94 protein-coding genes and 2 pseudogenes (2 of these 96 cut by a window edge) are annotated in these 114,616 nt (G+C 68.6%); 57 read left to right on the top strand and 39 right to left on the bottom strand.

Annotated elements, in window-relative coordinates; genetic code table 11:
• The 3 genes from E4A48_RS10985 to E4A48_RS10975 form a co-directional block, all read right to left on the bottom strand.
• Positions 1 to 166, bottom strand: the beginning of a protein-coding gene (locus E4A48_RS10985) for an ABC transporter ATP-binding protein (RefSeq protein ID WP_039006952.1). The gene continues 728 nt to the left of window position 1, outside the view; the window shows 166 of its 894 coding nt (coding positions 1-166); the start codon lies at positions 164 to 166; its stop codon lies beyond the left edge, outside the window.
• A 143-nt stretch (positions 167 to 309) separates the two neighbouring features.
• Complete coding sequence (locus E4A48_RS10980; RefSeq protein ID WP_200886363.1) at positions 310 to 699, bottom strand: VOC family protein; 390 nt, start codon at positions 697 to 699, stop codon at positions 310 to 312.
• A gap of 2 nt (positions 700 to 701) precedes the next feature.
• Complete coding sequence (locus E4A48_RS10975; RefSeq protein ID WP_039006951.1) at positions 702 to 1,067, bottom strand: VOC family protein; 366 nt, start codon at positions 1,065 to 1,067, stop codon at positions 702 to 704.
• Positions 1,068 to 1,278: 211 nt separating this feature from the next.
• Between E4A48_RS10975 and mmuM the strand changes: the two genes are divergently transcribed.
• Entirely contained in the window at positions 1,279 to 2,232 is a 954-nt protein-coding gene (mmuM, locus tag E4A48_RS10970; RefSeq protein WP_039009167.1) for a homocysteine S-methyltransferase, read from the top strand.
• Between the two features lie 104 nt (positions 2,233 to 2,336).
• Here mmuM and E4A48_RS10965 read toward each other — a convergent pair whose 3' ends face one another.
• The 5 genes from E4A48_RS10965 to trxA form a co-directional block, all read right to left on the bottom strand.
• Positions 2,337 to 4,214, bottom strand: coding sequence for a DUF885 domain-containing protein (locus tag E4A48_RS10965; RefSeq protein ID WP_142742408.1), 1,878 nt, complete (start codon positions 4,212 to 4,214; stop codon positions 2,337 to 2,339).
• A 291-nt stretch (positions 4,215 to 4,505) separates the two neighbouring features.
• Entirely contained in the window at positions 4,506 to 5,279 is a 774-nt protein-coding gene (locus E4A48_RS10960) for a queuosine precursor transporter (RefSeq protein ID WP_039006949.1), read from the bottom strand.
• 5 nt (positions 5,280 to 5,284) lie between these two features.
• Positions 5,285 to 5,962, bottom strand: a complete 678-nt coding sequence (locus E4A48_RS10955) for a DUF502 domain-containing protein (protein WP_003479436.1) — start codon at positions 5,960 to 5,962, stop codon at positions 5,285 to 5,287.
• A 169-nt stretch (positions 5,963 to 6,131) separates the two neighbouring features.
• Positions 6,132 to 6,581, bottom strand: a complete 450-nt coding sequence (locus E4A48_RS10950) for a DUF4442 domain-containing protein (RefSeq protein WP_039006947.1) — start codon at positions 6,579 to 6,581, stop codon at positions 6,132 to 6,134.
• A gap of 145 nt (positions 6,582 to 6,726) precedes the next feature.
• Complete coding sequence (gene trxA, locus E4A48_RS10945; protein WP_039006946.1) at positions 6,727 to 7,590, bottom strand: thioredoxin; 864 nt, start codon at positions 7,588 to 7,590, stop codon at positions 6,727 to 6,729.
• A gap of 200 nt (positions 7,591 to 7,790) precedes the next feature.
• On the opposite strand from trxA, the gene E4A48_RS10940 reads away from it, so the two are divergent.
• The 8 genes from E4A48_RS10940 (at position 7,791) to rlmH (ending at position 16,108) form a co-directional block, all read left to right on the top strand.
• Positions 7,791 to 8,414 (top strand): DUF998 domain-containing protein, encoded by a 624-nt coding sequence (locus E4A48_RS10940; protein WP_039006943.1) that lies wholly within the window; start codon positions 7,791 to 7,793, stop codon positions 8,412 to 8,414.
• Between the two features lie 264 nt (positions 8,415 to 8,678).
• Entirely contained in the window at positions 8,679 to 11,321 is a 2,643-nt protein-coding gene (gene leuS / locus E4A48_RS10935) for a leucine--tRNA ligase (RefSeq protein ID WP_039006941.1), read from the top strand.
• A 142-nt stretch (positions 11,322 to 11,463) separates the two neighbouring features.
• On the top strand, positions 11,464 to 12,060 hold the full coding sequence (locus E4A48_RS10930; RefSeq protein ID WP_142742407.1) for an LPS-assembly lipoprotein LptE: 597 nt from the start codon (positions 11,464 to 11,466) through the stop codon (positions 12,058 to 12,060).
• 92 nt (positions 12,061 to 12,152) lie between these two features.
• Complete coding sequence (gene holA, locus E4A48_RS10925) at positions 12,153 to 13,187, top strand: DNA polymerase III subunit delta (protein ID WP_142742406.1); 1,035 nt, start codon at positions 12,153 to 12,155, stop codon at positions 13,185 to 13,187.
• Positions 13,184 to 13,984, top strand: a complete 801-nt coding sequence (gene nadD, locus E4A48_RS10920) for a nicotinate-nucleotide adenylyltransferase (RefSeq protein ID WP_142742405.1) — start codon at positions 13,184 to 13,186, stop codon at positions 13,982 to 13,984. Before holA ends, nadD begins: the two co-directional genes overlap by 4 nt.
• Before the next feature lie 55 nt (positions 13,985 to 14,039).
• Positions 14,040 to 14,459, top strand: coding sequence for a ribosome silencing factor (rsfS, locus tag E4A48_RS10915; protein WP_039006934.1), 420 nt, complete (start codon positions 14,040 to 14,042; stop codon positions 14,457 to 14,459).
• A complete protein-coding gene (locus E4A48_RS10910; protein WP_142742404.1) occupies positions 14,452 to 15,615 on the top strand; it encodes a J domain-containing protein in 1,164 nt (387 codons plus the stop codon). Before rsfS ends, E4A48_RS10910 begins: the two co-directional genes overlap by 8 nt.
• A gap of 22 nt (positions 15,616 to 15,637) precedes the next feature.
• On the top strand, positions 15,638 to 16,108 hold the full coding sequence (rlmH, locus tag E4A48_RS10905; RefSeq protein WP_003479472.1) for a 23S rRNA (pseudouridine(1915)-N(3))-methyltransferase RlmH: 471 nt from the start codon (positions 15,638 to 15,640) through the stop codon (positions 16,106 to 16,108).
• A gap of 172 nt (positions 16,109 to 16,280) precedes the next feature.
• Here rlmH and E4A48_RS10900 read toward each other — a convergent pair whose 3' ends face one another.
• The 3 genes from E4A48_RS10900 to E4A48_RS10890 form a co-directional block, all read right to left on the bottom strand.
• Positions 16,281 to 19,052, bottom strand: a complete 2,772-nt coding sequence (locus E4A48_RS10900; protein ID WP_039006929.1) for a TonB-dependent receptor — start codon at positions 19,050 to 19,052, stop codon at positions 16,281 to 16,283.
• 165 nt (positions 19,053 to 19,217) lie between these two features.
• A complete protein-coding gene (locus E4A48_RS10895; protein WP_039006928.1) occupies positions 19,218 to 19,859 on the bottom strand; it encodes an energy transducer TonB in 642 nt (213 codons plus the stop codon).
• A 241-nt stretch (positions 19,860 to 20,100) separates the two neighbouring features.
• Positions 20,101 to 20,841: an SIMPL domain-containing protein gene (locus E4A48_RS10890; protein ID WP_039006927.1), complete on the bottom strand. Its 741-nt coding sequence runs from the start codon at positions 20,839 to 20,841 to the stop codon at positions 20,101 to 20,103.
• Positions 20,842 to 20,974: 133 nt separating this feature from the next.
• Here E4A48_RS10890 and E4A48_RS10885 point away from each other — a divergent pair, with 133 nt between their 5' ends.
• The 4 genes and pseudogenes from E4A48_RS10885 to tldD all read left to right on the top strand — a co-directional run bounded on the left by E4A48_RS10885 (position 20,975) and on the right by tldD (position 28,506).
• Positions 20,975 to 21,541 (top strand): Maf family nucleotide pyrophosphatase, encoded by a 567-nt coding sequence (locus E4A48_RS10885; RefSeq protein ID WP_058196915.1) that lies wholly within the window; start codon positions 20,975 to 20,977, stop codon positions 21,539 to 21,541.
• Positions 21,541 to 23,031 (top strand): ribonuclease G, encoded by a 1,491-nt coding sequence (gene rng, locus E4A48_RS10880; RefSeq protein WP_039006925.1) that lies wholly within the window; start codon positions 21,541 to 21,543, stop codon positions 23,029 to 23,031. The genes E4A48_RS10885 and rng overlap by 1 nt, the downstream gene beginning before the upstream one ends.
• Positions 23,032 to 23,180: 149 nt before the next feature.
• Positions 23,181 to 27,019 (top strand): annotated as a pseudogene (locus E4A48_RS10875) (YhdP family protein).
• A gap of 44 nt (positions 27,020 to 27,063) precedes the next feature.
• A complete protein-coding gene (gene tldD, locus E4A48_RS10870) occupies positions 27,064 to 28,506 on the top strand; it encodes a metalloprotease TldD (protein ID WP_039006923.1) in 1,443 nt (480 codons plus the stop codon).
• Between the two features lie 162 nt (positions 28,507 to 28,668).
• Here the strand turns inward: tldD and yjgA are convergent, their stop codons facing one another.
• Positions 28,669 to 29,271, bottom strand: coding sequence for a ribosome biogenesis factor YjgA (gene yjgA, locus E4A48_RS10865; RefSeq protein WP_039006921.1), 603 nt, complete (start codon positions 29,269 to 29,271; stop codon positions 28,669 to 28,671).
• Between the two features lie 65 nt (positions 29,272 to 29,336).
• Between yjgA and pmbA the strand changes: the two genes are divergently transcribed.
• The 22 genes from pmbA to E4A48_RS10760 all read left to right on the top strand — a co-directional run bounded on the left by pmbA (position 29,337) and on the right by E4A48_RS10760 (position 57,449).
• Complete coding sequence (pmbA, locus tag E4A48_RS10860) at positions 29,337 to 30,701, top strand: metalloprotease PmbA (protein WP_058196912.1); 1,365 nt, start codon at positions 29,337 to 29,339, stop codon at positions 30,699 to 30,701.
• Between the two features lie 140 nt (positions 30,702 to 30,841).
• Positions 30,842 to 31,219, top strand: coding sequence for a DUF4870 domain-containing protein (locus E4A48_RS10855; protein WP_039006917.1), 378 nt, complete (start codon positions 30,842 to 30,844; stop codon positions 31,217 to 31,219).
• Positions 31,220 to 31,649: 430 nt separating this feature from the next.
• On the top strand, positions 31,650 to 32,156 hold the full coding sequence (gene tssB, locus E4A48_RS10850) for a type VI secretion system contractile sheath small subunit (RefSeq protein ID WP_039006913.1): 507 nt from the start codon (positions 31,650 to 31,652) through the stop codon (positions 32,154 to 32,156).
• A 10-nt stretch (positions 32,157 to 32,166) separates the two neighbouring features.
• The gene (gene tssC, locus E4A48_RS10845) at positions 32,167 to 33,666 is read left to right on the top strand and encodes a type VI secretion system contractile sheath large subunit (protein ID WP_058196913.1); all 1,500 of its coding nucleotides are present in this window, start codon (positions 32,167 to 32,169) and stop codon (positions 33,664 to 33,666) included.
• Positions 33,667 to 33,771: 105 nt separating this feature from the next.
• The gene (locus E4A48_RS10840; protein ID WP_003467690.1) at positions 33,772 to 34,275 is read left to right on the top strand and encodes an Hcp family type VI secretion system effector; all 504 of its coding nucleotides are present in this window, start codon (positions 33,772 to 33,774) and stop codon (positions 34,273 to 34,275) included.
• Positions 34,276 to 34,312: 37 nt separating this feature from the next.
• Positions 34,313 to 35,155, top strand: coding sequence for a type VI secretion system accessory protein TagJ (locus tag E4A48_RS10835; RefSeq protein WP_142742403.1), 843 nt, complete (start codon positions 34,313 to 34,315; stop codon positions 35,153 to 35,155).
• On the top strand, positions 35,143 to 35,646 hold the full coding sequence (gene tssE, locus E4A48_RS10830; protein WP_039006907.1) for a type VI secretion system baseplate subunit TssE: 504 nt from the start codon (positions 35,143 to 35,145) through the stop codon (positions 35,644 to 35,646). The genes E4A48_RS10835 and tssE overlap by 13 nt, the downstream gene beginning before the upstream one ends.
• The gene (gene tssF, locus E4A48_RS10825) at positions 35,646 to 37,523 is read left to right on the top strand and encodes a type VI secretion system baseplate subunit TssF (RefSeq protein ID WP_039006905.1); all 1,878 of its coding nucleotides are present in this window, start codon (positions 35,646 to 35,648) and stop codon (positions 37,521 to 37,523) included. Before tssE ends, tssF begins: the two co-directional genes overlap by 1 nt.
• Positions 37,487 to 38,500 carry a type VI secretion system baseplate subunit TssG gene (tssG, locus tag E4A48_RS10820; protein WP_142742402.1) on the top strand — a complete coding sequence of 338 codons (1,014 nt, stop codon included), beginning with the start codon at positions 37,487 to 37,489 and terminating at the stop codon, positions 38,498 to 38,500. The genes tssF and tssG overlap by 37 nt, the downstream gene beginning before the upstream one ends.
• Before the next feature lie 27 nt (positions 38,501 to 38,527).
• Entirely contained in the window at positions 38,528 to 41,359 is a 2,832-nt protein-coding gene (gene tssH / locus E4A48_RS10815; RefSeq protein ID WP_142742401.1) for a type VI secretion system ATPase TssH, read from the top strand.
• A gap of 281 nt (positions 41,360 to 41,640) precedes the next feature.
• Positions 41,641 to 42,186 (top strand): putative adhesin, encoded by a 546-nt coding sequence (locus tag E4A48_RS21585; protein ID WP_409976337.1) that lies wholly within the window; start codon positions 41,641 to 41,643, stop codon positions 42,184 to 42,186.
• Positions 42,187 to 42,370: 184 nt separating this feature from the next.
• Positions 42,371 to 42,853, top strand: a complete 483-nt coding sequence (locus E4A48_RS10810; protein WP_142742400.1) for a hypothetical protein — start codon at positions 42,371 to 42,373, stop codon at positions 42,851 to 42,853.
• A 301-nt stretch (positions 42,854 to 43,154) separates the two neighbouring features.
• Complete coding sequence (locus E4A48_RS10805) at positions 43,155 to 45,089, top strand: type VI secretion system Vgr family protein (RefSeq protein WP_142742399.1); 1,935 nt, start codon at positions 43,155 to 43,157, stop codon at positions 45,087 to 45,089.
• 8 nt (positions 45,090 to 45,097) lie between these two features.
• Positions 45,098 to 45,637 (top strand): DUF6931 family protein, encoded by a 540-nt coding sequence (locus tag E4A48_RS10800; RefSeq protein WP_039006897.1) that lies wholly within the window; start codon positions 45,098 to 45,100, stop codon positions 45,635 to 45,637.
• Positions 45,634 to 46,989, top strand: a complete 1,356-nt coding sequence (gene tagH / locus E4A48_RS10795) for a type VI secretion system-associated FHA domain protein TagH (RefSeq protein WP_142742398.1) — start codon at positions 45,634 to 45,636, stop codon at positions 46,987 to 46,989. The genes E4A48_RS10800 and tagH overlap by 4 nt, the downstream gene beginning before the upstream one ends.
• On the top strand, positions 46,986 to 48,323 hold the full coding sequence (gene tssK / locus E4A48_RS10790; RefSeq protein ID WP_039006893.1) for a type VI secretion system baseplate subunit TssK: 1,338 nt from the start codon (positions 46,986 to 46,988) through the stop codon (positions 48,321 to 48,323). The genes tagH and tssK overlap by 4 nt, the downstream gene beginning before the upstream one ends.
• A 1-nt stretch (position 48,324) precedes the next feature.
• Positions 48,325 to 49,620, top strand: a complete 1,296-nt coding sequence (tssL, locus tag E4A48_RS10785) for a type VI secretion system protein TssL, long form (RefSeq protein WP_039006891.1) — start codon at positions 48,325 to 48,327, stop codon at positions 49,618 to 49,620.
• 3 nt (positions 49,621 to 49,623) lie between these two features.
• The gene (tssM, locus tag E4A48_RS10780; protein ID WP_142742397.1) at positions 49,624 to 53,022 is read left to right on the top strand and encodes a type VI secretion system membrane subunit TssM; all 3,399 of its coding nucleotides are present in this window, start codon (positions 49,624 to 49,626) and stop codon (positions 53,020 to 53,022) included.
• A complete protein-coding gene (tagF, locus tag E4A48_RS10775) occupies positions 53,019 to 53,582 on the top strand; it encodes a type VI secretion system-associated protein TagF (RefSeq protein WP_058196968.1) in 564 nt (187 codons plus the stop codon). Before tssM ends, tagF begins: the two co-directional genes overlap by 4 nt.
• A complete protein-coding gene (locus E4A48_RS10770) occupies positions 53,579 to 54,298 on the top strand; it encodes a PP2C family protein-serine/threonine phosphatase (protein ID WP_142742396.1) in 720 nt (239 codons plus the stop codon). Before tagF ends, E4A48_RS10770 begins: the two co-directional genes overlap by 4 nt.
• A complete protein-coding gene (locus E4A48_RS10765) occupies positions 54,289 to 57,141 on the top strand; it encodes a bifunctional serine/threonine-protein kinase/formylglycine-generating enzyme family protein (protein WP_260607934.1) in 2,853 nt (950 codons plus the stop codon). The genes E4A48_RS10770 and E4A48_RS10765 overlap by 10 nt, the downstream gene beginning before the upstream one ends.
• Positions 57,142 to 57,176: 35 nt before the next feature.
• Entirely contained in the window at positions 57,177 to 57,449 is a 273-nt protein-coding gene (locus tag E4A48_RS10760; protein ID WP_260607933.1) for a hypothetical protein, read from the top strand.
• A 13-nt stretch (positions 57,450 to 57,462) separates the two neighbouring features.
• On the opposite strand, the gene tssA is transcribed toward E4A48_RS10760, so the two are convergent.
• The 11 genes from tssA to E4A48_RS10705 form a co-directional block, all read right to left on the bottom strand.
• Positions 57,463 to 58,485, bottom strand: coding sequence for a type VI secretion system protein TssA (gene tssA / locus E4A48_RS10755; RefSeq protein WP_142742394.1), 1,023 nt, complete (start codon positions 58,483 to 58,485; stop codon positions 57,463 to 57,465).
• Positions 58,482 to 59,459, bottom strand: a complete 978-nt coding sequence (locus tag E4A48_RS10750; RefSeq protein ID WP_142742393.1) for a LysR family transcriptional regulator — start codon at positions 59,457 to 59,459, stop codon at positions 58,482 to 58,484. Before E4A48_RS10750 ends, tssA begins: the two co-directional genes overlap by 4 nt.
• 110 nt (positions 59,460 to 59,569) lie before the next feature.
• Entirely contained in the window at positions 59,570 to 61,987 is a 2,418-nt protein-coding gene (locus E4A48_RS10745) for a two-component system VirA-like sensor kinase (protein WP_142742392.1), read from the bottom strand.
• Entirely contained in the window at positions 61,984 to 62,853 is an 870-nt protein-coding gene (locus tag E4A48_RS10740; protein WP_185910646.1) for a cytochrome-c peroxidase, read from the bottom strand. Before E4A48_RS10740 ends, E4A48_RS10745 begins: the two co-directional genes overlap by 4 nt.
• A gap of 71 nt (positions 62,854 to 62,924) precedes the next feature.
• Positions 62,925 to 63,668 (bottom strand): response regulator transcription factor, encoded by a 744-nt coding sequence (locus E4A48_RS10735; protein WP_230812891.1) that lies wholly within the window; start codon positions 63,666 to 63,668, stop codon positions 62,925 to 62,927.
• A gap of 670 nt (positions 63,669 to 64,338) precedes the next feature.
• On the bottom strand, positions 64,339 to 64,965 hold the full coding sequence (locus tag E4A48_RS21065) for a hypothetical protein (RefSeq protein ID WP_260607932.1): 627 nt from the start codon (positions 64,963 to 64,965) through the stop codon (positions 64,339 to 64,341).
• Between the two features lie 261 nt (positions 64,966 to 65,226).
• Complete coding sequence (locus E4A48_RS10725) at positions 65,227 to 66,108, bottom strand: polyprenyl synthetase family protein (RefSeq protein WP_142742390.1); 882 nt, start codon at positions 66,106 to 66,108, stop codon at positions 65,227 to 65,229.
• Entirely contained in the window at positions 66,098 to 66,361 is a 264-nt protein-coding gene (locus E4A48_RS10720) for an exodeoxyribonuclease VII small subunit (RefSeq protein WP_038237299.1), read from the bottom strand. The genes E4A48_RS10725 and E4A48_RS10720 overlap by 11 nt, the downstream gene beginning before the upstream one ends.
• Before the next feature lie 31 nt (positions 66,362 to 66,392).
• Entirely contained in the window at positions 66,393 to 67,739 is a 1,347-nt protein-coding gene (gene tilS / locus E4A48_RS10715; protein WP_080763421.1) for a tRNA lysidine(34) synthetase TilS, read from the bottom strand.
• Between the two features lie 185 nt (positions 67,740 to 67,924).
• Positions 67,925 to 68,446 carry a WG repeat-containing protein gene (locus tag E4A48_RS10710; protein WP_260607931.1) on the bottom strand — a complete coding sequence of 174 codons (522 nt, stop codon included), beginning with the start codon at positions 68,444 to 68,446 and terminating at the stop codon, positions 67,925 to 67,927.
• A gap of 20 nt (positions 68,447 to 68,466) precedes the next feature.
• On the bottom strand, positions 68,467 to 70,176 hold the full coding sequence (locus E4A48_RS10705) for an alkaline phosphatase (protein WP_142742389.1): 1,710 nt from the start codon (positions 70,174 to 70,176) through the stop codon (positions 68,467 to 68,469).
• Between the two features lie 150 nt (positions 70,177 to 70,326).
• Here E4A48_RS10705 and E4A48_RS10700 point away from each other — a divergent pair, with 150 nt between their 5' ends.
• The 3 genes from E4A48_RS10700 to E4A48_RS10690 all read left to right on the top strand — a co-directional run bounded on the left by E4A48_RS10700 (position 70,327) and on the right by E4A48_RS10690 (position 73,164).
• Positions 70,327 to 71,667 (top strand): dicarboxylate/amino acid:cation symporter, encoded by a 1,341-nt coding sequence (locus tag E4A48_RS10700; protein ID WP_142742388.1) that lies wholly within the window; start codon positions 70,327 to 70,329, stop codon positions 71,665 to 71,667.
• A 7-nt stretch (positions 71,668 to 71,674) separates the two neighbouring features.
• On the top strand, positions 71,675 to 72,511 hold the full coding sequence (locus E4A48_RS10695) for a class I SAM-dependent methyltransferase (RefSeq protein WP_185910645.1): 837 nt from the start codon (positions 71,675 to 71,677) through the stop codon (positions 72,509 to 72,511).
• A gap of 173 nt (positions 72,512 to 72,684) precedes the next feature.
• Positions 72,685 to 73,164, top strand: coding sequence for an acyl-CoA thioesterase (locus tag E4A48_RS10690; RefSeq protein WP_003465151.1), 480 nt, complete (start codon positions 72,685 to 72,687; stop codon positions 73,162 to 73,164).
• 81 nt (positions 73,165 to 73,245) lie between these two features.
• Here E4A48_RS10690 and E4A48_RS10685 read toward each other — a convergent pair whose 3' ends face one another.
• The gene (locus E4A48_RS10685) at positions 73,246 to 73,986 is read right to left on the bottom strand and encodes a nucleotidyltransferase domain-containing protein (RefSeq protein WP_185910644.1); all 741 of its coding nucleotides are present in this window, start codon (positions 73,984 to 73,986) and stop codon (positions 73,246 to 73,248) included.
• 202 nt (positions 73,987 to 74,188) lie between these two features.
• On the opposite strand from E4A48_RS10685, the gene E4A48_RS10680 reads away from it, so the two are divergent.
• Together E4A48_RS10680 and E4A48_RS21060 are read left to right on the top strand one after the other, a co-directional pair.
• Positions 74,189 to 74,461, top strand: coding sequence for a class I SAM-dependent methyltransferase (locus E4A48_RS10680; RefSeq protein WP_142742387.1), 273 nt, complete (start codon positions 74,189 to 74,191; stop codon positions 74,459 to 74,461).
• Positions 74,458 to 74,583, top strand: coding sequence for a hypothetical protein (locus E4A48_RS21060; protein ID WP_256058197.1), 126 nt, complete (start codon positions 74,458 to 74,460; stop codon positions 74,581 to 74,583). Before E4A48_RS10680 ends, E4A48_RS21060 begins: the two co-directional genes overlap by 4 nt.
• 120 nt (positions 74,584 to 74,703) lie before the next feature.
• Here the strand turns inward: E4A48_RS21060 and E4A48_RS10675 are convergent, their stop codons facing one another.
• Entirely contained in the window at positions 74,704 to 75,531 is an 828-nt protein-coding gene (locus E4A48_RS10675; protein WP_039006864.1) for a C40 family peptidase, read from the bottom strand.
• 107 nt (positions 75,532 to 75,638) lie between these two features.
• A complete protein-coding gene (locus E4A48_RS10670; protein ID WP_080763420.1) occupies positions 75,639 to 76,118 on the bottom strand; it encodes a C40 family peptidase in 480 nt (159 codons plus the stop codon).
• Between the two features lie 176 nt (positions 76,119 to 76,294).
• Between E4A48_RS10670 and E4A48_RS10665 the strand changes: the two genes are divergently transcribed.
• From E4A48_RS10665 to gorA, 4 genes are all read left to right on the top strand, one after another.
• Positions 76,295 to 76,774: an FKBP-type peptidyl-prolyl cis-trans isomerase gene (locus E4A48_RS10665; protein WP_038231510.1), complete on the top strand. Its 480-nt coding sequence runs from the start codon at positions 76,295 to 76,297 to the stop codon at positions 76,772 to 76,774.
• A 150-nt stretch (positions 76,775 to 76,924) separates the two neighbouring features.
• Entirely contained in the window at positions 76,925 to 78,214 is a 1,290-nt protein-coding gene (locus E4A48_RS10660) for a DUF418 domain-containing protein (RefSeq protein WP_185910643.1), read from the top strand.
• Positions 78,211 to 79,464, top strand: a complete 1,254-nt coding sequence (locus E4A48_RS10655; protein ID WP_142742385.1) for an NAD(P)/FAD-dependent oxidoreductase — start codon at positions 78,211 to 78,213, stop codon at positions 79,462 to 79,464. The genes E4A48_RS10660 and E4A48_RS10655 overlap by 4 nt, the downstream gene beginning before the upstream one ends.
• Positions 79,461 to 80,819, top strand: coding sequence for a glutathione-disulfide reductase (gene gorA / locus E4A48_RS10650; RefSeq protein ID WP_039006859.1), 1,359 nt, complete (start codon positions 79,461 to 79,463; stop codon positions 80,817 to 80,819). Before E4A48_RS10655 ends, gorA begins: the two co-directional genes overlap by 4 nt.
• A 50-nt stretch (positions 80,820 to 80,869) precedes the next feature.
• On the opposite strand, the gene xopX (E4A48_RS10645) is transcribed toward gorA, so the two are convergent.
• Positions 80,870 to 82,990 (bottom strand): XopX family type III secretion system effector, encoded by a 2,121-nt coding sequence (xopX, locus tag E4A48_RS10645; RefSeq protein ID WP_312845546.1) that lies wholly within the window; start codon positions 82,988 to 82,990, stop codon positions 80,870 to 80,872.
• 663 nt (positions 82,991 to 83,653) lie between these two features.
• A complete protein-coding gene (gene xopX / locus E4A48_RS10640) occupies positions 83,654 to 85,795 on the bottom strand; it encodes a XopX family type III secretion system effector (protein ID WP_272929727.1) in 2,142 nt (713 codons plus the stop codon).
• A gap of 531 nt (positions 85,796 to 86,326) precedes the next feature.
• On the opposite strand from xopX (E4A48_RS10640), the gene E4A48_RS10635 reads away from it, so the two are divergent.
• From E4A48_RS10635 to E4A48_RS10625, 3 genes are read left to right on the top strand one after another with little or no spacing between them, the layout of a single operon-like run.
• Positions 86,327 to 87,262: a DMT family transporter gene (locus E4A48_RS10635; protein WP_142742384.1), complete on the top strand. Its 936-nt coding sequence runs from the start codon at positions 86,327 to 86,329 to the stop codon at positions 87,260 to 87,262.
• A complete protein-coding gene (locus tag E4A48_RS10630) occupies positions 87,259 to 87,624 on the top strand; it encodes an MGMT family protein (RefSeq protein WP_052235038.1) in 366 nt (121 codons plus the stop codon). Before E4A48_RS10635 ends, E4A48_RS10630 begins: the two co-directional genes overlap by 4 nt.
• Positions 87,625 to 87,664: 40 nt before the next feature.
• Positions 87,665 to 88,321, top strand: coding sequence for a rhomboid family intramembrane serine protease (locus E4A48_RS10625; RefSeq protein ID WP_039006849.1), 657 nt, complete (start codon positions 87,665 to 87,667; stop codon positions 88,319 to 88,321).
• Positions 88,322 to 88,705: 384 nt separating this feature from the next.
• Here the strand turns inward: E4A48_RS10625 and E4A48_RS10620 are convergent, their stop codons facing one another.
• Positions 88,706 to 90,715 (bottom strand): M13 family metallopeptidase, encoded by a 2,010-nt coding sequence (locus E4A48_RS10620; RefSeq protein ID WP_142742383.1) that lies wholly within the window; start codon positions 90,713 to 90,715, stop codon positions 88,706 to 88,708.
• A gap of 207 nt (positions 90,716 to 90,922) precedes the next feature.
• Positions 90,923 to 93,034 carry a M13 family metallopeptidase gene (locus E4A48_RS10615; protein ID WP_039006846.1) on the bottom strand — a complete coding sequence of 704 codons (2,112 nt, stop codon included), beginning with the start codon at positions 93,032 to 93,034 and terminating at the stop codon, positions 90,923 to 90,925.
• A 174-nt stretch (positions 93,035 to 93,208) separates the two neighbouring features.
• Here E4A48_RS10615 and E4A48_RS10610 point away from each other — a divergent pair, with 174 nt between their 5' ends.
• The gene (locus E4A48_RS10610; RefSeq protein ID WP_039006843.1) at positions 93,209 to 94,810 is read left to right on the top strand and encodes a phytoene desaturase family protein; all 1,602 of its coding nucleotides are present in this window, start codon (positions 93,209 to 93,211) and stop codon (positions 94,808 to 94,810) included.
• A 231-nt stretch (positions 94,811 to 95,041) separates the two neighbouring features.
• Positions 95,042 to 96,631, top strand: coding sequence for a tetratricopeptide repeat-containing sulfotransferase family protein (locus tag E4A48_RS10605; RefSeq protein ID WP_142742382.1), 1,590 nt, complete (start codon positions 95,042 to 95,044; stop codon positions 96,629 to 96,631).
• 103 nt (positions 96,632 to 96,734) lie between these two features.
• On the opposite strand, the gene E4A48_RS10600 is transcribed toward E4A48_RS10605, so the two are convergent.
• Together E4A48_RS10600 and E4A48_RS10595 are read right to left on the bottom strand one after the other, a co-directional pair.
• Entirely contained in the window at positions 96,735 to 99,482 is a 2,748-nt protein-coding gene (locus tag E4A48_RS10600) for a TonB-dependent receptor plug domain-containing protein (RefSeq protein WP_039009151.1), read from the bottom strand.
• A gap of 479 nt (positions 99,483 to 99,961) precedes the next feature.
• A complete protein-coding gene (locus E4A48_RS10595; protein ID WP_409976336.1) occupies positions 99,962 to 102,763 on the bottom strand; it encodes a TonB-dependent receptor plug domain-containing protein in 2,802 nt (933 codons plus the stop codon).
• Positions 102,764 to 103,432: 669 nt separating this feature from the next.
• On the opposite strand from E4A48_RS10595, the gene apbC reads away from it, so the two are divergent.
• The 4 genes from apbC (at position 103,433) to E4A48_RS21050 (ending at position 105,540) form a co-directional block, all read left to right on the top strand.
• Entirely contained in the window at positions 103,433 to 104,284 is an 852-nt protein-coding gene (gene apbC / locus E4A48_RS10590) for an iron-sulfur cluster carrier protein ApbC (RefSeq protein ID WP_058196548.1), read from the top strand.
• Between the two features lie 128 nt (positions 104,285 to 104,412).
• On the top strand, positions 104,413 to 104,985 hold the full coding sequence (gene dcd / locus E4A48_RS10585; RefSeq protein ID WP_003475544.1) for a dCTP deaminase: 573 nt from the start codon (positions 104,413 to 104,415) through the stop codon (positions 104,983 to 104,985).
• Positions 104,986 to 105,087: 102 nt separating this feature from the next.
• Positions 105,088 to 105,285 (top strand): hypothetical protein, encoded by a 198-nt coding sequence (locus tag E4A48_RS21055; RefSeq protein ID WP_235426470.1) that lies wholly within the window; start codon positions 105,088 to 105,090, stop codon positions 105,283 to 105,285.
• A 9-nt stretch (positions 105,286 to 105,294) separates the two neighbouring features.
• Complete coding sequence (locus tag E4A48_RS21050) at positions 105,295 to 105,540, top strand: RDD family protein (RefSeq protein WP_312845581.1); 246 nt, start codon at positions 105,295 to 105,297, stop codon at positions 105,538 to 105,540.
• Positions 105,541 to 105,585: 45 nt separating this feature from the next.
• Here E4A48_RS21050 and E4A48_RS10575 read toward each other — a convergent pair whose 3' ends face one another.
• From E4A48_RS10575 to greB, 4 genes are all read right to left on the bottom strand, one after another.
• Positions 105,586 to 105,753, bottom strand: coding sequence for a LiaI-LiaF-like domain-containing protein (locus tag E4A48_RS10575; protein ID WP_003467495.1), 168 nt, complete (start codon positions 105,751 to 105,753; stop codon positions 105,586 to 105,588).
• Between the two features lie 29 nt (positions 105,754 to 105,782).
• Positions 105,783 to 106,190: an HIT domain-containing protein gene (locus tag E4A48_RS10570; protein ID WP_039006836.1), complete on the bottom strand. Its 408-nt coding sequence runs from the start codon at positions 106,188 to 106,190 to the stop codon at positions 105,783 to 105,785.
• A 9-nt stretch (positions 106,191 to 106,199) separates the two neighbouring features.
• Positions 106,200 to 106,862, bottom strand: a complete 663-nt coding sequence (locus E4A48_RS10565) for a dienelactone hydrolase family protein (RefSeq protein WP_039006834.1) — start codon at positions 106,860 to 106,862, stop codon at positions 106,200 to 106,202.
• 188 nt (positions 106,863 to 107,050) lie between these two features.
• Positions 107,051 to 107,557, bottom strand: coding sequence for a transcription elongation factor GreB (gene greB / locus E4A48_RS10560; RefSeq protein ID WP_142742381.1), 507 nt, complete (start codon positions 107,555 to 107,557; stop codon positions 107,051 to 107,053).
• A gap of 98 nt (positions 107,558 to 107,655) precedes the next feature.
• Between greB and E4A48_RS10555 the strand changes: the two are divergent.
• Positions 107,656 to 108,048 (top strand): annotated as a pseudogene (locus E4A48_RS10555) (NUDIX domain-containing protein); the annotation flags it as partial.
• A 103-nt stretch (positions 108,049 to 108,151) separates the two neighbouring features.
• Here the strand turns inward: E4A48_RS10555 and E4A48_RS10550 are convergent.
• Entirely contained in the window at positions 108,152 to 109,657 is a 1,506-nt protein-coding gene (locus E4A48_RS10550; RefSeq protein WP_039006830.1) for a helicase HerA-like domain-containing protein, read from the bottom strand.
• A gap of 197 nt (positions 109,658 to 109,854) precedes the next feature.
• On the opposite strand from E4A48_RS10550, the gene E4A48_RS10545 reads away from it, so the two are divergent.
• Positions 109,855 to 111,453, top strand: coding sequence for a transglycosylase SLT domain-containing protein (locus tag E4A48_RS10545; RefSeq protein ID WP_058196547.1), 1,599 nt, complete (start codon positions 109,855 to 109,857; stop codon positions 111,451 to 111,453).
• A gap of 239 nt (positions 111,454 to 111,692) precedes the next feature.
• On the opposite strand, the gene asd is transcribed toward E4A48_RS10545, so the two are convergent.
• Both asd and E4A48_RS10535 read right to left on the bottom strand, forming a co-directional pair.
• Positions 111,693 to 112,541, bottom strand: coding sequence for an archaetidylserine decarboxylase (gene asd, locus E4A48_RS10540; RefSeq protein WP_058196546.1), 849 nt, complete (start codon positions 112,539 to 112,541; stop codon positions 111,693 to 111,695).
• On the bottom strand, positions 112,538 to 113,185 hold the full coding sequence (locus tag E4A48_RS10535; protein WP_058196545.1) for an SCO family protein: 648 nt from the start codon (positions 113,183 to 113,185) through the stop codon (positions 112,538 to 112,540). The genes asd and E4A48_RS10535 overlap by 4 nt, the downstream gene beginning before the upstream one ends.
• A gap of 79 nt (positions 113,186 to 113,264) precedes the next feature.
• Between E4A48_RS10535 and prmB the strand changes: the two genes are divergently transcribed.
• Entirely contained in the window at positions 113,265 to 114,191 is a 927-nt protein-coding gene (gene prmB, locus E4A48_RS10530; RefSeq protein ID WP_142742380.1) for a 50S ribosomal protein L3 N(5)-glutamine methyltransferase, read from the top strand.
• A gap of 10 nt (positions 114,192 to 114,201) precedes the next feature.
• Positions 114,202 to 114,616, top strand: the start of a protein-coding gene (aroC, locus tag E4A48_RS10525; protein WP_142742379.1) for a chorismate synthase. The gene runs 689 nt beyond the window's last position; only the first 415 of its 1,104 coding nucleotides appear in the window; its start codon is at positions 114,202 to 114,204; the stop codon falls past the right edge of the window.

Raw genomic sequence — 114,616 nt, 5'->3', positions numbered from 1 at the left:
CGGAATCGGCTTCCTGCAGCGTGGCCAGGGTGCGCATCAACGAGGACTTGCCGGCGCCGTTGGGGCCGAGCAGGCCGAACATGCCGCGCGGGATATCCAGGGTGACGCCCTTGAGCGCATGGACGCCGTTGGCGTAGGTCTTGGACAGCTCGCGGATCTGCAGCATGGCGTACCTTTCCCCTGGTCGATATCCGATTGTTGCGGCGATCGTGCATTGCCGCATGCGCCGGAAGTCATTGCCATCGGCGAAGCTGTGTGCAGTTGAGTGCGGATGTGCAACGGCACCGGACGGCCCAGGCAGGGCGCCGCTCAGCCGGTTTCGTACAGTTCCAGCGGCAGCGCGTCCGGGTCGGCGAAGAAAGTGAAGCGGCGCCCGGTGTATTCGTCGATGCGGATCGGTTCGGTGACCACGCCGTGCGCCTGCAGGTGGGCGACGGCGGTGTCCAGGTCGTCCACGCGCAACGCCAGATGGCGCAGGCCGCAGGCTTCCGGGCGGCTGGGCCGCGGCGGCGGCGCGGGGAAGGAGAACAGTTCGATCTGGGTGCCGTCGGGCAGGGCCAGATCCAGCTTCCAGGAGTCGCGCGTGTCGCGGTAGACCTCGGCGATCGCGGGCAGGCCGAGGATGCGGCAGTAGAACTGCTTCGAGCGTGCATAGTCGGAGGCGATGATCGCCACGTGGTGCACGCCGCGCAGGGTCAGACTCATCGGCACAGCGCCTGGCCGAACTGCAGCAAGTGGCGGTCCGGATCGTGGATCGCGAATTCGCGCATGCCGTAGGCGAAGTCCTCGAGCGGATAGACGATGCGCGCGTGTGGCTGCAGCCGCTGCCACCAGGCGTCCACCGCGTCGGTGCGGAAGTACAGCGAGCCGGAAAAGCCGGAAACCGCGGCACTGGCAGGCGCTTGCTGCGCGGCCAGCATCAGCGCCAGCGGGCCGTGCCGCAGCGATGCCCAGCCGGCGTCCACGCCGCCGCCCTCGATGCGGAAATCCAGCGTGTCTGTGTAGAACGCCAGCGCCGCTGCAAGATCGGTGCTGCGCAGCATCGGCGTCAACGCGGTGAAGGTCATGCGCTGCTCCGGAGCTGAAGAAAGGGGCGAGCCATGCGCGGAGCATAGCGTACGGCTTCCGGCCACGTTGCGCCCGGCATGGCGGCTGTCGGTATGGCTGCGAGGCCGCACGCTGTCCGTGTGTCCGTGTGTCCGTGTGTCTGCGTTGTCGCTTGCTGTGGTTGATGCTGACACAATGGCGGCATCCCGTTTCGCCTCCGAGGCCGCGACCATGCCGCATAATCCCTTGACCGCGTTGTTGGCCGACGGCCGCTGCATCGTCCTCGACGGTGCGATGGCCACCGAGCTTGAAGCGCATGGCTGCGACCTCGGCGATGCGCTGTGGTCGGCCAAGGTGCTGATCGAGCAGCCGCAGCTGATCCGCCAGGTGCACCTGGACTATTTCGAGGCCGGCGCGCAATGCGCGATCACTGCCAGCTATCAGGCTACGCCGCAGGGGTTCGCTGCGCGCGGCATCGATCTGGCGCAGTCGCGGCAACTGATCGCACGCAGCGCGCAACTCGCGCTGCAGGCGCGCGATGCCTATCGGGCCGCGCATGCGGATGCCGGCGCGTTGCTGGTCGCCGGCTCGGTGGGGCCTTATGGCGCCTATCTGTCCGACGGCTCGGAATACCGCGGCGACTACGCGCTGCCGCAGGCGGCGATGCTGGATTTCCACCGTCCGCGCATCGCTGCGCTGGTCGAAGCGGGCGTGGACCTGCTTGCCTGCGAGACGCTGCCGTCGGCGGCGGAGATCGTCGCGCTGCTGGCGTTGCTGCAGGAATTTCCGCAGAGCACGGCATGGTTTTCGTTCACCCTGCGCGATGCCATGCACCTCAGCGACGGCACGCCATTGCGCGAGGTGGTGGCGCTGCTCGACGGCCATCCTCAGGTTGTCGCGCTCGGCGTCAACTGCATCGCGCCGGAACTGGGCAGCGCAGCGTTGCAGCATCTGGCGACGCTGACCCGGTTGCCGCTGGTGGTGTATCCGAACTCCGGCGAGCGTTACGACGCCGCTGGCAAGCACTGGGATGGCGCCGGCGCCGATGCCTGCGGCTTGGCCGGTCGTGTCGATGCCTGGCGCGCTGCCGGCGCCCGCCTGATCGGCGGCTGCTGCCGCACTACACCGCGCGATATCGCGCAGCTGGCGCAGCGGTTGCGCGCGAATGCGTTGCAGGATGCTTGATCCGGCGAGTGCGTCGTCGCTGTGCCGACGTCGGCTCTGCAGGGGCAATGCAGGCTGTCCCGCCGCGCCGTGAAGCCCCTCCTGCAGCTGCTGCGCCGCCCCGCTCAGCCCTTCTTGCTCGCCACCCAGCGTTCGATCTTCTCCTGCAGCACGTCCAGCGGCACCGAGCCGTCCTTCAGGATCTCGGCGTGGAATTGGCGGATGTCGAACTTGGCGCCGAGCTGGGTGCGTGCGTAGTCGCGCAGCTGCAGGATCTTCATCTCGCCGATCTTGTAGGACAGCGCCTGGCCGGGGATGGCCATGTAGCGCTCGGTTTCCGCTTCGGCGTCGGTGCGGCTGGTGGCCGAGTTCTCGAGCATGTAGTCGATCGCCTGCTCGCGGCTCCAGCCCTTGCTGTGCAGGCCGGTGTCCACCACCAGGCGGATCGCGCGCCACAACTCGTTCTGCAGGTAGCCGAAGTAGTTGTAGGGATCCTGGTACAGGCCCAGTTCCTTGCCCAGCGACTCGGTGTACAGGCCCCAGCCTTCGATGTAGGCGGTCTCGCCGCCGAAGCGGCGGAACTTGGGCAGGTTGCTCAGTTCCTGCTGCAGGCCGAGCTGGAAGTGATGGCCGGGGATGGCCTCGTGCAGATACAGGTCTTCCGCATCCCAGGTCTTGCGGCTGGGCAGGTCGTAGGTGTTGACGTAGAAGATGCCCGGGCGCGCGCCGTCCTCGCTGGGCCGCATGTACGAGCCGCCGGCCGCCGTTTGCGCGCGGTACGGCTCCACCGGACGGATCTCGAACGCGGCCTTCGGCTTCAGCGCGAACAGGCGCGGCACCGCCGCATCTACCCGCGACTCCAGGCCGCGGTAATAGCTCAGCAGCTCGTCTTCGCTCTTGAAATTGAAGCGCTTGTCGGTCTGCATGAACTTGAAGAACTTCGGCATCGAGCCGCGGAACTTCACCTGCTTCATCACCACCTGAATCTGCGCCTGAATGCGCGCGACCTCGTCCAGGCCGATCTGGTGGATCTGCGCCGGGCTCAGGTCGGTGGTGGTGCTCTGGCGCACGTTGTACGCGTACCAGTCCGCGCCGCCGGGCAGCGCGCCGACGCCGGCGGTGCTGCGCGTGGCCGGCAGGTATTCGGAGGCGATGAAACCGCGCAGCGCGCGGTAGGCCGGCATGATCCGGTATTCGATCAGGCGCTTGTAGTCGGCGCTGATGCGCTGTTTGTCGGCCGCCGGCATGTCCGCTGGCAGGTTGCGCACCGGCCCCCAGAACAGGCTTTCCTCGGCGGTGGGCTTGATGATCGCGTCCAGCTGCGGCAGCACCTTTTCCATCAGCGCGCGCGGCTGCACCACGCCGGCCTTCATGCCTTCGCGCATGTTGGCGATGGCCTGGTCGAACAGGGCGGGGATGCCCGACGCGCGCCGCGACCAGTTGTCGTAGTCCTTGGCGGTGTGGAACGGCTGCGCGCCAGTACCCGAACCGAGCATCACCATGATGCTGCCGATGTTGTAGAACTGGTTCACCGGCTGCATCCAGCTCGGGTATTTCTCTGCTTCCAGCGCAGTGCGCGCATCGCTGACGAAGATCTCGTAGCTGAGCAGGTCCTGCCCGCTCAGCCCGTCCTTGCCGATCGCCTCGGCCTTGCCCAGCCACAGCACGGTGAAATCGTGCGACTGCTGGCGGAACGCGGCCGACAGGAAGTTCGGCAACTGGTCGTTGTAGCGGCTGTCGCCCTGGAACGTGGCCTGCAGCGGATTGAGCTTCAGCGACGCTTCCCAGTAGTCGTCGTACAGGCGGTTGAGTTGCTGCGCCTTGCTCAGCACCACCGGCGCCGGCGCCTCCCGTGCCTGCCTGGCCTTGCTGGCCTTGGCGCGGGTCTGCGCGGTCTGCTGCCTGGCGGTCTTCTTCTTGGCCGCATCCGCCGGTGCGGCCAGCGACAGGCTCAGCACGGCGGCGATGGCGAGCGACAACAGGCGGGGAAAGCTGGGCGGCATTACGGGCTCCAACGACAAGCAAGCACGCGAGCTTGCCCGATCCGCATCGTGGAGGCCACCCACCGTCGCACCGGCGGTCAGCCAAAAGACGGTGCGGCCGATGGCGGCCGCCGCCGCTGCGGCAAGCGTGCGGCAGGGCGCGGGCCAGGCTGGGTGGTGCTCTGCGGCAACTGCGCGGGCGCTGCCTCGGCGGCCGCACCGCCGCCGCAGCGATGTCGCTGGCGCGGACAGCGGACGCGCCGACATGCGCAGATCCAGCCGCTGCTGCGCCGGCGCGGCAGCGGCGCGCACTCAGTCGGCCGCGGCTTCCTCGCGCAGCTGCTCGGCGCGTTCGGGACTCAGGTAGTCGGTGATCAGCCGCCGCATCAGGTACAGCAGAGGGATCAGCAACACCGCCAGCAGCATCTTGCAGATGTAGTTGAGCGTGCTCACCGCCAGGAACAGCGGGATCGACCAGTGTTGCGGGCCGAGCACGAAAGCGATGTAGATCACCACGAAGCTGTCGATCAGCTGCGACACCGCGGTGGAGCCGGTGGCGCGCAGCCAGACGTGCTTTTCGCCGGTGACGTTGCGGATGCGGTGGAACACCGCCACGTCGATCAGCTGCCCGGCCAGGAACGCGACCAGCGAGCCGGCGATGGTCCACAGGCCCTGGCCGAACACCGCCGCGAACGCGGCCTGGTAGTCCGGCACGCCCTGGTTTTGCGCCGCGCCGACCCAGAACGCGGCCGGCGACAGCGCGATCGCGGCGAACGCGAACAGGAAGCCGTAGCCGATCAGCGCTACCGCCAGCCAGGAGATGAAGCGCACCCCGCGGCGGCCGAAGAACTCGTTGATGGTGTCGGTGAGGATGAACACCAGCGGCCACAGCAAAGTGCCGGCGGTGAAGTTCATCGAGCCGGTCTGGCCGAACAGGTTCCAGTTCAGCGGCGCGATGCCGAGGGTGTCTTCCAGGGCGAAGATCTTGACCCCGATGAATTCGGCCAGCGCGGCATTGACGCAGAAAAACGCCGCCAGGCCGATGAACAGGCGAACCGCGCGATCGTCGAGCGTGCCGTTGCGCATGCGCGTCAGCGATCCGCGGTGCGGGTGAACGGCACGCTGTCCGGCGCCACCGCGCCGCCGGAGATGATGAAGCTCATCGCCTGGTCCACGCTCCAGTCGGTGGGGGTCAGCAGCTCCACCGGCACGATCTCCAGGTAGCCGGAGGTCGGATTCGGCGTGGTTGGCACGTACACCGCGGCCAGCTCGCGGCCGGTGCCCTGTTCCTTGATCACCCGGGTGACCAGGCCCACCGACTTCATGTCGCGGTGCGGGAAGTCGATCAGCACCACGCGCTGGGTGCTGCCGGGCTCGGTCTGCAGCATGTCCAGCAGCTTGCGCGCGCTGTCGTAGACCACGCTGGCCAGCGGGATGCGGCGCATGACCGCCTCGAACCAGCGCAGCAGGCGCTGCCCGATCACGCGCCGGCTGAGGATGCCGACCAGCAGGATCACCCCCAGGGTGGCGGCCAGGGCGATGGTGTTCTGCACCCACAGCGCAGTGACCCACCACATCTCGTGCGGGAACGAGGCGGCGATGCGCGCCGACAGCGGCACCACCCACGGGCTGCTGATGCCCGACAGCAGCACGAACACGAACTTGACCACGACCCAGGTCAACCAGATCGGCAGCACGGTCAGCAGGCCGGTGAAGAACAGCCGTTGCAGGGACGGGCGGGGGTGCGGAGCGGGGGTATCTGGCGACATCCGCCTAGTGTAGCGGCGCGCTGCGCCTGGCGCTGCGGTCGATCGCCAAGAATGTGCACTTCGTGCAGATGCGATGGGGCAAGCGGTGTGGCAAGGAGCGGCAAATGGCCGGGCCTCGAGCGCGCCAGGCGTCGTGTCGCGGGCGCCGCAGCGATCGATTTCGCCAGCATTACCGCGCCGGCTTGCGCCTGACGTACAGCTGCTTGCGCGTGCGCGCCACCACCTCACCCTGCGCGTCGAGGATCTCGTTGTCGAACCAGCGCAGGTATTTGTCGCCGCCGGCGGTGGCGGCGCGCATTTCGTCCAGCAGCGCATCGTCGAGACGGAACTGCGCGCTCACGGTGCCGCGCCCGGGGCGCACGAACTCGATGCTGCCGGCCTTGTCCCAGACGTAGTAGCCGCGGCCCAGGTTCTGCATCGCCAGCAGCATCCAGAACGGATCGGTCATCGCGAACAGGCTGCCGCCGAAATGGGTGCCGACGTAGTTGCGGTTCCACGGCCGCATGCGCAGTTCGACCCGCGCGTAGCGGTAGTCCGGGCTCAGCTCCACCAAATGGATGCCGGCGAACAGGAACGGCGGCCACAGGTTCAGGCCCAGACGGAACAGGGAGGCTTTCATTGCGGATGGTGAGCAGCGCCAGGGGAGGGTGAGCTTACCATTCGCATTGGTATGGAGAGTGCCGGGCGCTGCGTTGCGCTGCCTGCAACGCCAGCAGCGGCCGCCCGCCCTGGCGCAGGCACGGCCGGCGCCTTCCGCGCGCGCCTCAGAACAACAGCGCCGACATCTTGCGCCGGTAGCGGCCGACCAGATCCTCGTCCTCGATCACCCGGAACGCGTCGATCAGCGACTTCCTGGGCAGGCCATCCTCGAAGCTGCGGTCCTGGCGCAGCATCTCCAGGAACTGCTCCAGCGCCGCCTCGTCGTCGCCGGCGATCAGCTGGCGCACGCCCAGCAGGTAGCGCGCCTTGAGGTCGGCCGGGTCCTGCGCGAGCGTGGCCTGCAGCGTCTCCAGCGGCGGCGCCGACTGCAGCGCGCCGACGAAGCCCAGCCGCGCCCGCGCGCGCACCGCGCGCTCGTCGGTGGCCAGGTTGGCCGGCAGCGCGTCGATCAGCGTCTCCGCCTCGGCGGCGGCGCCGGTCTTCACCAGCGCCAGCGCCAGGTCCAGCTTCAGTTCGTCCTTGTCCGGCTCGGCGGCCACCGCCTCGCGCAGGTGCAGCACCTCGGCGTGCGGATCCCGCGGCGCGGCGGGCGCGTCCTCCTGCACCTCGGCCGGCGCCGGCAGCGGCGCGATGCCGTGCTGGGTCAGGAATTCGCGCAGCTGGCCTTCGGGCATGGCGCCGGGGAAGCCGTCCACCAGTTGCCCGTCCTTGACCAGGAACACGGTCGGCACCGAGCGGATCTGGAACGCGGCGGCGATCTGCTGCTCCTGGTCCACATCGACCTTGGCCAGTTCGAACGCGCCGTGGTATTCGGCGGCCAGCTTCTCCAGGATCGGGCTCAGGGTCTTGCACGGGCCGCACCAGGGCGCCCAGAAGTCCACCAGCACGGGGGTCTGCAACGATTTCTGCAGTACCTCGGCTTCGAAGGTCTCGGTCTTGGCGTCGAAAACGTGGGGCATGTCGGACATGGGGGGGCATCGTGGCTGGCGAAGAAGAGTCAGTTCTATGGTGGCAGACCGGCAGCGACGCAAGGGTGCACAGGCCGACGCCGGCGCCGCGTGGCCTCCGCGGCGTGCCGGGTGCGGAGCGTGCCAGCCGCGGCGGCAACGGCGACAATGGACGTTTGGTGCGCCGCGGTGGCGTGGCGATACAGGGGCCGGGAGAGACGATGGCGAACCGATACGATCAGGCGCTGCGCTATGCGGGGCCGCTGCTGGCGCTGGCTGCGGTGGCCGCGGTGGTGGGTTTCGGACTGGCCCTGCCGGGCTATCTGCCGTGGTCGCATCCGGTGGCGCTGCTCGGTGCCAGCGGCATCCCTTACGCTTGGGCGTTCGACCTGCTGGCCTTCGTGCTGCCCGGGGCGCTGGCAGTGGCGCTGGCGCTGCGCCTGTTGCAGCGCAGCGGCCGTACTGCGCCCTGGTCGCTGCGCGTCGGCGGCCAGTTGCTGTTGCTGGCCGGGCTGGCCTTCGCCGGCATGGGCCTGCTGCCGCTGGACCCGGGCGACCTGGAATCGCGCGCCACCCAGTTGCACGCCAGCGCCTGGCTGCTGTGGGTGGTGGCGCTGGTAGCGGCGGCAAGCCTGCTGGGCGTCGGCGCCTGGCGCCAGCCCGGCGCGCGCGGCTGGGCGCGAGCCGCGCTGGCGCTGGCGCTATTGGCCGCGCTCGGCGCGTTCGCGCTTGACGCGCTGCTGTCGGCGGCGGTGGCGCAGCGGCTGGTGTTCGCGCTGTGGTGGGCCTGGCTGGCGCTGCTGGCCTGTTGGCCCGGGCCGCAGGCGCTGCCGCGGCGCGGCTGAGACGGCCGCCGCGCAATCGGCGCCGGCCCCGGAGCGCATCGAACCGGCCTGGCGCGCGGCCGGTGCGCGGCCCGTCCGCCGCGCCTTGCAACGCGGCGAGCACTGTTTTTCCGGTATTCGCCGCACTGACAGCGCGGCGCGCACGGCGCCCCGGGCCGGGCGCAGGCGAGCGGCGCCGGCACCGCTCGTCGCCGCGATTGGAGCCGCCTGCTGCGCTGCGGTACCCTTGCCTGCTTTGTTGCCGCCTGGCCCTTGCCCGTTTCCATGTCCGCCGTCGAGCCCACCGCCTACGACCCGCAGCAGGTCGAATCGTCCGCCCAGCAGTTCTGGGACGCCACCCGCGCCTTCGAGGTCAACGAGACCTCCGACAAGCCCAAGTTCTACTGCCTGTCGATGCTGCCGTACCCGTCCGGTGCGCTGCACATGGGCCACGTGCGCAACTACACGATCGGTGACGTGATCAGCCGCTACCAGCGCATGAACGGCAAGAACGTGCTGCAGCCGATGGGCTGGGACGCGTTCGGCCTGCCGGCCGAGAACGCCGCGATCAAGAATAAGACCGCGCCGGCGAAGTGGACCTACGCCAACATCGAACACATGCGCAGCCAGCTCAAGTCGCTGGGCTATGCGATCGACTGGTCGCGCGAATTCGCCACCTGCCGCCCCGAGTACTACGTGCACGAGCAGCGCATGTTCACCCGGCTGATGCGCAAGGGCCTGGCCTATCGCCGCAATGCGGTGGTGAACTGGGATCCGGTCGACCAGACCGTGCTGGCCAACGAGCAGGTCATCGACGGCCGCGGCTGGCGCTCCGGCGCGCTGGTGGAGAAGCGCGAGATCCCGCAGTGGTTCCTGCGCATCACCGATTACGCGCAGGAACTGCTCGACGGGCTGGACCAGCTGCCGGGCTGGCCGGAGTCGGTCAAGACCATGCAGCGCAACTGGATCGGCCGTTCCGAAGGCTTGGAGATCCAGTTCGAGGTGCGCGACGCCGCCGGCGCGGCGCTGGATCCGCTGCGCGTGTTCACCACCCGCCCGGACACGTTGATGGGGGTGACCTTCGTCTCCATCGCCAGCGAGCATCCGCTGGCGCTGCACGCGGCCAGGTCCAACCCGCAGCTGGCCGCCTTGCTGGCCGAGCTGAAGCAGGGCGGCGTGTCCGAGGCGGAACTGGAGACCCAGGAAAAGCGCGGCATGGACACCGGCCTGGTGGCGGTGCATCCGATCAGCGGCGAGCAGGTCCCGGTGTGGGTCGCCAATTTCGTGCTGATGGGCTACGGCACCGGCGCGGTGATGGCGGTACCCGGCCACGATCAGCGCGATTTCGAGTTCGCCAACAAGTACGCGCTGCCGATCCGCCAGGTGATCGCGCTGAAGGCGCCAAAGAACGACGAGGAGCGCACCTGGGAATCGAGCGTCTGGCGCGACTGGTACACCGACAAGACCCGCGAGTTCGAACTGGTCAACTCGGCCGAGTTCGACGGCCTGGACTACCACGGCGCGTTCGAGGCATTGGCCGAGCGCTTCGAGCGCAAGGGCCAGGGCCAGCGCCGCATCAACTACCGCCTGCGCGACTGGGGCGTCAGCCGCCAGCGCTACTGGGGCTGCCCGATCCCGGTGATCTACTGCGCCAGCTGCGGCGCAGTGCCGGTGCCGGAAGACCAGCTGCCGGTGCTGCTGCCGGAGAACGTGGCGCTGAGCGGCACCGGCTCGCCGCTGAAGACCGATCCGGAATGGCGCAAGACCACCTGCCCGCAATGCGGCGCGGCGGCCGAGCGCGAGACCGACACCTTCGACACCTTCATGGAGTCGAGCTGGTACTACGCGCGCTACACCTCGCCCGGCGCCAAGGACATGGTCGACAAGCGCGGCAACTACTGGCTGCCGGTGGACCAGTACATCGGCGGCATCGAGCACGCGATCCTGCACCTGATGTACTTCCGCTTCTTCCACAAGCTGCTGCGCGACGCGCGCCTGGTGGACAGCGACGAGCCGGCGACCAACCTGCTGACCCAGGGCATGGTGATCGCCGAGACCTACTACCGCGACAACGGCGACGGCTCCAAGGACTGGATCAACCCGGCCGACGTGGACGTGCAGCGCGATGAGCGCGGCCGCATCGTCGGCGCCAGCCTGATCGCCGATGGCGCGCCGGTGCAGATCGGCGGCACCGAGAAGATGTCCAAGTCCAAGAACAACGGCGTGGACCCGCAGGCGATGGTCGGCAAGTACGGCGCCGACACGGTGCGCCTGTTTTCGATGTTCGCCGCGCCGCCGGAGCAGTCGCTGGAGTGGAACGAGGCCGGCGTGGACGGCATGGCGCGGTTCCTGCGCCGGCTGTGGGCGCAGGTGCATAAGCATGTCGCCGACGGTGCCGCCCCGGCGCTGGAGGCGGCCGCGCTGGGCGCCGAGCACAAGGCGTTGCGGCGCAAGACCCACGAGACCATCGGCAAGGTCGCCGACGACTACGGCCGCCGCCACAGCTTCAACACCGCCATCGCTGCGGTGATGGAGCTGACCAATGCGCTGGCCAAGTTCGACGACGCCGGCGACCAGGGCCGCGCGGTGCGCCAGGAAGCGCTGGAAGCGGCGGTGCTGTTGCTCAACCCGATCACCCCGCACGCCAGCCATGCGCTGTGGCAGGCGCTGGGGCATGCGCCGACCCTGCTGGAAGACCTGCCGTTCCCGCAGCCGGACCCGGCCGCGCTGGTGCGCGACGCGCTGACCCTGGCGGTGCAGGTCAACGGCAAGCTGCGCGGCACCATCGAGGTCGCCGCCGACGCCCCGCGCGAGCAGATCGAGGCGCTGGCCCAGGCCGAGCCGAACACCGCCAAGTTCCTGGAAGGCCTGAGCATCCGCAAGATCATCATCGTGCCGGGCAAGATCGTGAACCTGGTGGCGGCATGAACCGCGCCGCCGCAGGCGCATGCCACACGCCGCCGCGATCGCCGGCGGCGCGCGCTTCGGTATGTCTCAACCCTCGTTCACGCGGCATCGGGCAGGCTAGCCGCCTGTTGCCGCGCCCAGCCGGCTCCCCCAGACTGTGTCCATGACCCGACTCCTGCTCGCCCTCGTCCTCGCGACGTCCCTGACCGCCTGCGGCTTCCACCTGCGCGACAAGTTGACCTTGCCGGCCGGCACGCCCTCGGTGAAGGTGGTCTCCTCGGCGCCGTACAGCGAGCTGGTGAAGCTGCTCGAGCGCGGCCTGCGCGCCGCCGGCGCGGAGATCGCGCCGAAGGACGTCAACACCGGCGTGGCGCGTCTGGAAGTGCTGTCCGAGCGCTGGGGCGACCTGCCGATCGCGCTCGACGCCGAGGGCCGCGCTCAGGAATACAGCCTGCGCTACGCGGCGATCTTCGTGTTCCGCCGCGCCGACGGCAGCGTGCTGGTGCCGCAGCAGGTGATCGAGCTGTCGCGCGACTACGTGTCGCCGCCGACCGACGCCACCGGTACCACCACCGAGCGCGAGATCCTCGCCGACGAGCTGCGCCGCGAGATGTCGGCCTCGATGCTGCGCCGGATCGACAGCGTGGTGCGCGCCGAAGTGCGCGACGGCAAGAACGTCAACCAGGCGCCGCCCGCCGCCACCGGCACGCCGGTCGAAGGCACGCCGGACCCCGGCACGCCGCCGGCGACCACGCCGTAGCCTTGATCCGCTGGCCACCGCCCGCCGCCCACCGCTCGCCCGTAGTGGGCGATCCGCTGGCGGCGCACAGCGACAGGCCCTAGGTTGCCGCCATGGAATTGCGTCCCGAACAGCTCGTCACCCAGCCGGCCGCGCAGCCGCTGCATCCGGTCTATCTGATCGCCGGCCCGGAAACCCTGCGCGTGCTCGAGGCCGCCGACGCGGTGCGCGCGCGTGCGCGCGCCGAAGGCATCGGCGAGCGCGAGGTGTTCGACGCCGACGGCCGCGAGTTCGACTGGAGCCAGCTGTATTCCAGCTTCAACGCGCCGAGCCTGTTCAGCCCGCGCCGGTTGATCGAACTGCGCCTGCCCAGCGGCAAGCCCGGCAAGGAAGGCGCCGAGGTCATCAGCGCGTTCTGCGCCGATCCGCCGCCGGACGTGGTGCTGCTGATCACCTGCAACGAATGGAGCAAGGCGCACCAGGGCAAGTGGGCCGACGCGGTCGGCCGGCTCGGGGTGATCGCGGTGGCCTGGGCGATCAAGCCGCACGAACTGGGCGACTGGATCGAGCGCCGCCTGCGCAGCAAGGGCCTGCGTGCCGATGCCGGCGCGGTGCAGCGCCTGGCCGAGCGGGTCGAAGGCAATCTGCTGGCCGCCGCGCAGGAGATCGACAAGCTGGCGCTGCTGGCCGATGGCAACAGCCTGGACGTGGCGGCGATGGAGTCGCTGGTCGCCGACGCCGCGCGCTACGACGTGTTCCGCCTGGCCGAAGCCACCCTGGCCGGGCAGGCGTCGGCAGTCGGGCGCATGCTCGCCGGGCTGCGCGCCGAGGGCGAAGCGGTGGCAGGCTTGCTGCCGATTCTGATCAAGGAACTGTTGCGTACCGCGGCGTTGGCCAAGGTGCAGGCGGCCGGCGGCAACCTGGCCGCGGAGATGAAGGGGCAGGGCATCTGGGAATCGCGCCAGGCGCCGTTCAAGCGTGCGCTGCAGCGGCATGCCGAACCGCGCCGCTGGGAGCGCTTCGCCGCCGAAGCCGGACGCATCGACCGCATCGCCAAGGGCCGCGCCGACGGCGACGCCTGGATCGCGCTGGAGCGCCTGCTGCTGTCCATCGCCGAGGCGCGGGCGGTACGGTTGTTGGTGGTATGAGCAGGGGCGGGACCGGGGGCCGGGGACCAGGGACCCGGGAACAGCAAAATCCAGAGCGCGTGCCCTCGCTGGATTTCCGCTTTTCCGGGTCCCCGGTCCCCGGTCCCCGGTCCCGAACGCTCCACTTGATCTACGGCGGCACCTTCGACCCCATCCACAACGGCCATCTGGCGATCGCGCGGGCCGCGCGCGATGCGTTCGCGGTGCCGGTGCGGCTGATGCCGGCGGCCGATCCGCCGCATCGCCAGGCGCCCGGGGCCGATGCGCGGCAGCGCTGCGAGATGCTGGCGCTGGCGATCGCCGGCGAGGCCGGGTTGCTGCTGGACCGGCACGAGTTGCAGCGCGCGCTGGCGCAGCCGGGCGTGGCCTCGTACAGCATCGATACGGTGCGCGAACTGCGCGCCGAGCTCGGCCCCGCCACATCGTTGGCGCTGCTGATCGGCGCCGACAGCTTGGTCGGCTTCAACACCTGGCGCGACTGGCGCGGCCTGCTCGACGCGGTGCATCTGGTCGTCGCCGACCGTGCCGACAGCGGCTGGGAGCGCGCCTTGCCGGCCGAGTTGGCGCAGGCGCTGGCCGGGCGCTGGGCCGCCTCGCCGCAGGCGCTGGCGGGCGCGCCGGGCGGCCTGTTGTGGTGCCTGCGGCAACCGTTGCGCAGCGAATCGGCCAGCCAGGTGCGCGCGCGCATCGCCGCCGGCGGCGACTGGGCCGGGCTGGTGCCGGCCGCGGTCGCGGACTACATCCGTGCCGCCGGACTGTATGCGGCGGCCCCTGCGGCCTCCGCGCCGGCTAGCTGAATACGTGTCTTCGCGTAGTTCCCTATAATTCGCCCATTCCATCGAGTTCGCACCTTTGTCCACTCAAGCCCACGTCATCAAGACCCAACTGCCCAGCCCGCCGCCGTCGTTGCCGGTCCTGCTCGCCCACGTCCGCAACGCGCTCGACGAGCTCAAGGCCAAGGACGCGGTGGAAATCGACGTGCGCGGCAAGTCCAGCGTCACCGATTACATGATCGTCGTCTCCGGCACCTCCACCCGCCACGTCAAGTCGATCGCCGACGAAGTGATCAAGCACGCCAAGAAGCTGGACGTGATGCCGCTGGGCGTGGAAGGCGAGCGCGAGGCCGAGTGGGTGCTGGTTGATCTCGGCGACGTGGTGGTGCACGTGATGCTGCCGCGGGTGCGCGAGTTCTATGCGTTGGAGCGCTTGTGGACAGTCGGCGACCAGCCGCCGAGCGACGACGACGGCGACGAACCGGCACGCGATGCCTAAGCGGCGCGACGACGCGCACGGCGCCGGCGGCGACGCGCCGCCGGTACGCACGCGCGTCGCTGTCGGCGAGGTCGCGCAGTCGCGCGCCACCCCCGCGCGCAAGCGCTTCGGCGCGCTGATCGAACGCCTCGAGCGTACACGCATGCAATTGCGCGCCTGGTACGAGGCGTTGCCGCGCTGGGAACAGCGTTTCCACGAACAGGTCGAGCCGTTGCTGCAGTCGCGCGATGCGGCGCAGGCGCAACTGCTGCTGGAACTGGATGCGGCGCATGCCGCCTACAAGCTGAGTAAGCGCGATCGCGCCGATCTGTCCGGGGCGATTTGCGAACTGGCCGCGCTGCTGCTCCGGGACGGCGGCGGCGGCGAGCTGAAGCGCATCTACGACCGCCACAGCCCGGTCGGTTTCGACCAGGGACTGGCCGAGTCCGAGGCGCTGCTGAAGTCGGTGATCGGCGAGGAGTTCGGCCTGACCGAGGAGGAGTTGCGCCATGTCCAGTCGCCCGAGGCGCTGTATGCGCAGGTGCACGAGCGCCTGCAGGCGCAGCACGCGCACGCGGCCGGGCGCGCGCAGCAGCGCGCGAAGCGGCGCCGCGCAGGTGCCGGTAAGACAGCCGAGCGCGTCGCCGATCCGCAACAGGCCCGCCGCGCGCTGTACCGCACCCTGGTCGCGGCCCTGCATCCGGACCGCGAGCCCGATCCGCAGCAGCGCGAACGCAAGACCGCGTTGATGCAGCGGCTCAATCAGGCCTATCGCGACGACGACCTGCTGACCCTGCTGGAATTGCAACTGGAGATCGGCCAACTGGATCAGGCCGCAATCGCGGCGATGGCCGAGGAACGGATTCGCGATTACAACAGCCTGTTCGCCACGCAACTGAAGCAGGTCGAGCTGGAACTGGCGCAGGTGGTCGATGACTTCATGGGGCGTTATGGCCTGTACGAAGAGCGTCGTCCGCAGCCGCAGCGCCTGGACGCGTTGCTGGCGCAGTTCAAGCGCCAGCTGCAGGACGAGATCCAGCAATGCGCCGAAGACCGCGCTGCGGCAAGTCGGCCGGAAACGCTCAAGCAATGGATCAAGCTGGAACGCGCGCGCCTGATCGAACAGCAGATCGACGATGGGATGTTCGACATGGTGTTCGTGCCGGAGCGCTGGTGAGACGCGCGCTGCGGTCGCAACGATGAAGGCACGCCTGATCGCCACCGGCGAACGCGCCCCGGCCTGGGTCGCGCAGGGCTTCGCCGAATACCGCAAGCGCCTGTCGCACTGGCTGCCGCTGGAACTGGTCGAGATCGAACCCGGCTTGCGCGGCAAGGGCCGCGATGCGCAGCGCGCGATCGAGGACGAAGGCCGCCGCGTGCTCGCGGCGCTGCCGAAGAATGCATTGGTGGTGGCGCTGGACGTGCCCGGCAAGCCGTACAGTTCCGAACAGCTGGCGCAGCGCATGGAACACTGGCGCGGGCAGGGCCGCGATCTGGCGCTGCTGATCGGCGGCCCCGAAGGCCATTCTCCGGAGGTGCTGGCGGTGGCCAGCGAATCCTGGTCGCTGGGGCCGCTGACCCTGCCGCACATGCTGGTGCGGCTGGTGGTGGCCGAACAGCTGTACCGCGCCGCGGCGATGCTGGCTAACCATCCCTACCATCGCGCGTGATCGTCAGGTTCGCCTGATCCGCCCGGCGCGTGCACGCCCCGCCAGCCGTGCGTCGTCCGCATCGCCGGTGCGATGCCGCCAGTAAAATCGCAACGCGGCTTCGGCAGCATCGGCGCACAAAAAAAGCCCGGGCTCAGGCCCGGGCTTTTTTTGTGTATCGCAACGCGTTCGATCAGTTGAACGTGTACTTTGCGCCCACCGTGAAGTAGCGGCCGACCGCGCCGCTGAAGTGCAGCGGGTTGTAGTTGATGCCGCCATAGGTGGACGGATCGAGCGGCGCGATCCTGTCGAACACGTTCTGCACCGAGGCGTTGAGTTCGAACGCCTCGGTGACGTTCCAGCGGCCGGACAGGTCGAAGGTGGTGAACGAGGCGATCTTCTCGACCGGGCTGCCGTCCTCGTAGAACGCCAGGTAGCTGCCGCCGCGGCTGTCCTTGTTCTCGATGCTGTCGATGTAGTTGACCACGCCGCTGACGCTCCAGTTGCCCTGCTTCCAGGTGGTGCCGACGTTGATGCGGTCCTGCGGGGTGCCGATGCAGTTGGTCACATCGCAGTTGCCGTGGGTGCCGAGGTAATCGACCGTGCCGCTAGCTCCAGTGCGCTCGAACTTGAGCAAGTGGCTCCACTGCGCATCCAGCTCCAGCTGGCCCGGACCGATGGCGAAGGTCTGGCGGATGTCGGTATCGATGCCGCGCACGCGCGAGGAGTTGGCGTTCACGTAGTCGGTGTTGACCGCCAGGATGCTGCCGCTGTTGGCCACGCCGCCGATGTCGTTGCTGTCGCGCAGGACATTGCCGGCAAGGATCGCGTCTCTGGTGTCGCTTTGGGCGATCTCGTTGGTCCGCTTGATTTCCCATGCGTCCACGGTCAGCGAAGTGCTGGCGGTTGGCTGCAGCACGAAGCCCAATGAATAGCTCTTTGACTCTTCCGGCTTCAGCGCCGGATTCGGACGGGTGATGAGCGCCACCGAGCGCGCGGTGCATTCGTTGGCCTGGTCGATCGCGCAGCGCACCGGATCGGATGCGTTGGAGAATGCGGCCAGGCCGCCGTCGCCGTTCTCGGCCGGGTTCGGCGCGCGGAAGCCTTCGGCGTAGGTGGCGCGCAGGGCGATCCAGTCGGCCGGGGTCCACTTCACGCCGAGCTTCGGCGTGGCCTTGCCGTCGCCGCTCTCGTACTTGTCGTAACGCACTGCCGCCGACAGTTCCAGCTGCTCCAGCACCGGCGCCGACAGCTCGGCGTAGGCGGCATAGACGTTCTGGGTGCCGTCGTAGGCCGAGTAGCCCAGGCCGATGATGTCGCCGATGTCGGTGAAGGTCTGCGGGGTCAGGCTGTTGCTGGTCTTGCGCCATTCGGTACCCAGCGCCAGGCCCAGCGGGCCGCCCTGCAGGTCGGCCAGGCTGCGCGAGACCTTGAAGTCGAACATGTCCAGGCTGGACTTGGCGGTCGCGCTGATGGCCGGCGAGATGTAGTCGTACAACGCCTGCGAGTTCAGCCCGGCGTTGTCGCCGATGCGCCAGGTGCCGGCCGCGCAGGCCGGGTTGCCGAGTACGCACTGCACCGCGCTGTTGCGCAGGAAGCCGGTGCGCTTGTTGACCAGGTCGGTACCCGAATGCAGGTAAGCGGTGTCGTAGCTCCACTCGCCCCAGTTGCCTTTGACCCCGACCAGGAAGCGGTTGAACGCGTTGGTGGTGTCGGTCACGCGCGGGCCCACGTCCCAGGCGCTGTAGCGCACGCGCGCGGCGTAGGGCAGTGGATTGTCGGGATGGCCGGCATAGAGCGTGGTGGCGCCGGCGCCGCTGCTGGCGTTGACCGGGCCGCCGGGATAGCCCCAGCCGCCGGACACGCCAGACGGGGTGTTGGAGAACACGGTTTCCTTCTTCGAGTAGCCGATCTCGGTGTAGATCTCGCCGCCCTCGCCGAAGGCGAAGCTGGCACGGCCGAACACGTTGACGTACTTCTCTTCCGGGCTCAGGTCGCGGTACTGCTGCGCCGGATCCCACAGGCAACCCTGGGCCTGCGCGGTGGCATCCGTCTGGCCGGGGATGGTGGTCAGGCCGGCGCAACCGGGCAGGGCGACCAGCTGCGGCGTGGCGGCGTTGTTGAACACCGAGCCGTTCGGGCCGACGCCGCCGGTGGTGCCGCCGCTGAGGTAGGCGCCACCGAGGAACTGCGCGTCGGTGGCGTCGTAGCCGTAGCGGCGGATGTCGCCGGTGCCGATCCACTTGCGGTCCTTGCGGTCGCTGATCTTGATCGCGTCGGACTTGCCCACGTCCAGGCTGAAGAATGCGTTCCAGCCGTCGTTGGCGAGGTTGCCGGTGCCGGCGGTCAGGGTCGCCTTGCGTGCGTCGCCGTCGCTGTCGCCGGACATGCCGTAGGAGCCGCGCAGGATCGCGCCTTCGAAGTCGTTGCGCAGGATGATGTTGACTACGCCGGCGATGGCGTCGGAGCCGTAGATCGCCGAGGCGCCGTCCTTCAGGATGTCGATCCGCTCGACCGCGTCCAGCGGGATGGTGCTCAGGTCGGTGAACACCTTCTGGCCGTCGTCGGCCAGGCCATAGGTGGCCATGCGCCGGCCGTTCAACAGCACCAGGGTGGAGCCGGCGCCCAGGCCGCGCAGCGAGATGCCCGCGCCGCCGCCGGCGAAGCCGTTGCCGAAGCTCTTGGGAATCGAGCCGGCGCCGTCGGAGGTCAGGGTCTGCAGGTATTCGGCCACCGTGCTCTTGCCGGTACGGTCGATTTCCTGGCGGGTGACCACCTGGACCGGGGACGGGGTCTCGGTGTTGGTGCGGGGGATGTTGGAACCGGTGACGGTGATGCGGTCGAGGGTGGTCGCCGCCTCCTGCGCGAACGCGGCGGGGACGGCGGCACTCGTGGCGAGGACGGCAACGACCGACGCGCAAAGGATATGGCGGCGGGTTGCACGCCGTTGATTCGGGTTGTTCACAGTCTCTCTCCTAACTGGAAGCGCAAGTTTTGATGTCTAATTTTTGCCAAGTGCCGACACAAATGGTCGGCTGATGCTATCTAGGTGTATTTAACGTGAATGAATTGTGAATTTTTGATTAAAGTGGCCCCGGTGCGCGCTCCTGCACCGGGGCCGCACCCGCATTCAACGGCCTAGCGAAAAGTCCACCGGTACCAGCCCATACGCCTGAACCGGCATCCCTTGCCGCAATGCAGCATGGAACTTCCAGCGCTTCAGTACCTGCTCGCGCGCGGCCTGATCGAGGATCCGGTGGCCGCTGCTCCTGGCGATACTGACCTCCAGCGGCTGTCCGTCGACGCCGACCAGCGCGCGCAGCAACACGCTGCCCTGCAGGCCGTCGCGCAGCGCATCGCGCGGGTAGGGCGGGGCTGGCGCACGCAGATACTGCAACTGCATGCCGGCGACCGGCGCGCTGACCGGAGTGGGCGGCACGCTCGGCCCGGCGGCAACCGCAGCCGGATTGGCGTCGGCCAACGTTGCCTGCACCGGGATCGGCACCGGCGCGGCGGTCGGCACCCGCGGTTGGGTCATGGTCCGCTTTTTCGGCTGCACCGTGGCTTGCGGCGGCGGTGGCGTGATCGGGACCACGATCGGTTGCTGCCAGACGGGTTGCGCCTTGGCCGGCGCCTGCGGCGGCGCCACGTGCGAGAGCGGGATCAGCAACAGCAGCATGGCCAACAGGTGCAGGCCGTTCGCGGCGCTGAGCGCCAGGATCCTCGGCAGGTCGATACCGAACGAGGACGCGGGGAGTCGCGTGCGAACCATGATCCACCTCCATGATGAAGAGCGTCTTGTGCACTTGCGGTACGACCAAATGCGCCAGCGCGGCGGACGGGGGCGATGCGGCACCCGCCCGCGCGTCCGACATTGCACCGGTTGCCCTGGCCATGGCAGGTCGGGGCACAGGACGCACGCTGCCACTGGTTCGCGCGCGGAGATTGTGCGGCGCAGGAACGACGACGGCGCCCGCAGGCGCCGTCGTCGGAATCGGTGCAAGGGCGGGGTGTTACTTGCCCAGTTCGAACACCACGTCCAGATTGACCGACACGCTGCTCTCGCCGGTCGCCACCGGGGTGCTGTCCATCTCCGCCTTCATCGCCATCGCGCGCATCATCGGCATCGGGCGTGCTACGCCGCCGCTGCTGCCTTCGGAGATGCTGACGATGCGGCGCACGCGCAGGCCCAGCGACTTGGCGTAGGTCTGTGCGCGGGACTGCGCCTTCTTCAGCGCATCGACCCGGGCCTGGTCGTACAGCGGTTCCGGATTGTCGATCTCGAAGCTGGGGCCGTTGATCTGGTTGGCGCCCTGGGCCGCCAGCGCGTCCAGCACCTTGCCGAGCTTGGCGATGTCGCGCACTTTCAGGTTGACCGAGTTGCTGGCCTGGTAGCCGATGACCCGCGGCGCCTGGTTGTCGACGTACTTGTACTGCGGGCTGAGATTGATGCCGCTGGTCTGCACGTCCTTGTCGGCGATGCCGGCGGCGCGTACCGCGGCCAGGACCTTGGTCATCTGCTCGGCGTTCTGGCGCATCGCCACGGCGCTGTCGCTGGCCTGTGTGACCACGCCGGCCGACAGCGTGGCCACGTCCGGGGCATGCTTGGCCTCGGCCTGGGCGGCGATGTTGAGCAAGGTGCCGTCGGCCGGCACGGCGTAGGCCGGCGTGGCGGATTGGGCATGGGCGGTCATCGTGCCTCCTAGGGCGAGGGTCAGGGCCAGCAGCAGCGGACGGACGGAGAGTGGGCGCATCGGATGTTTTCCTTGAAGGATGGGGCGAGGGTGTTGCCGCGACGATGAACGCGTCGTGATACGGGCCGGGGTCGAGACTGCGCCTGCGGAATTAGCGATCGTTCAGTCAGGCCCGCCGGGTTATCCTTCCGCCATGCTGTATCTGGCTTCCCGTTCTCCCCGCAGAAACGAACTGCTGACGCGCCTGGGCGTACCGTTCCGGATCCTCGATCTGGAGGTGCCGGAAGCGCGCGCGGCCGACGAATCGGCGCATGCCTATGTGCGCCGGGTGGCGTTGGACAAGGCCCGTGCCGGCATGGCGCAGTTGGCCGCCAGCGCCGATGCGGTGGTGCTCGGCGCCGACACCGAAGTGGTGCTGGGCGATCGCGTGTTCGGCAAGCCGGCCGATGCCGCCGACGCGGCGGCGATGCTGGCGGCGCTGTCGGCACGCACGCACCAGGCGATCACCGCGGTGGCGCTGGTCGCCGCGGCGCGCGAAGAGGTGCTGCTGGTGCCGACCCAGGTCAGCTTCGCTGCGCTGTCGGCGCAGGACATCGCCGACTACGTGGCCAGCGGCGAGCCGATGGGGCGCGCCGGCGCCTATGCGATCCAGGGCGGCGCCGAGCGCTTCGTCAGCCGCCTGGACGGCAGTTATTCCGGGGTGATGGGCTTGCCCCTGCACCAGACTTCCCAACTGCTGCGCGCCTTCGGAGTGCTTTGATGTCGCAAGAGATCCTGGTCAACGTCACGCCGCGCGAGACCCGGGTGGCCGTCATCGAGAACGGCATGCTGCAGGAACTGCACATCGAGCGCGGGTGGCGCCGCGGGGTGGTGGGCAACATCTACAAGGGCCGGGTGCAGCGGGTCATGCCGGGCATGCAGGCGGCGTTCGTCGAGGTCGGGCTGGAGCGCGCGGCGTTCCTGCACGCCAACGATGTGGTGCGGCCGGCGCCGGTGGCCAACGGCGACACCGACGAGGCGCCGCCGCTGCCGGTGGCGTCGGGGGTGCCGATCGTGGAGCTGCTGCGCGACGGCCAGGACATCGTGGTGCAGGTGGTCAAGGATCCGATCGGCAGCAAGGGTGCGCGGCTGACCACGCAGATCAGCATTCCCTCGCGCTATCTGGTGCTGCTGCCGCAGTCGCGGGTGATCGGGGTGTCGGCGCGGATCGAGGACGAGGCCGAGCGGCTACGCCTGAAGACCCTGGTCGCCGACCTGGCCGCCAGCCACGGCGGCTTCGGCTACATCATCCGCACCAATGCCGAGGGCCAGCCGGCCGAGGCGCTGGCCGAGGACATCGCCTATCTGTCGCGGATCTGGAACGTGGTCGAGCGGCGCGGCCGTGACGGCGCCCCGGCCAGCATCATCTACGAAGACTTGAGCCTGCCGCTGCGCGCGGTGCGCGACCTGATCCGCAAGGATGTGGAGAAGGTCAAGGTCGATTCGCACGAAACCTTCGAACGGCTGCAGGCGTTCGTCGCCAAGTACATGCCGATCCTGGCCGAGCGCCTGGAGCTGTACACCGGCGACCGCCCGGTCTTCGATCTGTACGGCGTGGAGGACGAGATCGCGCGCGCGCTGGACAAGCAGGTGCCGCTGAAGTCCGGCGGCTACCTGGTCATCGACCAGACCGAGGCGATGACCACCATCGATGTCAACACCGGCTCGTTCCTTGGCCAGCGCAACCTCGAGGAAACGGTGTTCCGCACCAACCTGGAGGCGGCGCAGGCGGTGGCGCGGCAACTGCGGCTGCGCAACCTGGGCGGCATCATCATCATCGACTTCATCGACATGGACGATGCCGAGCATCGCCGCCAGGTGCTGCGCACGCTGGAAAAGGCCTTGTCGCGCGACCACGCCAAGACCACGGTGTACGAGTTCTCGCCGCTGGGCCTGGTCGAGATGACCCGCAAGCGCACCGTCGAGAGCCTGGAGCGGCAGCTGTCCGAGCCGTGCCCGGAATGCAGCGGGCGCGGCTCGATCAAGACCGCCGAAACCGTGACCTACGAGATCTTCCGCGAGATCACCCGCGCGGTGCGCCAGTTCGACGCGGCGCGGCTGCTGGTGATCGCCTCGAGCAAGGTGGTGGCGCGGATCACCGACGAGGAATCCTCGGCGGTGGCCGAACTGGAGGAATTCCTCGGCAAGAGCATCCGCTTCCAGGCCGACGAGCAATACCTGCAGGAGCAGTTCGACGTGGTGTTGTTGTGAGGCCGGGACTGGGGACCGGGGACCGGGTCCCGGGCGGCGCAACTGCTGCTCCAAGTTTCCTGAGCGTCGTGCGCTCTTGGTTTGCGGGACCAGAACGGCTGCTGTTTTCCCCCGGTCCCCGGTCCCCGGTCTCCGGTCCCATCTGAAGAATGCCCCCGCCCCTGCGCCGCCGCCTGCGCCTGGCCCGCCGTTTCGCGTTCTACGCGGTGGCGATCGCGGTGGTGTGCGTGGCGCTGGTGGTGGGGGCGCTGAGCCAGGCGCTGCCGTTCGTGGAGCGGCATCCGCAGCGGATCCAGGATTGGCTCAGCGAGCGCGCCGGGCGCCCGATCCAGTTCGATCGGGTCGAGACCGCCTGGACCCGGCGCGGTCCGCTGCTGCGCCTGGACGGGCTGCGCGTGGGCGCCGGCGACGGCGTTAGCATCGGCCAGGCCGAGGTACTGGTGTCGATGTACGCCGGCCTGTTGCCGGGCCGCTCGTTCACCGAATTGCGCCTGCGCGGGCTTGCGCTGACCCTGCTGCGCGGCGCCGACGGCAGCTGGTCGGTGCAGGGCCTGCCGAGCACCGGGCAGGGCGGCGATCCGCTGGACGCGTTGCAGGGCCTGGGCGAGCTGCAGGTCATCGACGGCCGGCTTGTGGTGCATGCGCCGGAGCTGGGCGTGGATGCGCGCTTGCCGAAGATCGATCTGCGCCTGCGCGTGGACGGTGACCGCCTTCGGGTCGGTGCGCAGGGCTGGATCGATCCGCAACAGGCGCCGCTGACCGCGGTGCTGGACATGGACCGCCGGCGTGGCAACGGCCAGGCCTATGTGGCCGCGCGCCCGGCCGAGTTGGCCGGCTGGTCGGGGCTGCTGCAAGCCCGCGGGATCCGGATCGATGGCGGTACCGGCCAGCTGCAGGGCTGGGCGCAATTGCAGCAGCACCGGATCGTCGGGGTCAGCGTCGAGGCCATGTTGCGCGACCTGCGCCTGAGCGGGGCGCCGCTGGCGGCCGGCGCCGCGCGGCCGCACACCGCATTCACCACGCTGCGTGCCACCGCGCGCTGGCGGCAGATCGACGGCGGCTGGCGGCTGGATGCGCCGCAGTTGCAGATCGGCCAGGCTGGCAAGCCGACGCAGCGCCTGGACGGGCTGACCGTGGCCGGCGGGCGCCGCTTCGCGCTGCTCGGCGCGCACCTGGACGCAGCGCCGCTGCTGGCGGTGGCCGCGCTCAGCGATAGCCTGTCGCCGTCCCTGCGCGCCTGGCTGCACGCGGCCCGGCCGCGGCTGCAACTGACCCAGGTGGCACTGACCGGCCGCGCCGGCGGGCCGCTGTACGGCCAGGGCCGCCTGAGCGAGCTGGCGTTCGCGCCGGTCGGGCAGTCGCCCGGGGTGAGCGGCCTGCGCGGTCGTTTCGATGGCGACGCGCAGGGGGGGAATTGGCGCTGGACGCTTCCAGCTCGGTACGTTTCGACTGGCCCAGCGGGTTCGGCGTGCCCCACGACGTGCAACTGGCCGGGCGCATCGTGGTGTTCCGCGATGGCGAGGACCTGCGCGTGGCGACGCCCGCGCTGCGCGTGCAGGGCGCCGACTACGGCGCCGATGTCCGCGGCGGGCTGCGCTTCCAGGCCGACGGCTCGCGGCCGTGGATCGATCTGGCCGCGCAACTGCAGGACGCGCCGGTGGTGGCGGCGAAGAAATTCTGGGTGCACTCGAAGATGAGCAAGGCCGCCACCGACTGGCTGGATGCCGCGCTGCAGGGCGGGCGCCTGCACGGTGGTCGCGTGCTGCTGTCCGGCGACCTGGACCAGTGGCCGTTCGTCGACCACAACGGCCGTTTCGAGGCCAGCGCACGCCTGGACGATGGCAAGGTCCGCTTCCAGCGCGAGTGGCCGGCGGTGGAAAAGGTGGACGCCGATGTCGTGTTCGTCGGCAATGGGTTCCAGATCCAGGGCCGCGGCGAGATGGGCGGGGTGCCGGTGCAACGGCTGTCGGCGACCTTGCCGGACTACAAGCAGGGCCAGCTCAGCGTGCTGGCCAGCAGCCGCGCCGAGACCGGCACGCTGCTGGCGATGCTGCGGCAGAGCCCGCTGCGCAAGCGTTATGGCGACACCCTGGACGCGCTCAGCGCCTCCGGCCCGGCCGACGTCAGCTTCGATCTGCTGCAGCCGTTGCGCGCCGATGTCGGCGCCCACCACCTGCGCGGCAAGGTCGAACTGCTCGGCGCGCGTATCGCCGACAGCCGCTGGAACGTGGCCTTCGACGACATACGCGGCAGCGCCGACTACCGCGACACCGGTTTCGAGGCGTCGCAACTGGCGGTGCTGCAGGAGGGCCATCCCGGCACGCTGGCGCTGCGTGCCGGCGACGGCGTGAGCGATCCGCAGCAGGCGTTCGAGGCCGCGCTGAGCGTGTCGGCCGATGCCGACGAACTGCTCGGCCGGGTGCCGGAAATGGCCTGGCTCAAGCCCTACGTGCAGGGCCGCTCGCGCTGGAACATTGGCGTCGCCCTGCCCAAGACCGCCGACGGCGGCGCGCAGCCGCCGACCCGCCTGAAACTGCATTCGGACCTGGTCGGCACCCAGTTGCTGCTGCCGGCGCCGATGGACAAGGGCGTGGCCGCGCCGCTGGCGACCTCGGTCGACGTGCCGCTGCCGGTGGGCAGCGGGCGTATCGAGGTGGCCTTCGGCAAGCTGATGGCGCTGGTCGCGCGCAACCGGAACGGCCAGACCGGGGTCAAGGTGGTGATGGGCAGCGATCACGTGAACGAGGACCCGCCCGCCAGCGGCCTGGTCGTGAGCGGACGCACCGCGTCGCTGAACGCGATCGACTGGATCGGCCTGGTCAGCGGCCCGGATCCGAACAAATCGGCCACGCCGGGCGCCGAAGACCCGATGCCGCTGCGCCAGATCGACGTGCTGGCCGACCATCTGCTGCTGCTCGGCGGCGTGTTCGACAACACCCGCTTGCGCTTGCAGCCGCAGGCCGACACGGTGGCGGTGCATCTGGATGGACCGGCGCTGGCCGGCGAGCTCAGCGTGCCGAGCAAGCCGGGCGTGGTACTCGGCGGGCGCCTGGCGCGGGTGCACTGGCGCGCCGCGCCGGCCTCCGCCCCGGCGGCGGCCGCGGCGGTGCGGCCGCTGACCGAGGCGATCGACCCGGCCTCGATCCCGGCGCTGGCGCTGGACGTGGACGACCTGCGCTTCGGCGCGATGAACCTCGGCGCGGCCTCGCTGCGCACCCGCAAGCTGAGCGACGGCATGCAGGTGGACCAACTGCACCTGCGCTCGGACAAGCAGAAGATCGACATCAGCGGCGACTGGCGCGGCAAGGGCGCCACCGCGCGCACCCAGCTCAGCGCCAGCGTGGACAGCCAGGACCTGGGCGAACTGATGCAGAACCTGGATTTCGGCGGCCAGCTGCGTGGCGGCGAAGGCACGCTGAATCTGCGCGCCGCCTGGCCCGGCGACCCGGCCGGGTTCCAGCTGGCCACCCTGCAGGGCCAGCTCGACGTGGCCGCGCGCAACGGCCAGCTGCTGGAACTGAACCCCGGTGCCGGGCGCGTGCTCGGCCTGCTCAGCGTGGCGCAGCTGCCGCGCCGGCTGATGTTCGATTTCCGCGATTTCTTCTCCAAGGGCTTCGCCTTCAACCGCATCGACGGCCAGGTGCAGTTCGGCGACGGCGTCGCGCGCAGCCAATCGATGTTGATCGATGGCCCGGCCGCGGAGATCAAGGTGCGCGGGCAGGCCGACCTGCGCGCGCAACAGTTCGACCAGACCATCGACGTCAATCCCAAGTCCGGCAATCTGTTGACCGTGGTCGGCGCGGTCGCCGGCGGCCCGGTCGGCGCGGCGGTCGGCGCCGCCGCCAACGCGGTGCTGGGCAAGCCGCTGGGCGCGATCGGCGCGCGCACCTACCGCGTCACTGGCCCGTGGAAGGAACCCAAGGTGGAAGTGATCGAGCGCGAATCGTCGCGTCCGCCGGCACCGCCTGCGGCGTCCAGAAGTCCCTGAATCGGCGCTTGCGCTGAGCGCCCCCGTCCCCCATGTTGAGTCCCATGACCGAAAACGCCCTCAGCCTTGCCGAAACCCGCCTGTTGCTTCCTGCCGGCCTCGATGCCACCAGCCTGGAGCGCGCCTTCGGCACGCTGCTCGGCCCCGGCATCGACTTCGGCGACCTGTATTTCCAGCATTCGCGGCGCGAGAGCTGGAGCGTGGAGGACGGCATCGTCAAGGACGGCGCCCACTCCATCGAGCAGGGCGTGGGGGTACGCGCGATTTCCGGCGAGAAGACCGGTTTCGCCTATTCCGACGACATCCATCGCGATGCGCTGCTGGCCGCGGCGCAGTCGGCGCGGGCCATTTCCCGCGACGGCGGCGCGCAGCCGGCGCAAGCGCTGCTGCGCGGCAACGGGCGCGCGCTGTATCCGGCGCTGGACCCGGTGGACGGCATGGGCAACGACCTCAAGGTCGAGATGCTGCGGCGCCTGGACCAGTTCCTGCGCGCCGCCGACCCGCGCGTGCAGCAGGTGATGGTCGGCCTGTCCGGCGGCGTGGACACGGTGCTGGTGGCGCGCAGCGACGGCGTGCTCGCCGCCGACGTGCGCCCGCTGGTGCGGCTGAACGTGCAGGTGATCGTCGAGCAGAACGGGCGCCGCGAGTCCGGCCATGCCGGCGGCGGCGGCCGCTACGGCTACGCAGTGCTGTTCGCCGATGGCCGCCCCGAGGCCTTCGCCAAGGAGGCGCTGCGCCAGGCGCTGGTCAACCTGGAGGCGGTGGCGGCACCGGCCGGGGTGATGCCGGTGGTGCTGGGTCCCGGCTGGCCCGGCGTGCTGCTGCACGAGGCGGTCGGCCATGGCCTGGAAGGCGACTTCGCCCGCAAGGGCACCAGCGTCTATGCCGGGCGCATCGGCCAGCGCGTGGCCTCGCCGGGCGTGACCATCGTCGACGACGGCACCCTCGACGGCCGCCGCGGCTCGCTGAACGTGGACGACGAAGGCACGCCGACCAATTGCACCACGCTGATCGAAGACGGCGTGCTGGTGGGCTACATGCAGGATTCGTTGAACGCGCGGCTGATGGGCGTGGCGCCGACCGGCAACGGCCGCCGCGAATCGTTCGCGCACCTGCCGATGCCGCGCATGACCAATACCTACATGCTGGCCGGCCAGCACGATCCGGAAGAGATGATCCGCTCGGTGAAGAAGGGCCTGTACGCGGTCAATTTCGGTGGCGGCCAGGTCGACATCACCAGCGGCAAGTACGTGTTCTCGGCAACCGAGGCCTACCTGATCGAGGACGGCAAGGTCACCGCGCCGGTGAAGGGCGCCACCCTGATCGGCAACGGTCCGGAGACGATGCAGAAGGTGCGCATGATCGGCCACGACCTGGCGCTGGACGAAGGCGTGGGCGTGTGCGGCAAGGACGGGCAGAGCGTGCCGGTCGGCGTCGGCCAGCCGTCGCTGCTGATCGACGGGCTGACCGTGGGCGGGACGGCTTGAGTGCCGGGAATGGGGAATCGGAAAACGGGAATCGGTAGAGCCGCGCTTGGCGGCCATGGCGATGCTGCTGCGATCGGCCGCTGCAGCTGGCGCCGAGGCGCTATCGTGTCCGATGGCAGCGAATGCGGCGGCGCGCGCGGCTGCCGCAGCCGGCGCCGCGCCTCAGTCGCGTTCGTCTGGATCGGTTTCGATCGCGTCCGGGTCCGCTGCTTCGAGTCCCGAGTCCCGAGTCCCGAGTCCCGCGTCCGCCCCCAGCACCAGTTCGCGCAGCTCCCGGAACAGCTCGCGGTAGGCATGCGGCGGCTTGTTCTTCAGCCGCTCTTCCTTGGCGTTGCGGATCAGCTGGCGCAAGCGCTGGCGCTCGGCCTCGGGGTGTTCGGTGAGCAGCTCGGACAGCGCGCTGTCGCCGTCGGCGAGCAGCCGTGCGCGCCAGCCCTCGACCCGGTGGATCGCCGCCACTTCGCGGCGCGCGCCGTCGCTGTTGGCATCCATCGCCTCGCGGATCGCGTCCAGGGTCGCGTCGTCCTCGCGGCGCATCTGCTTGGCCAGGAACGCCAGCTGCCGCTTGTGCGCGATGTGCGAGGTGATGCGCTTGCTTTCCTCGATATGCGGGATCAGCGACTCGGGCACCGGCAGCTTTGCCAGCTGCGCCGGGGTCAGCGCCACCAGCTTCTCGCCCAGGCTCAGCACGTCCAGCGCCGCACGGCGCTGCTGGCTGCGGCTGTCGCCGCGGAATTCACCGGTGTCTTCGTCGCGTCCGCGCATCGTCTTTCCAATTCGAATTTTCCGCTCCGCGTTGCGCGGAGCCGTTACCTCTACAGGATAAAGCATTGAACGCGATCACTTCCGAACTGCGCCGCGACGACAGCCTGGAACGCCTGGAGCGCCTGTCCGACATCGCCCAGCGCATGCTGGCGCGGGCGCGCGAACTCGGCGCCAGCCAGGCCGAGGTCAGCTGCAGCGAAGACCGCGGGCTGGACGTCAACGTGCGCCTGGGCGCGGTGGAAACGGTCGAGGCCACCCGCGACCGCGGCATCGGCATCACCGTCTACTTCGGCCAGCGCAAGGGCAGCGCCAGCACCGCCGACCTGCACGAATCCAGTCTCGAGGCGACCGTCGCCCAGGCCTGCGCGATCGCCCGCTACACCGAGGACGACGTCGCCGCCGGACTCGCCGACGCCGCGCTGATGGCACGCGACATACCCGAACTGGACCGCTGGCATCCTCGGGCGCTGGAGGCGGAGGAGGCGATCGAGCTGGCCCTGGTCTGCGAGGCTGCCGGCCGCGACGCCGATCCGCGCGTGGCCAATTCCGACGGCGCCTCGGCCGGCAGCAGCGAAAGCCTGTCGGTGTACGCCAACTCGCACGGTTTCGTCGGCCGCGAGCGCAGCACCCACCATTCGATCGGCTGCTCGCTGATCGCCGGCCAGGGCGACGCCATGCAACGTGATCATTGGTATAGCAGTGCGTTGGCGCGCGAGGATCTCGAAGCGCCGGCGGCGATCGGTCGCCGCGCCGCCGAGCGTACCGTGGCCCGGCTGCAGCCGCGCTCGCTGCCGACCGGCGAACTGCCGGTGCTGTTCGCGCCGGAGATGGCGCGTTCGCTGGTCGGACACCTGCTCGGCGCGGTGTCCGGCGGCGCGCTGTACCGCCGCGCCAGCTTCCTGCTCGACAGCGTCGGCACCCGCCTGTTCCCGGACTGGTTCGCGATCGACGAGCTGCCGCATTTGCGCCGCGGGTTGCGCTCGGCCGCCTTCGACGGCGAGGGCGTGGCCACCCGCGCCGCGCCGCTGATTGCCGGCGGGGTACTGCAGCGCTACGTGCTGGGCAGCTATTCGGCGCGCAAGCTCGGCCTGCAGACCACCGCCAACGCCGGCGGCGTGCACAACCTGCAGGTGGCGGCCAACGCGGACGACCTGGCCTCGATCGCCGCCGGCATCCCGCGCGGCCTGCTGGTCACCGAACTGATGGGCAGCGGCGTCAACCCGGTCACCGGCGACTATTCACGCGGCGCCGGCGGCTTCTGGATCGAGAACGGCGCCATCGCCTACCCAGTGGACGAGGTCACCATCGCCGGCAATCTGCGCGAGATGTTCCAGCGCATCGAGGCGGTCGGCCGCGACATCGACGTGCGCTCGCACGTGCACATCGGCGCGGTGCTGGTCGGCAAGATGACGGTGGCCGGCAACTCCTGACGCCGGCCCGTTGCCGTGTTGCATTGCGGCACGATGGGCGCGGCCGGTGCCGCGGTGGCTGCGCTTGACAGCCCAGCCCAGGCCGCCGACAGTGCCTCGGATAAGCGTCTTGTCCACTCACCCAAAGGAACGGAATACCGATGAGCGAATTCGACAGCCTCACTGCTCCGCCGCCGCCGCCGGCCTCGACCGGACCGCAGGAAGACCGCACGGTTGCCCTGATCACCCATCTGTCGGGCATCATCGCCGGCTTCATCGTGCCGCTGATCATCTGGCTGATCAACAAGGACAACCCGGCCAAGTCGTTCCTCAACGATCAGGCCAAGGAAGCGCTGAATTTCCAGATTACCGTCGCCATCGCCTACGTGATCTGCGTGGTGCTCAGCGTCATCGTGATCGGCGGGCTGCTGATGCCGGTGGTGTGGGTGGTGAACCTGGTGTTCTGCATCCTGGCCGGGATCAAGGCCAACGAAGGCGTGGCCTATCGTTATCCGTTCGCGCTGCGCCTGATCAAGTAAGCGTGTGACCGTCGCGTAGCGACGACAGGCCCGGCGTTCGCCGGGCCTTTTTTTGCCTGCGTCCAGCGGCGGAATGTGCCGGACGGCGCCAGGGTTCGGCACAACAGGCTCCGCCCCGGCCTGGACGCGCGGCCGTCCACGGCGCGATCGCCAAGAACGATGCAGCCTTGCTGCGTGCCGCGCAGAGGCGCGGCGGCATGGGAACCGGTACCCAGCGCCGCCCCGCGCCCGGTCGAGCGCACGCCGTGGCCGCGGCCCAGGGCGGGATCTCGTCGTGGCGGTATGTGCCTCGCGGATGCCTCCTATATCGAGTTTCGATTTCATCGGCGCCGTCGTTATGCCGAGCATGGCCACGCTGGATACGCCAAGACGCGTCCAGTGCGGGCGTCTGCCGACGCCTGCGGCATCCCGCAGACCAACGGAGTCGGCCATGTCCAACCGCAGCAGCAGTCAGAAGTTCATCGCGCGCAACCGCGCGCCACGCGTGCAGATCGAGTACGACGTGGAGATCTATGGCGCACAAAAGAAGGTGCAGGTTCCGTTCGTGATGGGCGTGCTGTCTGATCTGTCCGGCGCCAACGCCGACGATTTGCCGTCGCTGGAAGAGCGCAAGGCCGTGGAGATCGACGTCGATAACTTTGACGAGCGCCTGCGCGCGATGCGGCCGCGGGTGGCGATGGCGGTTGCCAACACGCTGACCGGCGAGGGCCGGCTCGAGGTCGACGTGACCTTCGAGAGCCTGCAGGACTTCTCGCCGGCCGCGGTGGCCAGGAAGGTCGCGCCGTTGGCGCAACTTCTGGAGGCGCGTATCCAACTGGCCAACCTGGGCACCTATCTCGACGGCAAGGCCGGCGCCGAGCGGCTGGTCGCCGATGCCATCCGCGACCCGGCGCTGTTGCGCGCGCTGGTGGCCGAACCCAAGCCGTCGGAAGACTGAGGAGACCACCATGGCAAAGCAGAGCAGTCAGGCCGCCGTCGCCGAGGCCGCCTCCCAGGAAGCGACCGGCGGCGATTTCGCCGCATTGTTGAACCGCGAGTTCCGCCCGCGCACCGAGCGCGCCGCCGAGGAGGTGCGCGAGGCGGTGCGTACCCTGGCCGAGCAGGTGCTGGACCGCAGCGACATCGTCAGCGACGACCTGACCCAGACCATCAACGCCTATGTGGCCGAGATCGACCGCAAGCTCAGCGAGCAGCTCAACCAGATCCTGCACGCCCCGCCGTTCCAGGCACTGGAAGGCGCCTGGCGCGGTCTGCACTACCTGGTCAGCAATACCGAGACCGATCCGCTGCTGAAGATCCGCGTGCTCAACGTGTCCAAGAGCGTGCTGGGCAAGAACCTCAAACGCTACAAAGGCACCGCCTGGGACCAGAGCCCGGTGTTCAAGAAGGTTTACGAGGAGGAGTACGGTCAGCTCGGTGGCGAGCCGTATGGCTGCCTGATCGGCGATTACTACTTCGACCACAGCCCGCAGGACGTGGAGATGCTGCGCGGTATCGGCCAGATCGCCGCGGCCGCGCATGCGCCGTTCATCGGCGCCGCGGGGTCGGCGCTGATGGGGATGGAGAACTGGAACGAGCTGTCCAACCCGCGCGACCTGGCGAAGATCTTCACCACGCCCGACTACGCCGCGTGGCGCTCGCTGCGCGACAGCGAGGACGCCAAGTACATCGCCCTGACCATGCCGCGCACGCTGTCGCGCCTGCCCTACGGGGCCAAGTCCGATCCGGTCGAGGAATTCGATTTCGAGGAGGACACCGAGGGCGCCGATTCCTCGCGTTACACCTGGCAGAACGCCGCCTACGCGATGGCGGTCAACATCAACCGTTCGTTCAAACTGTACGGCTGGTGCACCCGCATCCGCGGCGTGGAGTCGGGCGGCGCGGTGGAGGGGCTGCCGACGCATACCTTCCCCACCGACGACGGCGGCGTGGACATGAAGTGTCCGACCGAGATCGCGATCACCGACCGCCGTTCGGCCGAACTGGACAAGATGGGGCTGATGCCGGTGGTGCACCGCAAGAACAGCGACATGGCCGCGTTCATCGGCGCGCAGTCGCTGGCCCGGCCGGAGGAATACGACGATCCGGACGCCACCGCCAACGCCGCGCTCAGCGCGCGCCTGCCGTACATGTTCGCCTGCTGCCGCTTCGCGCACTACCTCAAGTGCATCGTGCGCGACAAGATCGGTTCGTTCAGCACCCGCGAGCAGATGCAGGGCTGGCTGACCGATTGGGTGATGAATTACGTCGACGGCGATCCGGCCAACTCCAGCGAGGCGAGCAAGGCGCGCAAGCCGCTGGCGGCGGCCGAGGTGACGGTGGAGGACGTCGAGGGCAATCCCGGTTACTACACCTCCACGTTCTACCTGCGCCCGCATTACCAGTTGGAAGGCTTGACCGTGTCGCTGCGGCTGGTGTCGCGCCTGCCGTCGGCGCAGGGCGCCTGAACCGCGGCAACGCCGCATCTGCCGTTCGATGTTCCGTCACGCCCGCCATCCAGGCGCAGAGGGCGCGACCGCTGTGATCCACAACCCCTCTAAGGGAGATTCACCATGGCTTACGACATGCATCTGAAGTTCGGTTCCGGCGACGTCGAGATCAAGGGCGCCTCCAACCACAGCAAGCACAAGGACGAGGTGCCGATCATCTCTTGGTCGTGGGGCGCCAGCAACACCGGCAACCTGCATACCGGAGCGGGCTATGCGGCTGGGGGCAAGGCCAACGTGCGCGATATCTCGGTCACCAAGTACATCGACTCGTGCTCCAACGCCCTGCTCAACGCCTGTTGCACTGGCGCGCGCGTGCAGAACGCCACGCTGTACGTGACCAATGCCACCGGCGAGCAGACCGACTTCCTGACCATCGAGCTCAGCGAGGGGGTGATGATCACCTCGGTGTCCACCGGCGGCAGCGGTGGCGAAGACCGCTTGACCGAGAACATCACCCTGCACTTCGGCAAGTTCAAGTACGCGTTCCAGCCGCAGGACGACAAGGGCAAGAAGGAGGGAGGTACCAAGGACTTCACATTCAACATGCAGGAAGTGAAGAAGTCCTGATCCAGACGCGCTTGCGCCGTTTTCCAAGGAGTTCACCGTGTCCTTTCCCGACGCTTCGCCGCACGAAGAGATCTCCCGCCTGCTCAGGGTGGGCGATCTGAATATGGCGCTGGAGTCGGCGGCCAGCCTGGTGCGCGGCAGCCCGGACGATGCCGCACTGCGCATCGGCCTGTTCCAGTTGCTGGCGGCCAGCGGCCAATGGCAGCGCGCCGGCGACCAGCTACAGCTCGCGGGGCGCTTCGACGCCGCGTGGTTGCCGCTGGCCAAGGCGTATGCGCGCGTGGTCAGTGCCGAGCATGCGCGCGCCCAGGTGCTGGCCGGGCGGATGCTGCCGCTGATGCTGGGCCAGGTGCCGCGCTGGCTGCACGACCTGCTGCAGGCGCTGCAGCACGACCAGCGCGGGGAAACCGTGCAGGCGGTGCAGCGGCGCCAGTTGGCATTGACCCACGCCGAGGCGGTGGCCGGCACGATCGACGGCCGGCGCTTCGACTGGCTGGGCGATGCCGATCCGCGTTTCGGCCCGTGCCTGGAGGTCGTACTGGAAGCCGGCTATGCCTGGGTGGCGCTGTCGCAGTTGCGGCGGCTGCGCTTCGAAGCGCCGTCCGCGCTGCGCGATCTGCTGTGGCAGCAGGTGGAACTGACCTGGACCGACGGCGGCGTCGTCCATGGGGTGGTGCCGTGCCGCTATCCGGGCATCGAACTTTGCGACGAACCCGAACTGCGCCTGGCACGGCAGACCCGCTGGGAGGGCGACGGCGCGGCGGCGCGCGGTGTCGGGCAGCGCATGCTGGCCAGCAGCCTGGGCGAGCATGCGCTGCTGGACGTGCGCCTGATCGAGTTCGACGTCTCCGCACAAGGACAAGCATCATGGCCGAACTGACCCAACAGGAGCGGTTGCAGCCTTCGCTGCTCGACCGCCTCAGCGACGACCGCCGCCACGAGCCGGCGGAAAGCCGTGAGGCGCGGACCATCACCGCGGCGCGGCTGCGCGCGTGCATCGTGCGCGACCTGGGCTGGCTGCTGAACTGCACCCGGCACCACCAGGCCGATGATTTCGAGGCGCATCCCTACGTCGCCGAGTCGGTGCTCAACTACGGCATCCCCGACCTCGCCGGGGTGCTGCTGGCGGGGCTGGACGTGTCCGCGCTGCAGAACCGCCTCCGCGCGGCGATCGTGGCGTTCGAGCCGCGCCTGGCGGCGTCGAGTCTGCAGGTCACCGCGCAGGTGGACGAACAGCGCATGGACCGGCTGTCGCTGACCTTCCTGATCGAGGCGCAGATGTGGGCGCAGCCGCTGCCGCTGGCCTTGTACCTGCGCACCGAGGTCGACCTGGAAAGCGGGCGCTTCACCGTGCACGACGGGGTGCACTGATGGACCCGCGCCTGCTCCATCACTACAGCCGCGAACTGCAGCACGTGCGCGAGATGGGCGCCGAATTCGCCCGCGACTACCCCAAGGTGGCCGGGCGCCTGGGCATGAGCGGCATCGAGTGCGCCGACCCTTATGTCGAGCGCCTGCTGGAAGGTTTCGCATTCATGGCGGCGCGGGTGCAACTGGAACTGGAGGCGCAGCAGCCGGTGTTCGCCCAGCACCTGATGGAGATGCTCTACCCGCATTTCCTGGCGCCGGTGCCGTCGATGGCGGTGGTGCAGTTGCAGCCGGAGGAGGGCGAGGGCATCGGTCCGGGCGGCCACGCGCTGGCGCGCGGCACCGCGCTGCGCTCGCTGATCGGCCACGGCGACCGCACCGCCTGCGAGTACCGCACTGCGCACGCGCTGACGCTGTGGCCGCTGCGGCTGCTCGACGCCGGCTACCTGGCCTCGCCGGCGGCGCTGGCGGCCGCCGGCGCGCCGGCCGAGCCGCGCGCTCGCGCCGCGTTGCGGATGAAGTTCGCGGTCGGCGCCGGGCTTCGCCTGGACATGCTGGCGCTGGACGCGCTGCCGCTGTACATCGCCGGCGCCGACGGCATCGCCGGCAATCTGTACGAGCAACTGCACGCCAACGCGCTGGGCTTCGTGGTGCGCAGCACCGGCGCCGACGGCCGCGTTACCGAGGTCCGCTACGACGCCAGCCAGATTCGCGAGATGGGCTTCGACGAGGACGAGGCGCTGCTGCCGCCGGAGCGGCGCGCGTTCAGCGGCTATCGTCTGCTGCAGGAATACTTCGCCTGCCCGCAGCGCTTCCTGTTCGTGGCCTTCGCCGGCCTGCAACGCGCGTTGCGCACGGCGGCGTGTCTGGAGTTCGAGATCTTCGTGCACTTCGATCGCGCACGCGAACGCCTGGAGGGCGCGATCGATGCCGACACGCTGCGCCTGCACTGCACCCCGGCGATCAACCTGTTCCCGCGCCGCGGCGACCGCATCCATCTGCATCCTGGCCTGTCCGAACACCATCTGCTCGCCGACCGCACCCGGCCGATGGACTTCGAGATCCACAGCGTGGATCAGGTCGAGGGCTTCGGCGATGGCCAGGACCCATTGCAGCGGTTCCAGCCGTTCTACGGCGCGTCGGCGCGTGCTTGGCACGCGCCGCGCGCGGCGTTCTACACCCTGCGCCGGCAGCCGCGGCGGCTGTCCTCGACCCAGCGCCGCGATGGCGCGCGCTCCAGCTACGTGGGCAGCGAACTGTTCCTGTCGCTGGTGGACGGCGAGCAGGCGCCGTACGCGCACGACCTGCGCCAGCTCGGCATGCGCCTGTTGTGCAGCAACCGCGATCTGCCGCTGCACATGCCGGTGGGCATCGGCACCAGCGACTTCGTGCTCGACCGCGGCGGGCCGGTGGCGTCCGTGCGCTGCGTCGCCGGCCCGACCCGGCCGCAGGCCGCCGCCGCCGCCGGCGATCCGCGCTGGCGCCTGCTCAGTCATCTGCAACTGAACTATCTGTCGCTGCTGGACGATGGCGACGACGGCGCCACCGCGCTGCGCGAGATGCTCACGCTCTATCACGATCCGCACGACGCGACCGCCACGCGCCAGGTCGAAGGCCTGCGCCGGGTGCGCTCGCGCGCGGTGGTACGGCGCCTGCCGTTACCCGGGCCGGCCGCCTATGGGCGCGGCCTGGAGATCACCCTGACCTGCCAGGAGGCCGCATTCGAGGGGCAGGGCGCGTATCTGCTGGCGGCGGTACTGCGCCACGTGCTGGCGCGCCAGGCATCGTTGAACTCATTCACCGAGACCGTGCTGTGCACGCTCGAACGCAACGAGGTGGCCCGATGGCCGGCACGGCTCGGCGAACGCCCGATCCTTTAGCGCTGCTGGGCGCGCTGCAGGCCAGCCCCGACGCCTACGAAATGTTCGAGGCGATGCGGCGGCTGGAGTGCGCGTATCCGCAGCAGCCGCGCTTCGGCCATGCGGCGCGCCCGCAGGACGAGCCGGTGCGCTTCGCCCAGCGCGCGCAACTGGCATTCCCGACGCGCAGCATCGACGCGCTGGAGCCGGGCGAGGGCGCCTTGCCACCGCGCCTGCGTACCCTGCCGCTGGGCCTGTTCGGCCCGCAGGGACCGTTGCCGCTGCATCTGACCGAACACGCGATGGCGCGCCAGCACCTGTCCGCCGATCCGACCTTCGCCGCGTTCGCCGACCTGTTCCACCATCGCATGATCGCGCTGTGGTACCGCGCCTGGGCCGATGCGCGACCGACCGTGCAGATGGACCGCCCCGGCGAGGACCGCTTCGGCGCGCATCTGGATGCGCTGACCGGGGTCGGCCAGTCGGCGCTGCGCGGCCGCGGCGCGTTGCCGGCTAACGCGCGCCGCCACCATGCCGGGCGCCTGGTCGCGCAGGCGCGCAACGCCGAGGGTCTGCACGCGCTGCTGAGCGGCCTGTTCGAGGTGCCGCTGCAGGTGCAGCCGTTCCGGCCCGGCTGGTTGCCGCTGCCGGCCGACGGCCGCCTACGCATGGGCCGCGCCGCGGCGCGCATCGGCGAACAGGCCACGCTCGGCGCGCACGCGCGCAATGCCCAGCACCGCTTCCGCCTGCGCATCGGCCCGCTGGATGCGGCGCGCTACCGCGAGTTCCTGCCCGGCGGTCGGGCGCTGGCCGAACTCACCGCCGCGGTGCGCGACTACGTCGGCGACGAGCAGGAGTGGGACCTGCAACTGGTGCTTGCCCGCCAGGACGTGCCGCTGCCGACATTGGGTACCGCGCAGCGGCTGGGCATGTCGCTGTGGATGGGCCATTACCGCCGCCCCACCGATCCCGACGAACTGGTGCTCGCCGGTGCGTGACCCTTGCCTTCCCCCGTTGGAGCCGTCATGACCGAGATCTCGCGCGCCGCGCTGTTCGGCAAGCTCAACCCGCTGGCCTATCGGGCGATCGAGAGCGCCACGGTGTTCTGCAAGCTGCGCGGCAATCCCGAGGTGGAACTGGTGCACTGGCTGCAGCAGTTGCTGCAGTTGCAGGATTCGGACCTGCACCGCATCGTGCGCCACTTCGCACTGGACCCGGCGGCGCTGGCGCGCGACGTCAGCGAAGCGCTGGAGCGGTTGCCGCGTGGCGCCAGCGGGGTCACCGATCTGTCGGCGGACGTGGAGGAGGCGGTCGAGCGCGGCTGGGTGCAGGCGTCGCTGGGCTTCGGCGAGGCGCAGGTGCGCAGTGGCTACCTGCTGGCCGGCATCCTCAGCGTGCGCCGCCTGCGCGCGGTGTTGGGCCGGATCTCGCGCGAGTTCGACAAGCTCAGGGCGGAGGCGTTGGGCGAGCGGTTCGCCGGCATCGTCGCCGGCTCGCCGGAGGACGGCCAGCGGCCCAGCGACGGCTTCCGGCTTGGCGCGGCCGACGCCCCCGGCGCGGCCAGCGGCGCGATCGCGCCGGCGGCGCTGGGCCGGCAGGAGGCGCTGGCGCGGTTCACCACCGACCTCACCGCGCAGGCGCGCGAGGGCGCGCTCGATCCGATCATCGGCCGCGACGAGGAGATCCGCCAGGTCGTGGACATCCTGATGCGGCGCCGGCAGAACAACCCGATCCTGGTCGGCGAGGCCGGCGTCGGCAAGACCGCGGTGGTCGAGGGTCTGGCCCAGCGCATCGCCCGCGGCGACGTGCCGCCGGCGCTGCGCGAGGTCGAGTTGCGCGTGCTCGACGTCGGTCTGCTGCAGGCTGGGGCGAGCATGAAGGGCGAGTTCGAGCAGCGCCTGCGCGCGGTGATCGACGAGGTCCAGGGCAGCCCCAAGCCGGTGATTCTGTTCGTCGATGAGACCCATACCCTGGTCGGCGCCGGCGGCGCCGCCGGCACCGGCGATGCCGCCAACCTGCTCAAGCCGGCGCTGGCACGCGGCACCCTGCGCACCGTGGGCGCGACCACCTTCGCCGAGTACCGCAGGCACATCGAGAAGGACCCGGCACTAAGCCGGCGCTTCCAGGCGGTGCAGGTCGCCGAGCCGGACGAGGCCAGAGCGGTGCGGATGATGCGTGCGGTGGCCTCGACCATGGAGCGGCACCACCAGGTGCAGATCCTCGACGAGGCGCTGGAGGCAGCGGTCGCGCTCGGCCACCGCTACATCCCCGCGCGGCAGTTGCCGGACAAGTCGGTTAGCCTGCTCGACACCGCTTGCGCGCGGGTGGCGGTGAGCCTGCACGCGGTGCCGGCAGAGGTCGATGACAGCCGGCGGCGGCTGGAATCGCTGCGCACCGAACTGGACATCATCGAACGCGAACGCACGATCGGCATCGCCGTCGATACCCGCGCGACTGCCTGCACCCAGGCCCTGGCCGACGAACAGCAGCGCCTGGACGCGCTGGAAGCGCGCTGGAGTCAGGAAAAGGCCTTGGTGGACGCGTTGCTGGCGCTGCGTGCGCAACTGCGCAGCGGCGCCGTGCCGGTCGAAGGTACTGGCAGCGCGCTGGAAACCGCCGCCGCGCAGCAGATGCAGGATGTCGGCAACGCCGCGCCGGCGGACGACGACCGCGCCGCGCTGCTGGCGCGGCTGCGCCAGGTGCAGGACGAACTGGCCGTGCTGCAGGGCGAGACCCCGCTGATCCTGCCGACGGTGGACTACCAGGCGGTGGCCACGGTGGTCGCCGACTGGACCGGCATCCCGGTCGGGCGCATGGCGCGCAACGAGATCGACACCGTGCTGCGCCTGCCGGAACTGCTCGGCCGGCGCGTGATCGGCCAGGACCACGCGATGCGGACGATCGCCCGGCGCATCCAGACCAGCCGCGCCGGCCTGGACAACCCGGACAAGCCGGTCGGCGTGTTCCTGCTCGCCGGCACCTCCGGGGTCGGCAAGACCGAGACCGCGCTGGCCCTGGCCGAGGCGCTCTACGGAGGCGAGCAGAACCTGATCTCCATCAACATGAGCGAGTACCAGGAGGCGCACACCGTGTCCTCGCTGAAGGGCGCACCGCCCGGCTACGTTGGCTATGGCGAAGGCGGCGTGCTGACCGAGGCGGTGCGGCGCAAGCCTTACTCGGTGGTGCTGCTCGACGAGGTCGAGAAGGCCCATCCCGACGTGCACGAACTGTTCTTCCAGGTGTTCGACAAAGGCTGGATGGAAGACGGCGAAGGCCGTCGCATCGACTTCCGCAACACGTTGCTCATCCTCACCAGCAATGCCGGCACCGAACTGATCTCCAGCCTGTGCGCCGACCCGGAGCTGCTGCCGGACCCGGACGCCATGGCCAAGGCGCTGCGCGCGCCACTGTTGCAGGTGTTTCCGCCGGCCTTGCTCGGACGGTTGGTGGCGATTCCCTATTACCCGTTGAGCCAGGCGATGCTGGCGCAGATCGTGCGGCTGCAGTTGGACCGGATCAAGCGCCGTATCGAAGAGCGCTACCGGATCCCCTTCGACTACGACGCGTCGGTGGTGGAACTGGTGGTGAGCCGCTGCACCGAGAGCGAATCGGGCGGACGGATGATCGATGCGATTCTGACCAATTCGATGCTGCCGGAGATCAGTCGCGAGTTGCTTCTAGGCTCAGGGCATCCGGATGAACTTGCGGGTATTACGGTTTTCACGGCGGAGGGAACGCTTGCTTATCGGTTTGATGCCGTGACTAAGGAATCGAAGGTGACGATGGCGACACATGCAGCGGATACGAGCGTCTATGCATCAGATAGTCTTGGGCGTTCAATGCCGAATCCGACCTAACATCTCGTTCCGTTTAAAGTGCCACACGCAGAATGCTGTTTATATGCATTGAAATGGCGGACTGTCGTCGGAATTAACTCTACGGATGTAGTGCTTTCCATGACGGGAATTTATAAGGAAGAGAGCTTATGGCGGTGCATCTGTTAGGGTGATGCGACGAGAAGTATGGGCGAAAATTAAAAAAGAAGGAATTATTTTTAATTAATTAAAATATTAAATTTATATAAAAATGAATATAATCAATTTTAATGCGATAAATGCAGGTGTTAATTAAATAATTAATGGAGAATAAAATAATGTCCACCCCATTAGGTCATAATCGAGTTCAAAGAAGTAGCACACGCCCCTCGCGGCCAGCGAATCCACATGGACTTCGCGTGGTGGTATGCGAAGGACATGGCGAGTTGATTCAGTCAAGCGCGGGAGTAAGCCCAAGGTTCCGGGTGCCAGCGGGCATAGAGATCGTTATCTTTGGAATGGGAATGGGCCTCGACGATAATCACGGAGTCATCATAGGACAGGGCGGTGGATTGCCGGCCAGGTTGCCCACCGAATGGGATTCTCAGGGTTCCGAATACGATACGTCTTCAGCAGGCGGTGCGGTTAGGGTTAATACGCCGGGTCGAAGAATTTACCACGTCGGTGATCTCTGTCCCGATCTGACCCTGTACGCATATAACGAAACTGGAATGCCCACGATCACCCCGCCTCAGCCAGGTTCGTACTCCGCAAGCGTAGGGAATCCGGTGACGCTTAGAGCTATCTGCGAACAATACCGGGAAGGAGGGGCGCAGATCCACTGGGCTGCGTGCACCGTAAATCGGTGATCTCTGGTCGCACTGCGGTTTAGCTAAAAATCTTCGCTCTTAGTGGCGTCTCTAAGCAAGAGGCGAGTCTCCGAATTTTCGGAAAATAGAGAAGAAATTCTGTCGAATAAACAGTCGCCTTACGAACCTCGTTATCGATAAGAATTTAATTCATGGGCGCTGTGAATTAAATGGAGAAAATGCAATGCAAGTCAATAGACGAGATGCCGATTACCATCAAGAGCAGCCGGAGCGGATGGAGGATATAGACCGGATTGCCGTTGCCATCTTGCAAATTGCATATTCTGGATCGAGAGCCCAGACTTTCGCTTCTCAGGGCCTTATTCAGATGGATTGCGTCGCGGTCTATAAGTCCGGCAGCGAGTTCGTCGTTGCCTCGAATACCGTCAGTTTGACAAGTGAAATAGTGTTGCGTGCGTGGGACACGTTAGGAGGAAGACCAACCAGGGGCATGACGGTTACCATCGCCCATGGCCCAACAGGCATGCATGCCGAAATGAAGATCGTGAGTTATTTTATACAGATTCATAAAGAGATGCAGGGCCTAAAGCTGGGAGTGTCCAAGCCTTGTTGCACGGAATGCGCCGTCGAGCTCGATAGACGTGGCATCGTCTACTCGACCACGCACAGCACGCCGAACCGAGGCGTATGGATTGCTCCAGGATGATGCCTGGCCGTGAGTTCGGGCAATGCCATGTCGGACAGCAGTGCGGACATGCGCATTCCTGTCGATCCGACTGCAACTGCCCTACGCCGTCGCAGAGACGTGCTGTGCGGGCATGGCTGGGCGCCATGCGGCGATTGCGACCGGCGAACCTCTCCGGCACGGGGATGCCGGACCTATTTTCCGGCGGCATGCCTGGCATAGCGATTTTGGATTTCAGCCGGTGCACCGCTCGCGGGCAGAGTGATCGCATGCAATCGACGATCTCCTCGCCGCTCAGTCTGATCACTCCGGGGGCTTGACCATGGCCCACGCGATCACCCTGCAATCGCCCCTCGGCAAGTCGTTGCGCTTCGTGCGCATGGCCGCGCAAGAAGAACTGGGGCGGCCCTATACGTTCGTGCTGCATGGGATCAGCCGCGATGTCGGGATCGATCTGCGCGGGCTGCTCGGCAAGCCGATGGCGGTGAAGCTGGTTTCGCCGCAGGGCGACAAGCGTCACTACCACGGCATCGTCTGCGCGGCGGAGCAGACCGGGTTCGAGCAGATCGACGAGCTGCGCTACGCCACCTATGCGTTCACCCTGGTGCCGAAGCTGTGGCTGCTGGGCCAGCGCCGCGACTGCCGCATCTACAAGAACAAGAGCGTGCCGCAACTGGTGCGCGCGCTGCTCGCCGATGTGGGCTACAGCGACGTGAAGCTGCGCCTGAGCGCGAGCTACGCGCCGCGCGAGTACTGCGTGCAGTACCGCGAGAGCGGCCTGGATTTCATCAGCCGGCTGATGGAGCAGGAAGGCATCTACTACTACTTCGAGCATACCGCCAGTACCCACACCATGGTACTGGCCGACGGACTTGGCGCGCACGTGGCGGTGGCGCCGTTCGCGCGCATCCCGTATTGCCCGCCGGGGCAGAAGGGCAGCCGGATGAAGGATGCGATCACCGACTGGTCGCTGGCGCGCACCGCGCGCAGCACCCGGGTGCGCCTGGACGACTACGATTATCTGAAACCGAAGACCTCGCTGCGGGCCAACGAGGCGCCGGCCGAGACTGCCGGTGCCGCGCTCGGCGATCTGGACGTGTTCGATTATCCGGGCGAGCACCTCGATGTCGCGACCGGCCGCCGCCATGCGCAGGTCCGCGCCGAGGCGCTGAACGTCGCCCAGGCGCAGTACCAGGGCCTGACCGACGCCTGTGGGCTGCAGGTCGGCGCGCTGTTCAAGCTGCGCGACTTCCCGCAGGCCGAGCACAATCAGGAATATCTGGTGATCGGCGCGGACACCGAGCTGGTCGAGGTGGACTACGTCTCCGGCGGCGAGGAGGTCGCCGAGCCGTTCTCGTGCGCGTTCCGCGCGCTGCGCAGCCGCCAGCCGTTCCGTACGACGCAGACCACGCCGCGGCCGACCATCGCCGGCCTGCAGACCGCAGTGGTCGAGGGCACCAGGGCCGAGGACATCGCGGTGGACCAGCACGGCCGGGTGCAGGTGAATTTCTTCTGGAGCCCGCCGGGGACGCCGAACGCGGACTGCTCGTGCCCGGTGCGCGTGGCGCAATCGTGGGCCGGCAAACGCTGGGGCGCACAGCAGATTCCGCGCGTTGGCCACGAGGTGGTGGTGAGCTTCCTCGAAGGCAATCCGGACCGTCCGCTGATCATTGGTAGCGTCTACAACGCCGACAACCCGCCGCCCTACGCGCTGCCCGCCAACCGCACCCAGAGCGGTGTGCGCAGCCGCAGCCATCCCAACGGCGGCGCCCAGGACTACAACGAGATCTGCTTCGAGGACCGCAAGGGTAAAGAGGAGCTGCTGCTGCATGCGCAGCGCGACCTGCGCCACGAGGCCGAACACGACGAAATCGGCGAGACCGGCAACGACCGCAGCCAGAAGGTGGGTCGCAACGACCGTCTCGATGTCGGCCGTTCGCTGCGGATCGAGGCCGGGACCGAGATCGACCTGGTGTGCGGGCCGGCGCGGCTGCAGCTCCGGCGGACCGGCGAAGTGGTGATCAGCGGCACCCGCATCACCCTCGATGGCCGCATCGCAGTGGCAATCAATGCCGGGGCCAACGTCGAAGTGGTGGCGCAGGCCAGCCTGCTGATGCGCGCCAATGCCTCGGTGCTGATCCAGTCCAACGCGGTGGCAACGGTGCGCGCCAACGCCGCGCTGGTGCTGAATGCATCGGGGCCGGCGACGCTCAAAGGGACCCCGACGACCGTCGGGTCGTCGCTGGTCGTCCCATGAGGAACGCCATGCCGCAGATCGTCGAAGCCGCCCGGCAGATGCAGATATCGTCGGCTGCGCAGGCATTGCTGGCCGAGATTCAGGCGCCATCGCCGGCGGTGCATGCGCTGCTGCGCGGGCAGGCCGCAAGCGATGCGCTGGCGCTGGCGCTGCGGCTGGCGCCGCGTCCCTATGTGGTCGCGTGGCTGTGCCAGTGCGTGCGCCGGCAGGCCCTGCAGGAGGACGACAGCGAGGGACTGCGCCTGGCCCAGTCCTGGGTACAGCAACCCGACGACGCCAGCCGGCGCGTGGCGCTGGCGTACGCGGAAAACGCAGATTACCGATCGGTCGGCGCCTGGCTGGCTGCGGCGGCGGGATGGGCCGACGGCAGCGCGGTGGCCCACGACGACGCGCCGCCGGTGGCCGAGCACCTCACCGCCACGGCCGCGCTGGCGGCGCTGCTGCAGTTGGCGGCGCGCACGCCGGAGGTCTTCGACGCCACGCTGGCGGACTGGGCGGCGGAGGTCGCCCGGTTACTGTTGCCGCACGGCCAGGAGCACGCCGCATGAGCGCGCCACCGACCGCCGTGGCGCCGCGTTTGCTGCTGGACCTGCGCGGCGAGCGCGACGTAGCCGCCGGGACGCGCACGCGCATCGAACTGGAGGGCAGCGGTGCCAGCATCGGCCGCGGCGCCGACTGCGACTGGCAGTTGGACGCCGCCGGCGTCTCGCGGCTGCATGCTAGCGTGCGCCATCTCGATGGGGTCTACTTTCTGGAGGATCACAGCACCAACGGCGTGCTGCACAACGGCGCGCCGCTGCGCCCGGGCTTCCCGGCGGCGCTGCGCGATGGCGACCGGGTGCAGATCGACCTGTTCGAGATCGGAGTGACGGTGTTGCCGGTCGTGCCCGACCGCGAGACGGGGGCCAGTATCATCGCCCCGTCCGTCGCTGCGCCGCCGCCGCCGGTGGTCGTGACCGATGCCAGCGACGATGCCTTCGCCGCTCTGACGCCGGCGCCGGCGCCGGTATCGGCCACAGTGGTCGATCCGCTGGCCTTGTTCGCCACGTCGTACACCATGACCGGTGCGACCCCGGCGCATGCCGCACCGGACTGGAACCATTCGCCGGCGCTGGCCGACCGCTATCGTGCGCGTGCCAGTGCGCCGGCAGCGACGCCGGAGGCGCTGCTGCCCGAGCATTGGGACCATACCCGTAGCGAGTTCGTTGCCGCGCCGGCTGCCCCGTCGCCGGTCGCACCATCTGCCGCGCCGGCCGCCGACGTAGCACCGCCCGCATCGATAGCGACCCCGGCGGCGAACGCGACCCCAACTTCAACCCCAACCCCAACCCCGACAGCGCCGCCAATCGTGCCGACGGCAGTGCCGTCGGCGCCGGCCGACGCCGATCCGCAGGCGTTGCTGACCGCGCTGGTCGCCGGGCTGATGGACGTGCTGCGTGCCCGCGCGGAAATGAAGAACAGCCTGCGCCTGCCGGCCACGCTGATCCGCCGCAGCGAGAACAATCCGCTGAAGTTCGCCGCCACCGCCGAGGAAGCGGTGGCGCGGCTGCTCGGTCCGCCCGATCCGGCCTATCTCGGCGGTACGGCGGCGATCGACGATGCGATGCACGACATCGGCCAGCACCAGTTGGCGCTGATGGCCGGCATGCGCGCCGCGTTCGAGCAGACGTTCGCGCACTTCGACCCGGTCCGGTTCGAGGCCCAGTCCGGCGCTCAGGGCGCGCTGGCGGGCTGGCCCGGGCGCCCGTGGCGGCGTTACGTGCAGGACTATCGGGGCCTGCAGGCCGATCCCGACGAACGCTTCCGCCGCCTGTTCGGCGACGCGTTCGCGCACGCCTACGAAGACCAACTGCTGCGCGCGCGCAAAGCCGCATCGCGACCGCACCGGGAGCGGACATGACACCGTACAACAAGGTGATCTGGAGCGAAGGACTGTTCCTGCGTCCGCAGCATATGCAGCAGCAGGAGCGCTACTTCGAGCGCTTCGTCGAACTGCGCGCCGGCGCGTTGCGCCCGCATGCCTGGGGCTTCGCCGAACTGGAGCTGGAGCAGGAGTTACTGTCGATCGGCAAGCTGGCGATCCGCCGCGCCCGCGGCTGTTTTCCCGACGGCACCCCGTTCTCGATCCCCGACCGCGATCCGTCGCCGCCGCCGCTGGAGGTCCCCGGCGACTGCCGCGACCAGGTGGTCAGCCTGGCGCTGCCGCTGCGCGCCAGCGCGCACCCCGACAGCGAGTGGCCCGACACCGGCCCGGCGCGGTTGGTGCGCTACCGGGTGGACGAAGCCGAGGTCGGCGACGCCTCCGGCGGCATTCCCGGCACGGTGCGGCTGGAGGTCGGCGCGATGGCCAGCCGGCTGCGCCTGCAGTCGCAGCCGGGCGAGGGCCTGGTCGAGGTGCCGATGGCGCGCATCATCGAATGTCGCGCCGACCGCCGGGTGATCCTCGACGACGGCTTCATCCCCAGCGCTAGCCGCATCGAGGCCGCGGCTTGGCTGACCACCTTCCTGTCCGAACTGCTCGGCCTGCTGCATCAACGCGGTCAGGCGCTGGCCGGGCGCGTCGGCGGCAGCGAGCGCGGCGGCGTGGCCGAGATCTCCGATGTGCTGATGCTGCAGGTGGTCAACCGCTACCAGCCGCTGGTCGCGCATTGGGCCGCCGCGCCGCTGGAGCATCCGGAACGCCTGTATCGACTGTTGCTGGAGATGGCCGGTGAACTGGCCACCTTCACCCATGCCAGCCGTCGCAGCGGCACGTTCCCGGCCTACCGCCACGAGGCGCTGCGTGAGAGCTTCGCGCCGGTGGTGCTGGCGTTGCGCGAGAGCCTGAGCGCGGTGCTGGAGCAGTCGGCGATCGCCGTGCCGCTGCAGCAGCGCAAGTATGGCGTCTGGGTGGGCCTGGTGCCGGACCCGAGCCTGCTGGACACGGCCGCGTTCGTGCTGGCGGTGAAGGCCGATCTGCGCGGCGAGGAGTTGCGCAAGCGCCTGCCCGGCGAGTCCAAGATCGGCCCGGTCGAGAAGATCCGCGATCTGGTCAACCTGCAACTGCCGGGTATCGGCGTGGCGCCGATGGCGGTGGCGCCGCGACAGGTGCCGTACCACGCCGGCTGCACCTATTTCGAACTCGACCGGCAGGCGCCGCTGTGGAAGTCGCTACGCACCTCCGGCGGCATGGCGCTGCACTTCGGCGGCGGCTTCCCCGGCCTGGAACTGGAACTGTGGGCGGTGAGGAACTGACATGTCCGAGCATCCCCTGGACGATGCGACCGTACTGCGCGCGACGACGGCGGCAGGCCCGGCCGAGGCCGCGGCGCCGCACCCGGCGCCAGCCGCCGCCGCACCGGATCTGGATGCGGCGATGCAGGCCGTCCCCGGCGCCATGCGCGGTAACGCGCTGGTGCGCGTGGCCACGCCGTTGCTGTTGCTCGCGGTGCAACTGCGGCACTCGCTGCAGGCGCCGGACATCGCCGCGCTGCGCGAGGGCTGCTGCGAGCGCCTGCACCGTTTCGAGGACGACACCTGCCGCCAGGGCGCCGATCCGAAAGCGGCGCTGGCGGCGCGCTACGCGCTGTGCACGCTGCTGGACGAGGCGGTGCTGGCCTCGCCGTGGGGCGAGGCCAGCGGCTGGTCGCAGCGCACCCTGCTGGTGATCTTCCATGGCGAGACCTATGGCGGCGCCAAGGTGTTCGACCTGCTCGACCGCCTGGTCCGCGACCCGGCACGCCACCTGGATCTGCTGGAGTTGCTGTTCCTGGCGCTGGCGCTCGGGTTCGGCGGGCGCTATCTGGTCGAGCCCGGCGGCCAGGCGCGGCTGGCCGACCGCCAGGCCGAACTGCACCGGCTGATCCAGCGCCAGCGCGCGCCGTTGCCGGCGGAACTGTCGCCGCAGTGGCGCGGCGCCGATGCGCCGCTCGAACGCGGTTCGGCGCTGATGCCGCTGGCCATCGCCACGGTGGTGTCGCTGTGCCTGGTGGCGGTGGTGTTCCTGCTGCTGTACGCGCGGCTCAACCGCATGTCGGCGCCGATCAGCGCGCAGTTGGCGGGGATCGGCATGGAGCGCGCGACCCTGCCGCGCGCGCCGGCGCATCCGCCCGCGCCGGTCTCGCTGGTGCCGTTCCTGGAGCCGGAACAGCGCGCCGGGCTGCTGACCGTCAGCACCGATGCCGACGGGCGCTCCACCATCCGCATTTCCAGTGCGGCGATGTTCGTTTCCGGCGGGACCGAGGTCGATGCCCGTCAGCACGGGCTGCTACGGCGGATCGCCGCCGCGCTGGAGCGCGTGCCGGGCAGGGTGATGGTGATCGGGCACACCGACGACCAGCCGGTGCGCTCGCTGCGGCTCAAGGACAACTACGCGCTGTCGGCGCTGCGCGCCGAGAACGTCGGCGCACTGCTCGGCGCCGACCTGTCCGACCCGCGTCGGATCGAGAGCAGCGGCGCGGGCGACTCGCAACCGCTGGCCACACCGCCGCAGCTCCCCGAAAACCGCGCGCGCAACCGGCGCGTGGAGATCGTGCTGATCCCCGAGGGCTGAACGATGCCGCATCTGTCCGATTTCACCCGTCTGCGCGGCTTGTCCGATGCGGCGCTGCTGCTGGCGCTGGCGACGCTGGTCTGGGTCGGCGGCCCGTATCTCGGCCTCGGGCAGTGGCAGCCGCTGCGCAGCGTGCCCGCGCGGCTGCTGGCGATCGTCGTGGTGGTGGTCGGCTGGGGAGTGTGGTGCTGGCTACGGCAGTGGCGGGCGAAGCGGCGGCAACGGCGCATGGCCGATGCGCTGGCGGATGGGGGCGACGACAGCCAGAACCGCGCCGATGAGGAACAGGCGCGCCTGCGCGCGCGCTTCGCCGAGGCGATGAAACTGCTGCGCCGCCGCCGCCGCGCAGGACACGGCCTCGACGTGCTGCCGTGGTACTTGCTGATCGGCGCGCCGGGATCGGGCAAGAGCACCTTGCTGGAGCACTCCGGCCAGAACTTCCCGTTGCAGCAGCAGTTCGGCACGCAGCCGCTGGCCGGGGTCGGCGGCACCCGCTCGTGCGACTGGTGGTTCGCCGATCGTGCGGTATTTCTCGACAGCGCCGGGCGCTGGACCACGCAGGAGTCCGACGCCAACGCCGATGCCGCGGCCTGGCAAGGATTTCTCGGTCTGTTGCGACGCTATCGCCGGCAGCCGCTGAACGGCGTGATCGTCGCGGTCAGCGCCAGCGACCTGCTCGACCCCGACGACGCCCACCGCGCGCAGCAGGCGCGGACGCTGCGCCGACGGCTGGACGAACTCGGCGAGCGCCTGCGCGCCACCGTGCCGGTCTACCTGGTGCTGACCAAGTGCGACCTGATCTGCGGGTTTACCGATTTCTTCGCCGACTTCGATGCGCCCGGGCGCGCGCAGGTGTGGGGATTGACCCTGCCGGCGGCGCGCGCCGCCGCCGACCCCGATCCGACCACGCTGTTCCCGGTCGAGCTGGAGCGCCTGCTGGAACGCATCGACGCGCGCGTCATCGACCGTCTGCGCGATGGGCGCGATCCGTACCGGCGCGCGACCATGCTGTCGTTCCCGCAACAGTTGCGGCTGCTGCAGCCGGCGCTGGCCGACTTCGTGCAGTCCGCGTTCGGTGCCCACGGCTATGCCGCGCAGCCGTGGCTGCGCGGCATGTACCTCACCTCTGGCACCCAGCAGGGGCATGCGGTGGACCGGGTGATGTCGGCGGTGGCCGGACACTTCGGCATCGCCGCGATGTCGCTGCCGCCGCCGCTGGACAAGCCGCGCACCTATTTCGTCGCGCGCCTGCTCGAGGAGGTGATGTTCGCGGAGGCCGGGCTGGCCGGCGGACACGCGCGCGGCGGCCGGCGCTGGCGGGTGCTGCAACTGGCGGCGTGGATCGGCCTCAGCGTCTCCACGTTGCTGCTGTTGTCGCTGCTGGCCGGCAGCTACGCGCACAACGCGCAATTGATCGCCGACGTGCGCGCAGTGCTGCAGCAATACCCGTCCGGCGCGCTACGCGAGGCGGACAGCGAACAGCGCTATTACATCGCCGCGCTGCAGCGCTTCGACGTATTGGTCACGGCGCGCGATACCGCGCTGCCCCCCGACCGAGCGCTGCCGTGGTCGCAGCGCTTCGGCCTGTCGCAGGGTCCGGCGCTGGCGCAGGACGTGCAACGGGCCTATCTGCGCGATCTCAACGCCCTGCTGTTGCCCGCGCTGGGCGAGGCACTGCGCGATGGGCTGGTCGAGGCAGGCAACGCCCCGCAGCGGCTGTACCAGCTCCTGAAGGGCTACCTGATGCTCGGCGAGCCGGCGCGGCGCCAGGTCGGGCAACTGGCCAGTCTGGCGATGCAGCAATGGCGCGTTCTGTTCCCGCAGGATCCGGCGGTGCGGGACGCGCTGCACACCCATCTGCGTGCGCTGTTGAGCGCCAGCGCCGGCGCGCGCGGGTTGCCGTTGGACCGGGCGCAGGTCGAGCGCACCCGCGCCAGCCTGCGTACCGCGCAACTGCCGGCGCTGGTCTATGGCGGCTTGTCGTTGGCACAGGCCGGCGGCGGCGCGCAGGCGCCACGCCTGGACCGCCGTCTGGGCCTGCTCGGCGACGTGTTCCAGCGTCGCAGCGGAGTACCGCTGTCCGAACCGCTGCCGGCGTTATTCACCCGCGAGGCCTTCCAGGGCCAGATCGACGGCGGCATCGACCAGGCGGTCCGCCAGTTCGCCGCCGACGACTGGGTGCTGGGCAGCGCACCGCTCGATCCGCTGGCGCGTTCGCAGTTGGCGCGTGGCGTGCTGGCGCTCTACCAGCGCGACTACATCGCCGCCTGGCAGGGGCTGATGGACGATCTGCAACTGCGGCCGGTCGCCACCACCGCACAGGCCAGCGCGGTAGCGGCCAAGCTCGGTGGCCCCGGGTCGCCGCTGAAGGCGTTGCTGAGCCTGCTGCGCGAACACACCACCGCGTTGGGGGTGAAGCCGGCGCAGGGCAAGGAGACGGCGGCCGACCCGTCCCCGCGCGCCGAGGCGGAACCGATCGAGCGCCATTTCGAGGCATTGAACCGGCTCTCCGATCCGACCTCCGACGGCGCCTTGGATCAGGCCCTGACCACGCTCAACCAGATGAGCCGCACGTTGTTGACCGCCGGTGTCGGCGGCGCCGACCAGAACGATCCCGCGCTGCTGATCGCCGCGCAACAGGCCGGGCAACTGCCGTCGCCGCTGCAGGGTTGGGTGGCGGCGCTGGCCGGGCAGAGCCGGGCGCTGGTCGCCGACGGCGCCGGCGATGCGCTGCGCAGCCGCGAACGCCAGGCCGCCGGGCAGGACTGCGCCCTGTTCGTGCGCGGCCGCTTCCCGTTCGTGGCGCAGGCCGCTGCCGAGGTCCCGCTGCGCGATTTCGCCGAACTTTTCGCGCCGGGCGGGCGCCTGGATCGATTCTTCCAGCAGTCGATCGCCGACAAGGTCGATACCGGCGCGCGCAACTGGCGCTGGAACGAGGCGACGCCGCAGGTCGGTGCCGACGACGTGTTGCAGCGCGCGCAACTGGCCGCGCGCATCCAGCAGATGTTCTTCGCCGGCGGCGCGCAGCCGCGGGTCGACTTCGAAGTCGTGCTGCCGGCGCAGTCGGGGGTGGGGCGGCTGCTGCTGGAAGTGGACGGACAACGTGTGGAAACTCAGGCCGGCGCCGCCGCCAGCCAGTCGATGCGTTGGCCGGGACCGCAGCCGGGCATGGCGCGGCTGTCCGCCTGGGACATCGCCGGGCGGCCGCTGCCACCGGTCGAGTACCGCGGCGCCTGGGCCTGGTTCCGTCTGCTGCAGGCCGGCGCGCTGCGCCCGGCCGGCGATATGCGTTACGCGGCGCAGTTCCCCTCCGGCCAGGGCGAAGTGCGCCTGGAACTGCGTCCGGCGAGCCTGCGGCATCCGTTCGCCGATACCTCATTGCAGCGGTTCCGTTGTCCATGACGTCGCTGCACGCGCATCCGGGTTTCCACGGCAAATTGCCCTGCGCGGGGGATTTCGTGCTGCGGCGATTGCCGACGGCCTTCGTCGAGCCTTGGGATACGGCGATGCAGCACCTGCAACGGCAGGTGCGCGCTCAGGCGCCGGCCGCGCAGGCCTGGAACTTCGTGCTCGCGCCGGGGCTGTGCGGCGCCTGCGCCTGGGCAGGCGCGCTGGTCGCCAGCCGCGATCGGGTCGGCCGCCGTTTCCCGCTGACCATCGCTGCCGCGCTGCCGCTGGGCGCGTGTCATCCGCACTGGTTGGGCGCCGCCGCCGCGCTGCTTGAATCCGCAGCGGCCATGGACGACGTCGACAGCTTCGATCGCGCCTGCCAGGCGCTCGCCGCGACCGCAATGGCGCCGACCGCGCAGTGGCCGCCGCCTCCGCGCGCCGGTGCGCTGTGGTGGAGCAGCCGCGACCACGGCCACAGCGGCGTCTGGGTCGCCACCGACGGCCTGCCGGGGCCGCAACAGGCGGCCATGCTGTTGGGCCAGGGCGAGGCGGCGTCGGAGCCGGTGCGATGAGCGCCGGCTACGTCTGCGCGGGGCGTACCGCGGCGGGCAACGTGCGCCGCCAGAACCAGGACGCGATCCTGCTGCGCGAGGATGTGGGCTTGTGGGCGGTGGCCGATGGCCTGGGCGGACACAGCGCCGGCGAGGTGGCCAGTCGCATGGTGGTCGAGCGCCTCGGCACATTGCCGCGTCGCGGCGGCGTGGTCGATTTCGTCGAGGGCATCGACACTGCGTTGGGCGAGGTCAATGCCGATTTGCGCGCACTGGCCCGGTGCCGCGGCGTGGACGTGATCGGGTCCACCGTGGTCATGCTGGTGCACGATGCCGATCTGTTGCTGTGCGGCTGGGTCGGCGATAGTCGTGCCTATCTGTTCGAGTCCGGTGTGCTGCATCCGCTCACCCGCGACCATGTCGCCGGCTGCGCCGACGGCGCCGCGCGCTCCGGTTGGTATGCGCCGGCGTCGGGCGTGCTGACCCGTGCCATCGGCGCCGACGACCTGCTGTGCGTGGACTGGATGGTGTTGCGGCGTCGCCCCGGACAGTGCGTGTTGCTGTGCTCCGACGGCATCAACAAGGAGCTGGACGATGCGGAAATCGCCGCGCACTGCCGTCGTGCGGCGGAGCCGCACACGCTGGTGGCCAGCCTGTTCGACAGCGCACTGGCGCGCGCCGGCCGCGACAACATCTCGGCGATCGTGTTACGCCTGGAGGATGCAGCATGGCCATGACCGAGCACGACGACGCCGCGTCCACAGGCCCGCGCGGTGCGCCCACAGATGCGACCCGCGTCGCGCCGCTGAAGACGCGCCGTGAGCCTGTCGATGCCGCCGCGCAGGTCGGGTCCGAAGGCGTTGCCGACGATCCCGACGCCACCCGGGTCGCTCCGATCAGCGCCGAGCCCAGCGTGCCCGACGGCGCCACCAGCTCCAGTTGGCAGCGCCTGGGACGGTTGCCGGGCGACGCCGTGGTCGGCATCGGCACGATGCTGAAGGGCCGTTTCCTGCTGGAACGCGAGATCGGGCGCGGGGGCATGGGAGTGGTCTACCTGGCCCGTGACGAACGCAAGGTCGAGGCCCGCGACCGCCACCCGTACCTCGCGGTGAAGGTGCTCAACGACGAGTTCCGCCAGCATCCGGATGCGCTGATCGCGCTGCAGCGCGAGTCGCGCCGCGCGCAGCATCTGGCGCACGACCACATCGTGCGCGTCTACGACTTCGACAAGGACGGCGCCATCGTCTTCATGACGATGGAATACGTCCAGGGCAGCGACTTGCGCAGCCTGATCCGCGCCCGGCACGGCAACGGCCTGCCGATGGCGCAAGCCTGGCCGCTGATTGCAGGCATGGGCCAGGCGCTGCGGCGCGCGCATGCCGCCGGCATCGTGCATTCGGACTTCAAGCCAGGCAACGTGATGGTCGACGAGAACACCGTCGCCAAAGTGTTCGATTTCGGCATCGCCCGCGCGGCCAAGCTGGCCGGCGCCGATGCCAGCGACGACCGCACCGTGTTCGACGCCACCTCGCTCGGTGCGATGACTCCCGCCTATGCCAGCCCGGAGATGTTGGACGGACAGGAGCCGGCGTTCGCGGACGACGTCTATGCGTTCGGCTGCGTGGTCTACGAACTGCTCGGCGGGCGCCACCCGTTCGACAAGCGCACCGGTGCGCAGGCCAGGGAACAGGGGCTGCAGCCGGCGCCGCTGCCCGGACTGGACCGGCGCGGCAACCGCGCACTGCGGCGTGCGCTGGCCTTCGACGCGAGCCGGCGTCCGGACATGGCGACGCTGCTGGCGCAGTTGCGCCCGCGCACGCGCCGCGAGCGCTGGTTGCGCCAGGTCGGCGTCGTGCTGCTGGCGCTCGTGCTGGTGGCCGGAGCAGCGGCGCTGCTGCATCTGCAACGGCAACGGCAGCAGGTCGCGCAGGTGTTGGACGGGTTCGCGCCGGGTTCGGCCCAGCGCTTCGTCGACGAGACCCGGGCCGCGCGCGCGCTGGCGGCGCTGGACAGCGACGACCGCCAGCGTCTGATCCTCGACCACAGCGCGGCGCTCGAAGCCTTTCTGCTCGCCCGGCTCGACGCCTATTGGCAACCCGGGCAGGGGCGGCTCGACTACGCCGGTGCACAGCGGCTGTTCGCATTGCGCGAGCGCTGGAGGCTGTTCTCGCCGCAGTTGGAGGCGCGTCGCGCCGGTATCCGGCAGCAGCGCGATCTGCTGCTCAACGCCCTGGACACGCGGTTGAGCCGGGCCGTCGCCGAGGGCCGGTTGTCCGAGGACCAGCCCGACAACGTCGTGCTGCTGATGACGCGCATCCGTGCGCTCGCGCCGGACAGCGGCCCGGCGCGGCAACCCGAACTGGAACTGCGCTACGAGCGTGCGCTGGAGGACGCGTTGGAGCGTGGCGACCGCGCCGCCGCGCGCCGCTGGCTGGACAGCGGGCGCATGGCGTTTCCCGCATCGACGCGGTTGCCGGCGTATGCCGCCCAGCTCAGTGGCGGCGCCGCGCCGACCAGTGCCGTTGCTCGCGATGGCAAGGCGCTGGCCGAGGCCGAGGTGGCGTCGCGGATCGAGTCGATGCGTACCGCAGCCGCGGCGCAGGATGTGGCGAAGATTCGCGATCTGCTCGGGCAGATCGCGGCGCTGCGGCCAGAGCATCCGGTGCTCGCCGGCACGGGCCGGCAGATGCTGGTGGACGCCTATCTCGGCCGCGCTCGCGCATTGGCGCTGCAGGGGCGCTGGGACAATGCGGCGGCGGCGGCCCGCGAGGGGGCGTCGGTGGCGCCAGCGCCATCTCTGCGCCAGGCCAACGCGCGCTACGCGTTCGCGGTCGATCTGCTGCGTGCGGCCGACACGCCGGACGCAGCGGCGCTGCCGGCACTGCGCGCACGCGCCAGGCGGCTACGGGCGCAGGATGCGGCCGGCTACCGCCGCTTCGCCGCCGATCTCGCCGGCCAGGCGCGCTCGCGTGCCGCCGCCGCGCTGCTGGCGCGCCTGCAGCAGGCCGAGCCGCAGACGCCGCGCAGTACCGCCGATGCATGCCGCATCCCGGGCATCGTCGGCAGCGGACGTGCCTGTGCGGATGATCTCGGCGCGCAGGGACGCGGACCGGCGCTGGTCGTGTTGCCGTCGCCATCGGGGGGCGCGTTGGCGATGATGCGCAACGAGATCAGCGTCGCCGACATCGCAGCGTTCTGCAGCGCCACGCAGAGCTGCAAGCTGCCGCCGCAGGTCCGGCCGCAGGCGGCCGCCACGCGGATATCGATCGATCTGGTGGAGCGGTACGCGCGCTGGCTGAGCCAGGCCAGCGGCTACACCTATCGCCTGCCGCGCGACGCGGAATGGCTGCATGCCGCACTCGCCGGCGCCAGCGTCGGCGCCTGCGAAAAAGCGGTATCCAACCGCTGGGGCTTGCTCAACATGGCCGGCGGGGTTGGCGAATGGGTCCGCGACGGAGCGAGCATCCGCGCGCGCGGTGGCGAAGGCGATGAAGATGCGTGCGCCGGCAGCGGCGGCAAGGCCGGCGATGGCAAGGCCGCTCGCGGCACCGGCGCGCGCCTGGTGAGGGACGTGAAGTGACCGAGTGGGAGCAGCGGGTCAACCGGGTGTTGGGCATGCTCAACGACGCCCAGGCGACGCGGCGCATGGCGCCGGACGAGTACCGCGCGCGCCGGCGCGCGCTGCTGTGCGATACGTTGCTGCATGGCCGTGGCGCGGTCGCGCCGCCCGCAACGGCATCCGCAACATTCCAGGCGTCCGCAACCTCCCCCGCGATGATGCCGCGCCGTCGTCGTGCGGCAATGGCGGGTTGGTGGAAACTGCCGTTGTGGGGCGCGTGCATGCTGCTCGGCGCGATGGCGGTCTATTGGTCCTCCAGCCGCATCTGAACAGTGGCCGCGTTCAGGCGTCGTGCGGATCGCCGGAGATCACCCGCAATTCGGCAATGCCGCCAGGGGCGAGATCGCGCAACAGCGCCGCGAAGTCCAGCCCGACCAAGCGTTGCGCGCGGCGCAGCAGCAGCGGCACCGGGCTCGATGGTTCGCGCCGTGCGTAGTAGTCGCAGAGCTGTTGCAGTGCGCGCATCACGTCCTCGCGGCGCTCGATCGCCCCGTTGGCCGCTCTGGCGACGTCGACGGCACGCTCGCCGTCGCTGGCAGCGTCGGCGGGGGATTGCTCCATGGACGCGTTGCGTTCGAGCAGATATGCCGCCAGGAATGCGCGCAGTTCGCGCAGGTCGCGCAAGGCGGGGTCCAGTGCCGGACCGCTGCCCGGCGTCCGCTCGTTGAACAGTCGGACGATCGCGGCCAGCGCTTCTTCTGCGCGCAGTAGCGTCGCGTCCAGATCGACCAGCGCCTGCAGCGGAGTCTCGCGCAGGCAGGTATCGATCGCACCTAGCCCGGGGCGCTCCTCGTCGACGCCATCCGCCTCGCGTTGCACGCCTTGCGCCAGGCGCAGGTCGCGCAGCGAGAAATGCGCCGGATGCAGGCCTTGCAACAATCGGGTGGAGCGCACGGTATGCAGCGTCGCGTGATCGACCAGCGAGGCGAGGGCATTGACGCGTTCGATGGGGTCGGCGTCCAGGCGCGGGTGGACAGCGTCCCAATAGCGTTCCAGCAGCAGGCTGAGCAAGGTCAGCCCGTCCGCCCAGCCGGCGAACCCGTCCAGATGAAGGCGCGCCGTGCACAGGTGGGCGGCCATGCGCAGATCCTTGGCGCGCAGCAGCAACGCAGTAGCCTGCTCGGCCACTTGTCGCCACGACGGCTGCTCCGACGCGATCACCCCGGCACCCAGCGCGCGTTCCGGGCGCGGTCGCGCCGCTTCTTCCAGGGCCTGGAACTGCGCGTCGTATTCCAGGTTCGGTCCGGCTGGCTCGGCGCTGTCGATCGGCTGCAGCAGGCGTTCGATCTCTTCGGTCATGGTCATCCCCGACTCGCCGGGGGCTGGCAGGACGTGGCGTGCGCGTGGGCAGCGGGCCAGCCCGGCCCGGACGAGGTCGCTTCCGCGACAGCCAGAACGCACTCGCGCAACCAGCGGTGCGCGGTGTGGCCGTCGCTGCGCCGATGCCAGGCCATCGCCAGCGCTGCATCTGGGAGCGCGAAGGGCAACTCGAAATGCGCTACCTCCGCCTCGGCAGCAGCCGTCAGCAGGCAGGCCGGAACGGTGGCGACCATGTCGGTATGGGCCAGGATGTCCAGCAGCATGCCGTGGTTCGCGGCCGTCACCGCGACCTGGCGGGTCAGTCCCAGCGCCTGCAGTTCCACATCGATCACGTCGTTGCCGGGAGAGTGGACCAGTTGCACGTGCTGCAGTGCGCAATATTCTTCCAGTGCCGGCGGCAGGGAGCCGCGCGGGTGGCCGTGGCGCTGCGCCATCACATAGCGGTCGTCTGACAGACGGCGCATGCGCAGGGACGGATGAATGGCATGGGCGCCGTCCAACAGCACATCGATGTCGCCGTTTTCGAACGCCTCCAGCGCCGCCTGGCCGGCAACGTGTACGAAACTCAAGCCGATCGCCGGATTGCCGCAGGCGTGCACCCGGCAAACCAGGCTCGCGGCCAGCGTGGCGAATGCGTAGGCGCTGCCGGCGATGCGGAAGGTGATCTCTGCGGTGGACGGCTCGAACGCGTTGCCGTGTTTTCCCAACAGGCTCAGCCGCCCGATCGCGTCGCGCAGCGGCGCCTCCAGCGCCAGCGCCATCGGCGTGGCGACCATGCCGCGCCCGGTTTCCGATGGCGTGAGCAATGGGTCCTTGAACAGCACACGCAAGCGTGCCAGTTGCGAAGACAGCGCAGGCTGGCTCATGTGCAGCCGCTGTGCGGCACGGGTGACGTTCTTCAGCTCCAGGAGCGTGTCGAGCGACACGAGCAAAGGAAGATCGGTGGGTCGCAGATCCATGAGCGCCTCGTGGTTCGGATGAGGGGACCGGTACCGCGCCCGGCCGGACTTCACGGTATGCCTGCCCGGCTACGTCGGGGTTTCAGATCGGTGCCGCTTTGTTTCATTTGTCACAGAGGCTTTGGCGTCGTGGAAAATGCCGGCGCTTGCGCCCGCAATGTCCGTTCCAGCGCCTGCGCCAGCGATCCTGGCGAATAAGGCGTCCGCAGCATCTGGTAGTCGCTGCGAGCGCGTGCCGCCGCGGCGGGCGGCTGCCCGGCCTGAATCAGCAGCAGCGGCAACTGCGGGGCGACGGCGTTCAGGGCGTGGATAGCCTGGTCGGCGGCATCGGCGTCGTCGCATTGCACGACCAGTCCGTCGAACCTGTCTGGCTCGTCGAGCAGCATGCGGCACGCAGCGGCGGCTTGCAGATGCCCGACAGGCTCGTGGCCGAGCGCGGCCAGCATCTCTTCCAAGCGTTCGAGCGCGGCGCGATCCGCGCACAGCAGCAGCAGTCGACGATGGCTGGGCTGGACGGGCTGCTGTACTTGCGCGGTGCAGGGCAGGCAGAGCGGCAATTCGATGACGAACGTAGTCCCGGTGCCGACCTGGCTGTGCACCTCGATCCGGCCATCGTGGTTGCCGACGATTTGCTTGACCGTCGCCAGGCCCAATCCGTTGCCGCCGGCACGGGTGGTGTAGAACGGATAGAAAATGCGCTTGAGGCGATCGGCGGGAATGCCGATGCCGCGGTCGGCGACGCTCAGGCGCAGCGTCCGTTGGTCGGTGCCGACGCTTAGCCGGATCGACACGATGCCCCGCCGGCGCATGGCCCGCACCGCGTTGTGGACCAGATTGAGGATCACCTGCTGCAATTGCGAGGCATTGCCCTGCACATACAGCGGCCGGTCGTCGATCCGCACGTCTAGCCTTACCGCGCCGGAGAACGACACGCGCAACAGCGTCTGCGTCTCCCGCAGCAGCGCAGCCAGATCGACCAGTTGCACATTGTGTTTTTGCGCGCGGCCGAAATCCAGGATCGCCTCGATCAGATTGCTGGCGTGGCCGGTGGCCCGCTCGATCGCCACCAGGTGGGAACGCGCATGCGCGCCGGGCGACAGGGCGGACAGCGCCATCTCCGCGTTGGCGCGGATCGCGCCGACGATGTTGTTGAAGTTGTGCGAGATGCCGCTGGCCATGGCGCCGATGGTCTCCATGCGTCTTGCCTGCTCCAGGCGTCTCTCCAATGCGTTGGCTTCGTTCTCGAGCCTGCGCCGGATCACCGCCTCGGCCAGCATGTCCAGCGCGCTGTACAGCAACGGAAACAATTCTGAATTGCGCGGGAAGCCGCCGTGTCGCTCATTGCGTTGCAGGCACAACATCGCCGTGCCGCCGCCGGAATGACGCCTCAGGTACACCCAATGGGCCCCGCGCAGCCGCTTGCCGGCAGGGTGCGGCAGCGGTACGGCATCGCCCCCGCCGGCGACGGCGGCCATGTCGTGCGGCGCGCCGTCCGCCGCGACCGGCAGCGCCAGCGCCGCTGCGGTGGCCGCATGTACCCGGGCATCGCGCGGTTCCGGCCAGATCGAGGCCGGCGCGGCGCCGCCGTCGAGGATCAGGGCCGAATACGGCAGATCGAGCCAGGCCGCGATACGTCCGGCCGCCGCGGTGATGGCGTGGTCGATCCGCGCGCGATCGCTGCCGATCAGCTCGCGCGAGATCGACACCATGATGCGGCCGAACTCGGCGCGCCGGCGCAGCGTGCTCGCACGGCGGCGTAGCAGCAGGGTCAGGTGCACCAGCATCGCGACCATGATCGCGGCCATCGCCAGCATGCACAGGCGCAGCGTTGCGCGCAGCGTATCGAGCGCGAGCATGCGCTGTTGGAGGTCGCCGCGCACGCGGCGGTAGGACGCCAGTTCAGTGACGGGACGCATGCGTTCGATGCTGGCCTCTGTCGCCGGCAGCAGCTCCAGCAGCATGCGTCCGTGCACCAGCAAGGGGGATGGTCCGCGACCGCGCGTGGCGGCCTCCAGTCGCGCGCGCGCCAGCGCCTGGATGTCCGCGCTGTTGTCCATGCTGAGGCGGTGCATCGCGCTGCCCAGCGCGCCGAGCCGTCGCAGCTCGGCCCGGTCGAGGCTGTCGCGCATGCGTGCGTCGCTCTCGCGCCAGAAGTACGCCAGCGAATTTCCGAGCAGCGCGTTCTGCGTCTTGAACAGTTCCAGTTGCGCCGACTTGGACCGATAGTCTCGCTCGAGCGCGCGGATCGCCGCGATCAGCGGTTCGTCGGATTGCGCCAATCCATGCAGTTGCTGCAGCGCTTTCCAGGCGTGCCGGTCGTCGTCGACGATGCGGTCGTCGTCGTGCAGCAGGCCCGCACGCAATTCCAGTACGCCCTTATGCATGCAGGTGTCGGCGATGTTCAGCGCATCCAGAGTGCTCATGGCCAGGTCGTAACGATGGGCCCGCTCGTCGAGCAGGCGGGTAACGGTTTCGACGGTCGCCATCGCGACCAGCAGGATGGTGGACATGGCGATGACGGTCTTCATCGCGGTTGATCCGTGACCGGGTGTCCGTCATGGTTGCCGGTGAGCGCCCGCAAGAACGCGGCGATGTCGGCGATCTCCTCGCGGCGCAGCACCACGGCGAGCTGCGCCCGCGCCATTGCGTCGATAGCGCACTCCAGGGTCGGTGCGCTGCCATCATGGAAATAGGGCGCGGTCGCGGCGACATTGCGCAGGCTCGGAACGCGCAACCTGTCCACGCTGTGGCGGGCGGCTGGAGAAAACACCCCACTACGCTGGAACAGGTTCCCGCCTACGCCGCGGCCCTGATGGCAGGCGATGCAGCCTACCGATTTGAAACTGCGGTAGCCACGCAGCTCCTGCGCTGTCAGCGCGTCGTCGTCGCCTTGCAGCCAGCGATCGAAGCGGCTGCCGGGCGTGGTGAGCGAGCGTTCGTAGCTGGCGATCGCATCGAGCAGCGTCGCGCGGTCGGGGGGGCGCCGGTAGGCACGTTCGAAATCGCGGACGGACCCGGCATCGTCGCGCAATCGCCGTATGACCGTTGCCACATCGGCCCGCATTTCCCCTGGATTCTGCAGCGACGCCAGCGCCTGTTCGTGCAGCGTGCGCAATTCCCCTCCCCAGTTCAGGCGGAAGGACAGCGCAGCATTGAACACGGTGGGAGTGTTGAACAGGGGCGGGGGCCTGCCGTCGACCTCGGTCAGCGCTCGATGGCCGGCACCATTGCTGCCGATGTCGTGGCAGGACTGGCACGAGAGCCGGCCATCGCCGGACAGGCGCGGGTCGCGGAACAGGCGCGCGCCCAGCGCGACCCTGGCCGGATCCAATCCGGTCGGCGCGGGCAGCGGATGGATCGGTTCGTTCGACGCGCGTTCGCTCTGTGCGGTCATGGCTGCGGGGCTGGCGCATGCGCTCAGCACGGCCAGGACATTCCGCAAGAAGGCTGTACGCGCGCGTCGGATCATCGCGTCCGCTCCACCTGCGGGGTGAAGACATAGCCCACACCGCGGGTGGTGACGATCAGCTGCGGAGACCTGGGATCGCGTTCCAGTTTGCGGCGCAGCCGCAGGATCTGGACGTCGATGCTGCGATCGAAGACATCGTCGTGCAGGCGTGTGGCCCGCAGCAGATGCTCGCGGCTGAGCGGCCTTCCCGGCGCATCGGCGAAGGCGCGCAGCAGCGCATACTCGCCCTTGGTCAACGCGATGGGCTGGCTACCGACGGCGGTCACCGTGCGCGCATTCAGGTCGAAATGCCAGTCGCCGAATGCGTAGCCGCCCTCATCGGATGCATGGGCCGGTGCGGAGCGCGCAAGGGAATGCCGGCGCAGGACTGCGCGGACGCGCGCGGTGAGCTCGTGCAGGCCGAACGGCTTGGGCAGATAGTCGTCGGCACCCAGTTCCAGGCCGACCACGCGATCGATCTCGTCGTGCCTGTGACCTGTGATGATTATCACAGGAATATCCGAGTCGCGGCGCAATTCACGCAGAAGATTCAGTCCATCCTCATCCTGTAGCATCAGATCGAGCAGCAAAATATCTGGCTGCTGTATGCGCAGCTGTTGCTTCATGGCGGCGCTGGTACTGACCGCGGATGCTTCCATGCGTTGCATGCGGAGATGGTCGACGACGACCTGCGCCATTGCCGAATCGTCGTCCAAGACCAGCACCCGTGGCATGTAGGTGCTTGTACTTGTCTTCGACATGCGGGCGCCCCTTGAGATGAGGGCGTAATTAGAATTTACATTCTAATGTGCCATGTGAGAAAATCCAAAGAACCGGTCCGCCATGCCGGGGTCTCTTTACCTTCCGTTTGGCTTTCGGCGCCTTGCGCTCGTCGTGCATTTTTCGGCTTCCGGCGCTTTTTTGCCGTTATCGCCTTGCCACCATTTTGAAATTTTCTACGGAAGGGCGGCGAACTTGTCTACGGGAAAGGGCCGGGTTCATTGACGCGATTTCTCGAGACACTGTCGCTTGGCTTGCCGGCAATGCGTGGGATATCTCCACCAGCGCCGCCTGAGCGCCGCCACGTTGATGGACGACCGCTCGATCGTGGTCGCTTCGCGGGCAACTCTCTGCAGTGGTGGCGCGGGCGCGCGTAGTGGCCGGCGGCCAGCGCCGGCGTCTGGGCAAGCCCTGGTCGCTCGTGCGCCGGCAGTGGCGCAGGATCGAATGCCGGCTGGCGCTGGAACCGGCGATCGGGCACCTGCGGCAGGAGCGCCCCGGCTGGATCGCCGCTGCTTCAGCCGTATCCAGGGTAATGCGCCGACCACCGCCGGCGCGGCCGCCGGCGACCGCATCCGTTGGCTGCTACGCCGGACCGCGTTTTTGCGTGTCTGCATTCGGAGCATCGTGCGCGCGATCGGCCGACGCGGATCACCCCGCCATGTGGTTCTGGCCAGGTCGCATTGGAAGTGGCCGTTCCTCATCTGCGATCCGCCTCCGGGCGCGGCAGCGTCGACGATCCGGCCGCCGCGCATGCGACGGCGTTTGGTCCGTCCGGCTCAGTTCTGCGTCTGGGTGTTTTCTGCGAAGTACTCGTGGCTGTCGGCGTCTCCACCGCACGCTGCTGACGAAGTTGGAGGTGGCGGTGCTGTAGCGGCTGGCGTTGTATGCACCGAACCTGGAGGTGTAGCGCGCGCCGGTGAGATAGGTTTTTGCGTTCTGCGAATAGGTGCGCGCCGGGTTCACGGCGCTGCCGATGGTGCTGATCTGGCTGGTGCTGCACGAGGCGTCGTTGATCCCGTTGACCACGGCCTGCGGACCGGCCATCAGATCGTTGCGTACCGCATGGCCGCGGCTGTCCAGCCACAGCGTCAGCGGCGTGCTGGTCACCCTCTGCGGCTGGCCGTCGGCGCGCTGCATCCGCTCGCCGTCGGCGAATGCGGCGTATTGCAGCCACGCGTTGAGTGTGATCGTGGAGTTGTCGCTGCGCTTTCGGTTTGCCGCTGCGCATGCCGATGCTAGAACCGCGCATTGGCGGCTTGGGAGAGGGGATGTCACGGGAGTGCCGCGCCTGACCAACGGGTGCGACTATCGATGCGCCCGAGTTGCGCCGTGTGCGCGTGAACAAGGATGGCTGTGCGCAGGCGGACATTTCGATGCGCGCCAACGCCATGGTGATGTTGGCGTTGCGTCCGCGCGAGCGCTAGCGGGCAGCCGACTCGCACGCTTGCAGTCTGCGAACTATGGTGAGATCGGCTTCAGTCGCGATGGCCTTACCGGTCATGCCCGTCGCGGCTGAAGGGCATCGCGCGGATCGCTTCAGTGCGAGCGATCCACCGCCAGCCGCGCCAGCGCCGCCAGCGCGTCGGCGCGCGTGCCGTGTCCATGCAGGCTGTCGCGCATCGTCGCCGCCAGTTCGGTGAGCTTGGCCTTGGCGCCATCCATGCCGAGCAGTGCGGGATAGGTGGACTTGGCCTGCGCCGCGTCCTTGCCGGCGGTCTTGCCGAGCTGTTCGGAACTGGCCTCGATGTCGAGGATGTCGTCGCGCACCTGGAACGCCAAGCCCAGTGCGCTGGCGAAGGCGTCCAGCTGCGCCAGCGCGGCGGCGTCGGCGCCGCCGGCCAGCGCACCCAGGCGCACGCTGGCGCGGATCAGCGCGCCGGTCTTCAACGCGTGCATGCGCTGCAGGTCGGCCAGTGGTTGCACGGTGCCAGTGGCGTCGATGTCCAGCGCCTGGCCGCCGCACATGCCGGCCGCGCCCGCGGCCTCGGCCAGGGTCTGCAGCCAGCACACCCGCAACGCCGCATCGGCTCCGTCTGCGCCGGCCAACAGCGAGAAGGCCAGGCTCTGCAGTGCGTCGCCGGCCAGGATCGCGGTGGCCTCGTCGAAGGCGATGTGCACGGTGGGCTGGCCGCGGCGCAAGGCGTCGTCGTCCATCGCCGGCAGATCGTCGTGCACCAGCGAATAGGCGTGGATCAGTTCCACCGCCAGCGCTGGCGCATCCAGTTGCGCTTCATCGGCGGCGAACAGCGCGCCGCTGGCGTAGACCAGCAGCGGGCGCATGCGCTTGCCGCCGCCGAGGGCGGCGTGGCGCATCGCCGCGTGCAGCCGCTGCGGTGCTGCCGCGGCGCTGGGCAGGTGCACGTCCAGGCCGGCTTCCACGCGCTGGCGCCAGCGCGCGAACGTAGCGTCAGCCGCCATGGAGCGGGGCGGGATCGAATGGCTCGGCGGTGTCCGGCTGCTCCGGATCGCTGAGCAGGCGCACGCGCAGTTCGGCCTGTTCCAGCGCCTGCTGGCACTGCCGGTACAGGCCGACGCCGCGCTCGTAGGCGCTCAGCGACTGCTCCAGGCTCAGATCGCCGGTTTCCATCTTTTCCACCAGTACTTCCAGTTCCTCGAGCGATTGCTCGAAGCGGGCGACCGGGGAGGCTTCTTCTAATGACTTCTTGGGCATCGCGGAAGTGTGCGCGGCGTCGGCGGCAGGGTCAATCCAAGGCGGGTGACGACGGCGTGGCGGTGCTGTCCAGTACCAGCCGCGCGTGCCGTGCCTGCAGCCAGGCGTGCAGCGGCGCGGCGACGATGCGGTCGCCGGCGGCGAGCAGGCGCTCGGCCTCGAACAGCAGCGGCAGGCGCGCGCGCTGCCAGGGCGGCACGGCGCGTTCCTGCAACACCTGCTTGAGCGCCTGCGAGTGGACGCGCCCAGGCAACAGGATGCGTTCGCCGCCCTGGCGCAGGCGCACCAGCAGCGGGGCATCGAACACCAGCGGCGTGTCGGCGCGCAGCCGCAGGCAGCGGCCGTCGGGCAATGCCAGCGGCGCGCGGCCGTCCCATTGCGCCTGCCAGTCGGCCGGCAGCGGCGGCGGATCGCGCTCGGCGTACAGCGCGTCGCGCCAGCCGCGCAGCGTCGCGCCATGCCAGGCGAACTGCGCGGCGGCGTCGGCACGCGCGTGCAGCAGCGTGCGCTCGATCGCCACCAGGCCGGCCGCCGGCAGTGGCGGCAGGCCAGCTTGCGCGACCCAGCGCCGCAGCACCCGCGCGCGGCGCGGCGCCGGCAGCGCGCGTAGCGGCGGCAGCGACAGCGGCGCGGTGGCGTCCTCACGCAGCATTTCCAGCGCGGCCTGGTCGCCATCGTCCAGCAATGCGCCGGCCTCACCGCACAGCTGCGCGCTGCGCGCCAGCGCGGCATCGGCATGCGCCCAGCGCTGGCGCAGCAGCGGCAACACCTGCAGGCGCAGGAAATTGCGGTCGAAGCCGGGGTCGGCATTGCTCGGGTCTTCGATCCAGTGCAGGCCATGCCGTTGCGCATAGGCATGCAGGTCGCTGCGCGGCAGGGCCAGCAACGGCCGCCACAGCATGCCGTGGGCGAAGCGGCGCAGGCCCTGCATCGCCGCCAGCCCGTCCGGACCGGAAGCGCGCAGCGCGCGCAGCAGGAAGGTCTCGGCCTGGTCGTCGCGGTGCTGTGCCAACGCCAGCCACTCGCCTTCGCCCAGCAGCTGGGCGAAGGCCGCGCGTCGCGCCTGCCGCGCCGCCGCCTCCAGGCCGTGGCCGCTGTCGCGCGGCACCTGCACGCGCAGCACCTGCAGCGGGATCGCCAGCGCAGCGCAGAACCCGGCGCAGTGGTCGGCCCAGGCATCGGCGTCGGCATGCAGGCCGTGGTGCACGTGCAGCGCGCGCAGCCCGGCGCGGCGGTAGTGCGGCTGGTGCGCCAGCGCATGCAACAGCACGCTGGAATCCAGCCCGCCGCTGAGCCCGACCAGCACCGCGGCGGGCGCCGGATCGGGCAGGGCGGCGCTCACGGCGCAGGACGGTGCAGTATCGGGATGGGGCGTCATCGCGCCACTTTAGAGGCTAGTGGCGCGGCAGCGAAGCGCGTTGCGGCCGCTGCTTTGTGCGCCCGCGACGGCTGCGTGCCGCGGGTGCAGGGGGCGATTGCGGTGGACCGCTGCGCAGCGCATGCGAATCTGGCTGCCCAGTGCGGGTCGGCAGGTCCACGCTGCTGCGCGCACCACGGCGCCGCTCAGGGTGGCGGTTCGGGCACTTCGCGGTTGTTGCGGTCGATGGTGTACCAGCGCCCGCCTTGCATCGGCGTATGCCCGTCGCCATCGGGCGTGCCGCGGCTGCAGCCATCGCAGACCTGGGCCATGCCGTGCTCGAATGGCCAGGCGAAATCGTGGGCCGGCGGGATCACTTCGCGCAGTTGCCGGTCGTAGAAGCCGATGCGGCCACGGAAGATGCCACGGGTAAGGCCTTCGGCGAAATAGTCCGGGCCGTTGTCCCAGAGGATCACCGGCAGGCTGCTGCCGTCGGCGCGCACGTAGTAGAACTGGTCGTTCACGGTCACTACCGACAGGCCGTCGGCGTCGAACGGCAGGCGTTGTGCCGTCTGCGGCGCCAGCCGCAGACGCCCATCGGAGCCGACGCTGCAGCCGGGCACGATGTCGCGGTCGCTGTTCGGATCGCCGAGCCGGCATGCGCCTTGCGCCTGCGCCCAGGCCAACGGCGCCGCGGCGATCGCCGCCAGCGCCAGCCTTATTGCCAAACAGCGACGCCGCGCCGCAGTCACTTCGCGGTGGCGCTCGCAGCCTCGGCCACGAACGCGTCCGGCTTCGGCAGCTGCACCGGCACGCCGTCGCCATTGCAGGTGCCGGCCTGGCACAGGCGCCCGCGCAGCTTCGGCGTGGCCTGCACGATCACGTGGTAGATCACGTTCTCTTCCAGGCTGCCGCGGAACGCGTCGCTGCCGGGGCCGCGCGCCCAGATGCCGACGTCGTCGCCGCCGTGGGTCTCGGCCTTGGTGGGCACCAGCGCTTCCTGCATAAAGTCCGGGCGCTCGGTATCGACGTGGGTCAGGTCGGGGCGGCCCTTGACCGGCTCGAAGCTGCTCGGCGCGTGCGGGAACTGCTTGGCGCCGGCCGGCTGCTGGTTACTGGCGCCGGTGTAGCCGGGGCCGTTGGCGTAGCTGAGCGTGGCGTACGGCTGGCCGTTGCCGTCCAGCGCCAGATCGCCGGTATTGGCGTCTTCGCCGCTGGTGCCGCGCACCTTGCCCAGGATCGGATTGCCGCGCTGCGGGTAGCCGACGAAGTTCAGCGTGTGCGAATGGTCGGCGGTGACGATGATCAGCGTGTCCTCGGCCGAGGTCGCCTCTGCCGCGGCCTGCACCGCCTGCGACAGGGCGATGGTCTCGTCCAGCGCGCGATAGGCGTTGCCTGCGTGGTGGGCGTGGTCGATGCGGCCGCCTTCGACCATCAGCACGTAGCCGTCCTTGCCGCGCGACAGGGTGCGGATCGCGGCGCGGGTCATCTCGGCCAGGCTCGGGTCGCCGGCCGCGCTCTGCTCGCGGTCGTGGTCGAACTGCATGTGGTCCGGCTCGAACAGGCCGAGCAGCGCCGGCGCGTTCTGCGCCGCTTCCAGCTGCCCGCGGTTCCAGACATAGGCGCCCTGCGGGTGGCGCTGGCGCCATTCGCCGATCAGGTCGCGGCCGTCCAGGCGCAGGCCGACCTTGTCGTCGTATTCCGGATCGCGCTGCTCGACCGTGGTGAACTGGCTGCGGCCGCCGGCCAGCATCACCTGCGGGCCGCGGCCGTAGCGCGCGCTGACCATCTGCTGGGCGATGTCGCGGCAGCCTTCGGCCACCGCCTTCTCCGGCAGGTCGGTGTCGCTTTCCCAATTGCGTTCGGGGGTGTGCGCGTAGGTCGCAGCGGGGGTGGCGTGGGTCAGCCGGGTGGTGGTGACGATGCCGGTGTTGAGGCCGGCGCTGTCGGCCAGTTCCAGCCAGGTCAGCAACCGCTTGCCGAGGCTGTCGGCGCAGGCCTCGCGCTTGCCGGCGGAGACGCCGATGCCGCCCATGTGGGTCTTCACCCCGGTGGTGATCGAGGTCATGGTGCCGGCCGAGTCGGGGGTCTGCGAGTCGGTGTTGTAGGTCTTGCTCAGCGCGGTGGCCGGGAACGCCTCCCACGACAGCTGGTTCTCCTCGCCGGAGGCGCCCTTGCGCTGGCCGTCGAGGATGCGCGCGGCGGCGACCGTGGTCAGGCTCATGCCGTCCCCGAGGAACAGGATCACGTTCTTGGCCTTGCCGCGCATCGCGCCGTTGTTGGCGGCCTTGGCCGCACCGCTGCGGTACCACCAGTCCGGCGTCTCGCCGCCGGGATGGGCGACGGCGGGCACGGCGATGGGCGCGATGGCAGCACTGGAAGGCGCGCGCGGCGCACTGGCGCAGGCCGCCAGCAGCAGGGTGGCGGCGGCGGCGAAGGCGGGAACGAGGTAGCGCATGCGAGGAACGGCCCCTGGGCACGAAGTCCCGCGCATTATGCCGGTTGCGACAAGGCGCGCCGATGACATCGCGCCTTTCCAGCCATGGCATCGTCGTCCGTGCCGGCTTGCGCTATCGTGCAGGACCCCGGGATTTTCTGGATAGCCTCGATGACATTGGTGAGCGCCTGGTTGCGCATTCCGTTCTGGCAGCGCGTGGTCGCCGGCTTCGTGCTCGGTGCGCTGGCCGGCTGGGCGCTGGGGCCGGCGGCGGATACCTGGTTCGGGCCGCTCGGCGACCTGTACGTGACATTGATCAAGATGATCGCGGTGCCGTTGGTGTTCTTCGCGGTGATCAACGCGATCTCCTCGTTGCACGGTCAGCAATCGGTGGCCAAGCTCGGCGGGCGCACCTTCCTGTGGTTCGTGCTGACGGCCGCGCTGGCGGTCGGTGTCGGCCTGGGCGTGGGCACGCTGCTGCAGCCGGGCGCCGGCCACTTCGGCCTGAGCGTGGACAGCGCCTGGACGCCGCGCGACGTGCCCAGCCCGATCCAGGTGCTGCTGGACGTGGTGCCGTCCAATCCGTTCTACGCGCTGACCGGCATCGGCACCACGACCAATGCCGCCGGCGAGACGGTGCTGGCGGCCGGGCGCGGTTCGATCCTGCCGGTGATCTTCTTCGCCGGCCTGCTCGGCTTTGCGATGGTCAAGCTCGGCGAGCGCGTGGCGCAGGCGCGCAAGCTCGCTGCGCAGATGAGCGAGATCATGATCCAGGTCACCCGCTTCGTGCTGGAGATGACCCCGCTCGGCACCTTCGGCCTGATCGCCTCGCTGGTCGGCACTTATGGTTTCGAGAAGCTGCTGCCGTTCGGCAACTTCGTGCTGGCGCTGTACCTGGCCTGCGCGATCCACATCCTGGTGGTGTACAGCGGGCTGCTGCTGGCGCACGGGCTGAACCCGTGGAAGTTCTTCCGCGGCGCCGCGCCGGGCATGCAGGTGGCCTTCGTCAGCTCTTCCAGCTTCGCCGCGATGCCGGTGGCGCTGCGTTCGATCACCCACAACCTCGGCGTCAGCAAGGACTACGCCGCGTTCGCGGTGCCGCTGGGCGCCAGCATCAAAATGGATGGCTGCGGCGCGATCTTCCCGGCGCTGTGCGCAGTGTTCATCGCTCAGTACACCGGCGTGCCGCTGACTGCCAACCAGTATTTCGTGGTGCTGATCGCCTCGGTGCTGGGCAGCTTCGGCACCGCCGGCGTGCCAGGCACTGCTGTGGTGATGGCCACGGTGGTGCTGAGCGCGGCCAACCTGCCGCTGGAGGTAATCGGCTATCTGTACGCGATCGACCGCATCCTGGACATGATGCGCACCATGACCAACGTCACCGGGCAGATGCTGGTGCCGGTGCTGGTGGCCAAGGAGACCGGCCTGCTCGACCGCCGTGTTTACGAGGCCGCATCGAGCAACGTCGGTCTGGACGATCCGCCGGCCGACGGGTCCGGTCAGCTGCGTTGATTCTCCGGTGAGCACGCCAGCGACCAGTCTGCGCGAACAGTTGCGGCGGCTGCCCGGGCTGGCGCCGATCGACGGCGTGCTGGTGCAGCAGGCGCTGACCGCCGATCCGTTCGAGCGCCAGTACCTCGCGGTCCGGCAGCAGGAAGGCCGCATCTACAGCGACGAACAGCTGCGCATGCTGCCGCGTCCCGGCGGCGCGCTGGCCGCCAGCCACGAGTGGCGGGTGCGCGCCGAGTCGTGCCGGCGCCTGCTGCGCCACCTGCGCGCGCGCGGCGGCAGCGGGCCGTTACTGGAACTTGGCTGCGGCAACGGCTGGCTGTCGCAGCGGCTGGCCGAAGGCCTGCAGCGCGAGGTCTGCGGCGTCGACGTCAACCGTACCGAACTGGCGCAGGCCGCACGCGTGTTCGCGGCCAACCCGCGCTTGAGCTTCGTCGCCGGCGACATCCACACGCTGTCGCTGCCGCCGCAGCGCTTCGACGCGATCGTGCTGCCGGCCTCCATCCAGTATTTCGCCGACCCGCTGGCGCTGATCGCGCGCCTGCTCGGCCTGCTGCAGCACGATGGCGAACTGCACGTGATCGACAGCCCGTTCTATGCCGACGCCGCGCAGGCGCAGGCCAGCGCCGCGCGCAGCCTGCGCTACTTCAGCGGGTTGGGCTGCGCGGAACTGGCCGGCCAGTATCACCAGCACACCTGGGCCGCGCTCGACGGCATCGCGCTGCGCGTGTTGTTCGATCCGCGCAGCCTGCGCGCCCGCAGCCTGCGCGCGCTGCTTTGGCGGCAGCCGCACTTTCCGTGGCTGTGCATCCGCAAGCACGACAACCCGGCACTGGCGGCTGGCTAAGCCGTCGCGATCGCGAGGCTTAGCCGCCGGCGAGGCGAGGGCGCATGGCATTTGCGCTTCCTGGGTGGCGCCGTTGCCAGCCCTGAACCGCCGATCCGCGCGTTGCGGCGGTGCGCGGCCTGCAGCATCGGGACGTGGCAGACTTCAGCGTCTTTCCCTTCGCTGGAGCCCCGATGAGCGGCACGCAACGCGAACTGACCTTCCGCTTCCTGGCCGAGCCGATCGACGTCAACTACGGCGGCAAGGTCCACGGCGGGGTGGTGATGAAGTGGATCGATCAGGTCGGCTACGCCGCGGCGGTGGGCTGGAGCGGGCGCTACAGCGTGACCGTGGCGGTGGGCGGGATCCGCTTCGTCTCGCCGATCCGGATCAGCGACATGGTCACGGTCACCGCCAAGCTGGTCTATACCGGCAGCACCAGCATGCATTTCGCGATCGACGTGCGCGCGCGCGACCCGATGGGCGGCGACTCGCGGCTGTGCACCCATTGCATCATCGTGTTCGTGGCCCTGGACGGGGTGGAAGGCAGGCCGACGCCGGTGCCGTCGTGGCAGCCGGACACGCCGGAGGACCACCGTCTGTCCGAGTACGCGCTGAAGGTGATGGAGCTGAGCAAGGGCATCGAGGACACCATCTCCCATTACCAGGCCTGAGGCCGACGTGGCCCTTGGCCTGGCAAGGGGGCTGGCCAAGGGCAGGCCGGCCCGCGGCCGCTACGCAGGGCCGGCCGCGCACTAGCTGCGCCAATGTGCAGGCGCGGTGCGGCAGTCGCCATCGAACAGGCGGCCACCGTGTGGGGCCATCTCCTGCAGCGCCAGCGCGATGGCCGGGGCGCACGCGGACGTCGCGAACAACGCAGCAAAGGCATGCTCGAAGCGTGCGGCCAAGTCGGCATCGGCCCGCGCCAGCAGGCGCGGCGCCCACTTGCCGGTGCCGTGCCAGCACCCGCGTCCGCGCAGGGCCAGTTCCACCAGCCGGGGATACAGCGTGGCGCCGATCGCGACGATCTGCGCGGCGCTGCGTTCGCCTTGCAGGTCGTCGACCAGGTCGGTGATCTCGTAGCGCAGGGCCTGCAACTGCGCCGGCGACAGCGGCGGCGGTCCTGCGCGCAGGCGCTCGGAGGCGTTGCGCTGCATGGCCTGCGCGCGTTCCACCGCGGCGCCGAGGATGCTGCCTTCTGCGATCATGTGCGGCAGGCTGGGGCGGCCGCGTGCCACGTCGTCATCGACGAACCATGCCAGCGTGCCCTGGTCATGGACGAAAGCCTCGATCGGAACGCCTTGCGCGACGAAGGCTTCGCGCCGCGCCGCCGGCAGCCGGTCGTACACCACCACCAGGTCGATGTCGGAACCGTGCGTGCCTTCGCCGCGCAGGATCGAGCCGGCGGCGAAGGCGTACGCCGCATCGGCGTAGCGCGAGGCGAGCACGGTGCGTGCGATGGCCAGGGCTTGTGTCGGCGAGGGGAGCGGGTTCATCGGAATGCCTGTCGCGCTGGAGGGGGGGCGGACCACGGTGTCCACGGAGCGGCCGGTGCGCCGCCGCGCCGGTCGCGGCCCTGGCGTGGATCCTGGCGTCGATCCTGTGCGCCGGCAAGGGTGTCGTGCTGGTCGCAATGACGCGACGGGGGGATCTCCATCGACACACAGACGAGTGGCGAGGAGCTTCAGCGCCAGTATCGTGGCCGATGCCGCCAGCCTGCCGTTGCAGACGGGCGGATTGGACACGAGCATCGCCATCCACATGCTCTATCACCTGTCCGATCCGGAGGCGGGGGTGCGCGAACTGCAGCTGGCGCAGCTGATTGCCGGCGTCTGCGGCGGTCCCGGCGCGACCCGTCCACTCTGCGCCTGGACGCCGAGCACGGCACGCAGGTCTTCGCCGCGCATTTCGCGCGAGTCGAGGTCGAGCGCTTCGACGATGCGCTGCTGTGTACCGATCCTGCCGACGTGATCGCCTATGTGAAGAGCCTGCTGCCGCCGCAAGCGTCCCTGTCGGCGTTGCGCAGCGCCGTCCACGCGGCGTTCGCGCAGGCGGACGGGGTGTTCACAGGATCGACAAGGACGTTTGCCTGATCGTCGCCACCGCCTGAGCCCCGTGCGCAGGGATCGGCGCCGCCCGCGTCCATGCGCAGGCGCAACGAAAAAGGCCGCTGTCTCAGCGGCCCTCGGTGTTGCCGGCATGCGCCGTGAGGTTTACATCGCCACGCGCCGCGCCTGGACGAACTTCTCGCTCCAGTAGCCGCTGGTCAGCGTATCCACGCGCACGTCCTTGCCGCGGCTCGGCGCGTGCAGGAAGCGGCCTTCGCCGACGTACAGGCCCACATGGTCGACACGGCCCTTGCGGCCGAAGAACACCAGGTCGCCCGGGGCCAGCGCGTAGCGGTCCTTGATCAGTTCGGCATTGGCCTCGCGCGCCATCTCGCGCGACACGCGCGGCAGCTCGATGCCCAACGCGGTACGGAACACGTAGCCGACCAGGCCGCTGCAATCGAAGCCTTCGGTGTCGTCGCCGCCCCAGCGGTACGGAGTGCCCAGCAGCGCCATGGCGCGCTTGAGCACAGACTGGACCTTGTCGCCGCCCGGTACCACCCCTTCATGCAGCGGAGCCTGGGAGACGTCGTAGTTGGCCAGCAGGCGGCTGATGTCGCCGGCGAACATCGCCGAACGGTCCATCAGTGGGATGGTGTCGTTGGTGGCCAGGTGCGGTAGCAGCGCGGCCAGGGTGGCGGTGGCGGCGGCGTCGGCCTTGCTGCGCGCCGGAGCCTGCGCCTGCACGACGGCCGGTTTGGCGGTCGCGGGCTGCGCAGTGTTGGCGGGGGTGCCCGTGGTGCCGATGGCGCTCACCGGAGCCGGTGCGGCGGTGACGGTGGCGATCGCTTCGGGGATCACGCTGTCGGCCGGAGCCGACTTGGCCAGGGCCGGAACGGCCGAGAGGCAGAGCGAGGCGGTGTAGATGAGACGGAGAGCGGCCCGGCGGGGGACGGTGGTCTTGCCTGGAGAGGTCTTGGCTTCAGTCGTCACGCTTCGATCACAATTTAAAACGAAGGGGGATAATGCCTTGTAGACAGGAATAGAAAGTTCAAATATCGTTAATATTACGTAATTATGAATGTGATTGAAATCTCATTTCAGTGCAGGACCCGCTTGGCGCCGGTGTAGTGATCGCGCCAATAGGCGCCGTCCAGGTGGTCCAGGCGGACCGTTCCGCCGGTACTGGGGGCGTGCACGAAGCGGCCTTCGCCGACATAGATGCCGACATGGCTGACGCTGCCGCCACTGCCGAAGAACACCAGGTCGCCGGTGCTCAGGCGCTGCGGATCGATCCGTGGTCCCTGCACTGCGGCCAGTTCGCGCGAGGTGCGCGGCAACTGCAGATCGAGCATGTCGCGGTAGACGTAGGCGACCAGGCCGCTGCAGTCGAAGCCGGAGTCGGGGTTATTGCCGCCATAGTGGTAGGGCGTGCCGACCAGGCCCAGCGCACGCATCAGCACGGCATTGGCCGCGGCCGGATCGGCCGGTGCCACCTGCGGCCAGCTGCGCACCGCCACCGGCGGCGGCGGACGCGACGGGCGCACCTCGTGGCGGCCGCAGGCGGCCAGCACGGCCATGCACAGCAGGGCCGCCCAGCAGGGAAGACGGCGCCGCGCGGACGTTGAAACTGGCGTGTTGTGCATCGAGCCGGGATAATGCGAAACCTCAGATGGCCGCCATCATGGCGGCGCTCCCGTCGGCCGACAAGCCGTTCACACCGTCTGCCATCGGCAGCCATAGCGCAGAGTTGCACATGAAGATCGAAAAAGACCGCGTCGTCCGTTTCCACTACACCGTCTCCGAAGCCGGCCAGGCGCCGATCGAGACGTCCAAGGAGCGCGATCCGCTGGTGATCCTGATCGGTCACGGCAACATCATCCCTGGCCTGGAGAACGCGATGCTGGAGCAGGAAGCCGGCGCCAGCTTCGGCGTGGACGTGGCCGCCAAGGACGCCTACGGCGACTACCGCGAAGGCCTGACCCAGCGCGTGCCGAAGAAGCATTTCGGCGCGGCCAAGCTGCAGCCGGGCAGCCAGGTCGTGCTGCAGACCAACTTCGGCCCGCGCGCGGTGACCGTGCAGAAGGTCGGCATGAGCGTGGTCGATGTCGATCTGAACCACCCGATGGCGGGCAAGGACCTGCATTTCGACGTGGAGATCCTCGAGGTGCGCGAGGCCAGGCCGGAAGAGATCGAGCACGGCCATGTGCACGGCGAGGGCGGTCACCAGCACTGATCGAGTGCGACACGGATCGCATTCGCGGGATCCATCTCCGCCGTGTGCGGGTGCGCGCTGCGCCGCCGCTGCCTGATGGATTGGTCGCGCCTCTGCCGTTCCTCCCCATGTGGATTTGCCCCTGCGCCTGGGCGCTGGGGTGCCGCGGCGATGGATAATCGCCGCTCTTTCGCCCGGTGCCACGCCTTGGCTTCCTCCGCTCCCGTGCTGCAGCCCGTCGCGCCCGCCGAACGTCTCGTCAGCTTGGACGTGCTGCGCGGTTTCGCGCTGCTTGGCATCCTGCTGATGAACATCGAGGGCTTCGTCGGTCCGCTGGATACGGCGACGACCGGGCTGGACCCGCTGCTGCGCGGCGCCGACCGCATCGCCGATGCGGCGGTCTACCTGCTGGTGCAAGGCAAGTTCTACATCTTGTTCGCGTTGCTGTTCGGCATGGGCTTTGCGGTGATGGCGCAGCGCGCCGAGGCGGCGCGGCGCGCGTTCGGCGGCTTGTTCGTGCGCCGCAGCGCGGTGCTGCTGCTGATCGGCGTGCTGCATGCGCTGTTGCTGTGGTCCGGCGACATTCTGGTCGGCTATGCGCTGCTGGGGTTCATGCTGCTGGCCTTTCGCGCAGCGCCCACGCGCTGGCTGCCGTGGATGGCGCTGGCGGTCTATCTGTGCTCGCCGCTGCTGTCGCTGCTGGCGGGCGCGAGCGCTTCGGCGGCGCAGGCCGATCCGCACGCTGCCGCGCGCTGGCACCAGGACATGGCCGAACAGGCGCAACTGGGGGCGGTGGCGCTAGCGCAGCACCGCCAGGTCTTCGGCCATGGCAGCTACGCCGAGGCCACCGCGCAGCGCCTGCGCGATATGGTCGATGCGCTGGGCATGCTGGTGTTCAATGCGCCGACCATCTTCGGCATGTTCCTGCTCGGCGCCTGGTGCGTGCGCAGCGGCCTGGCGCAGCAGCCGCAGCGGCGCCCGCGGTTGCTGGCGGCGCTGCGCTGGGGCGTGCTGCCGCTGGGCATGGCGCTGATGCTGCTGAGCTTCCGGCTGGAGCCGTGGATGGATCCGGCGCGCCTGGACCTGCGCCTGGGTAGCGCCTTCGCCTTGGCCACGCTGGCTAGCGGCATGATGGCGCTGGGCTACGCCGCCTGGCTGGTGCGCTTGGCCCCGGCGCTGCGCTGGCTGGCGCCGGCCGGACGCATGGCGTTGAGCAACTACCTGCTGCAGTCGCTGCTGTGCACCACGCTGTTCTACGGCTACGGCCTGGGGTATTTCGAACGCCTGCCGCGGGTCTGGCAGATTCCGTTTGCGTTCGCGCTGTTCGCGCTGCAGGTGGCGCTGTCGCAGCTGTGGTTGCGGCGGTTCCGTTTCGGCCCGGCGGAATGGCTATGGCGCTCGGCGACCTACCTGCGCTGGCAGCCGCTGCGCCGCCGCGATACGGCCGAGCCGGCGCAATGAACGCGCTCCCGCAAGACGATGTACTGATCGTCGGCGCCGGCGCGATCGGACTGGCCACCGGCCTGGCGCTGCTGGAGGCCGGCCGCCAGGTGCGGATCCTGGACGCGGGTGGCGTCGGCGCTGCGACCTCGCACGGCAACTGCGGCACCATCACCCCCAGCCACGCGCCACCGCTGGCCGCGCCCGGCGTGCCGTGGCGTGCGTTGCGCTGGATGCTGCGTCCGGATGCGCCGCTGTACATCCGCCCGCGCCTGGATCCGGCGCTATGGCAGTGGCTGCTGCGCTTTCGCGCGCGCTGCAATGCGCGCGACTGGCTGGCCAGCGCGCAGGCGCGCGCGGCGCTGCTCGACGATGCGCACACGCGTCTGGTCGCCTGGATCGAGCGCTATGGACTGGACTGCGAATTCAAGGCGGAAGGGCTGGACTACGTGTTCGGCGATCGACGCAACTTCGAGCATTACGCCGAAGAATGCGTGGCGCTGGAACGGCTCGGCATCCGCACCCGGGTAATCGGCGGCGCCGACTACCTGCGCCAGCAGCCGGCGTTCCGCGACGTGGTGGTCGGCGCGGTGCATTTTCCCGGCGATGCGCATCTGCGCCCTGACCGCTATACCGCCGAACTGGCGCGCGCGCTGCGCGAGCGCGGGGCGACGATCGAGGAACACTGCCGGGTGCAGGCGCTGCAGCCGGATGCCGACGGCGTGCGCGTGGACACCGCGCACGGCCCGCGGCGTGCGCGCGACCTGGTGCTGGCGGCCGGGCCATGGTCGCCGGCACTGGCGGCGCTGCTGGGAGTGCGCCTGCCGATCCAGGCCGGCAAGGGCTATTCGATCACCTACACGCGGCCGGTGCTGGCGCCGACGCGGCCGGTGGTGCTGAAGGATCCGCTGGTCTGCGTCACCACCTGGGGCAGCGGTTTCCGCCTTGGCAGCACGATGGAATTCTCTGGTCACGATACGCGCTTGAATGCAGTGCGCCTGGCAGCGTTGCAACGCGCTGCGCGGCATTACCTGCACGAACCGGAAGGCCCGCAGCTGCGCGAGCGCTGGTACGGCTGGCGGCCGATGACCTGGGACGACTTGCCGGCGCTGGGGCGTTCGCCGCGGCATCCTCACGTCTGGCTGGCAGCCGGCCATGGCATGCTCGGCATCAGCATGAGCAGCGCGACAGGACAACTGATGGCCGACCTGATCTGCGGGCAGGTGCCTGCAATCGACCCCACGCCGTACCGCGTGGAGCGTTTCCAGTGAGCGCTGCCGCCTACGACTACGACCTGCTGGTGCTCGGTGGCGGTTCCGGTGGTCTGGCCACCGCGTTCCGCGCCGCCGGCCTCGGCGCGCGCGTGGCGATCCTGGAGCCGGGCGCGCTTGGCGGCACCTGCGTCAACATCGGCTGCGTGCCGAAGAAGGCGATGTGGCTGGCCGCCGATCTGGTCGGGCGCATCGACCTGGCGCGCGACATCGGCTTCTCCATTCCCAGTTCCACCCTGTCGTGGCCGGAACTGGTGGCGCATCGCCAGGGTTATATCGGCAACATCCACGGCAGTTACCGGCGGCGCCTGGATGCCGACGGCGTGGTGTTGATTCCACAGCGCGGCCGGCTGCTGGATGCGCATACGGTGGAATGCGGCGACGGCGTGCGGGTCAGTGCCGCCCATGTGGTGATCGCCACCGGCGCGCACGCGCTGCGGCCGCCGATCGAGGGCGCAGCGCTGGGCCTGGTGTCGGACGATTTCTTCAACCTGTGCGAAGCGCCGCCGCGGGTGGCGATCGTCGGTGGCGGCTATATCGCGGTGGAGCTGGCGGGCCTGCTGCAGGCGCTGGGCAGCCGCGTCGAGTTGTTCGTGCAGGGTAAGCGCCTGCTGGAGCGTTTCGATGCGGAACTGGCTCTGCAGCTCGGCGAGAACCTGCGTCACCAAGGCGTGCGCCTGCATTTCGGCTATCGCGCCAGCGCCCTGCGCCGCGGCGAGCAGGGCTTGCAGTTGTACGACGCGCACGCGCAGCCGAGCGAGACGTTCGACCAGGTGTTCTTCGCGATCGGGCGCCGGCCGAACAGCCGGGACATCGGCCTGGAAGCGCTGGGCGTACGCATCGGCGACAAGCGCGAGATCGTGGTGGACGAGTACCAGAACACCGACGTGCCGGGGCTGTACGCGATCGGCGACGTGGCCGGCAAGGTCGGCCTGACCCCTGTGGCGATCGCCGCCGGGCGCAAGCTGATGGAGCGCCTGTTCGGCGACCGGCGCCACGCGCGGCTGGACTACGACAACGTGCCCAGCGTGGTGTTTTCGCATCCGCCGCTGGGCCAGGTCGGCCTGGGCGAAGAGCAGGCGCGGGCGCGCTATGGCGAGGCGGTGACGGTGTACCGCAGCAATTTCCGGCCGATGCTGCATGCGCTGGCCGGCTCGCCGCAGCGCAGCCTATTCAAGCTGGTGTGCGTCGGCGAAGAGCAGCGGGTGGTCGGCTTCCACCTGCTCGGCGACGGCGCCGACGAGATCCTGCAGGGCTTCGCGGTGGCGCTGCAGCTGGGCGTGACCAAGCGCCAGCTGGAGGACACGGTGGCGATCCATCCGACCTCCGCCGAGGAAGTGGTGCTGATGCGCTGAGCGTCGCCCGGCACTGGGCCGGGCGGGCGCGTGCCGGGATTGCGCCGGCGTCAGCTAGGTTGGGATGCGCCATGCGCGGGGCTGTGCGTGGCCGCTGGTTCGACGCCCGCCTCGTGCGCTGGCGGCGTCGGTTCTTCTTCTTCGATTTCGCTGATCGTCACGCCGGACGTTCGCGCCGTCTGCCGCGCTATGCCAGCGTTGGCGATGAGATTTTGCACGTTGGCGCCTACCTGTTCCTCGTACTGCTCTAGCTGTTCGGGATTCAGGCCGGCGACGTGCTCCTGCACGCTGGCCACGTGTTCCTGCAACTCTTGGACAGTCTGCGCTTGGCGTGTGACCAGGGTGGTGCCGTTCGCATCCGTGCACCGGCCGATGATCTTGCCAGCGGCCCAGTTCATCGCCAATTCGGCGCCGCGCGCCATCGGGCCGGGCATCGTCATCGACATGAGCGTCATCACCAGTCCTGCGTAATACGGCGAGTTCGGGGACGACTCGATCAGGCCGTTGGGCGTGAAGCTCTTGGAGAACTTGTCCGCTCCCAGCGCGAGCGCCATCACCATGCTGCCCGCGCTCATCGCCTTGAAGCGTTCCATCGCGTCTTGTCGGGTGGCCTGCTTGTTCCAGGCCGATTGCGCCATGACCGCGGTCACCACCATCGAATCGGCCACCAGATCCGCGGTGCCGATCTTGTCGGGTTGGATGAAGAACACGGTGGATCCGGTGACGCCTGCACCCAGGATGGTCAACGCCAGTTTGGAAGAGAAATCGGAGTTCTTCGTCCCCTGCGGCGCGATGCCCTCCTGCGTGCGATCCAGTCCCAACGCGTTACTGAAGCGTTCGCTGCAGTTGTGCAAGGTTTCCAGCAAATGGGTGCACTGGGAATTGAGCGTACTGGTGAGTTCCCGCCCGCCGTCTTCGGTGAAGTTGCGGCGGCTTTGCTCGAATGCCGTTCGCCCGTTCTCCAGCTGCAGCCAGATATGGTTCAAGCTAGTGCGCAGTTCTTCGCTGACCTGGATGGGATCGAGCCGGTCGTGCAACGGCTTCGCCCAATCGCTTAGGCCGACCCGTTCGGCACCATTGGCGGCCATACGTATGGCACCATCGCGAGCTAGGCCGGCGATCTGTTTGACGTTGTTCCAGACGAACGGAGTCACCAGCACGGCGGCGGCAGCGACGGCGGCGCCCGAACGGAAGTAGAGGCTGTTGTCGATCGCTTCGGCCTTTTGCTTCACCGATCCCGAGAAATATTTCTTGGGCACTTCGGTGGCAAGAAAAATGCCATTGAGCAGCCACGCATAGAAATGCATTTCGTTGGCTTCCCGGCCCAATTGGCCGCCCAACAGCGGAAAAGGCATGCCATCGGCGGTCGAGCGCAATGCCGACATCGACACCCCGAGGACGCCCCTGGTGGCGCCAGCGATCGAGTAGGCGAACGTCTTGGCCTGATTGGCCAGCAGCGGGCTGGGAACCAGCAATGGCCAGGCATTGACCAGGTTGACCAAGGACTTCAGCGCCCGGCCCGTCGCCGGTGTGCCATTTTCGAGCGGATCCAGCGCCTTCTCCACCGCTTGGATATCGCTCAGAATCGCGCTGCGCAGATGCTTCGGCATATCATTCGAATTATCGTTGCACAGTGTCCTCAGTTGCTTCACGTGCTTGCGGCACGAGGCCAAGGTGTAGCCGGCTGGCTGCTCCGGATCGCTGCCACGCAGAATTTTCAGGAATTCTGGATCGTTCGCCTGTAACTGCAGCATGGTGCGCAGGTCGCTCATCGTCCACACCTGCTCGGCGGCCGATGCGATGCTGGATGCGCTGCTACTCCACGCCGACGTGGCCAGTGTGGCCGCATGCGAAGCGGCGCCGTTGACCCGCTGCGCACCCGCCGCCAGGAAGGCGCGGGCATGCGCCAGGGGCGAAGCCGCCGCGTGATCGCCGCTGTCCTGGGGCGTCGCAGGTTCTACGTGCGCAGCCGTTTGCTCAGGTGTCGCCGGCGCGGTGGTGGGTCTGTCGGCATCGCTGCTACTACGGCGAGGCGCCCGCTCCGCCAAAACGCCTGACACGGGCGCTTCGGCTGGCGGCGGCGCCGTTGCGTGAGGCGCTGCGGGCGCTGCTTCGGTGGAAATCTCCGGTAGTGGGGTGCCGGACGATGCGCTAACGGATTTGCTGTACATGTGAATAGGATCCTCTGTATTGAACCTGGGGGAGGGGCAGGGCTGTGAAACCACAGGGCGGTGCAAAAGCCGCAGGCGAGTGCGGCGATCGGGGGCGCCATCAATGCCGATTGCGCTGCGTCGCATTTTTCAGTTCGCCAAGCAGGCATTGGATTCCCGGCGCTTCCAGCACCAGGCATGAATGCCATGTGCGGCGATCCGTTGTCCGCGCGGTGCATGCGCAACCATGTCCCGCAGCCTTGCTCCAAGATGAATGGAACGCCCTTGAAATGACCGTAATCGCCATTTTGGTGCGAAGACACCGTCGGTGCGAAATCATATCCCGTCATAGGGAAATCATCTCGCGTTATAGGAAGTTTGCAGGCATGCAGTTATCGGCACGCGCGATTGCAGCGGCCGGCCCCGGCTGCTGCCGTTGTCGCGGCGGCGCAATTATTGCGCGGTGGAGGTGGCGAGTTGTCGAGTGCTGGCCCGCGCACGCTGCGCGGCGGCCGCACCGACGCGTGACCGCTTGCCGCTCATGTTGACCTTATCCATTGCCAGAAACTATGGCTCGAAGACGACTATGAAAGGCTGGGCGACTCAGGTCGAGGACCTGGTGCTGATGCGCTGAGCGTCGCCCGGCACTGGGCCGGGCGGACGCGTGCCGGGATTGCGCCGGCGTCAGCTAGGTTGGGATGCGCCATGCGCGGGGCTGTGCGTGGCCGCTGGTTCGACGCCCGCCTCGTGCGCTGGCGGCGTCGGTTCTTCTTCTTCGATTTCGCTGATCGTCACGCCGGACGTTCGCGCCGGCTGCCGCGCTGCGCCAGCGTTGGCGATGAGATTTTGCACGTTGGCGCCTACCTGTTCCTCGTACCGCTCTAGCTGTTCGGGATTCAGGCCGGCGACGTGCTCCTGCACGCTGGCCATGTGTTCCTGCAACTCTTGGACGGTCTGCGCTTGGCGTGTGACCAGGGTGGTGCCGTTCGCATCCGTGCACCGGCCGATGATCTTGCCAGCGGCCCAGTTCATCGCCAACTCGGCGCCGCGCGCCATCGGGCCGGGCATCGTCATCGACATGAGCGCCATCACCAGCCCTGCGTAATAAGGCGAGTTCGCGGACGACTCGATCAAGCCCTCGGGCGTGAAGATCTTGGACAACTTGTCCGCACCTAGGGCGAGAACCATCACCATGCTGACTGCGTTCATCGTCTTGAAGCGTTCCATCGCGTCTTGCCGGGTGGCCTGCTTGTTCCAGGCCGATTGCGCCATGACTGCGGTCACCACCAGTGCATCGGCCACCACATCCGCGGTGCCGATCTTGTCGGGCTGGATCAAGAACACGGTGGATCCGGTGACGCCGGCAGCCAGGATGGTCAATGCCAGTTTCGAAGCAAAATCGGAGTTTCTCGACCCATGCGTCGCGATGCCCTCCTGCGTGCGATCCAGTCCCACCGCGCTACTGAAGCGTTCGCTGCAGTTGTGCAAGGTTTCCAGCAAATGGGTGCACTGGGAATTCAGCGTGCGGGTGAGTTCGCGCCCGCTGCCTGGGGCGGTGAAGTCGCGGCGGCTTTGCTCGAATGCCGCGCGCCCGTTCTCCAGCTGCAGCCAGATCTCGTTCAAGCTAGTGCGCAGTTCTGCGCTGACCTGGATGGGATCGAGCCGGTCGTGCAACGGCTTCGCCAAAGCGCTTAGGCCGACCCGTTCCGCACCACTGGCGGCCATGCGCATGGCACCATCGCGAGCCCGGCCGGCGATCTGTTTGACGTTGTTCCAGACGAACGGAGTCAACAGCACGGCGGCGGCAGCGACGACGGCGCCTGTACGGAAGTAGAGACTGTCGTCGATCGCTTCGGCCGTCTGCTTCACCGATTCCGAGAAATATTTCTTGGGCACTTCGGTGGCAAGAAAAATGCCATTGAGCAGCCCCACATAGAAATGGACTTCGTTGGCTTCCCGGCCCAATTGGCCGCTCCACAGCGGAAAAGGCATGCCATCGGCGGTCGAGCGCAATGCCGACATCGACAGCCCGAGGACGCCCTTGGTGACGCCAGCGATCGTGTAGGCGAACGTCTTGGCCTGATTGGCCAGCAGCGGGCTGGGAACCAGCACCGGCCAGGTATTGACCAGGTTGACCAGGGACTTCAGCGCTCGGCCCGTTGCCGGTGTGCCATTTTCGAGCGGATCCAGCGCCTTCTCCACCGCTCGGATATCCCTCCGAATCGCCTTGCGCAGATGCTGCGGCATATCATTCGAATGATCCGAATCAGTCGTATTATCCTTGCACAGTATCTTCAGTTGCTCCATGTGCTCGCGGCACAAGGCCAAGGTGTAATCGGCTGGCTGCTCCGGATCGATACCACGCAGAATTCTCAGGAATTCTGGATCATTCGCCTGTAACTGCAGCATGGTGCGCAGGTCGCTCATCGTCCACACCTGCTCGGCGGCCGATGCGATGCTGGATGCGCTGCTACTCCACGCCGACGTGGCCAGTGTGGCCGCATGCGAAGCGGCGCCGTTGACCCGCTGCGCACCCGCCGCCAGGAAGGCGCGGGCATGCGCCAGAGACGAAGCCGCCACGTGATCGCCGCTGTCCTGGGGCGTCGCAGGTTCTACGTGCGCAGCCGTTTGCTCAGGTGTCGCCGGCGCGGTGGCGGGTCTGTCGGCATCGCTGCTACTACGGCGAGGCGCCCGCTCTGCCAAAAAGCCTGGCACGGGCGCCTCGGCTGGAGGTGGCGCCGTTGCGTGAGGGGCTGCGGGCGCTGCTTCGGTGGAAATCTCCGGCGGCGAGGTACCGGTCGATGGGCTAACGGATTTGCTGTACATGTGAATAGGATCCTCTGCATTGAACCTGGGGGAGGGGCAGGGCTGTGAAACCACAGGGCGGTGCAAAAGCCGCAGGCGAGTGCGGCGATCGGGGCGCGTCATCAATGCCGATTGCGCTGAGTAGCGTTTTTCAGCTCGCCAAGCAGGCACTGCACTCCCGGCGCTGCCAGGTAGGAATGCCATGTGCGGCGACCCGTTGTCCGCGGGAGTGCATGCGCAACCATGGCGTGCAGCCTTGCTGCAAGATGAATGAAACGCCCTTGAAGTGATCTTAAGGATGATCCTGGTGTCAAGATCCGTCGGTGCGAAATCATGGCGCGTTATAGGAAGTTTGCAGGCACGCAGTTATCGGTACCCGTATCGGTACGCGCGATTGCAGCGGCCGGCCCTGGCGCGTGCCGTTGTCGCGGCGGCGCCGCTCTCGGTCGATAGCGTTGGTCAGTTGCCGGTGCTGGCCGGCATGCGCGCTGCGCGGCGGCCTTAGACTTGCGGCATGCACGATGTCCACTTCCGTCTGGGTGCAGGCCGGCGATGAGCGCGCCCGGACGCTCGACTCCCGCCCCGCTGGCGAGCGCGTCCGCCGACATGCGCGGCGTGCTGCTCGCTGCCGCCGGCGCGATCGGGTTTTCTGGCAAGGCGATCATCGTCAAGCTCGGCTATCGCTATGGCGTGGACGCGGTGACCCTGCTGGCGCTGCGCATGCTGGTGGCGCTGCCGTGCTTCGCGGCGATGGCGCTTTGGGCCGCGCGCCGCGCGCCGCCGTTGCAGCGTGGCGACCGCTGGCGCATCTGCGCGCTCGGCGTGCTCGGCTACTACGTGGCTAGCTACCTGGATTTCCTCGGTCTGGCCTACATCACCGCCACGCTGGAGCGGCTGATCCTGTACCTGACCCCGACCCTGGTGCTGCTGATCGGCGTGCTGGTCTTCCGTCGCCGGCCGCAGCGCCGCCAGCTGTGGGCGCTGGTACTGAGCTATCTCGGCGTGCTGCTTGCCTTCGGCCATGACCTGCAGGTCGGCGGCGCGCGCACCGCCTGGGGTAGCCTGCTGGTGTTCGGCAGCGCGATGGCCTATGCGCTGTACCTGGTCGGCAGCGGGCATGTGGTGGCGCGGATCGGCGCGGTGCGGCTGACCGCCTACGCCAGCCTGGTCGCCTGCGTGCTGTGCATCGTCCAGTTCCTGCTGCTGCGGCCGTTGCACGGCTTGCTGCTGCCGACGCCGGTGTATGCGCTGTCGCTGCTCAACGGCTCGGTGTGCACGGCGCTGCCGGTGCTGGCGACGATGCTGGCGCTGCGGCGCATCGGCTCGGGCCTGGCCTCGCAGATCGGCATGCTCGGTCCGGTCTCGACGATCGTGCTCAGCGTACTGCTGCTGGGCGAGGCAATGGGGCCTTGGCAGATCGCCGGCACGCTGCTGGTGCTGGGCGGGGTGCTGCTGGTATCGCGGCCGTCGCGGATGCTGCCGCCATGAGCGGGCGCCGCGCCGCACCCCACGCCGAGGCATCGGCACTGGCCCAGGCCCGCATCCTGGCGACGATCCGCGCGATTCCTTCAGGCCAGGTGCGCGGCTACGGCGAGGTGGCGATGCTGGCCGGCTTGCCTGGCCGCGCGCGGCTGGTCGCACGCGTGCTCGGCGGCAACACCGATACCACGCTGCCCTGGCACCGGGTGCTGCGCAGCAACGGGCGTATCGCCTTCGCGGAAGGCTCGCGCGGCTTCCGCGAACAGTGCCAGCGGCTGCGCGGCGAAGGCGTGGCGGTGCAGGGCGGACGGGTGAAGCGCGACCCAACGCCGGCGCGCGATCTCGACGCGGCGTTATGGGGTCCGCAATAGCGAGCGGCTATGATGGTGGGCAGTTGCCACGGACACGACCATGTTCCCCAGACTTCCGCCTGTGACCCAAGCCCTGCTGATCGGCAATGTGGCCGTGTTCCTGCTGCAGCTATTGCTGGGCGACGACACCTTCGCGCCCTTCATGCTGTGGCCGATCAGTAACTTCGATGCGTTTTCGCCGGGGCAGAACTTCCAGATCTGGCAGCTGCTGACCTACGGCTTCCTGCATGGCGGCTTCTCGCATCTGTTGTTCAATATGCTGGCGCTGTACATGTTCGGCGGTCCGCTGGAGCAGACCTGGGGCAACAAGCGCTTCCTGACCTACTACCTGGTGTGCGTGGCCGGCGCCGGCCTGTGCCAGGTGCTGGTGGGCTGGTGGACGGTAAGCAACGGCGGCGATCCGTATCCGACCCTGGGCGCCTCCGGCGGCGTGTTCGGCCTGTTGCTGGCGTTCGGCATGCTGTTCCCGAACCAGCGGGTGATGCTGCTGTTCCCGCCGATTCCGATGAAGGCGCGCACCTTCGTGATCGTGTTCGGCGCGCTGGAGCTGATCATGGGCTTCACCGGCTGGCAGCCGGGCGTGGCGCACTTCGCGCACCTGGGCGGCATGCTGTTCGGCTGGCTGCTGATCCGCTACTGGCGCGGCCAGCCGCCGTTCGGCAAGCGCAAGCCGCCGCGGCCGCGGATCGTGCGCTGAGGGGGATCAGCCTGCATCGACAGGCGCCGCTGTAGTGAAGTGATCCGGCGCGTGCAGCGAACGATCCTGAGGGGCGATCCGACATCGCCCCACGCAAAGCGGCTACTTCCACTTCGGTAGCGATGCCCGTGATGCGCTCTCGGCGCATTTCGGGAGTCGGTGCATCCGCGCGCAGCAACTGAGCGAGCGAGCGTGCGTTCGAGCGCATCGGGTAGTCCTTCGAGACGCATCGTCGCAGGTGATGGCGCGGCGCGTTGGCTTGGTCGAGCCGATGGCCGTTGCCAAACGCCGCGAGGCTGGCGCGTTTTGTCGATCGCTATCGCCACAACGCACGACGGCGCGGTTGCCCGCGCCGTCGTGCATGTATTGCTTAGCGAACTGCGATTACGGCCAGACGCGGATCTGCTCGGCGTCGCTGCGCACCATCGGCTGGCCGGCCTTGCAGGTGAAGGTGGCGGCGAAGGAGGGCAGGTTGGCCAGCGGGCCGTTGGCGCGCCAGCGGCCGGGCGCGTGCACGTCGGCGGTGACGCGCTGCACCGCTTCGTTCGGCGACAGCTGCTGCGCCCACAGGCCGGCCCATGCCTTGTAGAACGCCTGCTTGCCGGCGTCGCCGGCGGCGGGCTGGGCGGCGGCATACGCCTGCCAGGCCAGTTCGACGCTGCCGATGTCGGTCAGGTCCTGTTCCTGGGTCAGCTGGCCGTTGACCTTGGCGCCTTTCACGCCGGGGAAGTCGTAGGCGCCGTACTGCGCCGCGGCGCGCGCGCTCAATGCGTTCCACGCGTTCTTGTCTTCCGCGGTCCACCAGTTGCGCAGTTCGCCCTTGGCGTCGACCTGGCTGCCCTTGCTGTCGATCGCGCCGATCAGTTCGTGCGCGACCAGCGCGCCGTAGCCGCCGTACAGCGCGGCGGCATCGCCGCCGGCGACGAACGCCGGCGGCTGCAGTACCGCGGCGGTGACGATCAGGCGGTTCTGGGCGAGGTCGTAGGTCAGCGCCGGCTGCTGCGGCAGCACGTCCCAGCGGCGGTCGGCGTTGCCCTTGCCGATGCGCTTCATTTCCTCGCGGTGGCGCCAGGTGGAGGCGATCAGCATGTTGCCGCCGAAGCTGCCGCGGCCCATCGGCTGCACGCTGTAGTCCAGGTCGCGGCGCGGCGCGCCGATCTCGATCTTCAGCGCGGCCAGCTTGGCCTGCGCTTCGGCGCGCGCCGACTCGCTCAGCCAGGTGTTGCGCTTGATCGCGGCGATCTCGGTGTCGCGCACCTGGTCGGCGATGCTCTCGGCCTGGCGGCGGGTGTCGGCGTTGAGATAGCGGCCGACGTACTCGCGGCCCAGCATCGGGCCGGCGGCGACGTTGATCGCGTCCAGCACCTGCGACCAGCGCTGCGGCGGCAGGGTCTGGCCTTCCAGCACGCGGCCGCGGAACTCGAAGCTGGCGTCGCGGAAGCTCTTGGACAGGTACGGCGCCATCGCGTCGCCGACGCGCCAGCGCAGGTAGGCCTTCCATTGCTCGGGCTTGATGCTGACGATCATGCCGTCGAGCTGCTTGAACATGTCCGGGTCGGCCATCGACACCAGGTCGTCGTTGACGCCCTGCGCCTTCAGGAACGCGTCCAGCTGCAGGTTGCGGTACTGCTTGTTCAACTCCTTGGTGGAGATCGGTGCGTAGTTGTTGAACGGGTTGTTGATGCCGGCCAGCGACTTGGCGCTGCGCGCCAGCGCGGTCTCGATCTGCAGCACCGACTGGGCGTCGGCCTCGAGCTTGGCCGCCGGGGTGCCGGTCAGGGTCAGGATCTGCTTGACGTAGGCGCGGTAGCGGCCCATCAGCGCCACGGTGTCGGCGTCGGTGCGGGTGTAGTAGGCCGGGTCGGGCAGGCCCATGCCGCCCTGCATGAAGTAGCCGATGTGGCGGTCCAGCGCCTTCAGGTCGACGTCGGCGCCGAAATTGAACGCCACCGGGATGCCGATCTGGTGCAGCGCGGCGATCGAGGCCGGCACCTCCTTGGCCTTCTTGATCGCGTCGATGCGGCTGAGCAGCGGTGCGATCGGGTTGGACCCGTCCTTCTCCACCGCCGCTTCGTCCAGGCCGCTGGCCCAGAAATCGCCCAGCGCTTTCTGCACGTCGTTCTGCGGCGACTGCATCGACGCATCGAGCAGGTCGCGTTGCTGTTGCTGCGCGCGCGCGGACAACTGGCCCAGGGCGGTGACGGCGCCGGTCTGCGGCAGCGGGTTGCTCTTCAGCCAATCGGCATTGGCGTCGTCGTAGAAATCGGTGCAGGCGGCGCTGACGACGGGCGCCTTGGCGGCGGCGCGCTTCTTCTTGGGCGCGGCATCGGCGGTGGACGCCAGGGCGATCAGGCCGAGGGCGACAGCGAGGGCAAGCGGACGGGCAGTGAGCATCGGGAGCGAATCCGGTCAGGATTAAAGTCGGCGGAGTTTAACAAGCTGCGGCCTGCAGCTGTGGCCATGGCGTGGCGCGGCTCTCCCTAACCGGTTCAGAAGAATGCGCGGGCGTGTGCTGGACGCGCGCAGTCGGCAAACCAGCAGCGGGCAAAGAAAAGGCCCGGACATGCCGGGCCTTTTCGCGTTGCAGTGGAACTGCTGCGCTTACCAGATCACGACCTGCCTGTCGCCGGCGCGCACCATCGGCGAGCCCGCCTTGCACTGGAACGCGGCGGCGAAGGCCGGCAGGTTCGACGGCGCGCCCATCGCGCGGAACTGCGCCGGGGCGTGCGGATCGGTGGCCAGGCGCACCATCGCGTTCTGCGGGGTGTACTTGGTGCGCCACACGGTGGCCCAGTTGAGGAAGAAGTTCTGGTCGCGCGTCATCCCGCCCACCTTCGGATCGTCCTTGCCCGCGGTGGCCTTCTGCAGTGCGTCGTAGGCGGTGGACAGGCCGCCCAGGTCGGCGATGTTCTCGCCCAGGGTCAGCTTGCCGTTGACCGGCTTGCCGTCCACCTTGTACTCGTCGAACTGCTTGACCAGCTTGCCGGTCAGCCCCTTGAACGCGGCCAGGTCCTTCGGCGTCCACCAACCCGGATCCTTGATGAAGTTGCCGTCGGGTCCGAAACGGCTGCCCTGGTCGTCGTAGCCATGGGTCATCTCATGGCCGATCACCGCGCCGATACCTCCGTAGTTGAACGCGTCGTCGGCAGCGGGATCGAAGAACGGCGGCTGCAGGATCGCGGCCGGGAACACGATCTCGTTCTGCAGCGGGTTGTAGTAGGCGTTGACCGTCTGCGGGGTCATGTCCCATTCGGTCTTGTCCACCGGCTTGCCGATCTTGCTCAGGTTGTACTTGTAGTTGAACGCGGTGGCAGCGCGCATGTTGTCCAGGTAGCTGTCGCGCTGGGTGCTCAGGCCGCTGTAATCGCGCCACTTGTCCGGGTAGCCGATCTTCGGGGTGAAAGTCTCCCACTTGGCGATCGCCTTGGCCTTGGTCTCCGGGCTCATCCAGGTGACGTGCTCGATGCGCACCTTCAACGCCTGGCGCAGGTTGTCCACCAGTTGCTGCATCTTGGCCTTGGCGTCGGCCGAGAAAGCGACCTTGACGTACATCTGGCCCATCGCCTCGCCGGCGCCGTCCTCGATGCTGCCGAGCACGCGCTTCCAACGCGGCTTCATCTCGGCCTGGCCGTTGAGCTCCTTGCCGTAGAACGCGAAGCTTTCCTGCGCGAACGTATCGCTCAGGTACGGCGAGGCGCTATCGACGGTGTGGAAGCGCAGGTAGGCGCGCCACACCGACGGATCGGTGTCGCCCAGCGCCTTGCTCACTTCCTGGTGGAACGCCGGGATCGCCAGCGAGAACCTCTCCGGCACCGCCACGCCCTGCGACGCGAAGAACTTGGTCCACGGGAAGTTTGGGGTCAGCTTGTCGGCGTCGGCGGGGGTGATCGGGTTGTAGGCCAGCTCGGCGTCGCGCGACATCTGTTCGCTGGACTTGGAGACCTTGGCCAGGCGCGTTTCCAGCGCCACCACGTCCTTGGCCTGCTTGGCCGCATCGGCGGCCGGCACCCCGGATAGCTCCAGCACCTTGGCCACGTGCGCCTGATAAGCGTTGAGTTTGTCCTTCTTGTCGGCATCGAAGTAGTAGCCGCGTTCGGGCAGGCCCAGGCCGCCCTGCGTCGCGTAGGCCATGTTCATCGAGGCATGCTTGAAGTCGGCTTGGGCGCCGAAGCCGAACAGGCCGTTCTCGCCCTTGGCCGCGCTCTGGCGCAGGTACTCGGCCACCGCCGGGCCATCCTTGAGGCCGTCGATCGCGGCCAGGTCGGCCTTCAGCGGTGCGATGCCCTGCGCGTTGACCTTGGCTTCGTCCATGCCCGAGGCCCAGAAATCGCCGACGATCTTGTCCACGCCCTGCCCGTTGGCGGCAGCGGCCTGTTCGGCCAACTGGTGCTGCACGGCGACCGAGCGCTCGTCCAGGATCGAGAACGCGCCCCAGCTGCTGCGGTCCTTGGGGATTTCGTTGGCGGCCAGCCACTTGCCGTTGACGTAGCCGGCGAAGTCGTTGCAGGCGTCCTTGCTCGGATCCAGGTCGCTGGCGGCAAAGGCGCTGTAGGGGGGCAGCTTGCTGGCGTCGAGCTTCAGTTCGGCCGGCGTTGCGGCAGGCGCCGGCGCGGCGGCTGCCTCGGTCTTGGCGGCGTCGGCGGCGGGCGCTGCCGCGTCGGGCTTGTTGCAGCCGCTGAGGGCGGCGCTCACGGCCAGGGTCAACAGCAGCATCTGGGGATTGCGAAAGGTCACAAGGAAGCTCCAAGCCAGCGTGGATACGGAATGGCCCAAGGGGCCGTGGCCAGACTGTACGCCGCTGCCCGGGGTTTCAGGGGTGTCGAAGGTCATGGGCCGGGTGCTCGTGCTCAGCAGGTGTGAGGCCGGCGGGCCGGTATCATCCCCGGAGTGAAGCGCGAACCGTCCTGCGATGCTCTGATCGTCGGCGCCGGCCACAACGGCCTGGTCTGCGCCGCGTATCTTGCACGCGCCGGCTGGAAGGTCAGGGTGCTGGAGCGGCGCGGCGTGGTCGGCGGCGCAGCGGTCACCGAGGAATTCCACCCCGGCTTCCGCAATTCGGTGGCGTCCTATACGGTGTCGCTGCTGCAGCCGAAGGTGATCGCCGATCTGGGCCTGGCCGCGCACGGCCTGCGCATCGTGCCGCGCCGCTGCAACAACTTCGTGCCGCTGCCCGACGACCGCTATCTGCTGGCCGGTGCCGGCATCACTCAGGCACAGGTGGCGAAGTTCTCCGCCCGCGACGCCGAACGCCTGCCGGCCTACGAGGCGCGGTTGGAGCGCATCGCCGACGTGCTGCGTGCGCTGGCGCTGCAGCCACCGCCGAACGTCACCGATGGCGGCTGGGTGCAGGCGTTCCCGGAACTGCTGCGTGCCGGCCGCCTCGGCCGCCGCCTGCATGCGCTCGATCCCGGCCTGCGCCAGGAGCTGCTGGACCTGTTCACCCTCTCCGCCGCCGAGTACCTGGAGCGTTGGTTCGAAAGCGATCCGGTCAAGGCCTTGTTCGGTTTCGACGGCATCGTCGGCAACTATGCCAGCCCGTACACGCCTGGTTCGGCCTACGTGCTGCTGCACCACGTGTTCGGCGAGAGCAACGGGGTCAAGGGCGCGTGGGGCCATGCGCTCGGCGGCATGGGCGCGATCACCCAGGCGATGGCCAAGGCCGCGCTCGCCGCGGGCGCGCAGATCCGCACCGACGCCGGCGTACGCGAGATCCTGGTCGAGGACGGGCGCGCGGTCGGCGTGGTCACCGAGCACGGCGAGCGCCTGTATGCGCGGCGCGTCGTCGCCAACGTCAATCCCAAGCTGTTGTACGAGCGCCTGCTCGACCCGGCGCACGTGCCGGCCGCCACCCGCGAACGCATGGCGCAGTGGCGCTGCGGCTCGGGCACGTTCCGGATGAACGTGGCGCTGTCGCGGCTACCGCAGTTCCGCGCGTTGCCGGGGCCGGGCGAGCACCTCACCGCCGGCATCATCCTGGCGCCGAGCCTGGACTACATGGACCGCGCCTACCGCGATGCGCGCGAGCACGGTTGGTCGCGCGACCCCATCGTCGAACTCCTGATCCCCAGCACACTGGACGATGCGCTTTCGCCGCCCGGCCAGCACGTCGCCAGCCTGTTCTGCCAGCACGTGGCGCCGCAGTTGCCGGACGGGCGCAGCTGGGATGCGCACCGCGACGAGGTCGCCGAACTGATGATCGCCACTGTCGAGCGCTACGCGCCGGGCTTCGCGGACTCGGTGCTGGGCCGGCAGGCGCTGACCCCGCTGGACCTGGAGCGCACCTTCGGCCTGATCGGCGGCGATATCTTCCACGGCGCGCTGAGCCTCAACCAGTTGTTCAGCGCCCGCCCGATGCTCGGCCAGGCCAACTACCGCGGTGCGATTCCCGGCCTGTACCTGTGCGGCTCCGGCACCCATCCGGGTGGCGGCGTGACCGGCGCGCCAGGACACAATGCGGCGATGGCGTTGCTGGACGATGGACGCCGCTGAGCGCGATGCCGTGTGCCGGTTCGCGGTGGCGTTGCATTCGCTCGTCAGGCGGCTTTGCTCCCATCGTCGCCCCGCGTCGGTATGCGCACACGATGCGACATGGTGCAGGGCTTCAATTCAAAGGCCATCTCCAGGACCATCGTTCCGATCGCCGGGCATAATGGCCGGCCGCGTGCTCGAACCGTGGCGTCCTCGCGTCAGCAGCGGCTTCCTCCGCCATCAGGCCTCTTCATGACCGAACAGGTTCAGCTCTACAACCAGGCCATCGCTGCGCTCAACCAGCGCGACTGGAGCCAGGCGCAGCGGCTTGCGCAGGAGTTGTTGCGATCGCTGCCGGGACACGCCGGCGTGCATTTCGTGGCGGGCGTGGCAGCGTTGGAGCTAAAACAGATGCAGCCTGCCGCGGCGCACCTGTATCAGGCGACGGCGTTGAATCCGCAACGTGCGGACTACGCAACGCAGCTGGCCAAGGTGCTGGCGATGGGGCGGTTCATGCAGGAGGCGCATCGCTTCGCCGACCAGGCGATGGCATTGCGGCCGAGCGATGCGCATACGCTGGACACGCTGGGCGTTGTCTATACCCAGGTCAACGAACACGTCGCCGCGCTGCGCGCGTTCACCCAGGCGGTGCAACTGGCGCCGCAGCAGGCCAGCTTCCGCTACAACCTCGGCACCTCGCTGCTGTTCTCCGGGAGCGTGCAGGAAGCCGAGCAGGAATACCGGGCGTGCCTGGCCCTGGAGCCGCGCTACTGGAAGGTCTACCTGTCGCTGTCGCAGCTGCGCACATGGAGCGCGCAGGAGAACAACCTGGCCTCGCTGCAGCAGGCGCTGGCTTCGGCCGGCGACGTGCCGGAAGCGGTGCTGTATCTCAACCTGGCACTGGCCAAGGAGCACGAAGATCTCGGCGAATACCATGCCGCGTTCCGTGGCTACGTGCAGGGCAAGGCGGTGCAGAAGCGCGCGCGCGGCTACACGTCCGACCGCGATGCGGCGCTGTTCGAGGCATTGCAGCAGGCTTTCCGTGCCGACGCTGCGCCGACGTCCGGCTTCGACAGCCAGGAGCCGATCTTCGTGATCGGCATGCCGCGCAGCGGCACCACCCTGGTGGACCGGATCCTGTCCAGCCATCCGCAGGTGCACTCGGCCGGCGAGCTGCAGAATTTCCCGGTGCTGCTCAAGCGCCTGGTGCGCACGCCATCGCCGGCGATCCTGGACGTGGCCACGCTGACCCGGCTGCAGGGCCTGGATTGGCGCGAACTCGGCCGCGCCTACGTCGAATCCACCCGCCCCGGCACCGCCAGCAAGCCGCGCTTCGTGGACAAGCTGCCGCACAACTTCCTGTACGTGGGGCACATCGCGCGCGCATTGCCGAACGCACGCATCGTGTGCCTGCGGCGCGATCCGATGGACACCTGCCTGAGCAACTTCCGCCAGCTGTTCGCGTTGTCCTCGCCGTACTACGACTATTCCTTCGACCTGATGGACGTTGGCCGCTATTACCTGATGTTCGAGCGTTTGCTGGCGCATTGGCGCGCGTTGTTCCCGCAGCGTCTGCTGGAAATCGACTACGAAGACTTGGTGCTCGAGCAGGAGCCGACCACGCGCCGTCTGCTGGAGTTCTGCGGCTTGCCGTGGGACCAGACCTGCCTGCGTTTCGAGCACAATCAGGCGCCGGTGGCCACTGCCAGCGTGGTGCAGGTACGCACCTCGATGACGCGCGCCTACATGGGGCGTTGGCAGCGCTACGGCGAGGATCTTGCCGAGCTGAAGCAGTTGCTGCAGACGCGCTCGTTCGCGATGCGCAAGCGTGACCGCCGCTGAAACGGCGCGGTCGCCGCGCCGAGCACGCATGCGGCGAACGGATCCAACGCCAAGGCCGCGCCATTGCGGGCGCGGCCTTGGCGCGGCTTGCCGGCGAAGCGGCCTACTTGCCGAAGCTGTAGCGCATTTCCAGGTAGTACGCGCGACCGAACGCGTCGAAGTTGTACTCGTTGTAAGCCCAGCTCGTTCCGCCGTTGTACGAGGCGTCGACTGGCGGCATCTTGTTGAACACATTGTTGACCATCAGCGACAGCTCCATGCCCTCGAACGCCGTGTAAGTGATGCTGGCGTTGTGGGTGATGTGCGACGGCAGCCTGCCCGCACGCGGTGCGGCATACCGTTCTTCGTTGACCGTGGCCGCGTAGTTCGGGGTCTTGTCGAACCAACTCGCGTACCAGGTGGCCGCGAAGTCGCCGATCTTCCAGGTCAGCGAGGCATCGGCCTTGCGCTTGGGGTCTGTGCTCCAATTGGGATCGTTGAGCAGATCCTCCGGCGCATCTCCGGCATAGCGCGTGTACTTATGCCGCAGGTTTTCCGCGTAGCTGAGCAGTGTGCTGAGATCACCCCAGCGGCCGAGATCGTACCCATAGCGGAACGAGGCGGTCACCGCTTCCAGCTTTTCGTTGGCGATGTTGACCTTCGGTGTATAAATGCCGCTGATATCGCCGTCTTCATTGCGCGTGACCTGTGATGCGGCCGCCACGCACAGCGCCGAGTTGATGTCGTCGATGCCGGCGCGGCAGCGATAGTCCTGCAGGCTCAGTGCATCGTCACTCTGCTCGGTGACTTCGTTGTCGATACTCCAGTTCAAGTAATCGACGGTCAACGCCATGCGCTCTACCGGCGACCATACGAAACCGGCGCTCCACACATCGGCATTGATCGGTTTCAGGTCAAGGTTGCCGGACTGGGTGCCTCGGTACTGGCGTTGCAAGGATGCGCTTGGGCATTTGTCGGTATTGCCTGGCAGATAGCCCAGTTGGGCGCACTGGTAGTAGTCGATCACCGTGCTGTAGAAGCCGCTTAGGCCCTGGTATTGGTCGGACAGGGTCGGCGCACGGAACGCGGTGCCGTACTTGCCGCGCAGCAGCAGCGATTCCAACGGACGATACTCCAGCGCAATGCTGTAGGTCGGCTTGTCGATGGTGCGGCCGCTGGCCTTGAACGCATCGTAGCGGCCGGCCAGGGTGATGGTCAGCGGGTCGAACACCGGCATGCGCAGTTCCGAGGTCAGCGCATAGCGGTCGCGCTTGCCGCCGCCGCTCACCGAGGTCAGGCCAAACACTTCATCGTTGACGATTTCCGGCGCCGGATCGTAGTCCCACTTCTGCTTGCCGTATTCGCCGACCAATGCCAGTCCGGCATCACCGCCGGGCAGGCCGAACAGCTTGGCATTGGTCAGCTGCAGACGCAGCATGCTGTCGGAGGTCATGCTCTTGTTGGTGGCATGGCCGGTGAAGCTGGCGAACTCCTGTTGCGTGATCGGCCGATACAACGCCGCGTAATCGGGGGTGTAGGCCGGGTAGGCGTTGTCGATCGGATCCAGGCCGCGCTGTGGTCCCAGTACTTTGTCGATGAAGAACTGGTCGATCGCGCCCTTGAAACGGACGTGGTTGCGTTCTTGCAGCTTGTATTGGGTGTAGGTAGCGCCGGCGTCGTAGTCCCAGTTGGATTGGCCTAGCAGGCCTTGCGCGCCGAAGGTGACGCGCGCCGAGTCGCTCTTGTTGCGGCTCATCGTGTCCTTGATGCCGTTGATGCCCATTTCCTCCGGCGCGAAGTTACGATACAGGTTGAGCGTTTCGTTCAGGTTCGGATCGTAGTAATAGCCGAAATCCGTGCTGGTACTCCACCATATTGAATTAGCGCCGGGTTGGTATTCGACTTGGTCATGGCTGTACAGCACATCGCCATACAACTGCACATTGGCGTTGACATCGAAGGTGCCGTGCACATAAGCCTGCAGCGACTTCTGGCTTTCATCGAGCGTGCGATAGCCAGGGATGTAGTTCGATCCGCAATAGTGCTGGTCGGGCGCGCTGTTGCGCTGCTGCAGCCCATTGGTGCCGCCGAACAGGCCGGAGACATTGCCGCAGTTGGCCGGATCCAGGAACCTGTAGTCGCCGGACTTGCTGTACACCCCGAACGTGAGGCCGGCCTCCTGCGGCGAATAGCCGTGCGTGTTGTATTGCCTGGTCAGGTCGCGCTGATAGGCCCAGATGGGGTCCTTTTCTTCGTATTGCACCCCGCCCAGGATGGAGGTGCGGCCGTCGGCGGAGGTCCAGCCGTCGGCGAAGGTGGCGCGGAAGTTGCTGCCGCCGCCTTCGGAGTAGCCGCCGCCGCGGATGCTGAACACCGCGCCGTCCATCTTCTTCTTGAGGATGACGTTGATCACGCCGGCGATCGCGTCCGAGCCGTACAGCGACGACTGGCCGCCCGGCAGGATCTCGATGCGGTCGACCAGGTCGATCGGAATGCCGCTGATGTTGTTGAAGGTGTCGCTGCCGTCGTACAGCGCCGGATAGTTCGACATCGGCCGGCCGTCGATCAGGTACTTCACGTAGCCCGGTGGCAGGCCGAACAGACTGACCGTCTTCGCGCCCTGAGTGAAGGTGTTGGAACTCTGTCCGCCTTGCACGCCACCGGTCGCGAATGAACTCTTCTGCAACACGTCGGCTACCGAGTTGAAGCCGCGGGTCTTGATGTCTTCGGCGGTGATGGTGGTGACCGGCGTGGCGGTCTCGATCTCGCTCTGCGGGATCAGCGAGCCGGTGACGGTGACCTTCTCCAGGTCGGTCGCCTTGGTCTCGCTGCTGTCCTGCGCGAAGGCGCTGAACGCGACCGGGACGACCATGGCGGTCACCAGCGCCGCGCTCAGGCTGCTGCGATTGAAGTTACGTGCTTGACCTGCAGTCATCATCATCTTTTTTCAATTCCCGGGAAAACAATCATGAAGAAAAGTCAATGGATCTCGTGCCGCGACGCCTGCCTTAAGGGGGCATCCGTGAGCGGCGCAACGTACAGGAATTCAATCCCAGGTTATGCGGACCTGTCTTCGGTTTCGGGCACCGAATGCATCTGTCTCCATCCGCAAACAGATATCCGCAAACAGTTGCCTTCCGGCACGGCACGTCCGCGGCGGCTGCAGGTGTTTTCATTCTGAAGGAGTTCGCGTGGATGGGCGCCGTCCGGCAAGGTGGCCTCTGCAAATCCGGCGCGATGATGGTGCCGCTGCAGCGTAGGCGCAGAGTCGGATGCCTGGCGCAGATGCCAGCGCCGGGCAAAAAAAAGCCCACCCTTGCGGGTGGGCTTTTGCTGTCGCTTGAGGCTTTGTTACTTGCCGAACGCGTAACGCATTTCCAGGTAGTACGCGCGGCCGTATACGTCGAAGTTGTACGAGTTGTACGGCGCGCCTGAGCTGCCCGGGTAGGACGCGTCGAAGGGCGGCATCTTGTTGAATACGTTGTTCACCATCAGCGACAGCTCCATGCCCTCAAACGCCGTGTAGGTGACGCTGGCGTTATGGGTGATGTGCGACGGCAGCTTGCCGGCGCGTTCAGCTGCATAGCCATTCTTGCTGATGTTGGCCGCATAGTTCGGGGTTTTATCGAACCAGGTGGCGTACCAGGTAGTCGAGAAGTCGCCGATTTCCCATGTCAGAGAGGCGTCGGCCTTGCGCTTCGGATCCGAACTCCAGTACGGATCGTTGAGCAGGTCGACCGGTTTGTCGCCCGCGTACTGGACGTACTTGTGGCGCAGATTCTCGCTGTAGCTGACGATCGTGCTCAGATCGCCCCAGCGGCCGACGTCGTGGCCATAGTGGAATGAGGAAGTCACCGCTTCCAGTTTCTGGTTGGAGACATTGATTTTCGGCGTGTAGATGCTTACGAGGTCGCCAAACTCATCGCGCTGGACTTGCGACATTGCCTGCACGCATAGCGCGGAGTTGATGTCGTCGATACCGGCGCGGCAACGGTAGTCCTGCAGGCTCAGGCCATCCGCGCTTTGCTGGGTGACTTCATCGCTGATGTCCCAGTTGAGGTAGTCGACGGTCAGCGCCATGCGGTCGATCGGCGACCATACGAAGCCGGCGCTCCACACGTCGGCATTGATCGGCTTCAAGCCAAGATTGCCGGATTGGGTGCCGAAGTAGTGTGCACTCGAATATGCTGCTGGGCAGTCGTCCGTATTGCCCGGCAGATAGCCGCGTTGCGCGCACTGGTAGTAGTCGACCACCGAGTTGTAAAACCCGCTTTCGCCCTGGTACTGGTCCGACAGGGTCGGCGCACGGAACGCGGTGCCATATTTGCCGCGTAGCAGCAGCGACTCGATCGGGCGGTACTCCAAGCCGATGCTGTAGGTCGGCTTGTCGACGGTGGTGCCGCTAGCCTTGAACGCGTCGTAGCGACCTGCCAGGGTGATGGTCAGCGGTGCGAACACCGGCATGCGCAGTTCCGACGTCACCGCATAGCGATCGCGATCGCCGCCGCCTGCCACCGAGGTCCGGCCCCAGACCTCGCCGTTGAGGATTTCCGGCGCCGGATCGTAGTTCCACTTCTGCTTGCCGTATTCGCCGACCACGGCCAGGCCCGCATCGCCACCGGGCAGGCTGAACAGCTTGGCATTGGTCAGCTGCAGACGCAGCATGCCGTCGGAGGTCTTGCTCTTGTTGCTGACATTGCCGGTGAAGCTGGCGAAGTCTTCAAGCGTGATCGGCTGGTAGAACGCACCGTAGTTGGGCGAGTAGGCCCGATAGCCAGACACCACGCCCTGCTGCGGCCCCAGCACCCGGTCGATGAAGAACTGATCGACCGCATCCGCAAAGCGGACGGAGTTTCTTTCCTGCAATTTGTACTGGGTATAAGTCACGCCGGCTTCGTAATCCCAGTTCGACTGGCCAAGCGTGCCTTGCGCACCGAATGTGACGCGCACCGAGTCGCTCTTGTCGCGGCTCATCGTGTCGTTGAAGCCATTGATGCCGACCTCTTCCGGGGCGAACGATCGCTGCAGGTTCACCAATTGGCGCAGGCCGGTATCGTAGTAATAGCCGAAGTCCGCCGCGGTGCCCCACCACAGGAAGCTGGAGCCGGAGTGGTACTTGACTTCATCATGGCTAGACAGCACGTCGCCATACAGTTGCACATTGTCGTTTAGATCGAACGTGCCGTGCACATAGGCCTGAAGAGACTTCTGGCCGGCGTCCAGGGTTCGGTAGCCCGGCGAGTACTTCGAGCCGCAGTAGAGACCATCGCCGAAGCCGGGGCGGTTCTGTAGTTCCATCGTGCCGCCGAACAGCCCGGCAACATTCGCGCAGTTGGCTGGGTCTAGGAACTTGTAGCTGGTGGTGAGGCTATTCACCAGGAAGTCACGGCTGACCAGCTGAGCCGAATAGCCGTGCGTGTTGTATTGCCTGGTCAGGTCGCGCTGATAGGCCCAGATGGGGTCCTTCTCTTCGTATTGCACCCCGCCCAGGATGGAGGTGCGGCCGTCGGCGGAGGTCCAGCCGTCGGCGAAGGTGGCGCGGAAGTTGCTGCCGCCCCCTTCGGAGTAGCCGCCGCCGCGGATGCTGAACACCGCGCCGTCCATCTTCTTCTTGAGGATGACGTTGATCACGCCGGCGATCGCGTCCGAGCCGTACAGCGACGACTGGCCGCCCGGCAGGATCTCGATGCGGTCGACCAGGTCGATCGGGATGCCGCTGATGTTGTTGAAGGTGTCGCTGCCGTCGTACAGCGCCGGATAGTTCGACATCGGCCGGCCGTCGATCAGGTACTTCACGTAGCCCGGTGGCAGGCCGAACAGACTGACCGTCTTCGCGCCCTGAGTGAAGGTGCCGGAGCTTTGGCCGCCCTGCACGCCGCCGGTCGCGAACGAACTCTTCTGCAGCACGTCGGCCACCGAGTTGAAACCGCGGGCCTTGATGTCTTCGGCGGTGATGGTGGTGACCGGCGTGGCGGTCTCGATCTCGCTCTGCGGGATCAGCGTGCCGGTGACGGTGACCTTCTCCAGGTCGGTCGCTTTGGTCTCGCTGCTGTCCTGCGCGAAGGCGCTGAACGCGACCGGGACGACCATGGCGGTCACCAGCGCCGCGCTCAGGCGGCTGCGATTGAAGTTACGTGCTTGACCTGCAGTCATCTTTCTGTATCCCCGAAAAACCAAAAAGAAAAGGCGAGGGGGCGTCGTGCCACGACATGTGCCTTGAAATTGGGATCGCATCCATGCCGGTGGCCCAAACGTAACATGAACTTAACGCGTTCTGTCCGGGTCTGTCACGTTTTAGTGCTAGCAGCCGCGTCTGCGGCGATGTGGTAGCGAACGCCCGGCAAATGTGGCTGCAGGTGCCCGTTGCGGCCCTGCCTGCGTTGCCTTGCACCAATTTGGGGCTTGAAGACCGCGGGTAGCTGAATGGCCGTTTGGATGATTCCGGCACCTTTTCTCTCAAGCCTGGAAGCCCGCTATTTGCGCGAACGGATGCCCATGCCTGCCCCGAAAATCCGGTGTCGCTCATGCACCAACGCGGTGAGGCATCTGGCCTTAATTGGGGAACGGGCGGCGACCTGCATGCGCGTGCTCGCCGTGGATGGGTCCTGGATCATGGCCACGAGGCGATGGCAGCGCATGCGGCCGCCGTCGTTGCGGATCCGGCGCGCGCGGCGATCCGGTGTTCGAATGCGCAGCGGTGCGCGGCTCGCGTCGCATCGCCACGGCGTATGTGCGCGGCGCCAGCCCCTGTGTCACCCTTTGCCTCTTTTCGCCGAATGCAGCGCTTGGCGCGCAGGCCGGCACTACCTTTGCGAGTTCCCCATGACCGACCGCCCCCGCATTCCCGCTCACGCCGTCCAGCCCAACCTCGCGCCGCTGCCGCGGATCCGCAACGTCATCGCCATCGGTTCCGGCAAGGGCGGGGTGGGCAAGTCCACCACCGCGGTGAACCTGGCCCTGGCGCTGCAGCGCCAGGGCGCGCGGGTCGGGGTGCTGGACGCCGATGTCTATGGCCCGAGCGTGCCGGCCATGCTCGGCCTGAGCGGCCGCCCGGATAGCCCCGACAACAAGTCGATCGAGCCGATGCGCGCGTTCGGCATCGAGGCGATGTCGATCGGGCTGCTGGTGGACCAGGACACGCCGATGATCTGGCGCGGGCCGATGGCGACCTCGGCGCTGACCCAACTGTTCACCGATACGCTGTGGGACGACCTGGACTACCTGCTGATCGACCTGCCGCCGGGCACCGGCGACATCCAGCTGACCCTGGCGCAGAAGATCCCGGTGGCCGGCGCGGTGATCGTGACCACGCCGCAGGACATCGCCACGCTGGATGCGAAGAAGGCGCTGAAGATGTTCGAGAAGGTCGAGGTGCCGGTGTTGGGCATCGTCGAGAACATGGCGGTGCATACCTGTACGCAATGCGGCCATGTCGAGCACCTGTTCGGCGAAGGTGGCGGCCAGCGCATGGCGCAGCAATACGGGGTACCGCTGCTGGGATCGCTGCCGCTGGCGATCGCGATCCGTGAGCAGGGCGACGCCGGCATTCCGATCGTGGCGTCGGCCCCGGACTCGGCCGCCGCGCTGGCCTACCTGGCCACCGCGCAGCGCCTGAGCGAGGAACTGCGCAAGCGGCCGCGGGCGTCGATTCCGATTTCCGCCTCGCTGCTCTGAGCGCTGCCGCGGCCGCCGCGAACGCGCCGCGACCGGATAGAATCGCCGGTCACTGCGGCCCGCTCCGGCGTCGGCCGCGCTCCCGGCGGGCAGGTTCCGATCCACCGCCACAGGCATCAGGAAGACGTATGAGCATCAAGAGCGACCGCTGGATCCGCCGCATGTCCGAACAGCACGGCATGATCGCGCCCTACGAGCCGGGCCAGGTGAAGCAGGTCAACGGCGAGCGCATCGTCAGCTACGGCACCTCCAGCTACGGCTACGACGTGCGCTGCTCGCGCGAGTTCAAGGTGTTCACCAACATCAACTCGACCATCGTCGATCCCAAGCGCTTCGATCCCAAGAGCTTCGTGGACATCGAGGCCGATGAATGCATCATCCCGCCCAACAGCTTCGCCCTGGCGCGCACGGTGGAATTCTTCCGCATCCCGCGCGATACGCTGGTGGTGTGCCTGGGCAAGAGCACGTACGCGCGCTGCGGCATCATCGTCAATGTCACGCCGCTGGAGCCGGAGTGGGAAGGGCATGTCACTCTGGAATTCAGCAACACCACGCCGCTGCCGGCGCGCATTTACGCCAACGAAGGCGTGGCGCAGATGCTGTTCTTCCAGTCCGATGCCGACGATATCTGCCAGACCAGCTACAAGGATCGCGGCGGCAAGTATCAGGGCCAGACCGGCGTGACCCTGCCCAGGACCTGATTTTTCCCAACTGCACAAGGAGCGCGCAATGAACGACCCCAATCCCTACCAGGCGCCCGAAACGCCGCTGCCGTCGGCCCGCTGGCGCTGGACGGCGCCGAAGTGCTGGCCGGCCGCGGCGAGCGCTTCGGCGCGGCGCTGATCGACGGCGTGATCGCGCTGGCGACCTTCCTGCCGCTGGCCGCGCTCGCCGGCTATTTCGGCAAGGTCATGGCGGCGGCACGCGGTGGCGAGGCGATGTCATTGCTGGCCATGGCCGGCTATGTGGCGCTGGCGTTCGTGGTGTTCATGCTGGTGTAGGGCTATCCGCTGGCCAAGACCGAGCAGACCTGGGGCAAGAAGCTGCCGTGGATCCGCATCGCCGATCCGGAGGGCGGGCAACCTCCGCTGTGGCGGCTGATCGCGCTGCGCTACCTGCCGACTCAACTGCTGGCATTAGTGCCGATCGCAGGCAACTTCTACGCGCTGCTGGATGCGCTGTTCATCTTCCGCAGGGACAAGCGCTGGCTGCACGACCTGATCGCAGGCACCCAGGTGGTCAACGTCCGCCGTTGAGACGGGGTGCCGGCCGCCGCGCATCGGCGGCCGGCGCTGGCCCGGCTACTTGCCGCGCCCGAACAGCATGCCGACGCCGACCGCGACCAGGATCGCCGGCCACCAGGTGGCGATCAGCCGGCCCAGGCTGAGATTGGTCCAGCCCAGGTTGTTGGCCAGGAACACCAAGCCGATCACGATCAGCACGATGGCGGCGATCACATTGGATTTCATGGAGGCGCGGCTTCCGTCAAAAAGGGCGCCTATCGTAGCCGTTGCCGCCACGCCGCAACACGGGTCTGCAGGACATCGGCCGGCAGCCGCTGCGGCGTGCCGCTGCCCCACACCGGCCCGGGCCAGGCCGCGTCGCCTGGGTGGCGCCCGATCAGGTGCACGTGCAATTGGCGCACGATGTTGCCCAGTGCGCCGATGTTGAGTTTGTGCACGCCCTGCTCGCCGCGCAGCAGCTGCGAGAGCTGGTTGATCTCGGCCAGCAGCAGGCGCTGCTGGGCGCCGTCCAGGTCGATCCATTCGCTGGCGTCGGCCACGCGCGGCACCAGCAGCAGCCACGGGAAGCGCGCGTCGTCCATCAGCCGCATCTGCGACAGCGGGCCGTCGGCGACGAACGCGCTATCGGCCTGCAAGCGCGGATCGAGCGTGAAATCGGGCATCGTCGCGGCTCAGCCCAAGTGCTCGGCGAGGAAGGCGAGGCTGCGCTGGCGCGCGCTGTCGGCGCTGTCGGCGTCGTAGTGGTTCGGATCGACATGGCGGTCGAAGCCATGCCCGGCCGGATACACGTAAGTCTGCATCCGCGGCAGCTTCTCGCGATGCTGTTGCACCGCTTCCGGCGGAATGCTGCTGTCCCGCGCGCCGAAGTGGAACAGCACCGGCGCTTTCGGCGTCTCGTCGAGGAATTGGGTGTTGCGCCCGCCGTAGTAACTGACCGACGGCAGCCCCAGCCTGATCGCCGCCAGCAGCGCGACGCTTCCGCCCCAGCAATAGCCGACGGTGCCGACCTTGCCGGCCGGTGCCAGTGCCTGTGCCGCGGCCTGCACGATGTCCAGCGCCTTGTCGAAGCCGAGCGCGCCGACCAGTTCCAGGCCCTTGTTCACCCCGTCCTGGTCATAGTTCAGCTGCGCGTCCTTCTCCACCGGATCGAACAGGCCCGGCGCCAGCACTTCGTAGCCTTGCGCGGCGTAGTGGTCGGCGACCTCGCGGATGTAGGCGGTGACGCCGAAGATCTCCTGGATCAGCACCAGGCCGCCGCGCGGGGCGCCTTGCGGCAGGGCGTGCCAGGCCGCGACCTGGCCGTGCGCGGTAGCGAGGGTAGTCCAGTGGCCCATGGCGCGTTCCTGTGTCGGGGAGAGAGGCGTCGATTATCCACGCCCGGCGGATGCGGCCCGTTAACGTGATCCAGGACAGCCGGCGATGCCCGAGCGCGTGCGGTCGGTTCGGGTGCGCGCGGTTGCCGGCGTTGTTCGATGGCCCGAACTTCCCTGTGTCGTCGTGCGGTGCAGGCGCTGGCGGGCGCTCACTGCGCCGCGTAGTGCACCGACACCACCACGAAGCTGTGACGGCCGCCGGGCAGTTGCGCCTCGATCTCGTCGTCGATGCGCTTCTTCAGCAGCGCCCGCGCCAGCGGCGAATCGATGCTGATCCAGCCGCGGGCGGCATCGGTCTCGTCCGGGCCGACGATGCGGTAGCGCAGCAGCTCGCCGCTGTCGGCGTCCTCCAGCTCGACCACGGCGCCGAAGAACACGGCCTGCGGATCGGACGGCGCGGTCTCCACCACACGCAGCGCTTCCAGGCGCTTGCTCAGGTAGCGCACGCGACGGTCGATCTCGCCCAGTTGCTTCTTGCGGTAGGTGTATTCGGCGTTTTCCGAGCGGTCGCCCTCGGCCGCAGCTGCGGCCAGCGCCTTGACCACCTCCGGCCGGCGCACGCGCCACAGCTCCTCCAGCTCGGCCTTGAGCCGGGCGTGGCCTTCGGCGGTGATCAGGGCGGTGCTCTTTTCGGCAGGGGGACGCCAGCGGCTCATCGATTCGCACTGCGGTGGAGCGGGGTGGCGATGCTAGCGCGTGCGTCGGCCTGGCGCACCCATGGGCGATGACCGACGCTGGCGTGATCATCCGCAAGGACGTTTTGCCGACGCTGCTCAACGGCAACCCCGACGGCATGCTCATCGAAGCCTGCGCCGGGCTGTTGGACCAGCACGATCCACAGACCTGCATCCGCAAGGAGACCGACGAGGAAACCGGCTACCGGATCGAGAACGTGCGCAAGGTGTTCGAGGCGTTCATGAGTCCGGGCTCGGTCACCGAAAAGCTGTAGTTCTTCGTCGGCGAGTATTTCGACCGCGACAAGGTCGGCGCGTGCGGCGGGGTCGCGGCCGAGGGCGAGGGCGAGGAGATCGAGGTGCTGGAATTGCCGCTCGACACGGCGCTGGCGATGATCGAATCCGGCGCGATCGCCGACGGCAAGGCCATCATGCTGCTGCAGTACGCCAAGCTGCATGGGGTACTGGCGTAGCGCGTTTCATGTCGTCTCTTTCTGCACAATTGGCATCATCCGGATCGAATATTCTCCAGCGCGCCTGTGCCGTGCAGCGCAAGTGGTGCGCCATCGGCCACGCTCAGCGCTTGCCGCCGAAGATGCTGCCGAAGATGCCGCGCACGATCTGCTGGCCGATGCGGTTGCCGACGCTGCGCGAGGTCTGCTTGGCCATCGCTTCCAGCATGCCCTGGCGGCGCTTGGTGCCGAACACCGCGTCCTTGACCGCCTGGCCGAAGCCGCTGCCCTGCGCGTCGTCCTGCTCGCGGGTGCGTGCTGCCGGCGCGGCGGTCTTCTCGGCGACTTGCTCTACCCGGCGCGCCAGCATTTCCGCCGCCGAGTCGCGGTTGACCGCGCTGTCGTAGCGGGTGCCGACCACGCTGGCGGCGCGGACCTGCGTGCGCTCGGCGTCGGAGATCGCGCCCATCCGGCAACGCGGCGGCGCGATCAGGGTCTGCTGCACCGGCGACGGCACGCCCTTGTCCTGCAGCGTGGAGACCAGGGCTTCGCCGGTGCCGAGCTGGGAAATGGCCTTGGCCACGTCCAGCTTGGGATTGGCCACGAAGGTCTCGGCGGCGGTGCGCACCGCCTTCTGGTCGCGCGGGGTGTAGGCGCGCAGCGCGTGCTGAACGCGGTTGCCGAGCTGACCGAGGATGTTGTCCGGCACGTCGTCGGGGAACTGCGAGCAGAAGTACACGCCCACGCCCTTGGAGCGGATCAGCCGCACCACCTGCTCGATGCGCTGCACCAGCGCCGGCGGCGCGTCGTCGAACAGCAGGTGCGCCTCGTCGAACACGAAGACGAGCTTGGGCTTGTCCAGGTCGCCCACTTCCGGCATCCGCTCGAACAGCTCCGACAGCAGCCACAGCAGGAAAGTCGAGTACAGACGCGGCTTGAGCACCAGTTGCGTGGCGGCGAGGATGCCGATCACGCCGCGTCCGTCGCTGCCGACCCGCATCAGTTCGGCCAGGTCCAGCGCCGGTTCGCCGAAGAAGCTTTCGCCGCCGTCCTGCGCCAGGCGCAGCAACGCGCGCTGGATCGCCGCCACCGACGGCGCGCTGACCAAGCCGTATTCGGTGGAGATGTCCTTGCGCTGCTCCACCACCAGCGCCAGCAGCGCGCGCAGGTCGTCCAGGTCGAGCAGCAGCAGGCCGCGGTCGTCGGCCAGCTTGAACACGATGTCGAGCACCCCGGCCTGGGTGTCGTTGAGCTCCAGGATCCGCGCCAGCAGGGTCGGCCCGATCTCGCTGACGGTGGTGCGCACCGGGTGCCCGAGCTGGCCGTACAGGTCCCAGAACACCACCGGGTTGGCGGCCGGGGCGTAGTCGGCCACGCCGATATCCTTGGCGCGCTGCAGCACTTTCGCGCTGCCGTCGCCGGCCACCGCCAGCCCGGCCACATCGCCCTTCACGTCGGCCATGAACACCGGCACGCCGATCCGCGAGAAGCCCTCGGCCAGGGTCATCAGGGTCACCGTCTTGCCGGTGCCGGTGGCCCCGGCGACCAGTCCGTGGCGATTGCCCAGGCGCGGCTGCAGCAGCACCGCGATGTCGTCGGTCAGGCCTTTGCCCAGCAGGATCGGGTCCATGAACAGCTCCGCGGTGAGGTGGGCGGATTCTAGGCGTTCGCGCCGGCGCCCGCTCGCCGCGCGGGCGCCGCGGCTGCTGTTTGCCCGGCATGAGCGATGAACGAACGCCCCGCCGACGCAGTGCCGGCACCTGCCCGAACTTGCCGCGATGTGACAGCGGCGGCTACCCTGCGGCCTTCCCGTCGTTGCGTCCCATCATGCCCCTTTCGTTCCGTATCACCCATGGATGGCCCGCCGTGGCTGCCTTGGCGCTGGCTTGCGCCGCGCCGTCTGCCCATGCCGAACGCGTCTCCGCGCGTGACAAGGCCGCCATCGCGGTCCTCGACCAGCGCCTGGCGGCGGCGGAGAAGCGCTACAACGATGCGATGGTGCTGGTCGGCAACAGCGACCCCAAGGGCACCCAGGAAAGCGACGCGGCGCTGGAGGACATCGAGGACGTGGTCGATGCCTGCATCAAGCAGCGCGGCTGCGAGGTCGGCACCTACCTTGGCGCTTACAAACGCCTGCTCAAGGCCAAGGCCGACGCGCAGGGCGCGGCGACCGATGCCGATGCGACCGACGATGACGCCGCGCCGCTGCAGGCCGATCCCGATCACATCAGTCCGCTGGCGGCCAATGTGCCGGAAGCGGCGCGCGCGGCCAGCCTGCTCAACGACCAGCGCCATGCCTTCGATACGATGGTCGAATACAACCCGGCGGTGCAGGCCGGCATCCGCCGCTGGCTCACCGACATGCGCCCGTCGCTGATGAACAGCTACGAGAACTACCAGAACCTGCGCGCGATCATGTGGCCGGAATGGGAGAAGCGCGGGCTGCCGGAAGCGCTGCTGTTCGGCATCATCGCCAAGGAATCCAACGGCCGCGTGCATGCCAGCTCGCGGGTCGGCGCCGCCGGGCTGATGCAGTTCATGCCGGCCACCGGGCGCCGCTTCGGGCTGGGTCCGGACGGCACCGGCTTCGATACCCGCTACGACGCGCGCAGTGCCGCCGAGGCCAGCGCGGTGTACATCAACGAGCGCATGGCCGAGCTCAACCGCAGCATCGAACTGTCGCTGGCCGGCTACAACGGCGGCGAGGGCCGCGCCGCGCGCGTGTACAACCAGATGCAGGGGCGCAGCTTCTGGGACGCCTCGGTGTACAACCAGTTCCCGGCCGAAACCAAGGACTACGTGCCGATGGTGATCGCCGCGGCGTGGATCTTCCTGCACCCGAAGCAGTACGGCGTGGCGTTCCCGAAGATCAACGCGCAGCCGGCGACGTTGCGCCTGGCCAAGTCCACCACCATCTACGAGCTGACCATCTGCCTGGGCAGCGACGGCACCCGCGATGGCTACATGCGCGCGCTGCGCAACCTCAACCCGCGCTACGAACCCGATGGCTGGATCCCGGCCGGGGTCACCATCAACGCCACCACCAAGATCGTCGGCCTGTACAGCCGCTATTGCGTCAGCGGCCCGCGCGCCGACCTGGCGCGCGCGCTGATCACCGCCGACGTCAACGCGGCGGTCCGCAGCCCCACGCCGATGGCCGCCGACCCGACCGGTAACGTGGCGGTAGGCGACGTGACCCCGGTGGCCGGCGTGCCGACCACCATCGCCACCGGGCGCCCGGCGCCGGTCAAGCCCAAGCCCAAGCAGGCGCGCAGCTACCGCGTGGCCAAGGGCGACACGCTGGGCCGCATCGCCGACCGCTACAGCTGCGACATCAAGCAGTTGGCCAAGGCCAACGGCCTGCGCGCGCCCGGCTATGCGCTCAAGCCGGGCCAGTCGCTGAAGATGACCGGCTGCGATAAGTAGGGGCTTTGAGCGACAGCTGGAATGTCGCGTTGGCGCAGACACTCTCTGCGTTGTGGAGCGATTTCGATCCCGGCGCGGCATTGCCGGCAAAGTCGCGGCACTGAAGTGCCTCCCACAAGGGGGCCGGTTTCTTGCGCGCGGGCAGGAGCCATCCCCTTAGGCTCTTTGTAGGGGAGCTTGAAACCCTCCTGGAGGAAGCGCAGCGCCGGTCTAAAACGCGCTGCGGTCCCTCACATGCGTCAGTCCTGCAGCCGTCTGGCGAGCGCCTGACCGAGCCTGACCGGGGTTTCCGCGGCCAGTGCCGGCTCCAGCTGCGCCACGCCTGGCGGCAGCAGTACGATCACGGTCGAGCCGTAATTGAAACGCGCCATCTCCGCGAACCGCTCCAGCACGATGCCCTTGCCGCGCCAGTCCTTGCGGGTGATGCGGTCGCCGTAGCGCGGGATCTCCACGCCGCTCCACACCGTCTCCACGCCGCTGACCAGCAGCGCGCCGACCATCACCGAGGCCATCGGGCCGAACTCGGTATCGAAATGGCAGACCAGGCGCTCGTTGCGCGCGAACAGGCGCGGCACGTGGCGCACCGCGTCCGGGCCGACGCTGAACAGGCGTCCCGGCACGTGCACGGTCTCGCGCAGGGTGCCGCTCCAGGGCATGTGCACGCGGTGGTAGTCGCGCGGGGACAGGTACACGGTGGCGTACAGGCCGTTGGCGAACGGCGCCGCGGCGGCGGCGTCGCCGAGCAGTTCGGCAGCGGTGAACGACTGGCCCTTGGCCTGGAAGATGCGCCCGTCCTGGATCGCGCCGAGCTGGCTGATGCGCCCGTCGGCCGGCATCAGCAGCGCCTGCGGATCGGGATCGGCGCTGCGCGCGCCGGGCCGTAGCGCGCGGGTGAAGAACGCATTGAAGGTCGGGTAGGCGCGCGCATCGGGCTCGGCGGCCTCGGCCAGGTTCACCCCGAAGCGGCGCACCACGGTGTCGATCAGCCACTGCTTCAGCCCCGGCCGCGACGAATACGCCAGGCGCCGCGCCAGCGAGGACAGCAGCCGGTGCGGCAGCACGTAGGTCAGCGCGGTCAGCAGGCTCATGGCGCGGTCGCCTTGGTCAGCGCCTGCAGGTCGGCGGCGATCGCCGCCGGCTCGAACGGCGGCCGGATCAGCCCGGCCTGGCGGCCCTGCGGGTCGAGCACGGCGATCGCGGCGGAGTGATCCATGCTGTAGTCGTTCGGGTTTTTCTGGAAATGCTTGCCGGGCACCTTCTGGAACACGAAGCCCAGCGCGGTGGCGAAGCGTTCCAGCTCCGGCACGTCGGCAGTGGCGGCCAGGGTGTCCTTGTGGAAACCGTGCGCGTAGGCACCCAGCCGCGTCGGGGTGTCGCGCTCCGGATCGACCGAGACGAACAGCACCCGCGGGCGCAGCGTGTCCGGGATCGACTCCCACTGCTTCTGCGCGCGGGCCAGGTCGGCCAGGGTGGTCGGGCACACGTCCGGGCAGGCGGTGAAGCCCAGGAACACCAGCGTCCAGTGGCCTTTCAGCTCGCCGGGCAGCAGCGGCGTGCCGTCGGACTGACGCAGGTGGAAGTCGGGCAGGGTGCGCGGCTGCGGATACAGGCGCACGCTGCGGGTCTCGGGCCACGCCGAAGCGTCGCCGCCGAAGTACTTCTGGGCCAGCAGCAGGCCCAGGCCGGCGGCCAGGGCGACCACCAGGACGATGCCGAAGTTGCGGTTGAACATACTGATTTCCCTTGCAACGAACGCTCATGATAGCGGCCGGGCCTCTATAATCGGGGGCCGAATTGCCTTGCCTGTTGCCATGACTGCCGACGCGGCTGCCGAACTCCACACGATTATCGACCTGATCCGCTACGGCACCAGCCGTTTCAATGCCGCCGAACTGAGCTTCGGCCACAGCTACGACAACGCCCTGGACGAAGCCACGCAACTGGTGCTGCACGCGCTGCATCTGCCGCACGACCTGGGTCCGGCCTACGGCGGCGCGCGCGTCACCACGCCGGAGAAAGCGCAGGTGCTGGCGCTGTTCGAGCGCCGTATCGCCGAGCGCATCCCGGCCGCCTACCTGACCGGCGAGGCCTGGTTCGCCGGGCTCAGCTTCAAGAGCGACGCGCGCGCGCTGGTGCCGCGCTCGCCGATCGCCGAGCTGATCGAGGCCGGTTTCGAGCCGTGGCTGGCCGGGCGCGAGGTGAGCCGCGCGCTGGACCTGTGCACCGGCTCGGGCTGCATCGCCATCGCGATGGGTCACTACAATCCGAACTGGCAGGTGGATGCGGTCGACATCAGCGACGATGCGCTGGCGCTGGCCGCGGAGAACAAGGCGCGGCTGCTGGCCGACAACGTCGAACTGGTCAAGTCCGACCTGTTCGCCGGGTTGGGCGGCCGCCGCTACGAGCTGATCGTCAGCAACCCGCCCTACGTCACCCACGCCGAGACCGACGCGCTGCCGCGCGAATACGCGCACGAGCCGGAACTGGGCCTGCGCGCCGGCGACGACGGCCTGGACCTGGTGCTGAAGATCCTGCGCGACGCGCCGGCGCACCTCAGCGAGGACGGCCTGCTGATCTGCGAAGTCGGCGAATCCGAGCGCGCGCTGGTGCAACTGCTGCCGGACGTGGAGTTCGCCTGGGTCGAGTTCAAGGTCGGGCAGATGGGCATCTTCGCGGTGGAAGCCAGCGCGCTAGTCGCGCACCACGCGCGCATCGCCGACCTGGCGGCCAGCCGGTGAGCCGGCAGCCATGAGCGCGAACAGCTTCGGCACCCTGCTGACCGTCACCACCTTCGGCGAATCGCACGGGCCGGCGATCGGCTGCGTGATCGACGGCTGTCCGCCAGGGCTGGAACTGGACGCGGCCGAATTCGCCCACGACCTGCAGCGCCGCGCCAGCGGCAAGAGCCGCCACACCTCGGCGCGGCGCGAGGCCGATGAAGTGGAGATCCTGTCCGGGGTCTACGAGGGCCGCACCACCGGCACCCCGATCGGCCTGCTGATCCGCAACACCGACCAGCGCAGCAAGGACTACACCGACATCGCCCGCCAGTTCCGCCCGGGCCATGCCGACTACAGCTACTGGCAGAAGTACGGCATCCGCGATCCGCGCGGCGGCGGCCGCTCCTCGGCGCGCGAGACCACCATGCGCGTGGCCGCCGGGG

It is taken from the genome of Xanthomonas translucens pv. cerealis (assembly GCF_006838285.1).
Classification (GTDB): Bacteria; Pseudomonadota; Gammaproteobacteria; order Xanthomonadales; family Xanthomonadaceae; genus Xanthomonas_A; species Xanthomonas_A cerealis.
Note: the sequence above shows the minus strand (reverse complement) of the source record. Positions and strands in the feature narration are given on the sequence as shown.

Excerpts from the sequence above, each read along its gene's own strand:
- leuS (WP_039006941.1), top strand. The coding sequence starts at position 8,679 with ATGTCCGCCGTCGAGCCCACCGCCTACGACCCGCAGCAGGTCGAATCG.
- trxA (WP_039006946.1), bottom strand. The coding sequence starts at position 7,590 with ATGTCCGACATGCCCCACGTTTTCGACGCCAAGACCGAGACCTTCGAA.
- E4A48_RS10950 (WP_039006947.1), bottom strand. The coding sequence starts at position 6,581 with ATGAAAGCCTCCCTGTTCCGTCTGGGCCTGAACCTGTGGCCGCCGTTC.
- E4A48_RS10885 (WP_058196915.1), top strand. The coding sequence starts at position 20,975 with ATGCTGTATCTGGCTTCCCGTTCTCCCCGCAGAAACGAACTGCTGACG.
- tssK (WP_039006893.1), top strand. The coding sequence starts at position 46,986 with ATGACACCGTACAACAAGGTGATCTGGAGCGAAGGACTGTTCCTGCGT.
- E4A48_RS10615 (WP_039006846.1), bottom strand. The coding sequence starts at position 93,034 with ATGCTGCTGTTGACCCTGGCCGTGAGCGCCGCCCTCAGCGGCTGCAAC.
- greB (WP_142742381.1), bottom strand. The coding sequence starts at position 107,557 with ATGAGCCGCTGGCGTCCCCCTGCCGAAAAGAGCACCGCCCTGATCACC.
- E4A48_RS10620 (WP_142742383.1), bottom strand. The coding sequence starts at position 90,715 with ATGCTCACTGCCCGTCCGCTTGCCCTCGCTGTCGCCCTCGGCCTGATC.
- tilS (WP_080763421.1), bottom strand. The coding sequence starts at position 67,739 with ATGACGCCCCATCCCGATACTGCACCGTCCTGCGCCGTGAGCGCCGCC.
- E4A48_RS10665 (WP_038231510.1), top strand. The coding sequence starts at position 76,295 with ATGAAGATCGAAAAAGACCGCGTCGTCCGTTTCCACTACACCGTCTCC.
- E4A48_RS10760 (WP_260607933.1), top strand. The coding sequence starts at position 57,177 with ATGCTCAACGACGCCCAGGCGACGCGGCGCATGGCGCCGGACGAGTAC.
- tssF (WP_039006905.1), top strand. The coding sequence starts at position 35,646 with ATGGACCCGCGCCTGCTCCATCACTACAGCCGCGAACTGCAGCACGTG.
- E4A48_RS10960 (WP_039006949.1), bottom strand. The coding sequence starts at position 5,279 with ATGCGCAACGGCACGCTCGACGATCGCGCGGTTCGCCTGTTCATCGGC.
- E4A48_RS10635 (WP_142742384.1), top strand. The coding sequence starts at position 86,327 with ATGAGCGCGCCCGGACGCTCGACTCCCGCCCCGCTGGCGAGCGCGTCC.
- E4A48_RS10690 (WP_003465151.1), top strand. The coding sequence starts at position 72,685 with ATGAGCGGCACGCAACGCGAACTGACCTTCCGCTTCCTGGCCGAGCCG.
- E4A48_RS10570 (WP_039006836.1), bottom strand. The coding sequence starts at position 106,190 with ATGCCCGATTTCACGCTCGATCCGCGCTTGCAGGCCGATAGCGCGTTC.
- E4A48_RS10595 (WP_409976336.1), bottom strand. The coding sequence starts at position 102,763 with ATGACTGCAGGTCAAGCACGTAACTTCAATCGCAGCCGCCTGAGCGCG.
- E4A48_RS10655 (WP_142742385.1), top strand. The coding sequence starts at position 78,211 with ATGAACGCGCTCCCGCAAGACGATGTACTGATCGTCGGCGCCGGCGCG.
- E4A48_RS10805 (WP_142742399.1), top strand. The coding sequence starts at position 43,155 with ATGGCCCACGCGATCACCCTGCAATCGCCCCTCGGCAAGTCGTTGCGC.
- xopX (WP_272929727.1), bottom strand. The coding sequence starts at position 85,795 with ATGTACAGCAAATCCGTTAGCCCATCGACCGGTACCTCGCCGCCGGAG.
- E4A48_RS10750 (WP_142742393.1), bottom strand. The coding sequence starts at position 59,459 with ATGGATCTGCGACCCACCGATCTTCCTTTGCTCGTGTCGCTCGACACG.
- tssA (WP_142742394.1), bottom strand. The coding sequence starts at position 58,485 with ATGACCATGACCGAAGAGATCGAACGCCTGCTGCAGCCGATCGACAGC.
- E4A48_RS10955 (WP_003479436.1), bottom strand. The coding sequence starts at position 5,962 with ATGTCGCCAGATACCCCCGCTCCGCACCCCCGCCCGTCCCTGCAACGG.
- tssC (WP_058196913.1), top strand. The coding sequence starts at position 32,167 with ATGGCAAAGCAGAGCAGTCAGGCCGCCGTCGCCGAGGCCGCCTCCCAG.
- tssL (WP_039006891.1), top strand. The coding sequence starts at position 48,325 with ATGTCCGAGCATCCCCTGGACGATGCGACCGTACTGCGCGCGACGACG.
- E4A48_RS10700 (WP_142742388.1), top strand. The coding sequence starts at position 70,327 with ATGACATTGGTGAGCGCCTGGTTGCGCATTCCGTTCTGGCAGCGCGTG.
- E4A48_RS10855 (WP_039006917.1), top strand. The coding sequence starts at position 30,842 with ATGAGCGAATTCGACAGCCTCACTGCTCCGCCGCCGCCGCCGGCCTCG.
- E4A48_RS10670 (WP_080763420.1), bottom strand. The coding sequence starts at position 76,118 with ATGGCCGTGCTGGCCGCCTGCGGCCGCCACGAGGTGCGCCCGTCGCGT.
- tssM (WP_142742397.1), top strand. The coding sequence starts at position 49,624 with ATGCCGCATCTGTCCGATTTCACCCGTCTGCGCGGCTTGTCCGATGCG.
- E4A48_RS10545 (WP_058196547.1), top strand. The coding sequence starts at position 109,855 with ATGCCCCTTTCGTTCCGTATCACCCATGGATGGCCCGCCGTGGCTGCC.
- E4A48_RS10910 (WP_142742404.1), top strand. The coding sequence starts at position 14,452 with ATGCCTAAGCGGCGCGACGACGCGCACGGCGCCGGCGGCGACGCGCCG.
- yjgA (WP_039006921.1), bottom strand. The coding sequence starts at position 29,271 with ATGCGCGGACGCGACGAAGACACCGGTGAATTCCGCGGCGACAGCCGC.
- asd (WP_058196546.1), bottom strand. The coding sequence starts at position 112,541 with ATGAGCCTGCTGACCGCGCTGACCTACGTGCTGCCGCACCGGCTGCTG.
- E4A48_RS10890 (WP_039006927.1), bottom strand. The coding sequence starts at position 20,841 with ATGCGCCCACTCTCCGTCCGTCCGCTGCTGCTGGCCCTGACCCTCGCC.
- E4A48_RS10745 (WP_142742392.1), bottom strand. The coding sequence starts at position 61,987 with ATGAAGACCGTCATCGCCATGTCCACCATCCTGCTGGTCGCGATGGCG.
- E4A48_RS10720 (WP_038237299.1), bottom strand. The coding sequence starts at position 66,361 with ATGCCCAAGAAGTCATTAGAAGAAGCCTCCCCGGTCGCCCGCTTCGAG.
- E4A48_RS10740 (WP_185910646.1), bottom strand. The coding sequence starts at position 62,853 with ATGACCGCACAGAGCGAACGCGCGTCGAACGAACCGATCCATCCGCTG.
- holA (WP_142742406.1), top strand. The coding sequence starts at position 12,153 with ATGGAATTGCGTCCCGAACAGCTCGTCACCCAGCCGGCCGCGCAGCCG.
- E4A48_RS10550 (WP_039006830.1), bottom strand. The coding sequence starts at position 109,657 with ATGGACCCGATCCTGCTGGGCAAAGGCCTGACCGACGACATCGCGGTG.
- nadD (WP_142742405.1), top strand. The coding sequence starts at position 13,184 with ATGAGCAGGGGCGGGACCGGGGGCCGGGGACCAGGGACCCGGGAACAG.
- tssB (WP_039006913.1), top strand. The coding sequence starts at position 31,650 with ATGTCCAACCGCAGCAGCAGTCAGAAGTTCATCGCGCGCAACCGCGCG.
- E4A48_RS10930 (WP_142742407.1), top strand. The coding sequence starts at position 11,464 with ATGACCCGACTCCTGCTCGCCCTCGTCCTCGCGACGTCCCTGACCGCC.
- E4A48_RS10625 (WP_039006849.1), top strand. The coding sequence starts at position 87,665 with ATGTTCCCCAGACTTCCGCCTGTGACCCAAGCCCTGCTGATCGGCAAT.
- mmuM (WP_039009167.1), top strand. The coding sequence starts at position 1,279 with ATGCCGCATAATCCCTTGACCGCGTTGTTGGCCGACGGCCGCTGCATC.
- prmB (WP_142742380.1), top strand. The coding sequence starts at position 113,265 with ATGACTGCCGACGCGGCTGCCGAACTCCACACGATTATCGACCTGATC.
- E4A48_RS10660 (WP_185910643.1), top strand. The coding sequence starts at position 76,925 with ATGGATAATCGCCGCTCTTTCGCCCGGTGCCACGCCTTGGCTTCCTCC.
- E4A48_RS10685 (WP_185910644.1), bottom strand. The coding sequence starts at position 73,986 with ATGAACCCGCTCCCCTCGCCGACACAAGCCCTGGCCATCGCACGCACC.
- xopX (WP_312845546.1), bottom strand. The coding sequence starts at position 82,990 with ATGTACAGCAAATCCGTTAGCGCATCGTCCGGCACCCCACTACCGGAG.
- tssE (WP_039006907.1), top strand. The coding sequence starts at position 35,143 with ATGGCCGAACTGACCCAACAGGAGCGGTTGCAGCCTTCGCTGCTCGAC.
- apbC (WP_058196548.1), top strand. The coding sequence starts at position 103,433 with ATGACCGACCGCCCCCGCATTCCCGCTCACGCCGTCCAGCCCAACCTC.
- tagH (WP_142742398.1), top strand. The coding sequence starts at position 45,634 with ATGAGCGCGCCACCGACCGCCGTGGCGCCGCGTTTGCTGCTGGACCTG.
- rlmH (WP_003479472.1), top strand. The coding sequence starts at position 15,638 with ATGAAGGCACGCCTGATCGCCACCGGCGAACGCGCCCCGGCCTGGGTC.
- E4A48_RS10770 (WP_142742396.1), top strand. The coding sequence starts at position 53,579 with ATGAGCGCCGGCTACGTCTGCGCGGGGCGTACCGCGGCGGGCAACGTG.
- E4A48_RS10575 (WP_003467495.1), bottom strand. The coding sequence starts at position 105,753 with ATGAAATCCAATGTGATCGCCGCCATCGTGCTGATCGTGATCGGCTTG.
- E4A48_RS10725 (WP_142742390.1), bottom strand. The coding sequence starts at position 66,108 with ATGGCGGCTGACGCTACGTTCGCGCGCTGGCGCCAGCGCGTGGAAGCC.
- E4A48_RS10940 (WP_039006943.1), top strand. The coding sequence starts at position 7,791 with ATGGCGAACCGATACGATCAGGCGCTGCGCTATGCGGGGCCGCTGCTG.
- E4A48_RS10840 (WP_003467690.1), top strand. The coding sequence starts at position 33,772 with ATGGCTTACGACATGCATCTGAAGTTCGGTTCCGGCGACGTCGAGATC.
- E4A48_RS10965 (WP_142742408.1), bottom strand. The coding sequence starts at position 4,214 with ATGCCGCCCAGCTTTCCCCGCCTGTTGTCGCTCGCCATCGCCGCCGTG.
- E4A48_RS10975 (WP_039006951.1), bottom strand. The coding sequence starts at position 1,067 with ATGACCTTCACCGCGTTGACGCCGATGCTGCGCAGCACCGATCTTGCA.
- E4A48_RS21585 (WP_409976337.1), top strand. The coding sequence starts at position 41,641 with ATGGAGAATAAAATAATGTCCACCCCATTAGGTCATAATCGAGTTCAA.
- E4A48_RS10735 (WP_230812891.1), bottom strand. The coding sequence starts at position 63,668 with ATGTCGAAGACAAGTACAAGCACCTACATGCCACGGGTGCTGGTCTTG.
- E4A48_RS10565 (WP_039006834.1), bottom strand. The coding sequence starts at position 106,862 with ATGGGCCACTGGACTACCCTCGCTACCGCGCACGGCCAGGTCGCGGCC.
- E4A48_RS10765 (WP_260607934.1), top strand. The coding sequence starts at position 54,289 with ATGGCCATGACCGAGCACGACGACGCCGCGTCCACAGGCCCGCGCGGT.
- E4A48_RS10600 (WP_039009151.1), bottom strand. The coding sequence starts at position 99,482 with ATGGTCGTCCCGGTCGCGTTCAGCGCCTTCGCGCAGGACAGCAGCGAG.
- E4A48_RS10895 (WP_039006928.1), bottom strand. The coding sequence starts at position 19,859 with ATGGTTCGCACGCGACTCCCCGCGTCCTCGTTCGGTATCGACCTGCCG.
- E4A48_RS10705 (WP_142742389.1), bottom strand. The coding sequence starts at position 70,176 with ATGCGCTACCTCGTTCCCGCCTTCGCCGCCGCCGCCACCCTGCTGCTG.
- tssG (WP_142742402.1), top strand. The coding sequence starts at position 37,487 with ATGGCCGGCACGGCTCGGCGAACGCCCGATCCTTTAGCGCTGCTGGGC.
- E4A48_RS10810 (WP_142742400.1), top strand. The coding sequence starts at position 42,371 with ATGCAAGTCAATAGACGAGATGCCGATTACCATCAAGAGCAGCCGGAG.
- E4A48_RS10535 (WP_058196545.1), bottom strand. The coding sequence starts at position 113,185 with ATGTTCAACCGCAACTTCGGCATCGTCCTGGTGGTCGCCCTGGCCGCC.
- rng (WP_039006925.1), top strand. The coding sequence starts at position 21,541 with ATGTCGCAAGAGATCCTGGTCAACGTCACGCCGCGCGAGACCCGGGTG.
- E4A48_RS10630 (WP_052235038.1), top strand. The coding sequence starts at position 87,259 with ATGAGCGGGCGCCGCGCCGCACCCCACGCCGAGGCATCGGCACTGGCC.
- E4A48_RS10605 (WP_142742382.1), top strand. The coding sequence starts at position 95,042 with ATGACCGAACAGGTTCAGCTCTACAACCAGGCCATCGCTGCGCTCAAC.
- E4A48_RS10800 (WP_039006897.1), top strand. The coding sequence starts at position 45,098 with ATGCCGCAGATCGTCGAAGCCGCCCGGCAGATGCAGATATCGTCGGCT.
- tldD (WP_039006923.1), top strand. The coding sequence starts at position 27,064 with ATGACCGAAAACGCCCTCAGCCTTGCCGAAACCCGCCTGTTGCTTCCT.
- tagF (WP_058196968.1), top strand. The coding sequence starts at position 53,019 with ATGACGTCGCTGCACGCGCATCCGGGTTTCCACGGCAAATTGCCCTGC.
- tssH (WP_142742401.1), top strand. The coding sequence starts at position 38,528 with ATGACCGAGATCTCGCGCGCCGCGCTGTTCGGCAAGCTCAACCCGCTG.
- dcd (WP_003475544.1), top strand. The coding sequence starts at position 104,413 with ATGAGCATCAAGAGCGACCGCTGGATCCGCCGCATGTCCGAACAGCAC.